Here is a 114,249-nt window from a genome sequence, read left to right on the forward strand (position 1 = left end):
GGTCAGTGCTATGGCAGCCGCCGCCTGGTGCATGCGTTGCAGGCGCAGGGCATGACCATGGGTCGGCACCAGGTGAGCAGCCTGATGCGTGAAGCGAACATCCGTCCGGTCTGGAAACCCAAGTTCGTCGCCACTACCGATAGCAAACACGACATGCCGGTGGCCGGAAATGGGTTGAATCGTCAATTTGAAGTGGCCGCGCCGAATCAGGCGTGGGTGTCTGACATGACCTATATCCGCACCCGCTCAGGATGGCTGTATTTGGCGGTCGTACTGGATTTATATGCGCGCAAAGTGGTGGGTTGGGCAACCGCCCCTACCATGCCCACCGCGCTGGTGGTCGCCGCATTGACCATGGCGCTGCAACAGCGGCGTCCAGATGCTGGCCTGTTGCTGCATTCAGATCGGGGGAGTCAGTATGCCAGCCGGGAATATCAGACTTTGCTGGCCCAAAACGGTATTCGATGCAGCATGAGCCGCAAGGGCAACTGCTGGGATACTCAATCTATGATTGTCAAGAACGCCTGCCAAATCTGACCCATGCTGGGATTGGCCAGTTGCCTTTGCATTGACCTGTCGATTTGATCAAAGCGTTCCCCGAGCGTTGCCGGGCCCAATGCGTGTGACCTAATAGGAGCTTTGTATTGCACCGTGAGTGTCCTGTCCGGCAAGTGGGATTGGTGATGCACCTACCTTGGATAAGGAGTGCGAAATGGACGATCAATTAATACAAAACGAAGTGATTCTGGGTGTTGATACGCATTTGGATATGCACGTTGCCGCAGTCATTAGCCATGCGGGCAAGCTTCTTGGAACACTTGCGACACCAACTAACACCGCTGGCTATCTGAAGCTACTGGCCTGGGCGCGCTCATGGGGTTGCGTACGGCGTGCAGGTGTTGAAGGTACCGGCACGTATGGGGCAGGCCTTGCTCGCGTTTTACGCGGGCAAGGCATTGAGGTGCTGGAAGTGAATCGCCCTGACCGTGCTAAACGCAGATTGCAAGGCAAGTCCGACCCGACTGATGCTGAGAATGCGGCACGCTCAGTTCTTTCTGGCACCGCGACGGCTGTTCCAAAGTCCCAGTCCGGCGCCGCAGAGGCTATGCGCACTATTTCCGTTGCCAGGCGAAGCGCAGTCAAGGCCAAGACGCAAACAATCAATCAGTTGAGAGCTCTATTGGTCAGTGCCCCACAAGACATCCGTGAACGACTCTGGAAAGCCAAACCTGAGCAATGCGTTGCAGGATGCGCTCATCTTCGACACCTGGGTTCAACGACGCTCTTACAGACGTTAGCCACAACGCTACGCTTGTTGGCAAAGCGCTGGTTAATGCTGGCGGCGGAGTTGAAAGAGATTGATACTGCATTAGAGCAGATGACAAGCCAGTCTGCGCCACACCTTCGGGAGCAGTTTGGCGTCGGGCCTCAAACCGCTGCCGCATTGATCGCTGTCGCCGGAGATAATCCGGAACGATTACACAGCGAGGCAGCACTTGCCACACTCTGTGGTGTAAGCCCTTTACAAGCCTCGTCAGGAAAAACGATACGGCATCGATTAAACCGAGGCGGTGACCGATCAGCCAACAATGCGTTGTGGACCATTGCCATGGTTCGAATGAGAAGCGAGCCACGAACCCGCGCTTATGTTGAACGCCGAACAGCAGAAGGCCTGTCCAACAAGGAAATCCATCGCTGCTTGAAACGATACATCGTCAGAGAGCTCTATCCATTCATCCTCGCGGATTTGGTGGCCGCAGCAAACGTTTCTTGACATAGGAGCGTCAATGCGGTGATGGAGCGTTTCTTCCTGAATTTGAAGATGGAGCGTGTGTGGCAACGCGACTATGCCAATTTCGATGAGGCCAAACACGACATTACCGATTACATCGTTGGCTTCTACAATTGCACCCGGCTGCATTCAACACTGGGCTATCTGTCTCCCGCCGCCTTCGAGCGCAAAATGGCAGTAAAACAACCTATCGCTGTGTCTGAAAATACTTGACCACTACAATGTTCTAGTGCTCACGACAAAACGGGTGCGCTACGACTCTGTAGTTTGGGGAAGGTCGAACTTAATTAGCATCACTCTTGATTCGGTGGCGTCTTGTGGTCTCATTACAAGATCATTTCCATTGCTACTCATCCTCGCGGCTATAGCCATCGTCGGCGCTTTCACTCAGCGTGGCGACGCTCTAGGGGGTTTGCTCTTTGTGGCGGTCGCTCTTATCGTTGCATATTTCTTCACTCGCAAAGCGGTCATTTCCGTTGCATCCAATGGAGGGCAAACCATTTTGGTGCCCACCAAAGGAATGCCCCGGGACACAATCATCGGGTTTATCGAGGCAGTGGAGCGAGAGAAGCTTAAGTGAGTATCGTGCGCGCCCAACCCGGCGGTCAACCGGACCTGCCGCAGAAGGCCGCGGCAGGTCCGGTTACCTCTACGTTGGACACACTCCATACTGGCGTGAAAGGGTTCTCTATGGATTCGTGGAAATTTGAAAGCAATTCCGGCAAACAGACTGCGCTCTCGCTGGCTTGCATTGCGGTTGGCACAATCCTGGTAATTGGTTTCCGTCACTTCGATGGCTCGAGCATGACAAACAGTCTGGCGGGATTTCTGTGCGGTCTACTCCTGCTGCTCATCGGCATCTCCGCATTTCTGGTGAGTGGAAAACAAACCATTGTCGTCGACCCCCAGATGCGTCGCATTGTTGTGGAAGATAAAAACAAGTTTGGGATAAAGAAAAAATTGATCCGCTTCAGTGAAATTACCGACACCAGCATCGGTTATATTGGAAAAAGGTCCATTTTTGTCAACTTCTATTACATAGTTCTCAAACTCAAAAGTGGAGAGAAATATCCGCTGTTTTCACCAGGACGTTTCCATGATGGTGGATCGGATAGGTCAGTTATGGAAAGCCGGAGACAGCGCCTTGAAAATTGTATTAAACAGGCTGCCGGCGAGTAAACGCATGTCTAACCCGGCATATACGGACTCCCTCAAAAAGCAAGAAACCTGATCGATAGATTTGGCTGGTTGGAATTGCGTGCAGTCGTATATCCGGCATCTCGTGTGGGTTCTGTGTGACCCGTGCCGACATGGAATCTGCTCACGGCAAGACTATCGTTACAAGCGGCAGCTTGGGTGCCGGCAGTGTTACCGGCGTCAATCCGTGATGATGCAATCTGAACCCCGATGGCGATCCGTCTCTGCGCTCACGGCTTCCTGATGCTTCCTGAGTCAGCCAAATAGTCCGGTTAATCCGCCCCACACACCCAGTCCGGCGGTAAGTGTAATGGTCAGCGCCACGACCACCGCGTAGGCGCCTCGAAGCTGGCTGCCCTGTGGCAATGCGCGTCGCGCCAGGGCGTAGAGAAAGCCAAGCACCACTGGCAGCAACAGGGCGTTCATGACCTCCACACCGACGCTGAGATCGACCAGATTAATACCGGAACTCACCAACAAACCGCTTGCCACCAGCACCGTTACGAACACCAGATAGAACCACGGTGCTTCGCGCGGATGATGTTCCAGCGAGTGTTTGTAGCCGGTGACTTCACCCAGCCCCCAGGCGGCGGTAAGCGACACCACAATAGCCGCCACCAGCGAGGCGCCAAGCATACCCAGGGCGAACATCAGGCGGCCATTTTCCACGCCCAGGTAGGGGGTAAGGGCATGGGAGATTTGCTGCACCGTGTCGAGCCGGGACGCCCCGCCGCTGCGCCCGAAGGTGGCCGCCACGGCGATGAGAATCGCCGCCATGATGGCCTGGGCGACGACCGCTCCGATAGCCGTGTCCCAGCGCGCAGCCGGCAGATGATGCGGTTTCAGACCCTTGTCCACCACGGCTGACTGCTGGTAGAAAACCATCCAGGGCATGATCACCGCACCGATGTTGGCCGCTACCAGATAGAGATAGCCGTGGTCGGCCAGCGGCATGCTGGCGAGTCCGTGGAGCACTTCTGCCGGATCCGGATGGGACACTATCGCAACGTAGACAAAGGCCAGTTCAAACAGGCCAATGGCTACCGCGACACGTTCCACCGAACGGTATGATCCGGAAATCACCATAGTGAGCAGGAATCCCAACGTCGCCAGCACACTCGCCCAGATTGGAATGCCGTAGAGTGAACCAACGCCGGCGATGCCGCTCATTTCGGTAATCAGCGCACCGAGGCAGGACACCAGTAAAGTGGATACCGACAGCCACGCCCAGCCACGCCCGAAGTGTTGCTTGATCAGCTCGCCATGACCGCGCCCGGTGAGAAGGCCCAAACGTAGAGTCAGCTCCTGAACCAGATACAGAATCGGGATCAGCAGCAGCTGCAAGGCCAGCAGCTTATATCCCCACTGCGCGCCGCTCTGCGCTGCGGTAATCACGCTACCGGCATCCGTGTCGGCCAGCATCACTACCAGACCCGGTCCGGCCACGGCAAAGAAAGCAGCCAGGCGGGCTCGGGACGGTGCAATAAGGGTATTTATCATGATGCGCCAGTTAATGAATGAGAATTATTTTTATTTTTCCATTCAAAAGACATATCGATCTGACAAATGGTTCCTTGATGACAAAAAAATTACGGGGCCCTGAAAAAACCGAATTTCAGCAAGCCATGACCGCAAGGCAAACAAATATGCGGTTATATTTCCCGCACCAGCCTGAATCCAAGATTGACGTCCAGCTCATCACGTAGCCGTGATCTGCGCGCAGCGCTGCGTGCAGCCGTGGCCGGATCGAACCAGGAACCACCCTTGACCACGATACGCTTATTGTTGCCGCGTCCAGGCAGGCTATGACCGTCGGATGGCGCCTGCTGGTAATCGGGCTGCCAGGGGCTGGCAGTCATTTCCCAGACGTTGCCGTGCATATCGTGTAAACCCCACAGGTTGGCGGGTTTGGTACCGACTTCCATCGCCCACATCATGGAACCGCATTGCGCGAAGAAGCTGCGCCGTTTTTTGGTTTTTTCCGGAAACGGAAACATCGGTTTGAACAGCACTTCCCGACAGCTGGCGTAATCGCCGTAATGGAATGGCGTATCCGTACCGGCACGTGCGGCATATTCCCATTCAGCTTCACTAGGCAGACGATAGAGCTGGCCAGTCTCACTATTAAGCCAGTCGATAAACAGCAATGCATCGGCCATGCGAATGTTCACTACCGGCTCGCGTCCTTGCGCCTGGATCAGTTCGCGCACCTGGCTCCAGCCTGAGGCGGCACGGAAACGCTGCCATTCCTCGGCGGTGATGGTGTAACGGCCGATCGCGAAAGCACGGCTTAGCTGCACATAATGAAGCGGTGCTTCGCTCGGCTCGTGACCCGGCTCGTGGCTGGGCGATCCCATCTCGAACCAGCCGGCTGGAATGACTGCCATTTCCGGCCCTGCCGAGCCATCGCTGCGCAGGGAGTCGCTGAAGTGTACATTCAGTCCCAGTTGCTGTGCGGTGGCCTGCTGGGCATGGCGCAAAGCAGCCTCATCCATGTCATGAACGAAACCGCTGGGGTGTGCTTGGGCTGGATTGATCTGCATGCGTGATCCTGTATTCGATAGATAATGAATATTCTATCGAATAGGACGCTTATGAGCGAAATCCGTTCCGGTGTGCCTGATTAATAGCCACTAAAAGTGGTTTGAACGGAATATCGCGTCCCCATTTCTGCACCAATGGCATGAAATCGAGGTCGGTCTGTGCAGGGCAACTGTAGCGCCCCGCAGTCATGTCATCGAACAGCTTGCGCAATTGCACGTCGAGCTGGTCGATAAACGGCAGATAGCGTTCCATTTCTTCGGGCTCGTCCTCGATGCAGGCGCGCAGTTCATCCACTTCGTAAACGGCCTGATGGACAAGGTCGATCAGCTCGTCCATGGTTTTGGGTTGGTGCATATTCATCCTGTCCTGATAAACAAAAACAGGGGCAAACGCCCCTGTATCAATCGGCTCGAACAAGCTTAACGCTTGGCTGCGATTTCTTCCAGCCTGGTGGCGCGGATAACTTGACCATCCAGCCCCGCATCCTTGGCAGAACCGCCATAAGCGACGGTCATCAACTGGCTGTAATACATCACCGGGATGTTGAATTTTTTACCGTATTTCTTGTTGATGGCACCCTGATAAATTTCCACGTTGGCCTGGCATAGCGGACACGGCGTAACGATCATTTCAGCGCCGTGGTCGTAGGCGGACTCGACGATGTCCTTGATCTGCGCCTGGGCCTTGTCCGGCTCGGAAAAAGCCAGCGCACCGCCGCAGCAGGTGACTTTCTGGTCGTAGCCGGTAAGGGCTTCGCCGCCCACCATTTCCACCAGCTTGTCAAGGTACATGGGGTTTTCGAAAGATTCGCCGACGATACCGAACGGACGGTTGGTCTGGCAACCGACATAACCGGCAAACTTGATGCCTTCCAGTGATTTAACGACCGGTTTTTTCAGTTCATCGTAACCAAAATCTTCGATCAGCACTTCGACCATGTGGCGGATGTCGGACTCGCCCTTGTATTCGAGACCGGCTTCCTTGAGTGCTTCGTTGGTATCGGCCATCAGTTGCGATGAGGCGTCGAGGCGCTCCTTGGTCTCGCGCGCACCCAGCCAACAGGCTGCACAAGTCGCGACGATTTCCTGGCCCGGCAGGTTTTGCTCGGCCAGCGCGAAATTGCGCGCATTCAAAACATGGCGCGGCAACTCGCCGCCTTCGGCATAACCAATGGACGCGCTGCAGCAATTCCAGTCCGGGATTTCGGTAAGCTTGATGTCGAGGGTTTTGCACATCGAGTCCACGGATTTGAGGTAGTTGGACGCCGAGGCACCTCGCTGCGATGAGCAGCCTGGGTAAAATGCGTATTCTTTCTTGGCCATTTTCAATACTCCTTAAGCCGTTTTGATTGCCTTGCGGCGCTCTTCGATTTCGTGCGCCTTTTTCAGCATGGCATGGATGCCCTTCTGATCTTTGCAACCGTGCGCCTTGAACAATTCGAACGGATTGAGCCGCTTGGCTTTTAACAAACCCAGAGCGACATCCTTCATTGCCAGGCCATTGATAATCCCTTGTTTGAAACCATCCTTGAAATACAAACCCAGCGAAAGTTTCAGCTCATTTACACGACCGGTCTGGATACAGTTGTTCCAGAACAGCTTGGCAAAATGGCGGGTGGGCTGGTTCTTCGGGGCGAGGCCGAGGCGGTGCGCGTAATTGGCGAGCCCGTGCATGATGTGGGTAATCGGTAGCTTGCGCGGACAACGCACGATGCAGTTGTAGCACGAGGTACACATCCACATGGATTGCGAGTTCAGTACTTCCTCGCGCTTGCCGGCACGGATCATCATGAAAATTTCCTGCGGTGGATGATCCCATCCCGCCTGGAAATTGGTGGGGCAGGAGCCGGAGCATACGCCGCATTGCATACACATCTTGACCCAGTTGCCCTCCTCCACCATGGCTTCGACTTCCTTGAGGAAGTTATTGTTGTACTGGGCTGCGGCCTGACTGCTTAAATTACTCATCGCGCTGTTCTCCTAGAAGCCTTTGAATGGGCTCATGCCGATTTCGAACATGCGTTTCTCGAAGTCGTTGATCAGCTTCGGTACGCGGTCAATGTCGGTAATCGCCACTTCGTAGGTCTGTACCCGGTCGGTTTCCAGGTTGAAACCCTTCAAGGTGTCGTCAATTTTGCTCATGCGATAGTTGGCCAGTTCGGAACCTTTCACGAAATGACACTGGTACTCGTCGCCGTGCTTGCAGCCCATCAGCATCACGCCGTCATAACCGGAGTTGAGTGCGTCGGTAATCCAGATGGTATTGACCGAACCCAGGCAACGCACTGGCACAACGCGCACGAACGAACTGGTTTCAGTGCGGTTCATCGCCGCCATATCCATCGCCGGGTAGGCGTCGTTCTCGCACGCCAGCACCAGGATGCGCGGTTTCTCGGAGAATTCGTCGGGGATGCTGACCGCCTTGATCTGGCTGCCCACCGTGTCCACCGAGTAGTTCTCGAAAGAGATCACCCGCACCGGGCAGGCACCCATGCAGGTGCCGCAGCGGCGGCAGCGCGATTCGTTGAACAACGGGTAGCGTTTTTCGTCTTCGTCAATCGCGCCGAACGGGCACTCTACCGTGCAACGCTTGCACTGGGTACACCCTTCCAGCCGCACCGAGGGGTAGGACAGGTCGCCCGAGCGCGGGTGCGCAGCGCTGCCGATGGCGGCGTTTTCCAGCGCCTGGATTGCTTTCAGCGTGGCGCCGGTGGCGTCCTCTTTGGCTTGAGCGATATCCATCGGACGCCGAACCGGGCCGGCCGTGTAGATACCGGTGCGACGCGTTTCGTAGGGAAAGCAGATAAAGTGGGAATCAGTGAAGCCGTATTTCAGCTGCGGCACGTCCTTTCCCTGGCGATAGTCCAGGTTGAGGATGGAGATGGTTTTTTTCTCCACCTCGGCGGCTGCTTCCTCGCCTTCCACCGCCTTGAAATCGATGTTCACGCCCGAGTTAGGCACTTGACCGGTGGCGAGTACCACCAGATCTGCATTTTCGATGCTGGCGTTCTGGTCGTCGAGGATCAGATCGTGAAAATTCACCTTGCAGGTATTGCCGGCAGGTTGCACCGAAGCCACTTTACCCTTGGTAAAAATCACGCCCTTTTCCTGCGCGCTGCGATAAAAGTCCTCACCGTTGCCAGGGGTGCGCAGATCAGTGTAGAGCACCGTGGTGTCTATGTCGGCGTTGGCATCCTTGAAGTACATCGCCTGTTTGATACTGGTATTGCAGCAATGGCCCGAACAATAGGCCAGATGCGTGCCGCTGGCGTCACGCTGACCGGCGCACTGCACGAACACGACTGATTTTACCGGTTGGCCATCGGATGGGCGCAGAATCGGCCCGCCGCGTTCAGCCGCTTCCCGTGCCAGCTGTTCCAGACCGCCCTGGTCTACGACATTCGGCGATGCGCCATAACCGAGTTCGGGCAGCTTGTTGGCGTCATAAAGCTCGAAACCCGTCGCCTGAACAATTGCACCGACGTCTTCAGTGGCTGTGCTGCCGGATTCAGTGGCAATTTCAGCCTGGAAACGTCCCGGCGCGCCACTGGTTTTGGCGAGTGTTGCATTCAGGTAAACCTTGATGTTGGGATCGGCTTCGATTGCCGACACCATCCCTGCCACGCCGTTATCCACTGGCGCTTTGTAGGGCTCGTGCGATGGCACACGCATATGCAATTTGGCTGCCCAGCCACCGAGCTGACCGGATTTTTCCACCAGCACCACCGGATAGCCGGTTTTGGCCGCCTCCAGCGCCGCGGTCATGCCGGTGATGCCGCCGCCAACGACCAGTAATGTCTTGCTGGTGCCGGTATTCGGGTTGCCCTCAGGCTGACGCATGGCCTTGATCTCGGCGCAGCCCATGCGCAAGTAATCTTCCGCCATTTCCTGCGTGGTTTCACGCGCTTCCTCAGTATCGGGACGAATCCAGATCACACCCTCGCGCAGGTTGGCGCGGGACATGGCGACGCTGGGGAAGTTGAACGCATCGGTCTTGGCGCGGCGCGAACACGCACCGATCATGATATGGCTTACGCCATCGTTATCGATGTCGTTCTGGATCATCGTCACCCCTTCGCTGCTGCACAGGAAGGGATGAGGTTTGACTTGCTGGATTTTGCCTTCTTTTTTAACCACATCGACCAGTGCATCCGTATCCAGACGTTCGCCCAGACCACAACCCTGGCAGATATACGCGGCGACTTTTTTCTCTACGGCCATGTTTTAAACCTCCGCCTTTGCCACTCTGTTAACCACTTGAATCGCCCGCAACGCCGCTGCTGTGGCCGATTGCACCGAGCGATTCACATCCAGCGCGTTGGACGCACACCCTGCGCCAAAGAACGCGCCGTTGGCTGGATCAGCCTCGATAAAACCGCTGGAATCGGCAAGAATTTCTGCTGGAATATTGGCGCCTTTCACCGACGGTTCCATACCTACCGCCAGTACGCACAGGTCGTGCGGGGTAGCATAACGGTGATAGCCTTCGGTGTTCACACCGTGCAGGATTACATCCCCGCTGGCGTCGTCCTGGGTGACCTTGGCCACTTTGGATTTGATGAAACTGACGTTGGGATTGGCCTGCACCTTGGCGTAGAAATCCTCGAAACGGTCAATGGCGCGGATATCGATATAGTAAATGGTGGACTTGCCCTCATTGCCATACCGCTCCTCCACATAGTTGGTCTGCTTGAGCGAGGCCATACAGCAAATACGCGAGCAGTGGCGCAGGTGATTTTCGTCACGCGAACCGGCACACTGGATGAAAGCGACATTCTTCGCTTCCTTGCCATCCGACGGGCGCAAAATCTTGCCGCTGGTGGGACCATGCGGATCAGCCAGGCGCTCGAACTCGACGCTGGTAATCACATTCTTGAAGCGGTCGTAGCCGTAAGGCTGAATCTTGTTGGCGTCGTAGGGTTGCCAGCCAGTTGCCCAGACCACTGCACCGGCTTTGATCTGCACGGTTTCTTCCTGCATATCGAGGTCAATGGCGTTATATTTGCATGCCGCCTTGGCCTTGTCGGCATCCGGCGTGCCGATAATGGATTTATCCAGCACAAAGCGCATCGGATAAGCCATTTTATTGGGCAGATAAGCCGCCTTCATTTTGTTCAGGCCATAATTGAACGGGTTGGGTATCTCGGCGCCTACTGCCTTGGCACAATCACCGCAGGCAGTACAGTTGGCGTTGACATAACGCGGCGTGATTCTGATGGTGGCGGTGTAGTCGCCTTTGGCGCCGGTGATGCCGGTTACCTCCGCCATGGTCAGCAGACGGATACGCGGATTGGACTTGAGCCGGCGCAGGTTGATTTCCAGGCCGCAAATCGGATGACACAGCTTGGGAAAATAGCGGTATAGCTGAGAAGTACGCCCACCTATGGCCGGATTTTTCTCCACCAACACCACATTCTTGCCGGTTTCTGCTGCTTCCAATGCAGCTGTCATACCGGATATGCCGCCACCGACGACCAGGATGGTCTCGTTTGTTGCTACAACTTCCGTCATCAGGTCTCCTCCATTCAAACGGATAAAGTGTCTGCCGATTACGGCCAACACTAGAATTTGCGAGAAGCCGCTTGAGCAGTCTTTTCACCAAAAATAAACTTGTTTAGGCACAATTCTGAGCTGCGGTGAATGTTACCCTGAACCACGCGGGCTATCCACAGCAGGCCGGGGTAAATTCAATTGAAAATTCTTATCCCGAAATAGAGGGGGTGAATTGCAGCGAATGCTTATGCTGATGTTGTGTAGTCAACAAGGTGCATCCAGCATATCTTAATTCGGGATTCCGGTGGCTAAAGTGAGATTGATACCGGTTAGAGTAGTTCCCTGGATGCATCACCGGCCAAACCGAGGAGATGTGTCACATCGTTCATGTCATCAATGGCGCATTTTCCATCTTCCAAAGTGAAAGTGGTCATTGAAGCGTTCTCGATGCGGATATTCCGAAATGCGGAAAGCGGTTGGCCCAGCGCTTCCAGCACCGCCATCCTGGCAACACCATCGTGGGTGATTGCCAGAATAGTTCCAGACTGGCCGGCCGTATACTCAAAAAATGACTGCACGCGCTGTTGCATGTCGCTGAGCGATTCTCCCCCGGGAAATGTCACTTGATCAGGGTTGCGCTTCCACTGGCGCAACAGCTCGGGCCATTTCTGCTTGACGGTTGCCTGTTGCAACCCTTCCCATTCACCGTATGCAAGCTCCATCAGACGGTGATCGGTGGTAACCGGGAGATTGAGCCGGGTAGCAATAATCTGCGCCGTTGCCTGAGCCCGCATTAATGGGCTCGCCACGATGCTGATCTCATCGCTTGCTGCAAATCGCTCGGCAAGGGCCTGTGCTTGCACCTCTCCACGCGCCGAGAGCGGCGGATTACTGTGCCCTTGATAGCGACCGTCCCGGTTCCAGGTTGTTTCGCCGTGTCTAGCCAGCATCAATCTCATTGAATACCGATCCTGAGCAAATTGAACGGATGCGAAATCACTCAGTAACGCCAGGCTACGCCAAACACCCATCGATTGCCGGCGTGGATGCCCTGACCCGCCAGATCGGCCTCATACTCGATGATCGGACGTATGTTCCTGGTCAGTGAAAAGCGCAACCCCAGTCCGCCTCTGAGCAGGTTATACACTTCCGACGCGTTCGGATTTTCGCTGGATGGAAGTGCAGTGTTTACGCCAAAGGTCCGCGCGCAGAACAGAGAACCAAAGATGTCCACGTTCTGAAACAGCCGGGTACCCACGTCTGCGGTAGCACGCCACTGCGTCACGCTGCTGTTGAAAAACATGCGCGGCCCGATGGAAAAACTGCCATAGGCGAGCCGCTGGCCGAATTGGTGCTTGATGCCGAATTGATAGTCCGGTTCTATCGCAGTGTGGCCCACACCCATCTGCGGATTGCTCGAGGTCGATCCTGCAGGCAGGATAATGTTCAAAGCAATGGCATCGGCAAAAACCTTACCTTGTCTCAATCCGCGCACCAGGCCAATCTCCTGATCCTGCAGACCAGATGCTGTGTAGGTCGTGCTCGTATTTTTTTTCGTCTTGGTCTTGCTCTCCTGTGCCGCCCGCAAGTCATATTGCAGCGCCCATCCGTCTCCCAGGCCATGTTCTCCGGTTACTTTAAGTTGCGTCTCGGAAATTTTTGAAGTGCTGGGAAACGTTTCACTGCCAAAGTGTGATGAAGAAAACGTACGATCAGAACGGTATAGGCGCAGTACCGGTTTGACTTTTCCCGTTCCCGCCGCAGGAATCCAGGGGTCTGCGCTGGCAGGAAAAACAATCAGGGCTGGCGCCAATGCAATCAACATCCTGACGCCTGTTTTTATATGCATACTTATTCTTGGCCTCTCTTTGTTGTGTGCAAAATCTGTGTTTGTCGTCCTGGTGTGACTCAACTGGAAAGTGCGACAGCACTGCGACCGCTATTCCATAGATCGAAATAACGCCCGCTCTGGGCTAGCAGTTGTTCGTGTGTACCCATTTGCACAACATGGCCCTGGTCAAGCACAAGGATGGCGTCGGCGCCGGTAACCGTTGCCAGTCGATGTGCGATGATGAGCGTGGTGCGGCCGACGGTGAGGCGTCGTAAAGCTTCCATCACGATGCGCTCGGTAAATGCATCCAGACCGCTGGTGGGTTCGTCCAGAATGACGATAGGCGCATTGCGTAGCATGGCCCGCGCGATCGAAACACACTGGCGCTGCCCTCCGGACAATGTCGCCCCGCGTTCTCCCACCAACGTGTCATAGCCGTCTGGCAAACCTTCGACCAGTTCGTGAATACCCGCCGCCTGCGCCGCGGCGATAGCCTCGTCGCGACCCGCGCCCGCCAGACCGTAGGCAATGTTTTCCCAGATCGCGCCGGAGAACACCAGCGCTTCCTGCAATACCAATGCGACCTGGCTGCGCACGAAATCCAGCGCCAGTTCACGCAGATCATGGCCGTCCAGCATAATCTGGCCGCTGAGCGGATCATGGAAACGCGGAATCAGACTCACCAATGTGCTCTTGCCGGCACCGGTCGCTCCGACGAGTGCCACCGTCTGACCCGGTTTGACGTGGAATGAAACATTCTGCAATACCATATCGCCAGGATGGTAGCCGAAACTCACCGAGCGAAACTGCAATTGCCCTTTGCAGGTAGATGGAATGAGCGCATCGGGTGCTTCGCGGATTTCCGATGCTTCCGAGAATACCTCGCCCAGACGCTCCGCTGCTGCCGAAGATTTGCCGACCACACCCGCTATCTTGGCAAACTGCCGGACCGGAGAAGCCATGCCGCGCAGGTAGGCAAGAAACACCAGCAATTCGCCCGCCGTAATGCTCCCCGCCAGCACCCGGGTAGCGCCATACCAGACCGCCGCCCCGGTCGCCAGAGCCATCACCAGACCCACCAATGGTGTGAACTGCACCTGCAAATCGCTCGCTTCCAGGGTGGCATCCAGGCTTTTCTCGGCCTGTTCGGCAAAGCGCTCATCCTCGTGCGCTTCCCGGCCGTAGGCTTGCACAACGTGGACATTGGCAATGATCTCCTGCACTTTACCCCACAGTTCACCTTCTTTCTGGCGCGCACGCCGGAAGGCAATCCGCAGGCGCGCGCTGTAACGCTGCATGATGAACAGCAGCAAGGGCACCACCGCCATCACCACCAGCGCAAAGCGCCAGTCAACGATCAGCATGACGACGATCATTCCGACCATGGTCAGCAGATGCGCAGACAGATTGGTTCCCGCCGACACCACGAAATCCTGCAGCGTCTGGATGTCGCCGCCCAGCCGGGCCATGATGTCGCCGCTTTTCTGGCGGCGATGAAAGGACAGGGAAAGCCGCTGCATGTGGGCAAACAGATCGCGCCGTATGTCGAAGATTGCGTGCTGTCCGGTACGCAACAGCAATCGGTTGCCCCAATAGCTGAGCGCTGCATCCATTAAACCCAGCGCAAGCATGGCTATCCCCAGGGTATTGAGCAGCGCAAGGCTATGGCTAGGGTCAGGCAAAAATCCGCTCAATCCATGCGGCAGCGGTTTCCGGAATATGACACTGTCAATAATGAACTTGAGGGGCCATGGCGCAAGCAAGAGCACGACAGCCTTCGCTGCCATGAATAAACCAGCGGCACTGAGCGCAGCTGTATACGGCCGCAAATAGCCACGCAGATCCCACAGCGAAAACCTACGGCGTCCCGCTGTACCGACTTCTGTCATCGCCCGCTACCGGCTGCGCGGGGTGCGCGCAAACGCATCATGATTTCAGTGGCACGCAAGGCCGTCTTGTCCCAACCGAAATCTTCACGCGCTGCCGCGGCTGCCGCATGACTCATGGCTCGCAGTCTGGGTACGTCATTCAGCAATTCAATCACCTGATTTACGAAGATGTCACGATCGCCGGGCGGATACAGCAGGCCCGTCACACCGTCCTGCAGCAGATCGGTCAGTTGACCAAGCCGCGGAGCGACAACCGGTCGCCCGGCGGCCAGGGATTCGACCACTTTCAGGGGTGAGAAATAGAAACCATCCTGCGCGGTATAGGGTGCCACCGTGATATCCATGGCGGCCAGGTAAGCAGGAATATCGGCATGCGGGATACGCCCGGTGAGGATGACCCGTCCATGCAGTTGATCGCGCGCTACCCGTGCCTGCAGATCGATCAGGGCGGGACCCTCTCCCACCAGCAGCAAGGCTGCATCGGGACGGCGCGTCAGGATGTCGGTAAAGGCATCGAGCAGAAAATCCAGGCCATGCCACGGCTTCAGGCTGCCGATAAACCCGATCACCGGTCTGCCGTCGAGTTCGTAACGCTCACGTACCGGCCCGCCGTCCACGCCGGGATGAAAGCGGCTGGTGTCCACCCCATTGGGCAACACGGTGACGCGCTCGCCCAACGCGCCGCGCGCCAGCGCGTGTTCCCTGACCGCTGCAGACACCGCGATGACATGGTCGGAACGGCACAGGGTTTCAGTCTCGGTTGCATCCGCCAGTGCTTTCAGACGCAGCCCCCGGAAGCGTTCCTGCTCTTCCGCCAGCGGCGCATTCACTTCGAGCATCAAGGGAATATTCAGAGCGGTCGCAACCTGTCCCCCTGCCCGGTGAAACAGCGCATAACGCTCATACAGCAGATCCGGCTGGACACCGGCCTGATCCAGCGCCCTCAGCACGCGCGCAGCCAGTTTGCGGTCGCAGGCGAGCTTGCCGAGTTCGCGCTGCAAAGTCTGATCTTTTTCCTCATTTCCCATACCGAGCTGCGCCGCTTCCAGCGCCATTTCGTCCGCGCTTTCATCCGGGGGCAACTCGATCATGCGTACCGGAGGACAAGGATTCCCGGTGCCCTGTTTGGCGCACAATAGCGTCACCTCATGCCCCAGTCCGGCCAGGGCGGAAACAAATTCGCGCACATGGACCGAGGCGCCCTTGTCACCCAGCACAGGAATGCCGCGATCGGCACAAAGATAGGCGATTTTCATCAGCGTGCACCTACCTGAAGCAAGGTTTGCACGGCCTTGGTGGTCTCCCAGCATTCGAAGCTGTCCTCCATTTTGCGGCGCGCTGCCACAGCCAGGCTTTGGCTTTTGGCCGGATCGTTTAACAGGCGTTCTATTGCATCGGCCAAGGCGGCCGGATCCTTGGGTCCTACCAGCAGTCCGGTGTGTCCATCCTCAACCAACTCGGGGATACCGGAAACACAGGTCGATACCACCGGCAAGCCGGCAGCCATGGCCTCTGCCAGGACATTGGGAATCCCGTCCCGGTCGCCGTCTTCCATGACTTGCGGGGAGAGCGCAAATACACTGGCTTGACCATAAAATGCAACCAGCCGGTCATGCGCCATCGCGCCGAGCAGGGTCACTGTGTCTTCCAGACCAAGCTTGCTGATTTGGCTCTCCAGTTCACCGCGCAGCGGCCCCTCACCCACAATGGCACAGCGAAACTTGACGCCGCGCGCTTTCATCAACTGGCAAGCCGAAATCAGATCATTCAGCCCTTTTTTCGGCACCAGACGGCCGACCGACAAGATCAGCGGAACCGACAGGGCGATGGGGATAATCTTCGCAGCACGGTTCCCGTCACTTGTTGCTGCCTTTGCGTTAGCCGTCGGAAAGGGGAACGCAGCCAAGTCTATACCATGATAGACCAGATGAATTTTGTGCCAATCCTGTTGTGGCAGAAAACTCTGCAGGTATTCAAGATTGTGGCGCGTGCAGGTCAGCACAAAGCTTGCCGAATCAATGCGCCGGCGCAGTACTTTTTTCGGCGTCAGGTAAAGATCCTTGGCATGCGTGGTAAAGCTGTACGGAATATTGCACATCACGCTCACCAGACGGGCGACGATGGCGGGCGCATTGGCAAAGTGCGCATGCAGATGCTCGATCTGCTGCTGGCGACAGGCAACAGCCATGTATCCGGAGCGCAGGAATTGCTTCCATACGCTAAACGGGCGGCGCGACAGCATGGACCACCAAAACGCCAGCCCGACCGCGTGCATATAACGCAACGGCGCCGTCAACAGCATCGCGGCATGCGCCTTGGCCACAGCCGGGATTTTCGCTGCCCAGGCCTCGGGAAAATAGGTGACAGGCGCTTGCAGTTCCTGCACCGCCGGATGCGACAGCGCCTCTTCCGGACGCATCAGCGAGAACACATGCAGTTGCGTACCCAGCCGCTCCAGCGCGCGCATCTCATTGAGAATAAAAGTTTCCGAAAGGCGTGGGTAGCGCTTCAGCATGTAGCCAATGGTCCGGGTTGCAGTCTGTGTCATAGCGTTGCTCCGATCGCGGACATACGGTTGATGCCAAGTAGATCGTCGAGGGTGCTGCCAACCCGGTGAACCCCGCCAAGATCCACAGCATTCCAGTCATTACGGGGTGGCTTGGCGCCAGCCAGCGCGCCCAGAACCAGATCTGCCAGGCGGGTTACCAGGTCTTCCTCCGGCTGTATGGCCCACGCCAGACCCAAATTGCTCAGCAGCGTCGCGCGCAGACGTTGCTCCATGCGCGGCGCACCACGCGGCACCAGAATGGCCGGTTTTTTGGCGACGAGAATCTCTGCGGTAGTGTTATATCCCGCCATGGACACCACCAGATCCGAGCTGCGGATCAATTCTGCCAGTTCCGTGGTAAACAGGATTATGCGCACATCCGGCCGTTGTGCGGCGGCCAGTTCAAGTGCACGCTGTTCCTCTACAGCCATGAGCGGGCCAGGTACGATGATGCTTTGCGCGACATTGTGCGGGATACGATCCAGCGCACGCAGATAGGCGCTTAGCAATGGGTAGCCATCGCCGCCGCCGCCGGCAGTGACCAGAACGACCGGCCGTCTGGATACCGGTGAGGCTCCCTGAAAACCACCCAATGTGGAGATCACTTTGCTGTCGTTACGGGCAATGTATCCGCAGTAACGTATCTTGGCCGCAATGGAGCCGGGAATATCGTATTCACGTACCAGATCGAACAAGTGCCGGCTGCCATACACCAGGATGTGATCGTAAGCGGTTTCAAGCAATTGATAGACGTTTTGCTCGCGCCACTGGCTACGCACTGTTTCCGCACTGTCGATAATGTCGCGTAAACCGAGCACAGTACGCGTTGCCGGCATTTCTTCGCGGATGAATGCCAGCGCTTCCAGCAACTCTCCTTTCATGCCGGCAGGCGCATGATCAATCAGGAATACGTCGGGACGATAGCGGATAACCGACTCCAGAATCACCGCTTCACGACGTTCTTTTACCGTTGCAAAACTGAACGAGCTATCCCGTGACGCATACTCTTCCGCACCCGTTTTGACGACGGGCGGCATCGCCTGTACTTGCAAACCGGCAGGCATGGGCCACGATTCCACCACAGGCGAACCCGTTAGCAGCAATGCAGAAAAAGGCTGGCTGCGTCGCAACAGATGGGTGGCAATAGCCAGATTCCGCCGTAAATGACCGAGACCGAATGTGTCATGGGAATACATCAGTACCCGCGGTCTCGTACTGGGTACAGGTATGTATCTGGGTGTTACGGGCAAATGATGTAGTTGCATGAGTAGAGACAGCTCCACTTTAAGGTTTGAAAATCACACGGACTGATCAATTGCATGCTTCCAGAACCAGCCCTACCAGGATTGCCATTGTTTTGGCATGACCCAAAAACAGATTTCAGGAATACCAGCGCAATAGACGTGCCAAACCCGGACGCAAGTCGATAAACATGCGTATCCGTATGTTTAATATTGAATAATCAGAAAGCCGGGGAGGACTTCAAGGAATAAAGCGGGGAAATAAAAGCCTGCAAATAATGTCTGACTGCAAAATTCGCAACCAAATATTGCGGGATTGGAAGGGATAAAACTATTTTGGACAGGCAATATCGGCAGCTGATCCGCCTACATGGCCTTTTGCACTAATCACCAGCACAACAGTTACCCGCTTGTCGGCGTCGCAATAGGGTACGTAGCCAATGGCGCCTGGGGTCTCGGCGACGAAACGGAGAACCGCCTCTTCCGAGGACAGCACATAGGGTGGCAATACCCCGTGAAAGTAACGGTCATTCCAGTACTGTTCCAACTCTTCCGGCGCATAGCCCAGAACAGCTTTTGAAAACGCACGTCGGGTCGGATTATCGGCCGGCAGATTGACCGGTTGAATTTTGGTACCGTCCTCCCAATAATTCCTTTTTCGTCGGTATATCGCCGCCAATTCGCTTTTACCCATGCTCAATTTGGACTGGGTGGCCTGCACGATCACAGCCAGAGGTTCCTCAGCGGCCCAGCCGATGGAAATGGCGCATCCCCCCCACATCAACAGGATGAATGTTGCGCGCAATAATGAGACGGGTCGCACGGATTAGAAAAGCACGCTAATCGAGGACAGGAATCCTTCATGGGCGTTGATCTGATTGTTTACCCCATGAACAAATTCCGCTTTCAATACGGATGTCGGTGTAATGCGGAACGCGAGCCCGGCAACCCATAGATTCACGCCGGGCAGCGTCCCTGCCTGGCGAAAATATTCATACCTGCCAACGCCATACAGCCTTTCGGAGAGTGGTACAACAGCCTGGATAAATATTCCCTTTTCATCTAATGAACTGCCGTGACTGGAATGCCGATAGATCGCCTCACCACTTAGCTCATAACGATCTCGCGACCAGAGGTAATCGACACCAAACAGGTTTTTTCTGTCCCCGACATCACTTTTTTGAGTGAAATTGGCATATGAGAATCCTAGCTGGCTGGAATCCCCCATAGCGTATGAAAGATGCAAACCGTACGCAGAGTCAAATGGATCCTGACTGGAATTGCCACGTATTTGCTGTCCGTTTGAGGCATACAGTGAATAATCCACCTCCTTGCCCAATCCGGTACTGGTCCCGTAAATCATTGCGCCGGTAGCATAAGTAGGGAAAGGGCGATTCGTGACCAAGGGACGTGAAGTGGTCCACACCAGAGGATCCGCATGGATGAGATTCCAGTGCCCGACCGGCGTCAGAAATTTCCCCAGGCGGAAATTCAGCAGCTCGGATTGCGCATAATCAAAATAGGCGCGTTCGAATGCCAAAGACCGCTGGCTGGTAGTAAATTTTCCCGGCCGCTTGAAGACCAGCGCATCTTCCAGACTCAGCTCGGAAAAAAACTTGAGTTTCCCGGTGCCTTCCCAACCCACAAACAGGCTGAGATCTTCCGTGTTTAATTCCCAGGACTTATGCTTTTTTATCGTGAAATCCTCAGTGGCATAACCACCCAGGGTGAAGCCGGTTCCAGGTATTTGCCAGCCGCGCTCCAGCTGCAGATGGGGCTCGGTGGGTACTGGTTGCTCAGCTCGCGTATTGATACAACCCAGCGTGAGCGCCACAGAAACAATTAAAGCTGCGCGAAACGCCCTGTGGCGCATAGCATCCATCTCCCTGCAAGGTAAGACAAAAAATCGGTTATTGTGACCACTTTGCTTATACTTTAGCCTAAGTAACGACCAAACCCATAGTCGGCTTTCTTTCTCGTGACAATACGAAAAACTCTCGTTGTGGCGTTCCTGCTGGCTAGCCTGGTGCCCGCTATCGCCCTGACCTTCCTGGCCTTTGTCAAAACGCAACAGGCCATGCAGGCTGAAATTGAGCAGACGCTCCTGGTACAGGCAGCCACTGTTTCCGCAGATATCGACAAGATGCTGTTCGAACGTTTTCAAAACGCGATCACATGGAGCCATCTTGAGGTCATGCAGGATATTTACGTAAAGGATATTGATAAACGCCTGTCCGCTTTTCTGACCGAACTGAAAACCGGCTACCAGAACGTTTACCGCAACTTGTATTGCACCGACATGAGCGGCATGATTGTTGCCAGTAACAAGGCGGCCGCCATCGGGACTATACCTGTCGCGCAACAGCCCTGGTTGCATGCCACATTGCCAGGCGGACGCGTTGTCCTGGATGTTCCGGACGGCAGCACAATGAACATCCGTTCCAGCATCCCGTCGAAATTCGGCAGCGGCAATCTGGGAGAACTTGTGCTGTCCTTCGACTGGACACAAATCTTCCAGATTCTGGACCAGGCGGCGAAAGATGGTCGTATGGTCGCCATAATGGACCACAACGGGAAAGTCATCGCAGCGTCCAGAGAATTGAGACAGCAAGGCTTTCTGATGAGCAAAAAATTTCTGCCATGGCTGTCCAACATTCCCAAAAGCGGTGTCGAAATCGTCGACGGATCTCCCCTGCATACATCCCGTGTCATTATTGGTTTTGACCGTTCGCACGGCTATGAAAATTTTTCCGGCCTGGATTGGACAACGATAGTCATACAGCCGCTTGATCAGGCACTTCAGCCCATTCACCGACTGGCCATCATATTTCTCGGCTTCCTGCTGGCTACCATCGTGATTGCCACCTGGATTTCCTTATGGGTGGCGAACAATATAGCCCGGCCCATCGTGGCGCTCACTGCCTTCACGCGCCGGTTTATTAACGAGAAATCTCTTCCGCCCTCCCCTCCTGTATCGAGTGGCGAAGTGGGAGAACTTACTACTACATTTGTCCAAATGGTTGAGGATCTCGATCAATCCAGACAACATCTGGTCAGGGCATCACGCTTCGCTGTCATGGGTGAAATGGCTGCGGTCATGGCGCACGAAATCAGGACACCGTTAGGGATATTGCGATCATCATCACAAATGTTGAAACGGGAACCTAATATCAGCGATGAAGCACGCGAACTGATCGGTTTCATCGAGAGCGAAACGGACAGGCTCAACCGTCTGGTTTCAACCATGCTGGACGGCACCCGCCCGCGCCTGCCCAGTTTTCAGCTGACTAACGTCCATACGCAGATTCACAATTGCATATTGATGCTGGCCGCACAAACCCAGACAAAAATGATCCAGGTTGAAGAGTCATTGCAGTCCTCTGATCCTTATTGCGAATGCGATGCCGAACAGATGACACAGGTATTCCTGAACCTGCTTATGAATGCCCTGCAAGTGCTGCCGGAGCATGGAAAAATAACCGTAACCAGCCGCAGCGAAACAGAAAAAATAATCATCGAAATTGCAGACAACGGCCCTGGCATTGCCAAAGAAGAACGTGACAAAATTTTTGACTCGTTTTTCCACAAACGCGAAGGCGGTATCGGATTGGGGCTGGCCGTGGTCCAGCAAATTGTGTCTGCGCATGGAGGAGATATCACGGTGAGCGAAAGTCGGTGGGGCGGTGCATTATTCAGAATATCGATCCCGAGAAAATTGAGCGAACAATCATGACCGGACAACAAATCCTTATCGTCGATGATGAAGCACGAATGCTGCGCGTCCTCGAAATCATGCTGCAAAAAATGGGGCACGATATCTCATGTGCCAGTAATGGAATGGAAGCACTGCAGAGCTTGCAGGAAACGCCGGTCGATCTTGTCGTCAGCGACCTTCGCATGCCCGGGATGGATGGTATCGAATTATTGAATCAGCTCCGCGCTCAGGGTAATAACGTTCCCTTCATCATCATGACAGCTCACGGCACGATACAGAGCGCCGTGGAATCAATGAAGCTGGGCGCATGTGATTACATCCTGCGCCCCTTCGATATGGAAGCGCTCGAGTTGTCGATCAACCGGATACTTGCGACCGGACGAATATTGCGTCAAAACGATTTTCTGCGCCGCGAGCTGGAAAAAGGATGGGAAGGATTTATCGGCGAAAGCCCTGCCATGCACAAGGTTTACGAGCAGATACGGCTGGTGGCGCCCAATAAAACAACTGCGCTGATCACCGGCGAAACAGGCACTGGCAAAGAGCTGGTCGCACGTGCGATACACCGGGCTTCACCCAGACGCGACAAGTTATTTGTACCGATCAATTGTGCGGCGATCCCAGCTGACATGCTGGAAAGCGAACTGTTCGGCTATGAAAAAGGGGCGTTTACCGGCGCGCATAAAGAGCGCATTGGCAAGTTTGAACTGGCTCATGGAGGCACGATTTTTCTGGACGAGCTGGCAGAAATGCCTGTCGCGTTGCAGGCTAAACTGCTTCGGGTGTTGCAGGAAAATGTGATTGAGCGCTTGGGTAGTAATCGCAGTATCCCGATTGATATCAGAATCATTGCTGCAACCAACAGAGACCCTCAAGCTGCCATTGCCGAAAACAGGTTGCGGGAAGACCTGTACTATCGTGTGAATGTATTTTCGCTTGAACTACCTCCGTTGCGCGACCGCAAGGAAGATATACCTGCTTTGATCCATTATTTTATTGCTGAATTTTCGAAAGGCAGCTCTTCGATGCCAAAAATCACCGAAGACGCCTTATCCAATCTACAGCAATACGCATGGCCGGGTAACGTACGGGAACTGAGAAACGTAATGGAACGCGCTATTGTCCTGAGCGGTGGAAAGCAGCTTGATATGACTCATTTTCCGCTGGGAGCGAATGCGACGAAAGAAAAAGCACCCTTGCAGGATAATCTGTCTTTTGACGGCATGTCATTAAACTGCGCCATCGAAACCCTTGAAGCCAAAATGATCGCCGCTGCATTGCACAACACTGATGACAACAAAACCAAGGCCGCGCGGCTTCTGGATATCAGCGAGCGCTCGCTTTGGTACAAGGTTAAGAAATATCATCTGGAATAAGCAAAGCCGTCCAGGTATTTTCCAGAATAAAAATTTCTTGACACATCCATACCGGTTGGTATGATTCGATCATGGACACCAAACAATCCGATCTGACACGCGACAAAATTTTGCACGCCGCGTTCGACGAAATGCACCGCAACGGTTTTCAGGCGGCGAGCATCGCCAATATTCTTGGCGACACGGGGTTGACCAAGGGCGCGCTGTATCACTATTTCCCTGCCAAGCATACGCTCGGCCTCGCGGTGATTGATGAGGTGATCCGGGAGGGACTGGAAGAAATGGTATTCCGCCCGCTGCGCGAAGCGGAGCAACCGGTAACTGAATTGCTGAATATCATGCAGCGCAAGGCCGAATATGCCAACGATGACACCATCCGCCTGGGCTGCCCCCTGAACAATCTGATGCAGGAAATGAGCCCGCTGGATGAGGCGTTCAAGGCACGCCTGACTCTGATACTCAAAGCCTGGCAAAAGGCCATACGCAACGCACTGGAAACCGGGCAGCGCCAGCGCCAGATCAGGGCCGATGTCGATTGCGAAGCCGCTGCGCTGTTTATTGTGTCGGCCTGGGAAGGCTGCTGGGGCGTGGCCAAAAACATGCAATCGGTAAAGACCTTCCGGTTGTGTATAACGCAATTGCAGGATTACGTTCTGAGCCTGGGTCCACGATCCAGGCCCAGGAATAAGCAGACTCAGTGAAATCGCCGCACGCAGCGCGATTTTATTTGGGCAACAACATACCGGATGGTTGGTATGTATTCGTGAGTTGTCAATTCAAGGAGAAGCAATATGCCTATCATTCAAACCGTAGCCAGCGATCAAGCAACCGGCAAAGTAGCTGAAATTTACCGTCAGATTGAAAAGGCTTTCGGACGCGTGCCGAATGCCTTGCAAATGAGCAGCAGCAGCCCCGGGATGCTCGAACAGCAATGGCAATCAATTGGCTACTACATGAATCATCCCACACTGGGGTTTCCGCTGCTGACCATGGTACGCATGCTGGTGTCGCAGGAAAATCACTGCGATTACTGTGTCGGGTTCAACGCCGCCATGCTGATCAACCAATGCGGCCTGACGCCGGAACAGGTTGCCCTTACCAAGCAGAATCCCGCGCAAGCACCTTTGGCAGACAAGGACAAGGCGATGTTGCTACTGGTGCTGAAAGCCGTATCCACCCCGGAAGCCGTCAATGCAGTCGATTTGCAGAAACTGCGCGATCTTGGCTGGAGCGATGGCGACATTCTGGATGCGGTATCGCATGGCGCGAGAAATAAGGCCGCCGATATCATTTTCAATGCATTCAAAATCGAAAACGATTTCTAGACTGGAGATTCGACATGAACTTCGATAAAGAACTGGATGCGCGCGGTTTGAATTGCCCGCTACCGATACTGCGTACCAAAAAATCGCTGGCTGAGTTGAGTACGGGACAAATATTGAAAATCTCGGCCACCGACCCGGGGGCGGTGAAGGATTTTCAGGCCTTCGCCAAGCAGACCGGCAACGAGTTACTGTCTTCAGCACAGAACGATGCCGAATTCGTGTTTTTCATGAAAAAGAAATAATCCTGAAAAAATAGTCAGTCCACGAAAAGCACGAAAGGCACGAAATAAATCATTCATCTTTTTGGTGATGATCACAGCTTGTTATCTCTTTGAATAATTTCGTGCCTTTCGTGCTTTTCGTGGATAAATCGCCTTTTTATGGATTATTCGTTTTTAACCAAGGAGAAAGCAATATGAATGTCACCACCGCAATTGAAACCCGCCGCTCCTTCAAGACGTATGATCCCGACCACCGCATGACCGAAGCGGAAATCGACAAGCTGTTGTCGCTGGCCATGCTCGCCCCCACCGCATTCAATATCCAGAACTGGCGCTTCGTGCTGGTGCGCGATCCCGAACTGCGCAGTGAAATCCGCAACGTGGCCTGGGATCAGGCGCAAGTGACCGACGCCTCCTTGCTGATCGTGCTGTGCGCCGACACCAAATCCTGGGAAAAGGATACCGCGCGCTATTGGCGCAATGCGGCGCAGCCGATACAGGAGTTCATGGTTCCCGCCATCGGTCAGTATTACGCCGGCCGGGAACAGGTGCAGCGCGACGAGGCCATGCGCTCATGCGGCATCGCGGCCATGACACTGATGCTGGCGGCCAAAGAAATGGGTTACGACTCGTGCCCGATGGACGGCTTCGACTTCGAGGCAGTGGGCAAACTCATCAATTTGCCGCAGGACCATGTGATCACCATGATGACGGCAATCGGCAAGGCCACCAAAGAAGCATGGCCGCGCGGCGGGCAATTGCCGATGAACGAAGTGGTGATCAACAACCATTTTTGATGCTTTTCAGCGCTTGCGGCAGGCGTGAGATTACCCGCCGCTCTCCGAAGTATGTGAGGCAACCCGCGTCAGGTTGGTCAATTCACTCGGTGCTGCCGGTACGTCGCAAACTTCAAACTGCATGGTTTCCAGGTCGCCCATGATGTAGGTGGGCGGCGCACCGACCCCGCCTACCGTGCCGGGATTGAGCATCAGGCTCTGGCTGCCACTGACGTTATCCACGTGCCTGATTTCGGCACGGTGGTCGTGCCCGCAGCAGACCAGGTCGTAATCGCCAGTACATGCCATGGCGCGCGCGTAATGCGGATAGTGGACGATGAAAATCTTGCGCCCGCCCAATTCAATTTCGGCGTCCTGGCCATGGTAGCGAATGACGCTGCCCTCCTCCGCCCCCAGGCGCGACAGGTTGAACATGTCGCCGGTATTGTTGCCGTGGATGACATGCACCGGCAACGCGAATTTTTGCAGCGCACGCAATGTAGTAGGTGCGACCACGTCGCCGCAGTGCAGCACGGCTTCGGCACCACGGCTTAACGCGTCTTCTACGGCGAGCGCCATCAGGCGACGGTTGTCATGGCTGTCGGAAATGATGCAGATTTTCATGCTGGCACGCCCCAAAAAAGAGCCGCCGGTAGGCGGCGCTGGCGGATTAAAATGCAGGCTTGTCGGCAGCGGCGTTGTAGCGTTCCACGCCGGCCATGATTTCGGCCTTGGCTGCGTCCGCATCAACCCAGCCTTCCACCTTGACCCACTTGCCGACTTCCAGGTCCTTGTAATGTTCAAAGAAATGGGCAATTTGGGCCAGGGACATTGCAGGCAGATCCTCGGGTTTTTGCACGTTTTTGTACATGCCGCACAATTTATCTACCGGCACGGCCAGCAGTTTGGCGTCCACGCCGGCTTCGTCGCTCATCTTGAGCATGCCGATGGTACGGCAGCGCACCACCACACCGGTAATCAGCGGCACCGGGGTCATGACCAGCACATCCACCGGGTCGCCGTCTTCGGACAGGGTGTGAGGAATATAGCCGTAGTTGCAGGGATAATGCATGGCGGTGGACATGAAACGATCCACGAACATCGCGCCGCTTTCCTTGTCTACTTCATACTTGATGGGATCGCCGTGCATGGGGATTTCGATGATGACGTTAAAATCGTTGGGAACGTCCTTGCCAACGGGAACCAGATTCAGACTCATGCGTTAAACCTTTACTTTCAGTGCGGTACAAAAGCCGCAATTATACCGTATGCTCCATTCGCTCTACGTTGATTTCAATTCCTATTTTGCCTCTGCGGAACAGCAGGCCGAGCCGGATCTGCGCGGCAAACCCGTCTGCGTGGCGCCGGTGGTGGCGGAAACCACCTGTTGCATCGCGGCAAGCTATGAAGCCAAGGCATTCGGCGTCCGGACCGGAACGCCCATCCATGAGGCGCGCAAATTGTGCAAGGGTATCCTTGTCGTGCAGGCGCGCCCCTCCATGTATGTGGACTATCACCATCAACTGGTCGCTGCGGTGGAATCCTGTACCCATGTGGAAGCCGTCTATTCCATCGACGAAATGCACTGCGAGCTGACCGGCAGCCAGCGCTTGCGCGCCAATGCCGAAACGCTGGCACACAAGATCAAGCGCACCATTTACAACACCGTGGGTACGGAATTGCGCTGTTCGATCGGCATTGCGCCCAACCTGTTTCTGGCGAAGACGGCATCCAACATGCGCAAGCCGGACGGCCTGACGGTGATCGAACTCAACGACCTGCCCGATTGCCTGTATCCACTGGAACTGCGCGATATCAATGGCGTCGGGCGACAGATGGAAAAGCGGCTGAAACAGGCCGGGATTCACACCCTGCGCGATTTGTGGGCTGCCGACAAGGCCCGGCTGGCGCGCGCATGGGGCAGTATCGAAGGCGAGCGCATGCATGCCAAATTGCGCGGCGAATGGCTGCTGCCCGCACCCAGTGCGCGCGCCAGCATCGGACATTCGCATGTGCTGGCGCCGGCAATGCGCAACGACCACACCGCGCATTCGGTACTGCACAAACTGCTGCAAAAAACCGCCATGCGCCTGCGCAGCCATGAATTGCTGGCAGGCGCGATGCAGATCAAGGTGAAATACCTGCGCTACCCGTCCTGGAACGAGAAAATAAGCTTCGATCCCAGCTCGGATACGCTCACTCTGACTGACATCCTGGATCTGCTGTGGAAGAAGAAACCGGTCATGCGCGACGATCCGCTGGCGGTCGGTGTCACGCTCACGCGTCTGGTGGAAGCGGCGCATCACACGCCGTCACTGTTCGATACCGGCATTGCGCGCAGCCAGCTCAACGCCACGGTGGACAAACTCAATGCGCGCTTTGGCAAAAATGCCGTGTATTTTGGCGCTGCGCACGATGCGCTGCAGGCCGCGCCGATGCGCATCGCGTTCGGCCATATTCCTGATCTGGATACGGAAAGCGACGAATAATCGCGCTACGGGTAGATGCCGTTGCCCTGTGCTGGATCAGGCAAATATGCTATCGGCCGGCTGTGCAGACCGGCTTGCGCAGCAAAACTGCGTGCCGCATCGGCGCCCACTGTTTGCGATTCCATCTGGTTGACTTGCGCTGCATCATATTGCGCCGCCTTGAGTTTTTCCTCATCCAGCCCACGGATCCCGGCAGTGGCAACAATCTGGCCGGTTCCCAGTCCAGCCGCCGATTGTGGCCGCGTCCCCATGGCTTGGGCAGCGGGCAGGCATGCGGCAGCGATTGCGCAAAATGCACCGATACTCATTAATAAATAACGTATACGCATAATATTGACCTCCGGCGGTATTTTGACTGCTGGTGACGAGTACAACTCGACTTGACCCCCCAGTCAAGTTAATCTCATGGAAAATTCCGTACGCCTGAACAGACCATGAATACCAAAATCGCCCTGCTAAGCTTGACCCTGCTTGCTTGCTGTCAGTCCGCCCTAGCCTTTGAAGTCGGTGAATTCAAAAGCGGCATGACCCGCAACCAACTAAAAACCACGCTCAAATCGTGGAATTTTGAAAACAGCGTTGAAGCCGGCGACACCCTGATGGCGTATGACTCATCAGACAGCCCGGCAGGCCGGCGCTATGTATTCATCTTTTGCAATGACAAGCTGGTGGAATTCGATCAGGAAATGGCCGCTTCTTTCAACAATTTTGTAACTGTTACCAGTAATTTTAATACCCAGTACGGTAGTCCGCTGAAAGTCGTGGCGCTACACAACGTGGTAGGCGCAGGCGAAAAAAATACCCTGGCGATTTACTGGCGCAAGATGAGCGACGTCATCGGCGTGCGTTACATCCTGCAGCCCAACAGCGAACAACTCACCACCGCCTATCAGGTCAGCAATAACTGCTGGCAGGCGCCAAGATAAAAAGTCGATAATGGGCGATCTCGCTCACGTCGCGCACGCATCGGCAAATCACTTACAAAACGCTATCAATACCGCAAGAATCGGGTGGAAACGCGGTCCATACTCAACGATACTGCACCTGAATAACTTCCTGGACACATCGTGAACCTCGCCAGCCTTATCCGACTGATCACCCTCGCCGCCATCTGGGGCGGCTCGTTCCTGTTCATACGCATCGGTGCGCCGGTGCTGGGGCCGGTGATTCTGATCGAGTACCGCGTCGGCCTCGCTGCGCTATTTCTGACTATCGTGGCCGGATTTCTGCACAAGCCGCTCAACGCCAGACAGCACTGGCGCCACTACCTGATGCTGGGCATATTCAACGGCGCCTTGCCTTTCCTGCTGTTCGGGTTTGCCGGGCAGACGCTTTCGGCTTCGGCCATGTCCATTCTGAATGCCACCTCGCCCATATGGGGCGCGGTAATCGGCGCAGTATGGTCGCGCCATGCGCTGAACGGACGCACCGCGCTAGGACTGGGGCTCGGTATCATTGGCGTTGGCCTGGTGGTCGGTGTTGATCATCTAACCGCGCAACGCGGTGCCGGAATTGCCATTGCAGCCGCGCTTCTGGCCGCATTCTCCTATGGCATAGCCACCACCTATGCGAAGACCGCAAAGTCCGTGGACAGCTTTTCCAACGCACATGGCAGCATGTGGGCGGCTACGCTGGTCATCGCGCCCGCCGTTCCTTTTGCAGCGGTTTCGGCATCGCCGAGCGTCGGCGTCCTGCTCGCAGTCGTCGCGCTGGGCATTGCCTGTACCGGTATTGCCTTCCTGCTCTATTTCCGGCTGATCCGCGACATCGGGGCGACCTCCGCACTCACGGTCACCTTCCTGATTCCGGTCTTCGGCATGCTGTGGGGCAGCCTGTTTCTGGGCGAAATCATTACCTGGGGCATGATTGCCGGTTCGTGCATCGTCATTGTGGGCACGGCCCTGGTCACCGGCTTTAATCCGGCAGCGCTGTTGCCGCGCAGGGCAGCCGGCAATGCGTAATACCGTTGCAGATCAGGCGCGGCAATATGAGACAGTCGCGCGTGCCATTGCCTTTATCCGCAGCCATGCGCGACGCCAACCCACGCTCAATGAAATTTCCGACAGTCTCGGGCTGAGCGAATTTCATCTGCAAAGAATGTTCTCGGAATGGGCGGGCGTCTCGCCCAAACGGTTTTTGCAATACGTCACAAAGCAGTATGCCAAGCAGGCATTACGCGAATCAGCCGATGTGCTGTCCGTCACACTGGACACCGGCTTGTCGAGCCCTGGACGCTTGCATGATTTGATGGTGACGTGCGAAGCCATGTCGCCGGGAGAGATAAAAACCGGGGGTGCGGGCCTGGAAATCGGGTTCGGCGCAGCGCCCACCCCATTTGGCAATGCGCTTATCGCCTGGACACCGCGCGGTATCTGCCATCTCGGGTTTGTGGAGGACGCTGCCATGGCAAACGCGGTGGCCGGCCTGCAACAGGATTGGCCGGCTGCGACCCTGATACAGGATCGGCAACGCGCGTTACAGCTTGCTGCCGAAATTTTCCACGCCGGTCCGTCAACGCAAGCCTTGCATTTGATGTTGCGGGGTAGCAACTTTCAGATCAAGGTGTGGGAGGCCTTGCTGTCAGTGGCTCCGGGCGAGATGGTGTCCTACACCCAGCTTGCGCAAAGGACGGGCGTTCCCAAGGCACGCCGCAGCGTCGCTACGGCCATTGCCAAAAACAGCATCGCCCTGCTTATTCCCTGTCATCGCGTCATCCGGGAAAGTGGGGAAATCGGCAGCTATCGCTGGGGATCGGACAGAAAAACCGCGCTACTCGCGTGGGAGGCGGCACAGGCTGCCAGATGATATCTCGCGCAGGTGCTGGCCTCGCCGCGAGCCCGATCGGACAAGATTAACCCACGCTTCAAGGCAACAACGACACCACACTCATCCAGGCAGCCCGCGCTTTGCGTCGCCACGCAAACCTCCACGATTTTCTTGATTGAGTCTTCAAATGCACCGCATTGGCGATTATGTACGTTCACGCACAGACAATGAGGATGGGGAATCTTATCTTGGTTACACCATTGCAGTGATTCCGGTGCCTGTGCTGTTAACAAGAAACCTGGCATCAATCGTGTTGCCAACGTGGAACAAAGGGAGGGTTGCCATGAGATATAAGGCTTTAGTTGCAATATGTTTTATAACCGTTTCCGTTACGGGGCAGGCGACTGAATCTTCGATGTTCGCAAGCTCGACACCCCTGGAACGCTCCATAGCGGATAACAACGGTATTGATAAACCTCGTCAGAAAATCAAGAGTTTGTCGACACGAGACCAAACCAATGCCAGATCGATCTTAAAAATTACTCTGGCCTATCAGAAACTGCATTATGAAACATCGTTTTCGCGAGGCTGTGAATGATTTAAAGCCAGCGTCTCTAACAGAAGGCTCTGGATTAAGGGAGCTAATTGGAAAATATCATTTAACGCCTGACGGCGTTAGCAAGCCCGGGAGTGATAACACTGAAAAATAACATTGCAGTTGAAGTTTTTTCAATTTATCAAGGAGTCCATCATGTCAAAAGCTGTGATATGCATTGCCAATACCCTGGTCCAGGCAGAAACGATTGTGACCTATCTTAAAGACGCCGGCGTATCGACCGCCGACATTTCGGTTCTGTTGCCTGACCGTACCGGAAGTCGCGATTTTGCTCACGAACACCATACCAAGGCGCCTGAGGGCGCAACGATCGGTGGAAGTGCAGGAGGACTGGCCGGAGGTGTTCTGGGCTTACTCGCAGGAATCGGCGCTTTAGCCATTCCGGGGGTCGGGCCTTTTATTGCCGCGGGCCCCATCATGGCTGCTTTGAGCGGTGCAGCCGTGGGTGCCGCTCTGGGCGGGATTGCCGGCGCTCTGGTGGGTATGGGCATGCCGGAATATGAGGCAAAGCAATACGAAACCAAGGTGAAAGATGGGAATATCCTGATCTCCGTGCACACGGATAGAAGCGAGGAGGCAAAGCTGGTCCGGAAAATAATGAAAGATGCCCATGCAGAGGATATTTCCACCACAGGCGAAGAACACGTCAGAAAATCCGACAGGGCCTATTCAGCCGGGAAAAGCTTGTAGTACTTGATCACCCCTATCTTATGAAATTGGCAAACTGGCATTAGGCAATAAATATTACCTGCCAGCCCATCGGAATGCGCCGACATCGCTTCCCATGAATATGGCAGGTAGTAACTCTCAAATTATCAAGGAGACCATTATGGGTAAATATTTTATTGCCTGGATATTGGGTGTTCCCGCAATCGTACTCGTCGTAATTTATTTTTTTATGCACTAATGCACTATTGAAAACATCAATATTGTTTGGTGATCAATTGAATTGCAGGTTAATTTTCTAGGAGAATTTCATGGAAACGTCAGTAAATAATTTGAGTTCGAATCCCGGCACTATGGGAAAGCCATTTACCAGCAACATTGATGAAGCTAGCGCCGGTGCCCATCACACGATTGACAAAGTGACTGATGCGACGCGTCCTGCCGTCGAACGTGTTGCTACGGGCGCTCATCAGGCTGTCGACAAACTGGCTGATGCAGCAGCAAATGCGGCAGAAACATTTGGCGTCAAAAGTGAGCAGCTCAAAGAAGCGCAAACACGCATCACTGAAAATTGTCGCAATTATGTACGCGATAATCCGCTAGCCACGGTAGGTATTGCGGTTGCGGCAGGATTTCTGCTGAGCAAATTCATTAATGCCCGCTGATCCCGCAACGTCTGGCATGACCAACCCTGCTGGAGATATTCCATCCGCGAGCGAAGCATCCCCAAAGCCGGCGAGTCTGATAGACGACGTCAAAATATTGGGACGTGAACTCCTCGGATTACTGCACGATCGTCTCGAACTCGCGGCGCTAGAAACCAAATTCGCCGCGCAAAATCTGGTCGGCATGATCGCGACCGGTGTGGTGGTGGCGGTGTTGTTGGTCAGCGCCTGGCTGTGCTTGCTGGGAGCGATGGTTCTGTGGTTGATCCATGTCGGTTTGATGGCAAGCGTCGCCATGCTGCTAGGGGTTCTCGTCAATCTGGCACTGGCAGCCTTATTGTATCGATCCATTCTTCGCCAAAGCCACCATCTCGGATGGCCAGCTACCTTGCGTAGCCTCAAGCAATTCGACACGACAGAAAAGGGTGATCATGGCAGGCAATGACGCTCCTCTACCCGCACAAATCGACTTGGCAGAGCGGCAGATTGCTGTGCGCCGGCTTGCCGTTAGCCGCAACATGAAGCGCTTTAACGAGGATGTTCGGCAGAAACTGGCAATACCTGCTGTCCTGCTGGCTAGCGCAGGAGTGGGTTTGTCGATTGGCGTGCTGTTGAAACACCGGCTCCAGACCCCGCCGCACTCGACAGCCATAAAAAGCGGGGAAACGCCATCCGGCAAAATTGCGCACACCTTCGGCAACCTGCTAAAGATAATCGCGATGGTACGCACTATCGCAGCAGCACTGCCCCCTGACATGACCTGCCGTACTCAGCCAAAATCAGGTTCAAAACCCCAGCCATAAACAGCGCATCAAACATTTCGCCTTATTTCGAATTGTGAGCATAAATATTCCCAGACATCAAAAGTAAAAGGTCAAACGTCATGAATACCCGTCTCTCCTGGATCGCATTACTGATTGCTACCCAAGCATTCGCAACCGGTTCGCAGCCATCTTCGCATGAAGCCTCTGGAAATTCGCAGCACGTCGAAAATGCCACCCGCACGGTCGCTTCATCGACAGAAGTGGCTGTCGAAAAAGGCGGTCCTTATGACCGTGTATATCACCCCGAAAACCTGCCTTCCATGCATGATGGAAAATTCTTCCCCGACAGCTGGCTGTCTCTGGGTGCCAATCCTGCCCATAACGCCGCGTTTGAACTTTCTTCGGGCGCTCCAGCCTGGCTTAAGCAGGGCGTCGAATGGAAATTTGCGGAAGCGCGATCCTGGCCGCTTGATCGTAAAGATGCATTCGATACCCAGGTCTATGGCGAACGTCGCGGTCCTTCGACACAGACGCAGTTCTATGGCAATGCAGTGGGTGTATCTATCGCGAACGGCATTATTTACGCCGAGAGCGATGATCAGTTCGCCTATGCGGTGAATGCGCGCACCGGCAAACTCATCTGGCGCACAAGCCCGGTGGGCAATACTTTGATGGGTACGCCCATCGTAGCGCAGGGCAAGGTCTTCCTTTCCGCGGGCAATGTCGGATTCAACTTTTCCAACGTAACCAAGTTCTCCAAAACCAAGACAGCTGCGCGTGGTGAGGGGATCAGTTTCAATGGAATTTATGCCCTTTCTGCAAAGACCGGGGAATTGCTCTGGCACTATGGTACCAACGGCGAGGCCATGCCCACGTCCACTTTTAGCGACGGAAAAATATATATCACCACCGGTGATGGCTATGCGCAGGCTATCGACGCCGGAACAGGGAAACCAGTCTGGAAGACCGAACTCCAGGGTATGGCCAATATGTCTAGCCCCGCCATTGTTGACGGCAAAATGTATGTCGCCATGTCATCGCCTGGCGGCGTGTTCTGTCTGGATGCCCGTAGCGGCAAAGTGCTTTGGAAATCCAACATTCAGGGCGCAGAGGATACGGGAATCGGCGATGTATCCCCTGCAGTGAGCAATGGCGTTGTGGTGATGGACGCGGTCGCGGATGCGAAACAGCAGAATGGCAAGACCACCATGGACACGCGCATTGTGACGTATGACGCGGATACTGGAAAAATCTTATGGCAGGCCAACATGGGGCGCGGGGCTAAACCGCCCGCATTCAAGGGGGGAGTGCCCATGATTCATGACGGCGTCGTCTATGTGGGCACACCGGTGAATAATGTGATCCAGGCATATGACCTGAAATCCGGCCAGCAGAAATGGACATGGCAGGTGCCGGACGCCAGCGCAGCAGGTTCGGGGCGGGGAGCACCTACCTATTACAGGGGCGCACTGTATGTGTCGACAGGTGAATACCTGTATGCGTTAAACCCTTCAAGTGGCGAGCTCATTCATAAATACCACGTGGGAGGTCGTTTCGGTATCGTCAATCCCGTCATTATCGGGGGTACGATCTACCTCAGCAATTCATGGGATTGGCTCATGGCTGTGCCGCTCTCGAAAGTCAATCCGACAGCCAAAAGTTGACAGGAAATGAAGCCGCTTTGAGGTATTCAGAAAACCGAAAATAAGTGGTGAATTTTATTTCATATGCTAAAATCTTGCAAAATATCGATTTTTGATATATGTCCTCTGCTTGTTCACTTTGAGTATTGGAAAATCTCATGCCCTGGAGAAATCTTCTGACCCACCCCGAAGCGGGAAATCATATCGCTCAGATTTGTCGGGATGAGGCCTTTTTGGTTAATGCAGTGACCCAGTTTGTCGGTGCAGGCATAAACGACGGGGCTGCATCGATTGTTATCGCGACACCGGCTCACAGGCGGGCGTTCATAGCCAGCCTGGAACATCAGGGTCACTCTGTCCAGAACGCCAAAGGCGAGGGTAAGATCAAGTTTTTTGACGCGGAATCTCTGCTTTCCAGCCTCATGTCAGACGGCATGCCTGTATGGAAGGCGTTCGAGAAACACATAGGAAGCCTGATGCGGGAAACGCAGTCGCAACACAAGAACGTGCGCGTCTACGGAGAAAAGGTGAATTTGCTATGGCAAAAAAACAAACTCGATGCTGCGATCCGGCTTGAAGAGTTCTGGAATGAGTTGTCCCAGCAATTGAATTTTTCGCGACTGTGCACCTACACAATGGACAACCTGGACCCGGGTGTCTATGAAGGCTCTTTGGAACGCATATGCAAATGTCACTCCCATCTTATCCCGACAGAGAATTACGCTTTACTCGAAAACGTGGTGCAAAAAGCCACGAACGATCTTCTCGGGCGCGACCTGACTGACGCAATCGGCAAACTCGCATTATCTCGGCCCAGTACTACGCAAATGCCGCCGGCTCAGGCCACACTTCTATTCCTGAGCGAGAAGCTACCGCTCTCCGCCAGGAAAATACTGTCCCGTGTCCAGAGGGAGTATGCGCTCGCCGCTGCAGGCTGACGAAGACATTCAACACGCGACAGCCTGATCAGGCTGCACGCAGGTCTATAAGCAATCGTTCGGACTCTTTCTTCAATATGCTGTAACACTCACACACGTGGGTCTCAAGTTCTTCTCTGTTTGTTACCTCGATATGTCCCCGACGATAGCTCAATATGCCCGCCTGTTGCAATTTTCTGGCGGCTTCGGTGATGCTTTCGCGGCGCACGCCGAGCATGTTGGCAATCAATTCCTGCGTCATCGTCAAGCTGCTTGAATGCATACGGTCAAAATTCAGGAGTAACCAACGGCATAGTTGCTGCTCCACCGAATGACGCCGATTGCACGCAGTCGTTTGAGCCATTTGAACAATCAGCGTCTGCGCGTAACGCAAAGACAATTGTTGCAAGTTGCCGGTTCGGCGCCCTCCGCTACGAGCCAACGCTTCGCGCAGAGCTTTTGCCCTGATACGATACCCATGACCTGCCGAGTGGACGGTTGCCTGGGTAAGCGCCGTCTCCCCGCCCATGAAGACCGAAACGCCGAGCATGCCTTCATTCCCTACCACAGCCACTTCTACCAAGGTTCCATCTTCCAGGCCGCAGAGCAATGACGCCGTAGCTGTGGTAGGGAAATAGGCATACTGCAGTTTCTCGTTCACCTCATATAAAACTTCTGCAGATGACATTGAAACCAATTCAAGTTCGGGCGTTATGCGCTCGAATTCATGTGGACTCAATGCGTGAAGAATATAATTCTGTTGCGGATCACAGAGTTCAGACATTTTTACCCCCTGATATTGATTTATATTTTTTTTTGCAGCGAAAAAATAAAATGCTCCTTCTCCTTGCCCTCGAAAATCTGAAAGTCATTGCCCCCTGCTGTCTTGGCCTGGTACATGGCATTATCGGCGTGTTTCAGCAAAGTATGGCCATCCTCACCGTGCTCCGGATAGATTGCTATACCGATACTCGCCTGCAGGGGGATATCCCTGCCGTCAATTGCTAACGGTTCACTTAGCAGCACAACAATTTTTTCAACCACATTCATGACATCCCGAGTTGAGGAAATCTCTGTCAGGATTAGCGAAAACTCGTCTCCTCCCAAACGCGCAACGGTATCTTCTTCACGCAAGCACTGCCGGATCCTGCATGCGGCGGTTTGCAAGACCACATCGCCCACAGCATGCCCCAGCGTGTCATTGATTGCCTTGAAGTGGTCGAGGTCCATTACTACAACAGAAAATCCCTCATGATTGCGTGACCCACGTGCTTCTGCCTGTCGCAATCTGTCGAGAAACAGATTGCGGTTGGGCAAGCCGGTCAGGCAATCATGGTTGGCGAGATGCTCAAGTCGATGCATGATCTGGATACGCTCACTGACATCACGTCCGCTGGCTATAAAATGACTCATTTTCCCGCGGGCATTGTAGTAAGGGCGAATGATCTTATCCTCATAAAAAATGCTGCCATTTTGCCGGCGATTCACGAAAATGCCTCGAAATGTCCTGCCCGCCCGTAATGCTTTCCACATGTCCACAAAGAATTGCGGCTCTTGCATCCCCGAATTCAAAACAGCATGAGTTCGTCCCACCATCGCGGCCTTCCGATAACCAGTCAGTTCCTCAAATGCCGGGTTCACATATTCAATCAGTTCGTCCACTGTGGTAACGGCTACTGCATCGCCATTGAATTCGGAGACTTCCAGAAATTTATGCAGTTTGTTGTCTTCGCTTGCCAAAACAAACAATTCAAGCAAAAAAAAGCGACGGTCCTCAATCTCCAGGGGCGCCAGGGAAGCCTTCAAAAGAACTTCCCGGCCCTCCCTTCTGTTCCATCCGACAAATTCAAATTCAAACCCATTGTCAGATTCCGGAGAAAAAATATAGTGGCTGCGGATCGATTCCGGCCAACTCAGGTCACCCTGCAATGCCGGGAATATATCAGCCACGGATTGTCCGATCAGCAAGGTCGGATTATTGTTATCGTTGCACAGGTAGTTCCCCACTTCGGGACTGCCATATTTGATGGTGCCGTTTGTGTCCAGCACCAGGAACGCACGTTTGCTTTCAGCTGGGAAACAGACAGACGAAAACATCTTTCTCAGGCTATCCGGAACCGGAATTTCCATCGGTGGATCCTTACCCAGAATAATATATAGCTAATTTAGTTCACTGCATTCAGAGCAACTGTATATCCACGAAGCTTTCACCGACATACTTGGAATAAGGTATTTTATATACCTTCTTGATGGTAGATAACCTCTGCATGAGGACCCTCTTCTATAGTATTGTATTTATAAAGCTATATAGCCTGCACGAATGGCGTATTGAGTAAGTTCTGCAACGTTATGTAAATCAAGCTTGTTCATGATATTGCGGCGATGGACATCCACAGTGCTCACTGCAATATAGAGCACATCAGCAATTTCGGAAGAGCGCTTGCCTTGCGCCAGCAGACGCAGGACATCACGTTCGCGCGAAGTGAGGATAGATGAATTATCCAATTCTTCTCTGACCTCGGCTTTCCCCATGGAAGTCATAAGCATCATGAGAACTTCCGGGCAAAAATAAGGCTCATTGCGCTGTACCGCACGTATCGCATTCAATAACTCGTTCCCTGGAGCTGCTTTGGAAACATATCCCGAGGCACCCGCATTGAGCATCTCATCAACGAAGTCCCATTCCGAATGACCGGACAAAGCGATCACCTTCACTCCGGGTTGTTGCGCAATCAACTGTCGGGTAGCCTCGATGCCGTCCATGCCTGGCATGCTAATATCCATGATCACAATGTTCGGGTCTACGCGCGCTGCGACATCAAGCGCGTCACGCGCATTTCCCGCTTCTCCCACCACCTCGATATCTTCTTCCATATTCAAAAGGTAGCGCAATGCCTCCCTCAGCAACTTGTGGTCATCCACCAATAACACGCGCATAGTCATGGGCGGAACTCCCGAGCAATGGATGCCGAAGCGCCCGCCAGCGGCGCTGATAAAACCATCCTTGTGCGACCCGGCATGTCTTCGACTTCAATACCGCCATAAAGGTAATTCAATCGCTCCTCTATGCTGCTCAATTCGAATCCGCCAGCTTGGGTCAAGATCGCCCGATAGTCGAATCCGCTTCCCGTATCGTCAAGTATCAGTTGTAGCCGATTATCCAGGCACCTGGCTGATAAAAGAATCTGGCTGCTCTGAGTGAGCGTGGCGACGCTAACGAGGATTGCGCGCACGGCGCGGAACAACAGAGTCGCCACCGGCAAATCCAGCGGCATGTCCATGCCGTCATTTTGCACCGTGATCTCCAGGTCGCTGGTACGGTGTAATTCTTCAGCCAACCATTCCAAGGCCGGCCCCAAGCCAATTTCGTGCAGGAAAGGCGGGCATAGCTGAAAAATCATTGAGTGTACGGAACCAGATGCCTGATTAAGCAGAGACTCCAGTTCTGCAGCGCGCTGCTTAAACATGTGGGGCGAGTTTTCTTTTTCGCAGGCCCTCAGCTTAAGCTTCGTGGACATCAGGACCTCACCCAAGTCATTATGAATATCTTGAGCCAGAGTATAGCGCTCGTGCTCTTCCGCCAGAGTCAATTTCATCGTAAGTGTTCGCAATTCTGCAATTCGCTCTTGCTTATGCCACTTCAATGATTCTGTTTTCTGCCAAGCATTAAAATTCATATTTTCTGTATGTCTATTTTTACTAATATCAATAAATAAAATTACCATACCGGAGGAATTGTCATTTTTTCCAGCGTGAGGAATAATCTGGCGTAAAAAACTGCGCCCGTTTTGCATTGTAAAATTCCGCTGAAGCGACAGCCTTGTTTTGGCAACAATTCTAGCGTCATTGATCAAATTATTGGTTCCAAAATTCGGGGAAACATCACAGAGCAACCTGCCCTGACTAGAGCCGGATAAACCAAACATACTTTGCGTGGCTCGAGTAAACCACAAAATACGCAGCTCACGATCCAGACACAGCACCCCTATTTCGCTTCCCCCGAATTCGTTATCGGGCAAGAAATAAGCATTCGTCATCTGGAAATCGTTTACTCGCTATGGACAAACCCGGTTGAATTCGAATCTACAGTTCGCCGTTACTAGCCCCAACCTCGATTTATTGGGAAATTTCTCACACTTCGAAGTTTGAATACCGATCCAACTGATTTATGGAAATAATATATTAGTTGCTTGAAATATTTCTGTTCGGTAACTCACATTATTTACATATAAAAATATTTAATTGAAAAGCCTTGACATTCTCAGGCAGTCTGAAGCTGAGGGTAAGATTGGATAAATGGCTGAAACATCTTCACGTACGGCTAACCGAATATGACGCGTTGCATATTCGTTCAATATTAAGAAGCCAGAAATATTTATTTGATACGGAAGCTTGCGCCCGCGAGCAGTCAGCAATACACGGACGCAAACAATTTGACAGATTATTTCTTGTGATCCATGGATTGCATGTGACTCATGTGCATTTTGTCGAATTCGTCTTTTTGTTCCGGCTTGAGCTCGCTATAAAAAGCTTTTACCGCATCTGCCATGGCGGCCATATTCTGCGCACGTTCTTTCATCATGTCCGCCATCATCGCCATGCGATCAGGCATGGTCTTGGGCATGTTCTGCATATCCCCTTTCATCTTGTCGTGCATTGATGCCATGTTTTTGGCTTGTGCGTCGACCTTATCGGAGAATGCTTGCCAGGCAGGCTCCTGATCTTTGGTCAACTTAAGTTTGGCTTTCAGCTCAGTCAGGTGTTTGTGGGCCATAGCGACCGGGTCCTTCATCATTTGACCCTGCATCATGCCCATGCCATCACAACCCATCTCATGTTTTTCCTTGTGCATCTTCCCTTCATGGCTGGCAGCCGTTGCGACGCCGATTGCGAACACGGTAGAGATCAGGCCAAGAGCGAGTTTTGTACGCAGTTTCATGGAATTTCCTTTCAGTGGTGAAAAAATATTGCCTGCAACCTGCTGGTCGCAACAAGCAATAGTAGTGATGCGTTTGCTATGAGTTGCAGATTTACAATTGCTGTTTATATCAATCGCCACCCGGTCCGGCCCCGATTTGTTGAAAGCGTCTATCGGATTCAGGCCAGGCCACGATTCCAGTCTTACTTACCGCCCAATCCGAACCCCCGAGAGGGAGCCCAGTACCCCGAAAACGCTCAACAACCAAAGGATCACCACAATGATCACCACCACATTCAGGATTTTCTTGATCGTGGCTTCCATCGGTATGTAGGTATTGATCAGCCAAAGCACCACTCCCACGACAACCAACACAATCACTAATTGAATCAATGGCATCATTATTCTCCTTGGTATCGCCTAAATGGATAGCACAGCGCGCACTTGCACGCCACTGCCGGACAGCATCCAGCGTGGCGTGTAATCAACCGCTCTTATTTGAGACGCATGTCATTCTTGACGGAGCGTACGCCTTCGACCTTGCGTGTTACCTCTACAGCACGATTGATGTCTGCCTGCGAGTTCACAAAACCACTCAATTGAACTACACCCTTGAACGTTTCAACATTGATTTCGGTTGATTTGAGCGTGGGTTCATTAAAAATGGCTGCCTTGACCTTGGTTGTAATCACGCTGTCGTCGATATAGCCGCCGGTGCTCTCCTTGGTCTGGGTAGACGCGCAACCCATGAAAGAAACCAGCACAACACTCAGGAAAAATGCGGAAAAGAATTTAATTATTTTCATGATCAGACGCTCCAAATAAATACAAAAAAACAAAATTTACTCACGGTCAGGTGACGCGTCCTGTGAGTGTTTATTCGCCTTTCGGCAAATCTGTTCCAGTGCGTTATATCCGCCCCAGCAACAGCAGGATGATCAGGATGATCAATATCAATCCCAATCCGCCGCTCGGACCGTACCCCCATCCCCTGCTGTGTGGCCAGCTTGGGAATGCACCAATCAGCATCAGGATCACCACAATCAGCAGTATTGTCCCCAACATTTTTCTCTCCTCGCAGTGTCAATTAAAATCCGTATCCAGCCCTGTTATTTTCATAACGGCGCATGAATTTTCTCTATAGGTCACTCAGCGTGTACGGCATTGACACCATCGTCAGACGGGATAATTTCCACATGACGATTCAGTTGAAGAACTGGTATCCAAGCCAATCAATGCGGTGCATACCGCATTACCACGCAACCTGACCGACAGGATGAAATTTAGACGTAAATGCAGACGCGGTCTGTGCGGTGTCACACATAACGGCATATGTCTAGTCAGCGTGGCGGCGACTGTTCCGGCTGCATCACACTGGTTGAAAGCGTGCGTGCTATCCTGCGCATCATGGAATTTATCGATCTGTGGAATCCCACCCACCCCGGCGTTGCCGCCGCACTGGTCACCGCATTACTGCTGGGCCTGGTCCACGGCATGGTGCCGGACGAGCACACCTGGCCCATTACCTTCAGCTACGCGGTCGGTAGCTACTCCACCCGCAAGGGTCTGCGTGCCGGGCTGCTGTTCTCGCTGACTTTCACTGTGCAGCGCGCGATCGCCAGCGAATTGGCGTGGCTGGGGCTGTCGCAATGGATGCAGAATGACTGGCTGAACCAGGCCCTGTTCGTGCCCATCGGCCTGTTGATGGCAGGCGGCGGCTGGCTGATGCTGCGCCAGCGTCGTGCCATGCACCTGCACCTGATCGGTGAGTGCCAGCAAGATCGTCTGGATGACACGCCCGAAACCATTCACTGGACCCGCATGACTGGCTGGATGCCGGCGCTACACGGCTTTGTCGCCGGCTGGGGCTTCGGTGCCTTTGCCCTCATTCTCTACACCACCCTGGCACCTGCAATGCCCAGCGCCGCCTGGGGCTGGTTACCCGGCGCACTGTTCGGGCTGGGCACCCTGATCGTGCAAGCCGTGGCGGGTGCCCTGTTCGGCCGTATGGCAGCCAGCCGCAAGCTTTCTCCCCAGGCAATACGTGCGGTGGCGCTGACAACGGCCGCACGCACCCTGCTGTGGGGCGGCGCCGCCTATATGACTGCGGGCGTGTTCGGCCTGCTGTTCCCCAGCCTGGCTAACTGGAGCATCGACACGGGCCTCCACGTGCACGGCCTGTCCCACATCGACCTGCCGCTGGTGCTGGCGGTGGTGTGCGTGGCGGGCGTGGGGCTGGGCACTTTTATTACCCAGACCCGGACCTTGCGCGCGTTGCAGGACACGGTAGCCAGTAGCAAATAGCGCTCGCCCCTCAGCAAGGCATATCAATGCGCTGCAGCTGTTTGGTAAAACAGTGCGAGCTGTTTGTGGACGGCCGGACAACAGTTTTTCAAAATATCCGGTGCGGTAAAGAAATACTCGCTCATCACCGCAAAAAACTCCGCCGGATTGGTGGCGGCATAAGGATTGATAAAACCGGATTCTCCTGCTGCCACTTGCTGACACAGCGCATCGTAGGCCTCACTGAATGCCTCGGCCCATCGTTTCCTGCTCATGCCGCGACGCAATGGCGGCATGCCGTTCGTGACACCGGTAAGACCGTCCAGCTTATGTGCGAACTCGTGCAATACGACGTTGTGGCCGGCCTGAAAACGATAGGTATCCCGCTCGACGTCATCCCAGGACAAAATCACCGGGCCACGCAACCATGACTCGCCGGTTAAAACGCTTGCTTCGTTACGGACCAGGCCAATGGCATCCATCTGTGCATGCTTAACGCGAAACGCGCCCGGATAGAGGATGACCTCGACCCAACCGTCGAAATGCTCCACGCCCAGATTCAGAATCAACAGACAGGCCTGGGCGGCTACCGCCACTCTCATTGACTGCGTCACCTCCAGGCCTTGAGCGCCGGTGATTGATTTCTGATCCAGGAACCATGTCGTCATCTCGCGCAGGTGCGCCATTTGCACCGCATCCAGCCCTCTCAACACCAACATGCGCCGGGTCACACTTTGCCAGACGTGCTGAGGTATCGGATGACGCTGAAGCATTCTGCGCATGCGCCAGCGCCGTAACGCAGTGCCTAGCGGACGCATCTCGTTTTCTCGATGACGGTTAGTCCGTTCCCCCTCAACAACATGGCAATCTCTCTTGATTGCCTGGTCGGGAGTGTGACCTGGAAATTGCAGACAAAATCATTCAATATGCTGCCGATGGAAGTGCGCGCTGTGACACTTGGGACAAGGAGGAATGCGGCCTGGTTTGTGAAAATGCAGTTTTTCACCGCACTGATCGCATACCAGCGTTCCTAAACCAATCAGTTCGCCGCTATGATACTCGGCGATTTCCGCCTCCAGCTTTAATTGATATAGCGCCGTCGTGGTCTGATCTGCAGCTTGGGAAAACCGCTCCCAGAATTCGTGCTTCATCAACGCCACATCAAAACCCAGCCAATCTTTCAATTCCTTGCCGGTCTTATCCAGATACCACGCAGCATCGACCATATCCCGTTTCACATATTCTTCCAGCTGGACGACTTCGTCATCACTGAACTTGTTCAAGGCCGCGATATCGCCTCGAATCGCACTCATCATGTCGTGGACGGCGGAGCCGCTTTGATGCGCTTTCTGTAACGCCTTTTCCAATAACGCTTCATAAGCCTCACCCATTGCCTCGATGGGGTCGTGTGGTGGAGGAAGATCTTTCATTTTAGCGCTCCTTTTAACTATATAAATTCAACCGGAATTTATGCAACAACCGCCTAATGACCCAGCCTGACGCGTTGGTTCAAATGTTTCGCTCTGCCATTGTCTGTATTCAGTTCAGCAATTCCTTTTCGATATCATCTACGGCCTTGCGCATTTCCGCCAGGATAAGTTTATCCGCAAGGTTTTGATCGATTTCAGGCACATCCCAATCGAATATTGCACGATATTTTTCGACCAGACTTTTCACGTCAGCAATGATTTCACTACGATGTCCTTCCAGTTCCAACTGTTCTATTTTTGCCATTTTTTATCTCCTTGATATCCAGGTGAAGAGCGCTATTGTTCTTGGCCGGCTCTGATGAGGCGAGACCGAAATTTGAAATCCGGGTTCGATTGAACATCCTCCATCCAGTTAAAGTTCATCCAGCAAAGCTTGGGGTTACCGCAATCAATCCATGCACCGCATGGTAGTTGTACCACGCGCTACCATTCGATCCGGGTACTATCATCAAACTGGTGCGTTCGAACACTCATCCTGAAAGTGCCTATAACGAGAAAATCCTTACAGATTTTCCAGGTTCATTGGAGCAATCATGACCACTCGCCATTATCTGCATACCGGCCAACGCACCTGCCATGCCGACGATGGACGCGAGCTTGCGTGCGAAGGCTCCGGTCAGGATGCATCGTTTGCCGTCGGCAAGCCCTGGCCGGAACCGCGCTTTGACTTGCGCAACGACGAGGTCATGGATGGCCTGACCGGTCTGATCTGGTGTCGTAATGCCAATCTCGCCGAGTTTCCACTCACCTGGCAGGAAGCACTGGATTTCGTCGCAAGCATGAACCGCGAACAGCGTTTCGGCCAGCACGATTGGCGCCTGCCCAATCGCCGCGAATTGCGCAGCTTGCTCAGCCTGCAAACAAGATTGCCTGCCCTGCCTGAGCGACACCCGTTCCTCAATGTGTTCAACGGCTGGTACTGGAGCGCGACGACGGCGGCCATCAGCCCGGCGCACGCCTGGTATGTGGCGCTCGATGGCGCGCGCATGTTTTACGGCGGCAAAGATCAATCCTTCATGCTCTGGCCGGTACGCGGCGCAGGCCTGGGTGTTGTCCCGCGCACCGGCCAAAGCCTGTGCTACGACGCCGCCGCCGGCAAAGTCATTGCATGCGCCGGGACGGGACAGGACGGCGAATGGCGTTTCGGTGCAGCGTGGCCTGAACCGCGCTTCGAAATACACACAGCCGGTGTCCTGGATCGTCTCACCGGTCTGCTCTGGCGCCGCAGCGCGAACCTCACATCGCAGCCGGTGGTCTGGCGCGAGGCATTGGCAGCGGTGGCCGAGCTCAATCATCAAGGCGCGGGAAATACCTGGCGGCTGCCCACGATCAACGAACTGGAGGCGCTGGTGGATTGCGCCGTCCACAGCCCGGCCTTGCCGCCCGGACATCCTTTCGCCGACGTGCAGGACATTTACTGGTCGTCAACCACCAGCCTGTTCGAGCCCGATTGGGCCTGGGCCCTGTACCTGGAAAAAGGCGCGACGGGAGTCGGACAAAAGCGCTTCGCGCAATTTTCGGTATGGGCCGTGGCCAGTTACGATTGACTGATGACCATCACCTTTTACGAATGACGGCAACAATTCCGGCAATGACTAAAATCACGACCAGTATCATCCATAATCCGCCCCACCCACCCATGTAACCATTCCCCCAGCTTCCCATCCAATCACTTCGCATCATGGTCTTCACCTCATGATTTTTTGAATGCCGTCTATCGTTACGGCGGGTTATGGCAATTATTCACCGCCCCGGCAAAATGCTCTGTGCGTTGACATACACAAAGCAGAAAAAGCGTCATCAGCCACAAACGTGGTTGACAAGGCGCAGCCTCCAAAAATCAGACGATGGCAAAGCGCTGGAAGACATAGCGTTTGGCCTGATCCAGCAGCAGAGCGAAGACCGCGCAGGCGATGAGCAGACCCACGACCAGCGCGGTTGGCAGCGCTGCCATCAGCCAGCCGAACACGGCCAGCCCGCTCACCAATATGACATCGCCCACGCTGGCCAGCGCCATCCAGCGCCCTGGCGCGAACGACCACAGCCGTCCATCGGTGCGTAGCACGTAGATGTTGGCCTGGTTGGTGAACACCAGCAGCAGGAACACCACGGTCTGCATCTGCACCGGGCTCAGGCCCTGGGTGCTGCGCGTCCACCAGTACATGGAGAACGAGAACAGCAGCGACAACACGGCGAACACACCAGCCGCGCCCACCAGCCGCCGCACTGCCCAGCGCTGCGGTTTGGGCGCAGGCTGCACGCGGTCGGTGGCGATGGTCATGGTGACGAAGTCGTTGGTGAACAGCAGCAGCACGATGAGCGTGGCCGAGATCACGAAGCTGCCGGTGAGCAGCAGCCCAAGGGTGAGGAACACCACGATCTCGAAGGTCTTGAGCGTCTTGTTCAGCGTGTAGGTGAGCATGCGCCGATGCACTTCGCGACCGGTGCGCACCACGGTCAGCACACCCGCCAGGCCGGGGTCGGTCAGCACCACGCCGGCGGCGGCCTTGGCCACATCGGTGGCGCTGGCCACGGCCACGCCCAGCTCGGCCTGGCGCAGCGCCGGCGCGTCGTTGACGCCGTCACCGGTCATGCCGGTGACGTGTCCGGCGCGCTGCAAGGCCTGCACGATGGCGTGCTTGTCCTCGGGCAGTACTCGGGCGTAAAGATCACAGTCTTCGGGGTTTTGCGCGGCAGGCCCCTTGGCCTCGCACACGCGCGAGCCCAGGCCTAGCTTGGCACCGATGGCGCGCGCGGTTTCCTGCGCGTCGCCGGTGGCCATGCACACACGCACACCGAGTTGCGTGAGTTGCGCAATCAGGTCGCCGGCATCCGGGCGCGGCGGGTCGGACAGGCCCACCACGCCGAGCAGTTGCAGTGCGTTTGCAGGGCCGGCGGCCACCGCCAGCACGCGCGCGCCGCTCGCAGCGAGCTGGCGCTCGGCGGCGTCCAGTGCCGCTTGCTGAGAGGCGTCCAGCTTGCACAACGGGCCGATGACGTTGGCCGCGCCCTTGACCGCGTGCCACTCGCCCCCGTCCACGGTGTACACACCTTCGCTGCGCCGGGTCGACGGATCGAAGGGGAGGAAGACCTGCCGCGCCGGTGTGTCCGCGAGCAAGCTTTGCTCACGCGCCGGGCCGAGGATGGCCAGATCCAGCGGGTCTTGCGTCGCGTCGTCGCTAGCCAGGGCCGCTGCGCGCAGTACGGCGTGTTCGTCGCTGCCGGCAGCAAGCGCGGTCGCACCGGCCAGGGTCAGGGTGTTTTGCGTGAGCGTTCCTGTCTTGTCCGACACCAGCGTGTCCATCGCCGCTGCCTCTTCCACTGCCGGCAGGCGGGTGACCAGCACGCCCTGGTGCGCGAGCTGCAGGCTGCTGATCGCGGTAGCCAAGGTGTAGGTGGCCGGCAGCGCCACCGGCACCGAGGCCACCAGCAGCATCAGCGCGAACACGGCGGTGTCCAGCAGCGGCAGGTGGTGCAGCAGGGCGTAGGCCACCACCAAAACGACCAGCACGGCGTCGAAGATCACCAGACGCTTGACAATGGCGAAGATGGTGCGCTGCATGTGGCTGGGTGCGTTGGACGTGCGTACCAGTTCCGCCGTGCGGCCGAAAAAGGTGCGCGCGCCGGTGGCGGTGACCTCGCCCGTGGCCTCGCCCTGGCGCACGATGGCGCCGGTATAGGCCGGCTTGCCGGGGCCGGCATCGACCGGCAGCGACTCTCCGGTGAGCGCGGCCTGGTCCAGCGCTACCGCGCCGTCGAACAGGACCAGGTCGGCCGGCACCAGATCGCCTGCGCGCACATGCACGATATCGCCCGGCACCACCTGCTCGGCCGGAATCTGGCTCCATTGGCCATCGCGCAGCACGCGCGCGTTCACGTGCAAGCGCTTGCGTAACAGCGCCAGCGCATCCTTGGCACGCCGCTCCTGCATAAAGGCCACCACAGCGTTGAACGTTAAAAGCACCGCGATCACCAGCGCCTCCAGCTGCCGCTCCAGCAGCACCTGCAGCACGATCACCAGCTCCAGCATCCACGGCACCGGCGACCAAAACTTGGCGGCAAGCTGTTTCCACGCCGGCACCTGCTTGTCCTCGATGGCATTGGCGCCAAACTGCGCCAGCCGCCGCTGCGCCTCGGTGCTGGACAGACCTTGCGTGGGGTCGGTGGACGGCAGATCGGGCAGCGCGGATTGCGGGGAGGCGGTAGTTTTCATCGTGACTGCCTTCGTGCGCCCTGTCGGTTGAACACCAGCTTGATGAAATTTTGCGTTTCGCCGCAGAGTTTCGCCGAAGATTCGCGTGTGGCTTCGGCCTGTGCGGTGGCAAGGCCGATGGGGACAAGTTCAGACTCGGTCAACATGGTCATAGGGCGCTCCGATTCGAAGACGCCTCCAGCATACATCGATTAATCCTTCGACCGCCTGTACCAGTCCCGCCAGATGAGCCGGTAGACCGGGATCAGGTAGGGGATCCGGTTGAGGCCGGGTATCACGGGAAGGAAGATCAGGATGAAGAAGGCGGCGGCCATGATGAGTCCCGTGATCAGATCAGCATTTGGCGAGTTCACGATCCCGGGTAGCTGGTAGAGGAAGGCATAGGGCCACAGCCACCATGCCCCCGGGTAGGGTCCCATCTCGTTCGTCATCCCCCACTGGGAGCCCAGTTCGTTGAGATGCTGCGCGACCCTGTTCTCGATGGGCCCCTCGAGGAACAGGAGCGACTTCGTGTTGTTGAGGTCGTAGGGCAGGAGCGCGCTGCTGTCGAGCGCCCGTTCGAGCAGCCCGGCACGCGCAAGCTTAAGCATCCCGTTCATCAAGCCTGCGACGGGACCGTAATCGCCCTGCGCGAGGATCACCTTTCCGTTGTCGTCGGTGGCTTTCTTGAGGGCGACAGCATAGTTCTTGATCCAGTTCTGCTGCTGATCGGGCGAGGCCTGCTTGTAAGCAGCCAGGGCCGTCGCCACCTCCGGATTGAGCACTGCAATGCGTTCCAGTGGCTTCATCGCCAGATCCTGCTGGGCGTTGACCGGACTCACGACGCCGACCCAGCGCGCCGGCGAGATGAATCCGAACACCGCCTGCGCATTCTGGTCGTCCTTCGTGTAGGGCGGGCCATAGGTTTGAAGGCCGCTTTGCCCCGAAAAGTAGGAGAGTGAGCGATCGAGAAAGAGCAGCGGCTGCTTGGTCGCAACCTCCTTTGCCGTGACCGTCGGGTAGTCGGGTGTTCCGAAAAAAGCGGCGAGAAGCACGATCACGAGCGTCACGACGCTCAGGACGATGAGCCCCTCGCGGATCATGTCGTAGCGCTCCATCGGCACGCCGCTCAGATACGCCTCTGATCGCTTGCTCATCGCACCTCCTCCTTGCGACTGCGCTCGATGGGGCGCACCGGGCTTTCGCTGCGCACGATACCGATGTGAATCGCCGCGAAGAGGACGATAAGAAAGGGAAGCAAGGCAACGTGCAGTGTCAGCAGTTGTCCGGGATCCATCGCGTTTATCCAGGCAAGGCCGAGGGCGTTCATCGGATCCTTGCCCTGAACGGCGTTCCATTGGGCGTCCCAGTTCTGCTGTAGCAGCGTCCCCGTGATCCCGGAAAAGATCGTCACTGCGAAGGTCACCAGGCCGATCACCCAGGTGCGCCACCGCCCGTCACGCCAGGCGGCCTTGAAGAACTTCGCGAGCAGATGCAGCACCAGACCGAAGTAAAACACCTCCACTCCCCAGAAATGGACGGAGTTGAAAAAGTGACCCGTCGGCGATACGTGCCACCAGCCGGGGCCGAAGATGGCGATGATGATTCCGCTCCCGATGACGACCATCAGCGCTGACAGGGTCATCGTGCCGAAAAAGTACGCCATCGAATTCACGTAGACCGGCATCTGCGTCGGCAACACGTCCTCAAGCGTCAGGTGCGATTTCAGCCACCCTTGAAGCTTCTCGTCGATGTTCATTTGCCCGCGCCCCGCTCCTCCGGCGTGGCGCCGTGAGTCATGAAGTTCGGTATGCGCGCCCAGCAGCCCGCGAAGAAAGCGACGATGACAGCAACCCAGAAGATCAGGTCCGGTATCGCCAGGTCAAAAATGCCGAACACGATATGCGGCACGACCGGCAGCGTTTCAATGACCAGGTTCTGCATGGCGTTGCTCCTTCAAACCATCCAATCAGTTAAAAAACATAAAAATCATGATGGGCCAAACGTGGCATTGATGGTGCGTCCGCCCGAGAGCTGGCATTCGCCCTGGCCGCCACCCAGTACAGTCAAGCTTGTCAACAGAATGAATCCCGTCGCTGCCGATTTGTTCATGACACACTCCTAATCGCTACTGGTTGTCAAAAGACATTCACGAACCATGTTTCAGCGACGCGGCCTGTTACTTCACACCGATCTTGTGTCCGAGTTTGTCCAGCGCATGCCCCAGCACATCGAAACCTCGGCCAACTTCATCGCTCGTCCACGTTGCGCCCGTGGCGAGTTTGTCGCCCAGTGCCTCGGTATCAGCCACCGCCCCGGAGGCGCCTGCCTTCGCTTTCGCGCCGGCCCAGCCCGCAGCGCTTTTCAGGTCGCGAGCGGCCGCCTTGAGATCAGAGCCAGCCTTGTTGTAGTCCTTGCGCGCCCACGATTCAGCCGCTTCGGCACGATGCGCCAAGGCGAGTGCGTGGTTGGCTCTGGCGAAATCCATGTCCATCGATTTCTCGTCCTTGACCGCGCCTTTCTCGACGGAATCGGCAAGCTTGTCGAGTTCGGCCACGGAGCTGTTGAGTTCCTGCCTGGCATTGCCGGTGACGCGCCCCGCTTCCAGGCGCATGTAACCGGTCGCCTTGCGGATCTCGCTGGCCGACACCTTGTAGTCCTTCTTTGCGAAGGCCTCAACGGCTCTACCGAAATGTTGTTGCGGTTCTTCGGATCCCGCGGCGGGTGCTGCTTGCGTCGCAGGCGCGGCGGGTGCTTTCGTGGTCTGTGCGAACGCCACACCGGAGAGTTGTGCGCTGGCGATCAGGACGGCTGCCGTCAGGGGCTTGAGAGTGCGTTTCATTAGGTGCTCCTTTCAAAATGAATTTAGATTGCTTATGTGGAAGGTGTTTGCTGCGTTTGCGTCAGATGATGAGCCCGGTACGCGCCAGTTCAAGCGACGGAGTGATGATCGAACAAAGCCAGACCGGAGGTCGCGAACAGTTCATCCACCTACATGATCTCCTGCGCATCGCCATGAACGATCAACAGAAACTTTTCATTCATTTGATCTATCGGGTATGAACGCCGCGATGCTGTCTTTGACCATACATCTTGCCTCGAACTTTAGGCCACGGCCTGGCAGATGTAAGCGCCCGAAAGTCATGACTTGGACGTGTCCCCGGTCACGATCTGCAAGTGACCAAGGTCACTTGCGCCGCGTTGGGCCTATCTGTGGGCCGAGGGCATCCACTCGGGGCTGGTTGGAAGCACGAGGCGGTCAACGTCCGAGACTACCTGTCATGGGTGCCGTCGCAAGAATGTCGGCCAGACAAATCTAACAAGGCTCGGATAATATCTTTCAACCAAACGCCATCGCGGCCAGGAATCAATGAGGTGGTGAGGTATCGAATGGCGTCTAAGCAGTCTCCGAGTGCGCCAGCGGCTCAGGGCATGCCCAGTTTCAATGGAGCCTTTCCGTCCAGCAACGAGCAATGGCGGATGCGGCTCTCATGAGTGGTCGACTTCCATGTTCGCGTCGAGCGCGTTGAAAAAGTGCCAGTACAGCACCAGATACAGCGTCTGCAGGGCAGCGGCGAGCAGGAATGGGGTGATGAAATAGCCGGCGTGGATGAACGCGCCACCAAGCACCGGTCCGACAGCGCGCGGTATCTGCAGCGACAGGTTTTGCACGCTAGCGCCGAGTCCGCGGCGCATGGCGCGTGTGAGGCTGGCGGCGACTGTTTGGCGCGTGCCCGTGGTGCCTTGGTTGAACGCGGCACGCAACGCATACAGCGCTGCCGCCAGGATGAACACCGGGGCGAACGGCGTTGCGATCAGCAGCACCACGCCAATCAGGCGCATCCATAGCATCGAGCGCACCGCGCCGAAGCGCAGGGCGAGCCGACCGCTCAACATCGAGCCCACCGCCGCGAGGACGAAGCTGGCCGCCAGCGCCTGGCCGATCGTCGCCGGGCTCTGGGCGAAGCGCTGCGCGAACCAGTACGCCATCAGCGGGCCGACGATGCCGATCGCCAGTCCGTTGACGGCGTTGGTCAGCGCCAGCCGCCACAGTTGTCGGTTTTCCACACGGTTGAGGTTCGCACCGGTGCGCGGGCCATTGTCCGCCGGTTGGGCTGCGGGACGCGCTGCGGCGGGCTCGTGCGCGCTGGCGAGCAGTGCGATCGAAACCAGCGAACCCGCCAGCGGCAGCAGGAACAGCAACCGGTAGGTGCCGACAACGGCAAAGCTGCGTCCTATGACCGCCGGCAAGGCCACCAGCGCCGCACCGGCGGCCATGCCGAGAAACCCCAGCGTGGCGTTGAGTGTGAAGGTGCGCTGTCGCGCCGCGCCGTCCACCTCGCGCGCCAGCCAAGCCTGTTCGGCCGGGGCGAACGGCCCCGCAGCGCCGTTGGCACCACGACCGAACCCGGCGACAGTGGCGGCGACGATCAGCACCGCCTCAACGTGAGACAGGACGGCCGCCAGTGCGGCGATCGCAGCGGCGACTTCGTAGCCCAGCAGCAAGACGCGGCTCCCGCAACGGTCGCTGAGCGGGCCGATGATCAACGTCAGCAGCGCACCGAACAGCAGGCCCGCCATCAGGATGGTACCGATCGTTGTACCGCTGTAGTTCAGTGCATGCAGGTAGAGCGAGAAGCTGGCCACAGTGGCGCCCTGACCGACGCTGCGCACCGTACGTGAGGCCATCAGCAGGCGCACGTTGCGCGGCAGTCGTCGCGCCTCACTCATTTCGCGGTGTCCTGCGGGACACATGCGCTTTCGCCGGTACCGGCGAAAGCGCTTCGGCAGCGCTGACCAGGCTGCCAGGATGCTGGGTAGCCAGATGCCCGGTTAAGGCCATGCCCTCGTGAAAGGCCACCGCGGCCAGCGCGCCGATCAGCGCCGCCCAGAGCAGCAGCCAGCGGTCGTCGCCGTGATGGCCGACGGCATGCGGCGCGGGTGGCGCATGTTTCATCAGGACGCGCTCACAGGCTCCATTTGGCCGCGATGTCCATCCAATTCTATCGTTTGACCAAGCGCCATCAATGCAAAAACGGCTTGACCAAAGCCGAAGGCCGCCGATTTCAACTGCGAAGGGCGCCAAGGAACTTCGCCGGCGACGGCGACGGCTTCCAAGTAATCCGCTCCGGTTTCGCCTTTGCCGTGCCCGAGAAAATATTGCAGCACCAGCGCACCGAGTATGCCGATCATGACCGCCAGCCCCAACAACCGCAGCAATTGCACATTGTGACCACAGGGCGCCGGCGGATCGTACCAGGCATCCGCCGTTGCGCGTGTCGTTGCCATCTTATTGCTTGTCCTGGAAAGGAATCTTCGCGTCTTTCTCAAAGCGTTTTTTGCGCTTTTTACCAAACGCCCAGAACAGCATGCCTATGAACAGCACCGCCAGTACAACTGTGTAGATAAAGTACGCGTTTCCGCTCATGAGCTTTCTCTTTTGGATTCATCCGGCCTTCATGTGGGTCATGGCAGCCGGACGCTGATTCAAGTTTGAAGTGCAACGGCCAATAGAACGGCTCTGCCCCGCCGACACGACCTTGGCGAAGCCATCCGGGGCCGGAGGCGGGGCATGGGCGCGCTCCTCGCAAGCGGACGACTTTGTCGCTAGCGAGCCAGCACGCCCCTGCAAAACCTACCCTTGCCCAGCCGAATTTTGCGAACATCCGCTGTGCGGATTGCCTGCTTGAACCTTTTCGCTACGGCCCTTCAAATCCGACAGGTTCCTAGCTGTTGAGACACCTAAAGCGCTTTTTTAATTAGAGAAGCATATCGACTTTGGAGTGCCTAAAAATGCGGCGCAAGTCTCGTCGACCCCCAGATACCCATTACTGCGGCTTCCCACCCATATCCAGCGGCTTACCCTGCGAAAGAGACGTGACATAACTGACAAGCTGAGTCAGTTGCTCGCTGCCGTAAGCGGGCGGCTTCCCCTGGAGTCCGCCTGCGATGCAACCCCTGATCTGGTCTTCCAGTGCGATCACCTTGTTTACCTTTGGACTGAAACGCGGAAAGATCGCCGCAGCATTGGAAAGGCTCGGGATTGCCGCGCCGTTGGGCAATTTTCCCGCCCCAACACCACCATTATCATGGCAGGTTTGACAGGTCTTGCCATTGCCACTGAAAGTTTCATGGATATAGAGCGCTTTACCGTCCTGGATAGCCTTTTCCAGATGGGGCTCAGTGGCGGCGGCGTGCTGAATGCCTAACGCGCAAAGACCCGAACCTAAAAAAATCGTTGCCGCGAGGGAGCGGGCCTTACGTCCATTTCTAATGGTAAATTTCATTGGGTATCCTTTCATTTGAGCTATCGGTTTGAACATCGCGGCGGTGTCTTTGTCCGTGCGTCCGCTTCGAACTTTATGCCTCGGCCTGGCAGAAGTCAGCGCCCGAAAGTCACGACCTGCAAGTGACCAAGGTCACTTTCGCTTGTAGACTGCGAAGCGTTTCCAACCCATTCCAACACTGCCCGCAGTGAGGCCGTTGAGTTGCCGCAGCACCGGGAAGAAACGCGCGACGATGACGACTTCGGTGTGACTTTGGTTATCCGACATGGCCGGACACTATCAGAGCTGGAAACCGATCCACAGCACCAGCCCCTCGCCGAGGTCGCGCCACAGACCGGGCGACCGCGCCACATATGGACGGGCCGTACTAAGTTCGAGATCGAGCCACGCGCTGTAACGGGCAATATCGCCGGCGTCATGAAACGCCACCATCAGCTCGTAGTTGATGAACAGACTGCGGTTGTCGAGGTTGGCGGAGCCTACCAATGCCAATACCTCATCGACGATGGCGGCTTTGGCATGCAGCATATGCGGCGCCAGCCAGACGCGTACCCCCGCGCCGGCCAGAGCGCGCAACGAACGATGCCGCGCGATATCGGCGAGCCGATGGTTGGAGCGCTCTGGCAACAGCAACTCCACTTCCACGCCGCGCCGTGCCGCCAGCGTGAGTGCCATCAGCAAGGCGTCGTCGAGTACGACATAGGGCGAGACCAGCCGTATGCGCGTGCGTGCACGATAAGCCGCGCTGACAAGCAGCGCCTGCACGGTGTCGTCGGCCTGGTCAGGGCCCGAGGCGATGACTTGCCCGGCAGGCTCACCCGATGCTGCAACTGGGACAGCCTTGGCGTCCGCCTCCGCCGCGCCAGTGGTTGGCAGTTCGGCCCCCATCGCGAACACCCAGTCGCGCTGGAACAGATCGGCCGCTTGCCGGGCCAGCGGGCCTTGCAGATCGAAGCTCAGATCGTGCCACGCCGAGTGGCTCGGCTGACCTTCGAAATACTCGGCGGACAGATTACGTCCGCCGCACCACAGTCGCTCGGCCGCGTGACCGGCGTCGGCTACTACGAGCTTACGGTGGTTGCGCAGATTGGTGCGGCCTTTCAGGGGAGAGTGCAATGGGGGCACGAAGAGCTCGACCTGCACACCCGCGTGCCTCAATGCGGATAGGTCGGGCCGCCCGCCCAGCATGCGGCCCACCCCGTCGAGCAGCAGCCGCACCCGCAGCCCGGCGCGTGCCTGGGCCACCAGATGGGCGCTCACCGCCGCACCGGCCGCATCGCGTCCGAGGATGAAGGTACACAGATCGAGAGTGTGCCGTGCGCCATCGATCATCTCCAGGAGCGCTCGCAGCGACTCCGAACCATCGGCGTGGACGCATAAGGCCCGGTACGTTGCGGGACGCGGCTGTCCCAGTGCGGCGGCTACCTGGGCCGGCCACGCAGCTTCATCGTCAATCGGCCGGGCCGCGCGAGCGACTAGTGATGAACGACCGGCGCGGATGAGCTTGCGCGTGCCGAACAGCAGATACAGCGGCAGCGCGGCGTAGGGCAACAGGAGCATGAACAGCACCCACCCGATCGCGACGGATGGATGGCGACGTTGTTGCCGCACATGGGAAACCACCACGTACACGAGCAGTCCAGCGATGCTGAACAGGCCGTGCAGTGTGAGCCATTGCGAGAGAGCCATGGGTCACGCGCGATCCGGGATAGAACGGCTCAATCGCCGCCGCGCCGCTGGCGCACCGCCATTACGGCCAACTCGGTGCGCGTGTTGGCATGAAGCTTTTCCATGATGCGGCTGACGTAGTTCTTGATCGTGCCCTCGGCCAGGAACACCGCGTTGGCGATCTGCTTGTTGCTCTTGCCCTCGGCGATGAGTTGCAGGATCTTCTCTTCCTTGTCGTTGAGCAGCTCGGTTATGACACCCTGCGCCTTGGTTTGCGGGATGGTTTGAGCCGGCCGCGGCGCCGCTGCCGGGCTCAAAGTTGCACCGGGCGGCTGAGCTTCGGACAGCGGCGCAAGCCGACGAAATTGATCCATGACCTTGCGCGCGATCTGCGGGGTCAGCCTGGATTCACCGCGATGCACCGCGCGCACCGTCTCCAGCAATTCCTCCTCGGTCGCGTCCTTCAACAGATAGGCTTGGGCGCCGGCGCGGATGGCTTCGAAGACCGTTTCTTCAGCGTCCAGCGTGGTCAGCACCAGTACATGCGTGCGCGGCAGCGACAGCGCGATCTCGCGCGTGGCGGCCACGCCGCCCTTGCGCGGCATGTGCAAATCCATCAGCACCACGTCAGGGCGCAACTGCTGCGCCATCTCGACGGCTTCCTCGCCGTCAGACGCCTGGCCAACCACCTCCATGTCCGGCTCGACCGAGAGCATCAACGTCATCCCCCGGCGAACCAGGGCCTGATCGTCGACGACGAGCACGCGAATGCGAGGTGATTCGTCAGGAGATGCCGCGGTCATTTGCCGCCGCCCTGGTCGCCGTCGGGGTTGCGATGGGGTTGCGCTTCTCCCAATTGCTCGCGGATGCGTCCGACCACCGGAGAGGGCAGACGCACGGTGAGGTAGTTCAACATCGCCGCGACGGCCAGCGCCGCCTGCGCTGAAGAGATACCCGCCCGTTGCGCCACCAGTTGAATCAATTCGTCCACATTGAAGATCCTTGCCGTTGGGGGCTTGCGCAAAAATGAGCAGGCTTCTTTTTCATGTAGGTGAGTCTACTGAATTCCTTGCCGGCTCGCGAGTGCGACAGGTCATGAGTTTGCAGTTACTTTTGTCACTTGCAATAATGCCGTGATGCTTACCACGATATCAAGCCGCCGAATGCCGCGCCTGCTACGCTATCTGGACCCTCGACGCAGCCTGGCTAGCGCACTCGGCTGGCTGATCATCGCACTGTCCCTGGTCTTCGCGCTGGTCGCGGCGTGGTGGCTCGGGGGAATGGCCCGGACGAGCCTGATGCAACAACACAGCCGACAGTTGGTATTGAGCGCCGACCAATTAGGCGCCGGACTCGACCAGGCCCTTGCTTCGCGGCTGCAGTCGGTACGCGCCACGGCCGCCATGCTGGGAACCGGCCTGGGTACCGATACACCGCGTGCGCAGCGCGCGGTGCTCGACGAGTTGCAATCGGCTTACCCGGAATTTACATGGATCGGTCTTGCCGATGCAAAAGGTCGGGTCGTGGCTGCCAGCGATGGCCTGCTCGAGGGGAGCAGCGTCGCCGAACGTGCCGGGTTCGCACAGGGGTTGAAAGAGTCCTGGATCGGCGACGTAGCAGTAGACAAGAAGCGACCTCCGCTGCCCGGCGGCGAAGCGCAGCGCACTGTCGATATGACGACCCCTGTGCGAGATCCGCGCGGCCGCGCCGTGGGCGTGCTGGGCGCACAATTGAGTTTACGCTGGGCACGAAACTACGCACAGGGCTTGCGTGAGACGCTGCATCTGCACGATGCCGCCCAGGCATTGGTGCTGGACAGGAAAGGCGTGGTTCTGATCGGCCCCGACGCGCTTCAAGGCAAGCGCTGGCACAGCACCCCGGTCAATGCTACCAACTTGATCGATGCGGCGCAGGTGGTTACAGGCGACGGGACTCACTCCCCCGTGCCCGCGTTTGAGCGTCTCGCGAGCGGTCAGGTCGTTCTGGTGACCCGCACCGAACCACGGGTGGGCAGCGCGCTGCACACCCTGGGCTGGCGCGTGCAACTCATTGAGCCGGCGGATCGGGCGGGGCAACGCGCCGATACCCTGTGGCTACGGATATTGTGGGGCTCTTTGGGGCTGGGCGGTACCGCCGCGCTGTTCGGCGTGCTGATCACGCGCCGCCTGACCCGACGCTTGACGGATTTGACACGGGCCGTCCAGAACGTGGGCAGAGGCAAGGCGCAGCATGTCGAGGTGCCCTCCGGCATCGACGAGGTCGCGCGGGTCGGGGCCGCTTTTGCGGAGGTGCTGGGCGCCTTGCAGCTTGAACGCGGCGAGTTGCGCACGCTCAGCTCAGAACTCGAACAACGCGTCGCCACCCGCACCCGCGAGGTCGAGCGGCTAGCCAAGGAAACACGCTACGCCGCGATGGTGCGCGAACGCCTGAAGATTGCGCGCGACCTGCACGATACGCTCGCGCATTCGATGATGGCCATGCTCACCGAGATTCGCCTGCTCAAGAAACTGCATGTCCACGATCCCGCGGCATTGCCTGACGAATTGGTCCACGCGGAGCAAGCGGCCCATCAGGGGCTGAAAGAGGCGCGCGCCGCCATCACCCAATTGCGTTTCAACGCCGTACGCGATGTCGGACTGGGCGCGGCACTGGCCGATGCCATCAAGCTCTTTTCCGAACGCACCGGCCTGGTCGTCGATTACAGCAGTGAACCCCGCGCCGCAAGCCTCGCGGACGAGCGTGCCGAAACACTGTTCCGCATCGTTGAAGAGGCGCTGCGCAATGTGGAGTGTCACGCCATGGCCAGCCTGGTGAGGGTGAGTCTGCGTGATGCTGCTGACCGGCGTCTGGAACTGAGCATCGAGGACGATGGCGTGGGGTTCGATTCAAGCGCGTCGCATCCCGGGCACTACGGCCTGGTGGGTCTACGCGAGCAGGCACAGTTGATCGGGGCAGAGCTGAGCGTCCAAAGCGCGCCGCACGCAGGCACGACCTTGCGGCTCGCATTGGATATGGGGCCTGATATATGGTCATGACCAAAGCCCCATGGAAGACTGGGCTTGCCCAGGAGCCTGTCTCATGCCCTTGCTCTCAAGAAACATCATGCCCTTGCTCTCAAGAAACATCATGCACCCCATTGATTCCGTATGGTGCGCCTCGGCCAGATACAGGAAGTCAGGAGACACCTGCTTTTGAAGCATCCATTCCTGCTGCGCCGAACTATGCCGACGGTTGCGAAATGCTGTCATATACCCCAGATTTGTTGCTGCATCAGTCTTACTTCGCAAGCTGTTTGCGGATAGCCTGCAATTCCTGCCGGCGCTTTGCGTCGGTTTTGGGGTAGTGCATTTTGAGCGCCTTGAAAGTATCGAGAATAATCCGGGAAATAATCAGCCGGGCGTTCTCCTTGTCGTCGGCGGGAACGACATACCAGGGCGCATTGCGCGTGCTGGTGGCGCTCAGGCATTCCTCATAGGCTTTCATGTAATCGTTCCAGAATTTCCTCTCGGTAATGTCGGCAAGGCTGAATTTCCAGTTCTTTTCCGGTTCATCGATGCGATCAAGGAAGCGCTTGCGCTGTTCCTCCTTGGACAGGTGAAGAAAGAACTTGATGATGCGCGTGCCGTTACGGGTGAGATGGTTCTCCAGGTCAACAATGGAACGATACCTCTCCTCCCAGACCGTCTTCTCGTCGAGCAACTCACCCGGCAGGCCTTCACCGCGAAGAATCTCGGGATGCACGCGAACAATCAGCACCTCTTCGTAATAAGACCGGTTAAAGATGCCGATCCGGCCACGTTCCGGCAGACACTGGGTAGTGCGCCAGAGAAAATCGTGTTCCAATTCCGCAGCGCTCGGATGTTTGAAACTGAATACCTGGCAGCCTTGCGGGTTGATGCCGGACATCACATGTTTGATGGCGCCGTCTTTCCCGGCGGCGTCCATCGCCTGAAAAATCAGCAGCACGGCATAACTATTGGCTGCGTATTGCAGTTGTTGCAACGCGCTCAATTGCTCAATGTGCTCTGCCAGGAGTGTTTGATACTGCGCCTTCGACTGGTAAACGGGCTTCACCAGCGTCGGCCACTTCTTGAGCTTGACCTTGTCGCCCTCCTGCACCCGGAAATCCTCTGAATTGATTTTCATCCTGATCCTTTCATCATCATTTCGTCCCGGTCAGCGCTTCGAAGCCGGACACAACGTCGAATAATTCCTCGTCGATGCCGCTCTGACGCAGGCGGTGAAACGTCCTGTTCAGGTCCTCCAGCAATTCGTCGATGTTTTTTTCAGCGCGTTGCATCGCAGCCAGACGACTGGCGTTTTCGCTTGCCAGGGATTCAGCGCAGGCCCTGAACAGCGAGACGAAAAGATATTCGCGAACCAACGCCAGCAGCGTCTGCTGCCCGCCCCCCATGACCTCGGGCAAATTTCCGGTCGGCCAGCGCAGCGTCGCCAGATCGCGCCGCCACACGGCGTCCAGCGGCAGCAGCCGTTGGCTCACGGGGGTATAAATCGCCCCGGACTGGGGGCGGTTATGAAACAGGTAAACCTGCGATATTTCGCCCTTTTCACGCCGCGTTTCCATCTCGATCAGAATCTGTCCCACCAGTGGTGTAATCGCGCCAATGGAATTCGGCAGGATGAAACTTGCCCCCGGCAGCAAGTCAGTGTCCGCGAGACGCGACTGAATGCGCTCGCCGACCGTCCAGACCATCTTTTTACCCGGCAGCTTTCCCAGCGCATTCACGACAAACTCCGCCATCACCTCATTGAATTGGCCCACCAGTCCCTGGTCGGAACCAAACACCACCGCGCCAATCGACCCGCTTTCTTTCTGCGTCGCTGGCATCACGGCACCCCAGGGTTCACCCTGGCGGAAACACGCAACCAGGCCCAGTTGCACCGTCCGATAATACTCATCCAGGGAGCGCACCGCGTTCTCGTATTGCCCAATGCTGGCTGCGGCCATGGCCTTCATCGTGCGTACCACGGCTTCGAGCTCGCCAGCGCTGGCGATCTTGTGGCGCAGGCTTGCGGCGGTTTCGCTCACTTTGTTTCCTTGCGTTCCGGCTGAGGTTGAAAGCGTGCGAGTGCGTTGCGGGCGATCTGGATAATCGTTGCACCATCTTCGTTGCTTAATTTTTCGGCAGTATCGAATCGCGCGCACACCTCGGCAGGGATGTCCGCCGCCGCCTCGCGCACGGCGTGCTCGGCATCGCTCATCCGGTCAAGCGGCACGTTGTCGAAGAGTTCCGCGGTCAACGCCAGCAGCACGGCGATTTGTGCGGCCACGGACACCGGGGCGAATGCCGGCTGCTTGAGGCAGGCACGAATGCGCCGTCCATGCTCGATGATTTTGCGCGTATTTTCATCCAGCCGGGCGCCAAACCGGGCAAAAGTTTCCAACTCCTCGAACTGTGCATAGGCAAGCTTGAGATCGCCCGCCACCGCACGGTAAGCCGCGCGTTGCGCCTTGCCGCCGACGCGCGAGACGGATTTGCCGACATCGACCGCGGGCAGCACGCCCAATTCGAACAGCGACGGCGAAAGGTAAATCTGTCCGTCCGTGATGGAAATCAGGTTGGTCGGAATATAGGCGGAAATGTCCTGCGCTTCGGTTTCGATAACCGGCAGCGCAGTCAGCGATCCGCCACCGAGTTCCGGGCGCAGGTGCGTTGCACGTTCCAGCAGCCGCGAGTGGATGTAAAAGATGTCGCCGGGAAAAGCTTCCCGTCCGGGCGGGCGGCGCAGCAACAGTGACAGCTCGCGATAGGCGCGCGCATGATGCGTGAGGTCGTCGTAAACCACCAGCACGTCGCGGCCTTGTGCCATGAAATGCTCAGCGATGCTGGTCGCGGCATAGGGTGCGATGTAGGTAAGGCCGGGTGGATCGTTGCCTTCGGTGACGACCACGATGGTATATTCCAACGCGCCTTTTTCACGCAGGGTATCGACCACTTTGGCCACGTCGGACGCGCGCTGGCCGATGGCGCAATATACGCACAGCACATTCTGTCCGCGTTGATTGAGTATCGTGTTGAGCGCGATCGCGGTCTTGCCGGTCTGGCGGTCGCCGATGATCAATTCGCGCTGGCCGCGCCCGATGGGAATGAGCGCATCGATGACCTTGATGCCGGTTTGCAACGGCACGGTGACCGGCGCGCGGTCCATGATGTGCGGTGCCGTGCGTTCGATGGGCAGGCGCACGCTGGAAACCACCGGCCCCATGCCGTCCAGCGGGCGGCCCATTGGATTGATAATGCGTCCAATCAATTGGTCTCCCACCGGCACGTCCATCACGTGCCCCCTGCGTTCGACTTCATCACCGGCATGCAACTGCCAGTAGTCGCCCAGCAGAACAACGCCGATTTCGTCTTCATCGACGTTGAATGCGATGCCATACAAATCGCCGGGGAATTTCAGCACCTCCTCGAACCCCACGCCGGGGAGACCGGAAACTTTCGCGATGCCCGTCGCGATGCTGGTGATCGTGCCCACTTCCCGCGACGCCAGCTGCGGCGCAAAGGCCTCCCGCGCATGGCGCATTCCCGCAAAGGCGCTGTCGAATACCCGCTGCAGGCTGTCAGGCGCCATTTTCATTGGCGTTTTGCCCGGTTTTTACTTCAGGTTTGGGTTGCGCTTTCAGCAATGCATCAACGCCCTTTCCCAGCGACGCGAGATAATCCGTGATACTCCACGCCAGCTTGTGTCCATTGCTGCCGATCTCGATGCCGCTGACCAGATCCGGCACGGTCTCGAACTGCACCTGCATCTTCCCGCCCAGGGTTTCCCTGAGCGCAGTTTCAATGGCGGCGCGCTGTGGTGGCGGCAGGGCAAAGGCAGTACGAACCAGCAGCGGGCTGGACGATGCGGCGAAGGCCGACTTCAGCCCGGCCATCGCCGCATCGTCCATCTCGCGCAACCGGCGCAGGAACACGTCGGCCATGCGCGCTTCCAAAGTTTCCCCGGCGAGATCGGCCAGCGTCTTGCGTGCAATGGCAAACACTTCCTCCCGTGCGCGACGGGTGAGCGCTTCGCTCAAACCCTGCTGTTCACTGATCAGTGCTTCCTGCCGCTTGGCGCGCAAGCTGTCGGATTCCTGCCGCGCTGCGTCGAGCAGCCGCAGACGTTCGGCTTTCGCCTCGTCCGTCGCCTGGCTCAACAGCATGGCGCGCTGCTGGTCGAATGCCTCGTTCTTGTGCTGAAACGCGTCGCGCTCCTGTTCGGCTTCGGTTTTTTTCGCGTCGGCATCTGCCATGGCCGAAGCAATCCGCTTCTCGCGCGCGTCGATGGCGTCGAGAATGGGCCGGTACAGGAAGCGCTTCAACAACCACACCAGGATGAGGAAGTTGATGACTTGCGCCAGAACGGTAAACCAGTCGATCAGCATGAGGTATCCATGAGTTACTTTCCTGCAACCTGGGCGATGGCATGGCTCCAGAACGGGTTGGCGAAAATGAGGATCATCGACACCACGAAACAGTAGATCGCGATCGACTCGATCATGGCCAGGCCCACAAACAGGGTGCGGGTGATCGTCGCTGCGGCATCGGGCTGCTGCGCCAGCGAACTCAATGCCGTGGCGACCGCGCGCCCTTCGCCGAGCGCAGGTCCGATACTCCCCAGCGCGATGGTCAGTCCGGCAGTGACAATTGAAGCGATTGCGATCAGCGTCATGCTATCCATGGCGTGTCCTTTCTTGGTTGACGTAGCGGTTTCATGATTCGGTTCCTGGCTCCGGCTTGCGGGCACGCGTGGCGGCCGCGATGTAAACCGTGGCCAGGATGCTGAAGATATAGGCTTGCACCATGCCGGTCAGCAGCCCGAGCGCACTCATGGCAATCGGGAAAACGAAGGGTGTGATGGTCAGCAGAATGGCGAGGATCATCGTCCCGCTCATCATGTTGCCGAACAGGCGGACGGCCAGGGCCAGCGTGCGCGAGAGTTCGCTGATGATGTTGAACGGCAGCATGATAACCGTCGGTTTCAGGTAATCGCCCAAATATCCGCCCAGCCCCTGATCCTCGATGCCGAACAGCGGCACGGCCACGAACACACAGATCGCCAGCGCCGCGGTAGTAGAGAGCGAACCGGTCGGCGGCTCGTAGCCGGGAATGATGGTGAACAGGCTCGCCATCGCGACAAACAGGAACAGGGTGCCGAGAAAGCCGAGATATTTCTGCGGCCGCCGCAGGCCGACCTCTGCGATTTGCTGGTTGATGCCGGTGACGATGATTTCCAGCAGATTCTGCCAGCGGGAACGCTGCGGCCCCGTGGAAAGCTTGCGCGTGACGAGTTTTGAACCGAGCGCCAGCACGACCATCAGCCCCCATGTATACGCGATCGTGGCGTTGAGTTTGAAAACCCCATGCTGCCAGTAAATGATCTCGTCCGGGCTAAGGTGCATGACCGGCTTTCCGTGCCAGTTGACCTGGCAGTTGCGTTGGTCGGGCGAGCCGCGTCACGACCAGGCGCGCGATGATGAACCCGAGCAGGCTCGCCAGCAATCGCTTCCAGTCGCCCCCCGATACAAAATAAAACCCGGACAGAACAATGCCGGTGCGCAGCAGCATGCTGCCGAGAAACCACAGTGCCGGTTGTCTGGATGAAACGGCTTTGCGAACCGTCCACCAGAGACCACCGAAAAAAAATCCTCCGAGCAAAGCGCCTGCAACCAGGGCGAACGCCAGACCCAAGCCTTCATTCATTGTTATTCTCCTCCTGCTCGCGTATTTCCCTGCCTTCCTTGGCCACCCAGTGCCACGCATTAAAGCAACCGAGACCCAGGCCGATGGCCAGCAGCATGAGTGTCCAGGAATGCCCTCCCGGATAATGCCTGTCCAGCCAGACGCCGAGTGCCGCGCCGAGCAGCGTGGGCACCGCCACCGACCAGCCAACCAGGCCCATCATGCCCAGACCGGACCAGACAGTCTGCGTGACATGACGTTGCGCCTTGAGCTTGCGCGCCGCTTTCTCGCCCACCTGATGGCTGAATTCGGTCTCGCCCGCCGCGGATTTCGCTTTCGGCTTTTCACTCATGATGAAACGCCGCGAAGCGATGAATGAATCCGCTTTCCAGTTTCGCCAGCACCGAACGCACGCTCTTCTCCTGTTCGTCCAGATTCAGAAATTCCTGCTCAACCGCTGCGCGCAGTTTACCGAGGTCCGTTCCCCCGATTGCGTTACGCACGGAGACCAGCACGTCGGCGCCGGTTTTGACCAGCACGCCTTCATCGACGGCCATGCACACCTCGCCTCCCGCCTCGGTCTCGTAAACCAGTATCCCCGGCGCGAGCGCCGCCACGCAGTCGAGCCGGTGAGGCAAAAGTCCGAACGAGCCTGCGCGCGTCTCCGCGACGACGCGCACTACGCCGGTCCGCTCGGCGAAGATTTTGAACGGCAGGAGGATTTTAAGATTCATGCGTGATGGCTGCATGTTCCACCTCGGCTTGCGGGTCAGGTTCGCGTTTGGCATTTGCCTCGTCTATCGCACCGATCATGTACAGCGCACTCTCCGGGACGTCCTTGAACTCGTCACGCAAGATGCGCTCACAGCCGTCCAGCGCGTCCTTGAGGCTGACGAGCCTGCCTTTCAGGCCGGTAAATTGCTCGGTAGTGAAAAACGGCTGGGTGAGAAAACGCTCCAGTCGCCGGGCCCGGCCAACCACATTGCGGTCCTCCGGCGACAGTTGTTCCATGCCCAGCATTGCGATGATGTCTTTCAGGTCCGCGTATTGCGCGAGCGTGCGGCGGATTTCCTGTGCGAGGGCATAATGTCGCTCGCCGATGACGCCGGGCGTGGCCATCTTGGAACTGGACTGCAACGGATCAATGGCCGGATACAGCCCCTCGCTCGCGCGTTTGCGCGACAGCACGATGGACGCAGAAAGATGCGAAAAGGTGTGCACCGCCGCCGGATCAGTGAAATCGTCCGCCGGCACATACACTGCCTGGATCGAGGTGATCGCGCCGGTATCGGTATTGGCGATGCGCTCTTCCAGTTGCGACAGCTCGGTGCCCATGGTCGGCTGATAACCCAGGCGCGACGGCATCTGTCCCATCAGGCCGGACACCTCCATGCCGGCCTGGATGAAACGAAAGATGTTATCGATGAGCAGCAGCACATCGCGATGCTCGTCGTCGCGAAAATACTCGGCCATGGTCAGCGCGGCATGGCCGACGCGGAAACGGGCGCCAGGCGGTTCGTTCATCTGGCCGAACACCATCACCATGTTCGGCAGCACGCCCGCCGCATTCATGTCGCGGTAGAGTTCCTCGCCTTCGCGGCAACGTTCGCCGATGCCGCAAAAAATACTCACACCTTCGTGTTGCCCGACCATGTTGTGAATCATCTCGGTGAGCAGCACCGTCTTGCCCACGCCTGCCCCGCCAAACAGGCCCGCCTTGCCGCCGCGCTCCAGCGGCATCAGCACATCGATGACCTTGATGCCGGTCTCGAACAGCTCGGACTTGGTGGAGCGCCGCGCCAGCGGGGGTGGCGCCCGATGGACGGAGCGCCATTGGATATCCGTCGGCGCCGGCTGGCGGTCGATGGCGTTGCCGAAGACGTCGAACATGCGCGAGAGAATTTCCTTGCCGACCGGCGCCTGCAACGGCCCGCCAGTGTCTTCCACCCGCATGCCGCGCGCGAGGCCTTGCGTGGGGGTCAGCGCAATCCCGCGCACGCGATGCGCATCGAGTTGGGACAGCACCTCGATGGCAATCACGCCTTCCATCGCGTGCAGCAAGGAGTAGATGGGCGGCAATCGCTCATCGAAGCGCATGTCCACGACGCTGCCGCGCACCGAAACAACCGTGCCGAGATTCGGAATGCCGGATTTACTGTTCATGGTTCCCGCCGCATATTCCCTATTATTATCAATCTAGCACGCGCAGCTAATTTCGCCGGTGCTTTCCTTCCGCCTGGCGCCAGCGTCCTAAAGTGCTCCAAAAAAACTGGCGTTGCCAGATGCGGGTTCATACCGAGCGAACGACTTGCCGAGAAGCGTTCAATATACCGCGTCAGCAGATCATTACTGTGACATTGCAGCAAATTGAGTGTGAAGAAATAGGGGACGCCCGGATGCCCGGCGACGATAGTCAGGCATACCGGAAGTATTGCTTCGTAAACATTCGGCGCAATAACGGTTGCGGCCTACGCGGGGAGACGAATCGGCATCGCCGCTCTGGTCGACGCTGGATTCAAATGTGGTCACGGCCTGATTTGATCGCAAGCGACCAAACTCTATTTAATTCATCACGCAACGCGAAGAGCTTGTTCTACCGACTTCTCAAGATGTTGCAGGCCGAAGGAAACATCCGTGAGTGTGCCATTAACATAGAATGTCGGCGTTACGCGTATTCCCAGATGCCTTCCTCCTTCGGCGTGTTCCTGCACTCGCTGCAAGTAGACGTGATCGTTCATTTCATAGTCGTAACGCTCCAGATCCAAACCAATTTGCAGGGCATACTGCCGGAGATGCTTTTCCTTTAAATGTTCCTGGTGTTCGAACAGCACCTCGTAGAATGGCCAGAAGTATCCTTGAGCACCGGCTGCTTCGGCCGCTTCGGCCGCGAGTTCAGCATGGAGATGGGCCTCGACCTGCGGATAATGTCGAAACGCGAATCGCACACGCTCACCAAAATGATTGAGTATGATTTTTATCGCCGCGTGCGCCTGACCGCACAACAGGCATTCAAAATCACCGTATTCGATGATGCTCACCGTTGCGGACGCAGGGCCAATGATGTGGTCGGTTGCCTCGTCCGGCGTCAGCACCGGGTCAGGATTTACGGTCGCCGGCTTCAGCTTGTGGCTATCGACCCGGTTTGGTGTTTTCATGTTTCGTCTCCGTCGTCCAATAGCCGATACGCCCATAATGTTCATGGATGCCTATTTCCTGGTCGCGATCCAGTTGCGCCGCCGAGTCGTACGGCGGAGCATCTTTCACTGCTTGCCGTGTCAGGTTGACGGAGACCGTGGCGTCGGACCAGCTCACGTCCTGAATCCATTGCGGCGCGATGAGCACCTGGTGACCGAGCCACCAGTTGCTGGTGTTCACGATAATGTATCGAATGGCCCAGGTCTCCTCGTCGACGAGCATGCCCTGTACGTGGCCGATGTCCCCATCGGTCGCCTCAATGTGATAGTCCATTACCTCTTTACAGCTGCGCAGATGGGGATCGTCATGCTGGTGCTGTGCCGTGTCAGCGCGCGCGTAAGCTTCGTCCGTTCCCGGACCTTCGCCAAGCGGTTTGGATTCGAAACCGGCGTAGTCCGGCATCATCATGTTCGGGTAAATTCCACCGCCCCAGATGCCGGCGCCACCCCAGTAAAACGGATAGCCGTAATACCCGAAGTAGTCGATTTCGTGCTGCCGCGAGACTGGCTTCTCGGTGTCAATGTCGGGACTGTTTTTCACCTGCTCTTTGGTAATTGAAACGGGCAACACCTTTTCGGTCCAGTCCGGGTGGCCGATCGCGATTGGCGAGATCAGCACTTTTCGACTCGAAAGCCAGCTACCCGTGTCGACAACAAGATAACGGATGACCCACGCCTGGTCATCGAAATAGAAGTCTTTCACATGACCAATGGTGCCGTCGGTCGCGCGGATGGCGTAATCCTCTAGATCATTCATGCTGCGTAACATTTTTTTCTCCTTGGTGAAGGTCGAACAACGCTTGTCCAACGAATGGAAATCAGGCTGGAACTCGGTAACGAAATCAGCTTAAGTGCAGATCCCGATTGGTTCTGTTCGGCAACGCACCCAGCCGGGCGGCCGCATTCCACAATACGATCACCGCTACGTCGGGCTGGTGGGGTCGAAGGCCAGTATGCTGAGCGATGCGATGCCAAGCGAGAAATGCCGTGCCGAATCAAGTACAGGCGCAGAGGGGCGGTTTGGCCGCCCGACCCAGACTGAGGCCGGGTGTCGTTACGTTCATCCATCGCCAGCCGCCGCTTATCGTCGGCAACCGGGGGCTGCGCGATGTCCCCAGGTGCTTGAATATTCATTTTGCGTTGTGCCACTTCCAGTCGCGAATTTCCGGCATATCCTGGCCGTGCTTGTCGATGTACTGCTTGTGCTCGATCAGCTTGTCCTGGAGTTGCTGCTTCAGATAGACACCCTTGTCGCCGGTTTGCGGCAGGCGGTCGATGGTATCCATCACCAGGTGGAAGCGATCCAGATCGTTCAGCACCGTCATGTCGAACGGCGTGGTGATGGTGCCTTCTTCCTTGTAGCCGCGCACGTGGATGTTGGGGTGGTTGGTGCGACGGTAGGTCAGCCGGTGGATCAACCACGGGTAGGCGTGGTAGGCAAAGATGACCGGCTTGTCCCGGGTAAATAGTTCGTCGAAATCCGTGTCGCTCAAGCCGTGCGGGTGCTCGCTGGGCGGCTGCAGCTTCATCAGGTCGACGACGTTGACTACGCGGATTTTCAACTCGGGCAGATGCTCGCGCAGGATGGAAACAGCGGCCAGCGTTTCCAGCGTGGGCACGTCGCCACAGCAGACCATCACCACGTCGGGTGCGACGGCCTGGTCGTTGCTGGCCCACTGCCAGATGCCGATGCCCTGGGTGCAGTGCTTGACGGCGGCGTCCATGGTCAGCCACTGCGGCGCCGGGTGTTTGCCCGCGACCACAACGTTGACGTATTGGCGGCTGCGCAGACAGTGGTCCATCACCGACAGCAGGCAGTTTGCATCCGGCGGAAAGTAAACCCGCACTACCTCGGCCTTCTTGTTCACCACATGGTCGATGAAACCGGGATCCTGGTGGGTAAAGCCGTTGTGATCCTGGCGCCACACGTGGGACGCCAGCAGGTAGTTGAGCGAGGCGATCTTGCGCCGCCACGGCAACTGCGCGGTGACCTTCAGCCACTTGGCGTGCTGGTTGAACATCGAATCGACGATATGGATGAACGCCTCGTAACAGTTGAACAGCCCGTGCCGCCCGGTGAGCAGATAGCCCTCAAGCCAGCCCTCGCACTGGTGCTCGCTGAGCATCTCCATCACCCGACCGGCCGGCGCGAGAAATTCGTCGTTCGGCATGGTCGCAGCATCCCATTGACGTTGGGTCACTTCGAACAAGGCCTCGAGGCCGTTGGATATCGTCTCGTCCGGGCCAAACACGCGGAAATTGCGCTGCGCATCGTTCAGCTTCGCCACATCGCGCAGAAAAGGTCCGAGCACATGCGTGTCGCCGATGCCGGGTGCGCCCGGCATCGGCACATCGGCTGCGTAGTCGCGGAAATCGGGCATGCGCAGATCGCGCAGCAGTATCCCACCGTTGGCGTGAGGATTCGCGCCCATGCGCCGTTCGCCTTTCGGCGCCAGTTCGGCGAGTTCCGGTTTCAGGCGACCGTGCTCATCGAAGAGTTGCTCGGGCCGATAGCTCTTGAGCCAATCTTCCAGCAGTTTTAGGTGTTCGGGATGGGTGTTCGGGTGGAGCGGCACCTGGTGCGCACGGAAAGTGCCTTCCACCTGCAGCCCATCGACCACCTTCGGTCCGGTCCAGCCCTTGGGTGAGTTGAGGACGATCATCGGCCAGCGCGGACGCGTGAGGTCACCGTGCTCACGCGCGTTGTGCTGGATCGCTTTGATCTGCTGCACCGCCGTGTCGAGCGCTGCCGCCATCGCCGCGTGCATCAGCGCGGGCTCATCCCCTTCGACAAACAGCGGTGTCCAGCCATAGCCGCGCAGCAACTGCTCAAGCTCCTCGTGGGTAATGCGGGCGAGAACCGTCGGGTTGGAAATCTTGTAGCCGTTGAGATGCAAGATCGGCAGCACCGCACCGTCGGTGGCCGGGTCGAGAAACTTGTTGGAATGCCAGGCCGTGGCCAACGGTCCGGTTTCCGCCTCACCGTCGCCGACAACGCAGGCCACAACCAGATCGGGATTGTCGAACACAGCTCCGAACGAATGGCTGAGCGAATAGCCCAGCTCGCCGCCCTCGTGGATCGAACCCGGGCATTCAGGCGAGGCGTGGCTGGGAATGCCGCCGGGAAACGAGAATTGCAGAAAGAGCTTCTGCAGCCCCGCTTCGTCCTGGCTGATATTGGGATAGATTTCGCTATAGGTGCCTTCAAGATAGGTGTTGCCCACGACCGCCGGGCCGCCGTGTCCGGGGCCGGAAACATAAATCATGTTGAGGTCGTATTGCTTGATGACCCGGTTCAAGTGCACATAAATGAAGTTCTGCCCGGGCGTCGTACCCCAGTGTCCCAGCAGCATATGTTTCACATCTGCGAGCGTCAGTGGGCGCTTCAGCAAAGGGTTATCGTACAAATAAATCTGGCCGACCGACAGGTAATTGGCAGCGCGCCAGTAGGCATCCATTTTGTTCAGAACTTCAGGCGACAACGGGGTGTCCGCAGGCTTGGGCGGATTGGTTTTCATGACGCGATTCCTTCCTTTTCAATGGGTATATCCAAAACGTGACAAACTGATTTTGCGATCATCACTTCCTCGTCCGTATGCATGACGCGAACAGTGACCCGGCTGGTCGCCGCTGAAATCACGTCCGCATTCGTCGCGTTGCGCTTTTCCTCGATCTCGATGCCAAGAAATTCCAGCCCGTCGCAGATGCGCGCGCGGACTGCAGGCGCGTTCTCGCCGATCCCGCCCGCGAACACCAGCGTATCCAGCCCGCCCAGCGCCGCGGCGTAGGCCCCGATCCATTTTTTTACCTGGTAGCAAAACAGTTCGACCGCTTCCGCAGCGCGCACGTCGGTCGCCTCGTGTTCCATCAAATCGCGCATGTCGGAACTGGTCTCGGACACGCCGAGAAGTCCGGATTCATGATTGATGAGATGGTTGAACTGTTGGGGCGTCAGATTTTCACTCTGCATCAGGTACCAGGCCACGCCGGGATCCAGGTCGCCAGTCCGGGTGCCCATAGTCAAACCCCCGGTCGGGGTAAATCCCATGCTGGTATCGATGCTGCACCCGTCGCGCACCGCAGCCAGGCTCGCGCCGTTACCCAGGTGCGCCAGGATCACGCGGCCCTGGGCCGTTTGCTTGCCGGCAAGCTGCGCGAGTTCCCGCATCAGGTAAGCATAGGACAGCCCATGGAACCCGTAGCGCCGGATCCCCATGGCATCGAAACGACGCGGGATAGGCAACAGTTGCGCCACGCGCGGCAAGCTATGGTGGAACGCCGTGTCGAAGCACGCCACTTGCGGCAGTTGCGGATAACGCCGCTGGAACGCCTCGATCAGTTCAATCTCGCGCGGAAGATGGTCCGGGTCGTACGGACTGATGCGGTGCAGTTCATCCAGCAATGCCTGGGAGACCCGCTCCGGCTCGGTATGTTGCATGCCGTGCACCACGCGGTGGCCCACCCCCCGGATGTAGGTAAAACCGACCTGCTGTTCGAGCCAGTCGATCAGGAAATTCGCTGCCGAACCGTGATTGGCTGCTTCGATATTGCGACTGCCTGGCTCGGCTTGGGACGAATCGTTGAAAGTCAGATTCGTCCCGGACAAGCCGATGCGGTCCACTTTTCCAACCAGCTTTCGCTCCAGCGCTTCGCCAATCTGATACAACGCGAACTTGATGCTCGACGAGCCGCCATTGATCGTCAGGATACTTGTGCTTGCGGGCAACATGGATGCATTCCTCAGCGTTGTGCGATTCGAACCGGACGTGTTGGCAACGACTGCTTCAGTCGCGCTGGAATAACAGCCTATTCACCGTGCATCCTCCACAACCACTTCAGCGTTTTACGAATAAGGCGCGGGCCCTGTGTTGGCAGGGGTGATCAGGCGCCAAACGCGAAGACAGCTATTTCTGAATCACCGGATTCGCGGCTATGTCAGGCCAATTCTGGACCTTCAGCCACGTCTGCTGTACCGCGGGCGGCAGTTTGTCCATGTGCTTCAGAAACAGCGCAAGCGTCCATATATCCTGGTCGCTCAGGGAGTATCCGAACGAAGGCATCCCGGTCAGGCGTATGCCGTGCTTGATCTTCCAGAACGAATACCCTTCCGGGTCGTCTTCCACCCCATCGGTCGCCAATTGCGGAGGCGGCGGATACTCGCCTTTCGCTATCGGGGAAAGTGCGGCAACGCCCTTCGCGGAACCATGGCAAACGGCGCAATTCTGTGCGAACAGATGAACGCCATTCATGAGATTCTGATCGGTCAGCGCCACCGGATTCGGTCCTTTTGGAGCCTCGCGACGCAGTGTCGCGTTTAACGATGTATGGGCCATCCAGGTTTCCAGCCAAATGGGTTTCCCATCAGCGTTGGCCGGGATAAATCCGCTACTCACCAGCAGGTAGGCACCGATCAGTGCAACGGCAAGCGTTAAGGCAACGCCTGAAACAATACCTTTCAACATAAGACCTCCTCAAATTAGCGGCAAGACACCACCGATATCCAGACACAACGTCGCGATCGAAATCGCTCTTTTCAGTCGGCCTCCGTCAACCACGCCGACCCACCTTGACCATGCGCTCATCGATCCGGAAGCATGGCACCGGATCATCATGGAGCAGGCGTTCAGGCATTTTCATACTCACATTCAATCACTGCTGCCACAGGATATGCGCATCTTCCAGCGGCACCGCCACGTTATCGCGATGCGCTATCAGGCGTACCGTATAGTCCGCCGCCGGGCGCACAGCGGGTACGCCTGCGCGGTAGGCGTAGCCGTTGGTTGCCCCCACCAGTTGCCGCACGCACTTCATCTCCACGCGCTCCGCCGCGCCATCGTTAACGCCATTGGCATAAAGTTCGACCCGCACGGCCTGCGGGTCGAGCTCATCGAGATATATTTGCACCTCGAATACATGCTGCTCAGCGTCGGTTTCAAGCTTCACTTCTCCGAAACGAAGTGTGTTCCATTTCTGTTCCAGCGCATGCCGCCAATTCACCAACTCCACACCGATTGCGCCCTGATCGGCAGCCCGCTGCCGGTAGGCAGACGCAGCCGGGAGGTAGTGCTGCTCGGTGTATTCACGCACCGAGCGGTTGGTGGAAAAGCGCGGCGTCAATTGCGCCATGCTTTCCCGCATGCGGGCCACCCAGGCGTTGGGAATACCTTGTTCATCACGCGTATAAAACTCGGGAATCACTTCATGTTCGAGCAGGTCATACAGGGCTTCGGCTTCGCTGGCGTCCCAGGCGGGATCGCTATCATGTTCCTGCCCATCCCCCAACGCCCAGCCTACTTCCGGCGTATAGGCTTCCGCCCACCAGCCGTCCAGTTCAGACAGGTTGATGCCGCCATTGACCAGCACCTTCATGCCGCTGGTGCCACACGCTTCCCAGGGGCGTTGCGGCGTGTTGAGCCAGACGTCCACGCCCTGCACCAACTGCTCAGTCAAATCCATATCGTAGTCGCTGAGGAAGACTGCGTGCGGGCGCACTTCGGGCCGCCGGATGAAATGCATCCATTGCTGAATCAGTGCCTGTCCTGCCCGGTCTGCGGGATGGGCCTTGCCAGCGATGATGAGCTGTACCGGGCGACGCGGATTAGTCAGCAGGCGCAGCAACCGCTCAGGGTCGTGCAGCAGCAGATTCGGCCGCTTGTAACTGGCAAAACGGCGTGCAAAACCCAGCGTCAAGGTATTGCAATCAAACAGATTCTTCGCACCCTCGACCTCCTTGTGTAATGCACCGGCTGCAGCCAATTCCCGGGACAATCGTGTGCGCGCGTATTCGACCAGAGACTTGCTGGCGTCGGTACGAAATTTCCAGAGTCTGGCATCGGAGACACAGCGGATGTCCCGCTCCAGGTTTTCTGTTGCACCCAGCCAGCGCCCCTTTCCACACAACTCGGTCCAGAGATCATCGGCCTCCACCGAATCCCAGGTCGGCATATGGACGCCGTTGGTCACGTGTCCAACCGGCACTTCATCGGTCGGCCAGTGCGGAAACAGCGGCTCGAACAGATGCCGGCTCACTTTTCCATGCAAGCGGCTCACGCCATTCACCGCCCCACTGCCGCGAATCGCCAGATAAGCCATGTTGAAAGGCTCCGACGCGTCGTTCGGGTTCTGACGGCCCAAGGCCAGCAAATCGTGGCGGGTGATACCGAGCTGCGTGTGTGCATAACCCGCAAGGTATTGCTCGATCAGCGCCGGCGCGAAACGATCAAAGCCGGCAGCCACCGCCGTGTGTGTGGTGAACAGGTTGCCTGCCCGGGTGACGGCCAGCGCAGCCTCGAAGGTACGCCCGCTTTCCACCATAAAGCTGCGCGCGCGCTCCAGCACCGCGAAGGCCGCATGCCCTTCATTCAAGTGGCAGACCTCCGGCTTGATGCCGAGCGCCGCGAGCAGCCGCCATCCGCCGATGCCGAGCAGCATTTCCTGTTTCAGGCGCAGCTCCGAGTCGCCGCCGTAGAGTTCGCTGGTAATGCCGCGATGAGCGGGGTAATTCGCGGCGTCATTGCTGTCCAGCAGGTACAGCTTCACGCGGCCGACCTGAACTTGCCAGGCGCGCAGCCAGACCGAGTAACCGGGCAAGGCGATCTCCAGCCGTAACCACTCCCCGTCCGGTTTACGCAACGGCGTGATCGGCAACTGCCCGGGGTCGTTATACGGAAACATGGCCTGTTGCGCGCCCTCCTTGTCGATCATCTGGCGAAAATAGCCTTGCTGGTAAAGCAGTCCCACGCCGATCACCGGGACGCCCAAATCGCTGGCGGCCTTGAGCTGATCGCCGGCCACGTTGCCCAGCCCGCCCGAGTAAATGGGCAAGGCCTCGCTCAACATGAATTCCATACAGAAATAGGCGACACAGTTGAGTGCAGATTGCGGGTAGGTCTGCTGAAACCACGCAGGCGCTTCCGCCGCTTCGCGCCTGGCTTGCACCAGATCGTCAATGTTTTTGCGGAAAGCCGGATCGGCCAAATCACGCTGGAGTTTCTCGCGTGATACCGTCTGCAATACCACCCACGGATTCCGGGTCAGATCCCAGAGCGCCGGATCAAGCTGGCGCCACACGTCATCAGCGCCATGACTCCATGCCGAACGCATGTCCAGGGCCAGTTCGCTCAGGGAGTCGAATCCCTTGATGTCCCTGGATAAAAGACGCGCTTTCGGATGGCCGGCCCACGCTTGTTCGCTCATAAGCTTCCCTAAATTTGTTATGGCGGCAATCCCGCCGACTGCGCGGGCGCTGTCAGCGCCGCATCGACGATGGTTTGCGCTTCTGCCAGGATACGGCGCAGATGATCCTGGCCACGAAAGCTTTCAGCATAGACCTTGTAGACATCTTCGGTGCCGGACGGGCGCGCCGCAAACCAGCCGCTTTCCGTCATGACTTTCAGGCCGCCGATAGACGCAGCATTGCCCGGCGCGTTGGTGAGGATCGTTTCGATTTTTTCACCCGCCAATTCTGTCGACACAATCTGCTGTGGCGAGAGCTGCGCCAGCCGTTGTTTTTGCTGCGGGCTTGCGGGTGCTTCAACCCGATCGTAAGCCGGCTCGCCGAACTCGCGCGTCAGTTCAAGGTAAATTTCGCCGGGGTCGCGGCCCATGCGCGCGGTGATCTCCGCCGCCAGCAAAGCCGGCACCATGCCGTCCTTGTCTGTGGTCCAGACGCTGCCATCCAGGCGTAGAAACGAGGCGCCGGCGCTTTCTTCGCCGCCAAAGCCGAGCGAACCGTCGAGCAGGCCATCCACGAACCACTTGAAACCGACCGGCACCTCATAGAGTTTCCGGCCGAGCTTGGCCGTGACGCGATCGATCATCTGGCTGCTGACGACGGTCTTGCCCACCGCCGCATCCTTGCGCCACTTCGGCCGATGCTGAAACAGGTAGTAAATGGCGGCGGAAAGATAATGGTTGGGCGGCAGCAAGCCCGCGTTGCGCGTGACGACCCCGTGGCGGTCATGATCGGTATCGCAAGCGAGGGCGATGTCGAAGCGATCCTTGAGGCCAATCAGACTTTGCATGGCGTAGGGCGAGGACGGGTCCATGCGTATCCGGCCGTCCCAGTCGACGCTCATGAAGCGGAAGGTCGGATCAACGGCTGTGTTCACCACCGTCAGGTTCAACCCATAGCGCTCGGCGATCGGGCCCCAATAATGCACCCCGGCGCCACCCAGCGGGTCCACGCCCAGACTGATGTCCGCGCCGCGAATCGCATCCATGTCGAGCACGTTGCCGAGATCGCTTACGTAAGCGTTGAGATAGTCGTTCCGGTGCGTCGTGGCGGCGTGCAGCGCCTGCTCGAAAGGCATTCTTTTCACGCCCTGCAAGCCGTTTTCCAGAAATGCGTTGGCGTGGGCTTCGATCCATCCCGTGACATTTTTATCCGCCGGTCCACCGTGGGACGGGTTGTACTTGAAGCCGCCATTATCGGGGGGATTGTGTGAAGGCGTGATGACAATGCCGTCCGACAGCCCGCTTTTGCGGCCGCGATTGTAAGCGAGGATGGCGTGCGAGATCACCGGCGTCGGCGTGTATTCATCCTTTTCCGCGAGCATGACTTCCACACCGTTGGCCGCCAGCACTTCGAGCGCGCTGGCATACGCCGGTTCGGACAACGCATGCGTGTCGATCCCCAGAAACAGCGGTCCGTTGATACCCTGCTGTTTGCGGTACTGGCAGATGGCCTGGCTGATGGCAAGCACATGCCACTCGTTGAAGCTGTTTTCGAACGCGCAACCACGGTGCCCCGAGGTGCCGAATGCGACCCGTTGGGCCTGCACAGACGGGTCTGGCGCCTCGGTGTAGTAGGCCGTGATGAGTCTGGGCACGTTGATCAGCAACGCCGACGGGACGGGCTTACCCGCCAATGGACTTGTTTTCATTTACGCATCGATAGCACTGTTCATTCGGTACCGGCAGAAGCAGGAAATTTAACTCTCTGTTATCACGCCCAGGCTCACGGCAAACCAGCTTTGTGGATCGGTCCAGGTGTGTTCGACTTCGAAGCCGCCGCTACGCATCATGTTTTCCAAACGCCCGACTGTATATTTATAGCTATTTTCCGTATGTATGCGTTCGCCCCGGGAAAATGACCATGTCTGGTCAAGGGCATCGATTCTGACCTGTTGCGTGTGAGTGCTTTCCAGGTGCATTTCGACGCGTGCCGCGGACTCGTTCCATAAAGCGACATGCTGAAACGCGTCGGTATCAAAGTTGCCGCCCAGCTCACGATTAATGCGGGACAGAAGATTCTTGTTGAACGCTGCGGTGATACCCGCCTGATCATCGTAAGCAGCGACAAGGACATCGCGATCTTTTACCAGATCCACTCCAAGCAATAAATGGTCGCCGGGGGACAAATGCCGGGCAACGCTTTTAAGCAACGCAATGGCCTCGCTCTGCTCAAGATTGCCGATACTCGAACCAATATACAGAACGAGACGGGGCGAGGCGTGAGTACCGAGAAACGACAAATCTTCGAAATCGCCGACATGCGGGTAGACATTTACCGTCTCGAAGTCCGCATTCAATTCGTTTTTTGCCAGTTGCAAAGCGGCATGCGATACATCCAAAGGAAAATAGTCCACGCTGTGCTGGAGGCGCACCAACGAATTCAGCAGAATGCGCGTCTTGGTCGCAGTGCCGGCGCCGAGTTCACTCACGGAAACGTCACTTCCGATCCGGGAACAGATTTCATCCGCGTTGGCCGTCAATATCGCCGCTTCGGTGCGGGTCGGATAATACTCCGGCAGGCAGGTAATCTGTTCGAATAGTGCAGAGCCCTGCTCGTCATAAAACAGCTTGGGCGGCAGCGCCCTGTGAGGGCGGGAGAGCCCTTCCAGCACCTCGGCTGCGATCCCGGACAGGCAGCTTTGCTCAAATGTTGTCATCGGCCAACCTGATTCCGGAAAACTGCCAGCGCGCCTGGGCCGGAAAGAAATTACGATACGTTGCACGGAGATGCGACGCAGGCGTCACGCAGGAGCCGCCACGCAATACCATCTGGTTGCACATGAATTTACCGTTGTATTCGCCTACCGGGCCGGCTGGTGGGCGATACCCCGGATAGGCAACATACGGACTCGCGGTCCATTCCCAAACATCCCCGAAAATTTGCTGCAGATTCGTATCGGCGTGCGCCGGACATGGGTGGAAAGCTTCGTTCTCCAGCAGATTCCCGCGAATTTTCACCGTGCTGGCCGCGACTTCCCATTCAAACTCCGTCGGTAACCGCGCCCCTGCCCAGCGTGCATAGGCATCGGCTTCGTAGAAACTGACATGGCATACCGGTTCGTTCGGATTTAATGGCAGCCTGCCCCGGCTGGTGAACACATACCAGGCATCATCTTCATGCTCCCAATAGAGTGGCGCTGTCCAGCCGTTTGCATTGATGTGATCCCAGGCATCGGACAACCAGAATTCCGGACGCATGTAACCGCCATCGTCCATGAACTCCAGGTATTCGGCGTTGGTAACCAGCCGCGAAGCCAATCGAAACGATTTGATATAAGTGCGGTGACGCGGCAATTCATTATCGAATGCAAAGCTGTAGCCATCATGGCCTACCTCATGGACGTCTTCCTCGAAAGCGATCCACGACAATGGCACTATCAGGGAATCAAAGGCCTTGATCTGGGCCGGCTGATAGTTTGGCCGCAGCGGATTGGTCCAGAATGCATGCTTGATATCAGTAACGATCAGCTCCTGATGCTGTTGCTCGTGATTCAATCCCAGCTCAAGCATTTGCAAAATATCAGCCGGGGCTTCACCCTCGAACATCTTCTGCATGCAGTTATCCACATGGTTGCGATAGCGCAGAATCTCGTACAGTTCAGGGCGCGAAAAAACGCTGCGAATGGCGCGATCGGGATGGCGTCCCAACTGCTTGTAATAAGAGTTGAACAGAAATTTGTAGCTCGCATCGAACGGCACATAGTCGCGTACATGTGGCGCCAGAATGAAGGTCTCGAAGAACCATGTGGTGTGCGCCAGGTGCCATTTGGTGGGACTGGCTTCCGGCATGGACTGCACCATCTGATCCTCCGGACTCAATGGCTCCGCGAGTTTCAGGGTTTGAGTGCGTACCTCGACATAGCGCCTCAGCAGATCGTATTGCGCCTGCAATGGCAGGGGTTCGCGCGCCGCGGCAGTGGTTCTGGTCATTGTTAACTGACTCCTTCTGATATGGTTGGAATTACTGCGAATTGGTGACACTTCAAAGCATATATTTCATGTCGGATGCGTGGCTCGGATAGGCGAACAGAACCTGTTTCAGTTGTTCGGCATTGATATCGAAGCGCATCGCCAGCGTGAACAGATTGATGGTTTCCTCAGCCGCCGGGCCGAGCAGGTGCGCGCCCAATATTCGTTCGCTCCCTTCTTCAATCAGCACTTTGAACGCTGAGGTTTTATCAGCAACGCGGCGTGAGGAATACCAGCCGCCGGTGTCCATCATGTTTTTGCGGAAATGCAAGCCCTGCTGGGTTGCCGCCTGTTCGGACAAACCGACGGAAGCAAGCGGCGGGATGGTAAATACGACACTGGGGATCAAGTGATATTCAGCCTGAAGATGATTGCCGTCGAGCAAATTGGCGGCGATAAGCTTGCCGTCGTATCCAGCCACAGGTGTAAGTGGCAGCCCATCGGTTGCGGCGGCGTCACCTCCCGCATAGACAGCGGGGTTGGTGATGCTTTGCAGGTATTCATTGACTGCCACGCCGCGCTTTTCTGTTGATACTCCCGCCGCATCCAGTTCAAGTTCATCCAGGTCCGGTATACGGCCCGCCGCGTGCACGGCCAGGTCGCATTCGAACGACACGCTTACGCCGTGGTGTTTTGCAAGCACCGTTAAGCGGCCATTTGCTGCTTTTTCAATCGCTTCAACCGAGGTTGCCGTGTGAATAGACACACCCAGGGTGGTTGTTGCGCCGGCCAGCGTGGATACGAGGTCCGGGTCGAAGCCTTCGAGAACGCGATCGCCACGATGCAGCACGGTGACCCGGGAACCGGCACGCACTGCAACATGCGCGAACTCCATGGCAATGAATCCGCCGCCTACGAAAACGATGTCGTTCGGCAATTGCTCAAGTTCCATAAAGCGGGTGCTATCGATGAGGTAGTCTTCGCCGGGAATTTTCAGGCTGGCAGGCGTTGCTCCGGTGGCAATGAGGAAGTACCGGGCTTCAAGTTTCTCACCCTCGATTTCTATTGCTTTGTGGTCAATGAATTTGGCCCTTCCATGGAAGCACTTGATTCCCGCCTGTTCAAATGACTGCTCTGCTTGTTTGGGAGCCGGGTCGGTGAAGGTGTGTTTGAATCGCATCAGCTCAGGCCAATCGATCTCCAGATCGCCTTTGACAGTGCGTTTCTCGTTCATCCTGCGCGACCAGTCGAGCAAGTCGGCGGCACCCACCAGCACTTTCTTGGGGTCGCAGCCGCGCAATGCGCAGGTTCCACCAAACGGTAGCGAATCGACCACGGCCACCGCCCAGCCCGCTGAGCGGCACGTCCTGGCGGCTACAGATCCGGCAGCACCGCTTCCAATCACAATCAAATCAAACGCTTGCATATCGACATTACCAATAATGATGCGGTTTCGGCACTGCATCAGCCATACGCAAGAATATCCACGGTAAAACGCAGTCAGAAACGCAAGACCTCCCATCACGTTTCGGTCTGTTTATGAGCTTTCAATCACCGTGGAAATTGTCCCTTGCACATAAAAAATTGTATGTACGCTGGCGTACTTAAAGCGGAAAATCTGGCCGTCAGTCGAAACGTAGGGCCCCCGTGCGTGCAGACCAATCTCACTTCTTCGCGGCGTGGCGCGCCAGTTGTTCCCTGGCTGCGGCAACAACGTGTTCGGGCTCGAACCCGAAGTGCTGCGCAACAACTTTCATCGGTGCAGATAATCCGAAGCTGTCCAAGCCAAGAATGCTTCCATCAAAGCCGGTATAGCGTTCCCAACCAAATCTGGATGCCGCTTCGACGGCGACGCGCGCGATAATCTCCGGCGGCAGCACGCTGTCGCGGTATTCCCGGCCCTGGCTCTCGAACAGTTCCCACGACGGCATGCTGACCACGCGCGCCTTGATTCCCTCCAGCTTCAGTTGCTCATAGGCTGCAATGCACAGCGCGACTTCGCTGCCGGTCGCTAGCAGCAGCACATCGGGGCGCTGGTGCGGGGCGTCGGCAAGCACATAGGCGCCGCGCGCCACGCCATTTGCCGATGCGTACTGGCTACGGTCCAGCGTCGCCAGCGCCTGCCGCGTCAACACCAGGCACACCGGGCGATCCTTGAGTTGCATGATCACCCGCCACGCTTCCACTACTTCGTTGGCATCCGCCGGGCGCAATACCATCATGCCGGGCATTGCACGCAAGGAAGCAAGTTGTTCGACCGGCTGGTGGGTAGGGCCGTCCTCGCCCATGCTGATCGAATCGTGCGTCCAGATGGTGATGACCGGAATCTCCATCATCGCGGCCAGCCTCAGCGCACCGCGGCAGTAGTCGGTGAAAACCAGGAAACTCGCGGCATAGGGGCGCAGATTCGACAGGCTCAGCCCATTGGTGATGGCGCACATCGCATGCTCGCGCACGCCGTAGTGGAAATTGCGTCCGCCGTAGTTGCCCCCCTCGCCCGCCTCACCAGGCGCCTGAAAATCGCCGGCAAACTCGAAGTTCAAATGCGTCTTGGTCGACGGCGCCAAATCTGCCGAACCGCCCAACAGCCACGGCATCTTTGCGGCGATGGCGTTGAGCACCTTACCCGACGAATCGCGCGTCGCCATGCCCTTCGCATCGGCCGGAAATACCGGCAGCGCGCTGTCCCAGCCTGCGGGCAAGTCACGGCGCTGCATACAATCGATCTGTTCTGCGAGATCCGGGTACTGCTTGCGATAGGCGGCGAACAGTTTCTCCCAGGCTGTGTGTAGCTTGGCACCGCGGCGGCCCATCTGCTCGCGGAAATGTTCCGGAACGCCGTCCGGCACATAAAACTGCGCATCAGGATCCCAGCCGTAGAATTGCTTCGCCAGCCGTACCTCTTCCGCGCCGAGCGGCTCGCCGTGTGCTTCATTGCTGTCCTGCTTGTGCGGTGCGCCATAGCCGATGTGACTCTGCACGATGATCAGGGTGGGACGGTCACGGGTATTGAGAAAAGTGTTGTAGGCGCGCGTCAACTGTTCCAGGTCGTTGGCATCGGCGACGCGCGTGACATTCCAGCCGTAGCCGAGAAAGCGCACCGCCACATCCTCGGTGAAAGCGATACCGGTCGTGCCTTCGATGCTGATGTGGTTGTCGTCGTAAATCCAGCACAGGTTGGCAAGCTGAAGGTGGCCGGCCAGGGACGCGGCCTCGCTGCTGACGCCTTCCATCATGTCGCCATCGCCGCTCAGGGCATACACCTTGTGCTCGAACAGATCGTAACCGGGACGGTTATACGTGGCCGCCAGCCAGCGTTCCGCGCTGGCCATGCCGACGCTTGTCGCCACGCCTTGCCCAAGCGGCCCGGTGGTGGTTTCCACGCCGGAGGTCCAGCCATACTCGGGATGGCCGGTACAGCGGCTGCCGGCCTGACGAAAACGCTTGATATCGTCGAGCGTCACCGCCAGACCGCCGGCCTGTTCATAGCTTGGGCTCATCGCCTTGACCCCGCACAGATAAAGCAGGCTATACAGCAGCATCGAGGCGTGACCGGACGACAGCACGAAGCGATCGCGGTTCGGCCAGTCGGGATCCTCCGGGTCGTAGCGCAGAAAACGCTGCCACAGACAGTAGGCCGTCGGCGCTGCGTCCATGGGCGTACCGGGATGCCCGGACTGCGCCTGCTGCACGGCGTCGATGGAAAGCGTGCGCAGGGTATTGATGCACAGCTGGTCGAGTTGCGTTGCAAGATCATGCGATTGTTGTGTGGCTTTCATATTGCCTCCTGTCGCGCACCATCCATTTTTTGGATGTCTGGCAAAGTGGAAAAATCGTGATTGATGAGCTCGCCGATACGCTCAATCGTGATGTCAGCGGGTGGATAGGCGGCGCTATTCCCGGGGTCGAGCGCGTAGTGTCCCTGGCGCGGGAAGACGCTGGTCAGGCGATCCCCCCAGAGCTTTTTCATCGCCGCCAGAATGCGCAGCTTGTCGTCCACCATGACGTAATGGCGGGCCGGGTAACGCTGCTCGACGACATCGAGCATTTGCTCCTTGTGCAGGTAAATCAGCACCCGGCCCTCGACCGCATCCCACAATCCTGATCGCAGTATCTTGCGCGGCTGGAACACCACGTCGCCATCCGTCAGAATCACCGTCGTTCCCCAATGGCGCAGATGGGCGATGACGTCGAGCGCGTCGGGATACAGGCGCGCTGCAAACGGATAGTCCACCAGAAATGAAGACATACTCAGCAAACGCGGATCGTTCATGGCGCCAACCCGGTAGCGTTGCAAGGCGCCCAGATAGTCCGCATAGCCAAGTTCAACGCGCAGCGCTTCGAAAATTTCCCAATACCGGTCCCGGTTCTCGTCGCCGAACTCATGCGCAAGGTGACCATTCAGGTCGGCTATGATGCGATCGTTATCGAGCAGGGTATTGTCCACATCCAGCAGGAACACCACTTCGTTCGCCGCTGTCATTTTGCCGCCTTTCCCGGTACCGGGTTGTGCCAGCTGCCGTCTGCCGCAATCAGCGCATCAGCCTGTTTCGGCCCCCAGCTGCCGGGCTTGTAGGGCTGCGCCCGGTGGTGCGTTTCAAGCACCGGATCGACCACCGCCCAGGCGGCTTCCACCGCGTCTTCACGGGTGAACAGCGCGCCGTCGCCGGCCATGGCATCGCCCAGCAGTCGCTCGTAGGGTGTCTCCTCTCCCAGCTGTTCATCCAGCAGGTAAAGCTCGCGCTGGTCGCCGACGAACTCATTGCCTGCGCGCTTGACGCGCGCGGCGAGGGCGACGGCAGCGTTGGGAGAGAGCCGGAAGCGCAGATAATTGGCGCGCCCGGCCAGCGGCGCCGAATCGTCGAACAGCCTCTGCGGTGGGGGCTTCAGCTCCACCAGCACCTCGACCGCTGTGGCCGCCAGGCATTTTCCGGAACGCAGGTACCACGGCACACCTGCCCAGCGCCACGAGTCGATGTACAGCCGCACGGCGCAGAACGTCTCGACGTCCGATCCCTTCGCTACGCCAGGCTCCTTGCGGTAGCCGGCGTACTGGCCGCGCACCACGTCGTCCGGCTGCAGCGGGCGCATGGCCTGGAACACCTTGGCTTTCTCGCTGTGCACGGCGCCATAGCCCTGATAAGCGGGCGGCTCCATGGCCAGCAGCGCGACAATCTGGAACAGATGGTTCTGGATGACGTCGCGCAGGCAACCGGCGCTTTCGTAAAATGCGCCACGGCCCTTCACGCCGAAATCCTCGGCCAGCGTGATCTGCACGCTCGCTACGTGGTTGCGGTTCCAGATCGGTTCGAGGAAGGAATTGGCGAAACGGAAATAGAGGATATTCATGATCGCCTCTTTCCCGAGATAGTGGTCGATACGGAAGATCGCATCTTCTGCGAACACCGACAGCGCGATGCGGTTGAGCTCACGTGCCGACGCCAGGTCACGTCCGAACGGTTTTTCGACAATGACGCGCGCCTGATCAGCCAGGCCGGAAGCCCCGAGTCCTTTAATCACCGTGGCGAAAAGCGCGGGCGGGATGGCGAGGTAATGCGCCGGGCACCGGGCATCGCCCAACGCCTGCTTGAGCGCTTTGAACGTGCCCAGATCGTTGTAGTCACCGCCCACATAGCGCAGCAGGGAAAGGAGATGGTCGAAGGCGGCGCGGTCATCGATCTTGCCGGCCTTCTTGATGCTGTCTGTTGCCTGTTTGCGCAGTTGCGCAAGGCTCCATTTCGAGCCGGCAACGCCGACTACCAGCACGTTGAGCACGCCGCGCTTCGCCATCGCATAGAGCGCCGGAAAAATCATCTTGTGGGCGAGGTCGCCGGTCACGCCGAAGATCACCAGCGCATCAGCCGGAGTGGTGCGGGTATGGGCATGGGCCATCTCAGTGCCCCGCTTTCTTCTCATCGTGCCCGCCAAACTGCTTGCGCATTGCGGATAGCACCCGGTTGGCATAGTCGGCGTCGCCGCGCGAAGCAAAGCGTTCGAATAGCGCCGCGCTGATGACCGGTGTCGGCACGCCTTCGTCGATGGCTGCCAGTGCCGTCCAGCGCCCTTCGCCTGAATCCGACACACGCCCCGAGAATCCGGCGAGCTCGGCATCTTCAACCAGTGCTGCCGCGGTCAGATCGAGCAGCCATGACGCCACCACGCTGCCGCGCCGCCACACTTCCGTAATCTCGGGCAGGTCCAGCTCATACTGGTAATACTCCGGATTGCGCATCGGCGTGGTCTCGGCATCGCTGTCGCGCGAGCGCTTGCCGGCGTTGGCATTGCGCAGGATATTCAGGCCCTCGGCATAGGCTGCCATCAGACCATATTCGATCCCGTTATGAACCATCTTGACGAAGTGTCCGGCGCCGTGCGGCCCGCAGTGCAGGTAGCCCTGTTCGGCGCTGGCGCCGGGCTTGTCCCGGCCGGGGGTAGGTGGGGCCGTGCCCACGCCGGGGGCAAGCGCGGCAAACACCGGATCAAGGTGCTGTACGATGTCTTTCTCGCCGCCGATCATCAGGCAGTAGCCGCGTTCCAGCCCGGCAACGCCGCCGCTGGTGCCCACATCCACATAATGCAGACCATGCTGCTGCAATTCGGCCGCGCGCCGGATATCGTCGCGGTAATACGAGTTGCCACCGTCAATGACGATGTCGTCCGCTTCAAGCAACGGCACCAGTTGCGCCAGCACCTCATCCACGACCGTCGCAGGCACCATCAGCCAGACCGCGCGCGGCCGGGTCAGGCGGGCGACAAAATCCTCCAGCGAAACCGTGCCGACAGCGCCCTGGCTGCGCAGTGCCTCGACGGCTTCGGCGTGACGGTTGTACACCACGCATTGCTGCCCTCCCTGCATCAGCCGCCGCACCATATTGCTGCCCATCCGTCCCAGGCCCATCATGCCGATCTGCATCTTGTATCTCCTTCAACTTTGAGAGGGGATGCCAGTCTCGCCTGCTGCGCTTCGCCGATATGATGCGCAACAGCCATTGCACCTTTGTGGCAGGCTGACTGCCTCGCATCACTTCTTCACCGGAAAATCATGCCAAGCCCTTACTATCCGCTGCAAAAATTGTTCCTGGCGCATAAAAAATAATAGCCATTAATAAACAATGCCATGCGGTAATACCGTTCTTGCGGAAAGGTTGAAAACACCCGCTGCCGGTGGTATTGCCCAAGGCTGATTAGAGTGCGGTGTGCTTGCAAAGACTGCGGAGCATCCGGTGGTGTTGGCCGTGTTCACGCCACAGTACGGAGCATTGCCCCCACCCCTGCGGTCAGCCCCATGGCCAGTGCCCCCCAGAACGTGACGCGCAGGACGCCCGCCATCACACGTGCACCGCCCACGTACGCTGCCAACCCACCCAGCAGCGCCAGCAACACCAGTGAAGCGCCCGAGACAAGCGGAATCAGACTCGCCGGGGGAGCGAACGCAATGACCAGCAACGGCACGGCCGCACCACCAGAAAAAGAGCTAGCCGACGCCAGCGCAGCCGGTATTGGACGCGCTCTGAGCGTGTCGGTAATGCCCAGCTCGTCGCGGGCATGCGCACCGAGTGCGTCATGCGCCATGAGTTGCTGCGCGACCTGCTGCGCGAGCGCAGGGTCGAGGCCGCGGCCGATGTAGATCGCCGCCAGTTCCTTGTGCTCGCCCTTGTCGTCTGTTTCAAGCTCCTTGCGCTCCAGCTTGAGTTCGGCCTGTTCGATGTCTACCTGTGAATGGACCGATACATATTCACCGGCTGCCATCGACATGGAACCCGCAACCAGACCCGCGACGCCGGCGACCAGGATGCTGCCATGCGTCGCATGGGCGGAAGCGACCCCGAGCACCAGGCTCGCTGTGGAAACGATACCGTCGTTCGCACCCAATACCGCGGCGCGCAACCAGCCGATGCGTTGTGTGCGATGTTGCTCCGTCTGGCGTACAGGCATGCTTGAAGCCTCCTTCGGTGACTACAAATATGGGCAAGGTGCGACCATCCGCCGGAGGCTCACGCGCCAACCGCCACATGGGTCTTCCACTGCTTCCCATCGATACCCTGGAATACCGCCTGGTAAGTCCCCGGCGCGAGTTTCAACGTCCCCTGATGCGGCAGCGAGATCGTGGCGCGCGCGCCAAGGACGCCGACGAAACCATACTGCGTCGGTTTGAAAACCGAATATTTGTATTCGTTGGCAAAACCGGTTTTAGGCAATTCGCTCAGCGCCTTTCCGTCCCAGGTTTCCAGCGCTTGCCCGTGTTCGTCAACGACGGAGACCTGGATCACGTATGCGCCCTGAGTGTCAGGACCAGCGTCCACGTATGCGGGCAGCGTCAGGACACCGGACGAGGAAAGTACCGGCTTGGTTAGTGCAAGGTGATGATGTTTCGGGTTAGTCCGTGCCACCAGCGGGCTGAACACGGCACCGCGCAGATATCCATAAAAACCCACGGCAAAGACAATGGCGAGAATGCCGAACAGCTGTGCGAAACGCGTGACCGAAACGACTGGCAGCGGGCCGCTGAATAACCAGGGAAACCAGGAGCGGCGTGCGAGCCTGGGCCATTTTTTCGCCACCCAGTGATCCAGCGACCACCAGCTACCGCCTCCGGCAATCATGATGCCCAGGCCCATGGCAAAGCTGTTGGAAGCCATGGTCCATTCGTCGACACAGGTGGAACCCAGCCATCCGAACATCAGCATCAATGAAACCGCCAGACCGACGCTGATCAAGCCGAAAAATCGCGTCATGAAACCGAAAATCAGCCCCAGGCCGACCAACAACTCGACCAGCGTGAAGATAATGATCGATACATGCAGCAGGGTGGGATGGTGCAACAGGGCGCTGAGCGCATCGCCGCTACCAAAAATGGCACCGGGTATCGCTTCGTTCATTTTGTGCGCCATGTAGCCGCTTGAACCGGGATCCAGCTTGCCCGTACTATAGATCAGCCGCCTGGTGGCGCCGGCCCAGTAAACCCAGCCTTGAACCAGTCGCACGCCAAGCATGGCGAGCCCCAGCAGAGTCCAGATGTCAGCATTTGGAGAGGAAGGAGCCGACACAGGCACGGCTTCCTTGGTTGCAACGGATGAAACAGACATTTCGAATCTCCTGGATGAACAGCTTGCGTGGACTATTCAAATAGTCTGTCCTTCCTTCCCGGGATGTGCAGTGCGCTATCGCACATAGAACCCGGGAAACGACACTGTTAATCCTATAAATCGCAATTCAAGCCACAGAGATCTCAGAGGACACGGAGAAGAAGCGGCCTTCGGCGTGATTTGCTTTTCTCCCGATGGGTGAGCCGAAAACAGCAATTAAAGCGTTGCCTTTTCTCTGTGTTCTCTGTGCCCTCTGTGGCTAACTGATTTTTTCAGGTTCACTGCTCTGCTTGCTGCCACAAATCCGGTTGGCAAACCAGGACGCGCCAACGCACACCCTGCGCCGCTTCATGGGGCATTTGAGGTAACCTATGCCTTCCGTCCGGATCAGAATTTTCTTAACTCACCATGAACGAAGATAGCCACGGGGCTGCTCCACACTCGCTTGACCCGTCAGATTGGCAAACACTCCGCGCCCAGGGGCATCGCATGCTCGACGACATGCTGGACTACCTGGAGCACATCCGGGAGCGTCCGGTATGGCAACCGATTCCGCAGCCAGTGCGCGATCTGTTCCACGAAACGCTCCCCGCGCAACCGGCCGATCTCGCCACGGTGCATGCACACTTCATGCACGATGTGCTGCCGTATGCCGTGGGCAACGCGCATCCCGGCTTTATGGGCTGGGTGCATGGCGGCGGCACGCCGGTGGGCATGCTGGCGGAAATGCTGGCGGCGGGGCTGAACGCCAATCTGGGCGGACGCGACCAGATGCCCATCGAGGTGGAACGCCAGATATTGCAGTGGATGCGCGAGCTGTTCGGCTTTCCCGAAAGCGCCAGCGGCCTGTTTGTGACCGGCACCTCCATGGCCAACCTGATCGGCGTGCTGGTGGCGCGTACCGCAGCGCTGGGCACTGAGGTGCGTCAGAGCGGCGTCGCTGCCAGCGGCAAGCGCCTCACCGCTTATACTTCCGCCGGGGCTCACGGCTGTATCGCGCAGGCAATGGACCTTGCCGGTCTCGGCATGGACGCCTTGCGCATCATCCCGGTGAACGACCAGTACCAGATAGACAGCGCAGCACTCGAACGGGCCATCGCAGCGGATCGCAGCGCCGGTTTCACGCCGTTTTTCATTGCCGCGACGGCGGGTACGGTCGATGTTGGCGCCATCGATGATCTCGCCGTGCTGGCAGACATCGCTCAGCGGGAGGCGCTGTGGTTTCATGTCGACGGGGCGTACGGGGCGCTGGCCATGCTCGCCCCGGATATTGCACCGCGCCTGCGCGGCATCGAGCGTGCCGACTCGATCGCCTTCGATTTTCATAAATGGGGGCAGGTGCCCTACGATGCCGGATTCATCCTGGTGCGGGACGGTACCCTGCACTACGACACCTTCGCCTCACCTGCGGCCTACCTGCGCCGCGAAGCCTGCGGCATGGCGGGCGGATCGCCCTGGCCGTGCGATTTCGGGCCGGATCTTTCGCGCGGTTTCAGGGCTCTGAAAACCTGGTTCACCATCAAGGTCTACGGTGCGGAGCAGATTGGCCAGGTGATTTCCGGCACCTGCGCGCTGGCCCAGTACATGAAGCAGCGTATCGAGGCCATGCCGATGCTGGAGCTGATGGCGCCGGTGGGACTGAACATCGTCTGTTTCCGTTACCGCAGCGACCATGCCGACACGGTTAATACGCGGCTCGCTGCTGCATTACAGGAATCCGGCATTGCCGCGCCGTCTACCACCACCCTCAACGGCCATGTCGCGATTCGCGCAGCGATTGTCAATCACCGCACCGATACCCGCGCCATCGACGCGCTGCTACAAGCAACCCTTGTACTCGGCAAGGAACTTACCCAGACGCCATGACTCAGGATCAGAATGAATAACGAATCTCCGCAACCATCCCCTAATCATGGCGAAAGCTGCGAACCGCTCATTGGTCTGGCCACTTTAATGCAAATGGCTTTTTCCGGCGCTGATCTGGGTCCGCTGGGCACGCGTTTGCTGAAGCGCGCAGAAACGCATCCGCACGATGCGAATACCTTGCTGGACCTGTCGACGATCCTGCAACTCAAAGGCAATCGCGCCGCCGCGCTCGCCGTACAGTCTCAGGCGCTGGAGATGCAACAGCTGTATCACATGCCGGCAGCGAAGGATGCGACAGCTATCCGTCTGCTTGCCATCATGGGGCCGGGCGATTTGATGGCCAATACGCCGCTGGAATTTCTGCTGGAAGGCTCCGATATCGCGCTCGATATGCTGTATGTGGCGCCGCACCTGCCCTTGCCTGCAGCGCTGCCGGAACACGACGTGGCGTTCGTCGCCGTCGGTGAATCCGATCAGAATCGCCCCTTGCTGCAATATGTTGCCGAGCTGATCCAGGACTGGCCGCGTCCGCTGCTGAATACGCCTGATCGCATCGCCGGCGTATCGCGTGACGGCGCCTGCGCGCTGCTGGCCTCGGCGCCAGGGGTCGTCATTCCAGCTACGGTACGCATCGACCGGCAAACCCTGGAACAGGTCGGACGCGGGCAACTGGCGCTGGCCGGCATCCTTGAAGACGGCGATTTCCCGATTATTGTGCGTCCGGTTGATTCGCATGCCGGGCAAGGGCTGGACAAGCTCGATGCGCCGGCCGCGATCGGCGATTATCTGCAGTCACAACCGATGAACACGTTTTATGTGTCCCGCTTTGTCGACTACCGCGGGCCGGATGGTTTATTCAGAAAATCACGCATTATCCTCATCCACGGCCGTCCGTACGTTTGCCATATGGCGATATCCGAGCACTGGATGATCCATTACCTGAATGCCGGCATGACTGACAGTGCAGAAAAACGCGCCGAGGAAGCGCGCTTCATGACCCGCTTCGACGACGACTTCGCAAGCCGGCATGCCACTGCTTTCCGCGCCATCCACGAACACATGGGACTGGACTATCTCGGCATCGACTGCGGGGAAACACCAACGGGCGAATTGCTGATTTTTGAAGTGGACAGCAATATGATTGTTCATGCGATGGATCCAGTCGATCTGTTTCCCTATAAACAGCCACAGATGCATAAAGTGTTCGATGCCTTTCGCGCGATGTTGATCGATGCAAGCTCTCAGCCCTGATTTTGACAGTGAATAATCGCCATGACCGGCTCCCGTTTCCCTCTACCCAACAGCTTCTGGTAGAAGGCGGCGATGCCCGTATCATCCTGGCGCCCGGCCATGCTTTAAACAAATACGGTTGCGCGCCGCAGCCCGATCCGGATCTGATGGGTTTTGGATCCGCCACGGCATCGACCATCTCCGAGATGGGATTTGGCGCAGCGAACGAACTGCGTAGCCGTCTCCTCCGCACTGCCGATAAGCAGCCGCCGGCCACCCTCTATGCCCGCGAACTGAATCGGCTGCGCCGGGAACTGATCCAGTTGTGTGGCGCAGGCGATCTGCCCGGCCTCGACATTGTTTTCGCCGCATCAGGCACGGACTTGCACTTGATTGCGGCTCAGCTCATCAGCAGCGGCGCCTCTGCATCCACGCTTGCGCTGATGCTGAACCCGGAAGAAACCGGTAGCGGGGTACCGGCAGCGCTGGCTGGCCGCCACTTCAGCGTTCATACTGCACTGGGAGATTCAGTCAGCGCAGGGACGACCATCACCGGCACCGGTGCCATTGAAGTGGTGGCTGTGCCGATTCGTCAAACCGACGGCATTCCGCGTCCGGCAACAGCAGTCGATGCAGAGATCGAAGCACTGGTGACCAGTGCGATCGAGCAGGGACGACGCGTGCTGCTGATCCTCACCGATGTTTCCAAAACCGGTCTGATCGCGCCGAGTGTTGCCTGCATTTCCGCACTGCAGCGCCGCTGGCCGGATAAGCTCGATATCCTGGTCGACGCATGCCAGTTCCGCCTCGCACCTGCAACCCTGCGCGCCTATCTGGCGCATGGCTTCATGGTAGCCTTGACCGGCTCAAAATTTCTGAGCGGACCGACTTTCTCCGGCGCGCTGCTTATCCCGTCTGCAGCCGCACAACGTTTGCGTAGTCGTCCGTTGCCACGTGCCTTGCAGGCTTATTCCGCCGCAGCGGACTGGCCGGATGATTGGGATAGCGCCGGTATCCTCGATCACAGCGCAAGCAATTTTGGATTGTTACTGCGTTGGGAAGCCGCCCTGGCTGAATTAAGGATGTTTCGCACCATACCGGAAGCAGCGGTCAAACGCTTCCTGCTGTCCTTTGCAGAGGCTGTTCAGCATCGGCTGAGCCGAGATCCGAACTTTGAGCTCATCCCTGTTCCGCTAATCGATCGCCGCCCCCTGATTGAGGCGGCAAGCTGGGATCATATCCCGACGATTTTTCCGTTCCTGCTTCATCGCCCTGCTAGCGCGGCTCGCAGCGGGCCGTTAAACCGGGAAGAAACCGCCCTGGTCTATCGGCGCCTGCAAGACAAGCTCAGCGACCATCCCGATCTGAATAGCAACGACGCCACGGCGGCATTACGCTATCAACTGGGGCAACCCGTAGCATTCGGCCAGCGTAATGGCGTGCCGGTAAGCGCGTTGCGCCTGTGCGCCAGCGCGCGCCTGGTGGTCGAAGCGACAAGCGGGTGGCCGGGACAACAGCGCCGTGGTCATTCAACGGGCGTTGGCGGCACTGGACAAAGCGGCCCTGCTGGTGCGCTGCCTGCCGGCCTAGATAAACATCGATTTATCGGGTTAAACCCTGAAATGGCGAAGATTTTAGCCACTAATCGCCTGATTGGTTAAAGTTGAACGCGCCTAATATGCTCAGAATCAGCAACCATCCCGCACCAACGCCGGCGACCCCATGAAAGACTCCTCCGCACCGCCACAGAATGCCCCCGATATTGCCCGGGAAGCCTTCCGTCGCCTGGCGTTGCAACGTACAGCGCCGACTCCGGATGCTTATCGCACTGCCTACAATGAAATCGCCGGCGCCTCGGCAAACCCTGATGCGGAAGCCGTTCTCACCGATTTTGCCAGGAATCTGGTGCGCGCACACGGCGAGGCAGCTGAATTCGGCACCCGCTTTAATCGCGCCCTGGAGACCCGTAATTGGCAGGATTATGGGGAAGGTCTCTCACAACTCATAGAAAAACGCATCAAGAAGTCTCCTCCGATCGCCAGCGCGCCGGTGTATTTACCCGCTGACGACAATCAACAAGTCCGGCTCCTACGTGAGTTACTCACGCGCACCCTGACTTTGGGAGTCGCTTCCCTTCTCGCCGGCACGCCGGAACTGGCTGCCGAATCCGAATCTCTGGCCAGTGCAATAAAAGAAGCGCAAACCGAAGAGGCACTCAACGATGCCGCAAGCCGTCTGAAACAATTGTGTTTCCGTATCGAACTGCGCAGCGGCGACGTCGCCGAACAACAGGAATTGCTGCTGCGTCTGTTCCGGCTCCTGCTCGATAACGTGCGCGATCTGCTGGAAGAAGACAGCTGGATGCGCGGCCAGGTCGATGTGGTGAACAAGCTCATCGCCGGTCCGATCAATCACCATGCGCTGGAGGACGCCACGCGCAGCCTCAAGGAAGTCATTTATAAACAGGGCACGCTGAAGAGCAGTCTGGCTGAAGCCAAGATTACAGTCAGAAACATGGTCACCATTTTCATTGATCGCTTGAATGCGGTCGCCGCCAGCACCGGCGATTACCATGAAAAGATGGATACCTATTCACAAAAAATCGCCCAGGCCGGCAGCATCAACGAACTCAATTCAGTATTGGACGATGTCATGCGCGATACGCGCACGGTACAGACAGACGCACTGAATTCGCGCGATGAAATGCTGGCGGCGCGCCAGAAGGCACTGGATGCCGAGGCAAAAATCCACGAACTGGAATCCCAACTCGCGCAAATGAGCGAACTCGCGCGCGAAGACCAGTTGACCGGCAGCCTCAACCGGCGCGGACTGGATGACGTGTTCGAACGCGAGCAGGCGCGCGCCAAACGTCGCAATTCCCCGCTTTGCGTCGCACTCTTGGATATGGATGATTTCAAGCAGCTCAATGATGCCCATGGTCATGTCGCGGGCGACGAGGCGTTAATACATGTAGTGAGAATCGTCAAAGAGACACTGCGCACCATGGATGTCATCGGCCGCTTTGGCGGCGAGGAGTTTCTGGTCGTACTGCCAGACACTTCCATCGAGGATGCCATGCTGGTCGTGGCGCGCCTGAAAAAAGAACTCACCAAGCGCATCTTTATCCACAACAACCAGCGCCTGCTGATCACTTTCAGCGCCGGTGTCGCATTAAGCGCCCCCGATGAAGATCCAAAAGCGGTGTTAAAGCGTGCCGACGCAGCACTGTATCAAGCCAAGAAAGCCGGCAAGAATCGGGCTGTTGCCGCAGATTAGCCGGGTGGCATCACTTATCCAGCTTTCAGATTAAAGATTTTTTTGATTCCTGCCGAAACGTGGAAAGGCGGTTCAAGTTCGGGCAATGCCGGCGAAATAAATATTTTGTTTTACCCTAAATATTTCGCAGACGCGTCCCGATAAGTTAAATAACGGCGGTTTGAATGCCTGGCCTTACCAAGGTCAAACCAAAGTTGACGGCACTTGAGCCGGATCCATCAAACCACAGGAATTAAGGAGATCTAAAATGGCTTCATATATCAACACCAACATCGCTTCACTGAATGCTCAGCGCAACCTGACCACTTCACAATCTTCGCTGGCTACTTCCTTGCAGCGCCTGTCTTCGGGCTTGCGCATCAACAGCGCCAAGGACGACGCTGCCGGTCTCGCCATCAGCCAACGGATGACCTCGCAGATTAACGGCTCCAACCAGGCGGCCCGCAACGCCAACGACGGCATTTCCCTGGCCCAGACCGCTGAAGGCGACTTGTCCCAGATCACTAATAACCTGCAGCGCATGCGTGATCTGTCCGTGCAATCAGCCAACGCGACCAACTCCACTTCAGATCGTGCTGCGCTGAATAGCGAATTTCAGCAACTGTCTGCTGAAAATGATCGTATTGCGCAAACCTCTTCTTTCAACGGCGTGAAATTGCTGAATGGCTCCTTTACCGCCCAGAATTTCCAGGTGGGTGCGAACAACTCCACCAACGACCAGATTACCATCGCATCGATTTCGAGTGCCCGTACCTCTGCGCTGGGTGCTCAAACTGCAACTTCAGGTGTCACCACGACTGCACTGGCAGCCGGCGATTTGACCCTGAATGGCACATCGATAGGTGCATCTACTGCCACTACAGTCGCCGGCCAGACCGCCGCCAGCGCTTTCTCGATTGCAGCTGCGATTAATGCCGCTTCGTCCGGCGTGAATGCCACGGCAAATGCCACCTCTGTTACTGGTATTGCTGCTACTGCATTTACCGCAGTTACTGATAATATTACGGCAGGCGATCTTAAGATTAATGGTGTAAGTGTCGGCGCTATTACTGCGGGTGGCAGTGCGGCAGCGCAAGGTACAGCCGTAGCTGCAGCCATTAATTTGGTCTCAAGCACTTCAGGAGTAACCGCAACGGCGGATGCTGCTGGTTTAGTTACCCTGAACGCAGCTGATGGTCGTGAAATAACAGTCGCGCAAACAGGAACAGCGACTACTGCGCGTACTGGATTAACGGCGGCAACAACACAGAGCACCATAACGCTTAGTTCTTCTGCAAGTATCGTTGTCGGCGGTGCTCATCCAGCATACGCGGGTTTAACAGCGGGTACGCTGGCAACTACCACATTGGCAGTAAGCAGCGTCGATTTGACTACTGCGGCCAGCTCCCTCACTGCCTTGACCGCAATTGATGGCGCCATTGCTACCGTGAACAGTTCACGCGCTTCCTTAGGTGCTTATCAGAATCGTTTTGCTTCCGCAGTAAGCAGCTTGCAGACTTCTTCAGAAAATCTGTCCGCTGCACGCAGCCGTATTCAGGACACCGACTTTGCTGCAGAAACCGCCAACCTGACCCGCGGCCAGATCCTGCAACAAGCTGGTACGGCAATGCTGGCACAAGCCAACGCGCTGCCGAACGGCGTGCTGGCACTGTTGCGTTAATCAGTAAAAGGCAACCCTACCGGGTTGCTGTAAACCCGGATGGAAGGCGGGAGACCGCTTTCCATCTTCCCACTTAAAATGGAAATAGACATGGACATCAGTCAAATATCGAGTACTACGCAGGTGACCATCACACCACCGGCAAGCCGGCAAGCGGCATCAGCTCAGACTGGCGCAACATCAGCTATTCCCGCTGTACCAAACAACGCCGCCTCTGTCGCAATACAGTCGCCAACCAAAGCAGACGCTGTCGATGCAGTCGAATTGAAACGCTCAGTCGACGCGATTAACAAATTTCTTAAACCAGTCGCCAGCAATATTGAATTCAGTATTGATCAGGATAGCGGTAGAACCCTGGTCAAGGTTGTGGATACAGAGACCAATACCGTCATACGGCAAACGCCTTCCAGGGAAGTGCTCGCCATTGCCAAGGAACTCGACAAGTTGCAAGGCCTCCTGATCCGGGAAAAGGCCTGAGCTTCAGGCTCACACAAGGAAACACATTATGGGAATCTCTACACCAGGCATAGGTTCAGGACTCGACGTTAACGGTATCGTTACCAAATTGATGTCCATCGAACAACAGCCGCTCACTGCGATTAACAACGAAGTGGCGAGCTATCAGGCCCAGCTTTCCGGATATGCCCAGATCAAGAGCGCGCTATCGCAGTTTCAGAGCGCGGTGCAGGGATTATCCAGTCCTACCCAGTTTCAGGCTGTAACCGCCACCCTGGCGGATGCCACCATTGCCACGGCCAGCGCCAGTTCCGGTGCCACACCCGGTACCTATGCGCTGGAAGTATCCAGTCTCGCCCAAGCGCAAAAACTGGTTGCTGCAGGCCAGGCCAGCACCAGCGCAACCATTGGCAGCGGTTCGGTCACCACATTGAGCTTTGATTTCGGCACGATTGCCGGCGGCACGCTCAGCAATGGCACCTACACCGGCGCCAGCTTCACCAGCAATGGCGCGGGCACCAAGACCGTCACCATTGATGCCAGCAATAATTCGCTGTCCGGAATCCGTGATGCCATCAACAGCGCCAATATCGGCGTATCGGCCACCATCGTGAACGATGGCAGCACCGCGCCCAATCGTCTGGTGCTGACCGACAATACCACCGGGATCAGCAACAGCATGAAAATTTCGGTATCCGGCGATGCGACACTTTCCAGCCTGCTCAGCCAGGATCCGGCCAATAACACCGGACAGGCGCTGGCTGAAACCGTCACCGCCCAGAATGCCAATTTCAAGCTGGATGGCGTTGCTGTCACTAAAACCACCAATACCGTCACGGATGCGATCCAGGACGTTACTCTCAACCTGACCAAGACCAATGTGGGCACGCCCACCAACATTACGGTGGCGCAAGACACCGCCTCGGTCACCAAAGCAGTGAACGCTTTTGTCACGGCTTACAACAGCATCACGCAGACCCTGGCATCTGCAACCGCTTACAACCCCACCACCAAACAGGGTGCGCTATTCAATGGTGATGCCTCGGTATCTCTGATGCAAAATCAGATCCGCAATGTATTGTCCACTCCGGTTGCGGGCGGGGGCAGCGCGTACACGCTATTGTCACAGATCGGCGTGACCTTCCAAAAAGACGGCACGCTTGCTGTTGACAGTACCAAGCTGCAAAGTGCGCTCACCAGCAATTTCAGTGATATCGCCGGGTTGTTCGCGGCCGTAGGTAAAACCTCGGACAGCCTGGTTGGCTATTCAAGCGCTAGTGCGCTGACAGCACCGGGCGCATACAGCGTAAATGTCACACAACTCGCCACGCAAGGTAACGCCACGGCTTCAGCTGCCGCCGGACTCACTATCACGGCCGGCACAAATGACACCTTGCAGGTATTGGTCGACGGCGTCACCGCCAACGTGACGATAGCTCCGGGCAGCTATGCCAGTGCCGCGGCATTGGCAACGCAAATACAGTCGCAAATCAATGGCACAAACGCGTTCTCGTCCTTAGGCTCAACGGTGACTGTGACGCAATCGGCCGGTGTGTTGAAGATCACCTCCAATCGCTATGGCTCGGCGTCCGTCGCCAATATTACTGGCGGAAACGGTCAAGCCAACCTCAACTTTGGCGGCACTGCCGTGGTCAGCAATGGCGTGGATACCGCAGGCACTATCAACGGCGTGGCAGCCATCGGTTCCGGGCAATATCTCACCGGCGCCACCGGCGACGCTTCGCAAGGCCTGCAAATCAAGATCAACGGGGGCGCAACTGGCGCGCGCGGCACGGTCAATTACTCGCGCGGTTATGCCTATCAGTTTAATTCGCTCGCGACCTCAATGCTTGCCTCGAATGGCTCCATTTCGTCGAGCACTGATGGCATCAATGCATCGATCAAACGCCTGAATGTCGACCAACAGGCGTGGGCTGCGCGATTAACAGTTATTGAAGCGCGCTATCGCGCGCAATTCACAGCACTGGACACCATGATCAGCAGCATGAATACCACCAGTACCTTTTTAACGCAGCAACTCGCAAATTTACCTAAGATCGCATAAGGGAGAACTGACATGTTTGGAACAGCACGCAACGGTGCAAACACTTATGCAAAAGTCGGCATTGAAACCGGCGTGGTAGCGGCCAACCCGCACAAGCTCATTGTCATGCTGTTTGACGGCGCTAAAACCGCCGTGGCCAGCGCCATGCAACTAATGAAGAATGGCGAAATCGAAGCAAAGGGAAAGGCCATTTCCCAGGCAATCTCGATTATCGACAGCGGCTTGCGCGCAAGCCTGGACAAATCTGCCGGCGGTGAAATCGCGACCAGCCTGGATGCGCTGTATGAGTACATGAGCAACCGCCTGCTGCTGGCTAACCTCAATAACGACCCTGCGATCCTTGATGAAGTGGATGGCCTGCTCGGGCAGTTACGCGAAGCCTGGGAGGCCATCGGAACCACAACCGCTACTGAAGCCGCGCCAGTCGCAACGGTCCAGGACAATTTCATGCCGCGTGTTAATTCTTTTGTGAGAGCGTAACTCTTAATGATGAATAGTGAAGAAATCATTTCTGTGTATGAATCGGTGGCGAACATCACGGAACAAATGCTGACTGCCGCGCGCAGCAGCGATTGGGAACGCCTGGCAGCGCTGGAATCGAACTGCGCCAGCCATGTGCGCACGCTTGAAAAAAGCGAACCGCGTTCTGCACTGAGCGGGGAAATGCGTGAACGCAAATTTAATATCATTCAAAAAATTCTCGCGGATGATCGCGAGATACGCAACATCACCGAGCCGTGGATGGCGCAATTGTCGTCGCTGATGAACAACACCAGCACCGAACGCAAGCTTTCCATGACTTACGGCAGGAATCAGGCGGGCTGAGCATGATCCCCGTGCGGCCGGAAATGGCAGGCGCGCGAGCGATCGTACCGATCGAAGCGCTGATGCCGGTGTTGCCGCTCGCGGATACGCGCGAGGAAGCATCCCACCGCTTCGCACAAAGTACATTAGGCCAGATCTTTCAGGGCAAGGTTCTATCGCGCCTGGACGACGGCAGCTTTCTGGTACGCATTGCCGATACCATGGCACGCATGGTCTTGCCAGCCGGCACTCACACGGGCGATTTACTGCATCTCACTCTGATGAGCCGGGAGCCGCAGCTCACCTTCCTGCTGGGGCCGCAGCCAGGCGCTGCACCGACTTCACTCAGCGCCACCGGCCGGCTCATCGACAATCTGCTGCAGACCGCGCAGCAGAATGGCGCGCCCAACACGGTACTCGGCAAAACGGCATTGATCCCGACTCCAGCCATGAACACTGAACAGATCGCTGTTGCGTTACACGACACAATCAGTACCAGCGGTCTGTTCTACGAGGCGCATGTCCGCGAGTGGGCCAACGGTAATCGTGCCTTATCCGACCTGATGCGCGAACCGCAAGCGCAGGCTGCACCTACCCAGCCGGCAGACCCTGCTGCTGCCCAGCCAAGGTCCGACACAAACAATACCGTAGTGTCGCAACTGATTCATCAGCAATTGAATACGCTGGAACAGCAGCGTGTGCTATGGCGCGGTGAAGCGTGGCCCGGCCAAACCATGGAATGGGAAGTAGGCGAAGACACGCCAGAAGGCAGCAACCGGGAGATGCAGCCGTCCTGGCGTAGCGAGGTGCGTTTCGAGCTGCCGACTCTGGGCACTGTATCGGCGACTATCCGACTCACCGGAGAACACGTGCAGGTTCAGATCCACGCCGACTCGGAAGCCGCGGCGGCCTCGCTCCGTGCACATGGCACACTACTTTCCAATGCCATGAATGCTGCCGGTATTCCACTCGATTCCCTGATTGTGAAACAGGATGAGCGCGCCTAATACACCATTGCAGAGTGCTGTCGCCCTCGCCTATCAGACCGGTTCTGCGGCGCCCAGGGTCGTCGCCAAAGGCAATGGACTGATCGCCCAGGAAATCATCGCACGCGCTAAAGAGCACGGTGTTTTTGTGCATGAATCCAAAGAACTGGTCGCCTTGCTGATGCAGGTTGAACTCGACCAGCACATTCCGCCAGCCTTGTATCGGGCCGTTGCCGAGTTACTTGCCTGGTTATACCGGATTGAGACGGAACGCAAAAATAGCGATACATCGTACTAATTGGCATACTGCAAGCTATCCGCTTACGCTTATTTATTATTTTTCAGGCCGATCACCATAATGCCTATCGACAACCCAGACTTCGGCACTGAGAATCAGAGCCCTTATCTTGTCCATTCCCATCGTGAAATCGTGTCCTTGTTACGCGCCATAGGCGGCCAGCATCAACTCATCACCATGCTGGTCAATGGTGGCGCGGATGCGGTCGTTACCTCGATACTGGAAGTGGACGATGCGAGCAATACGGTGGTTATTGACTGTGCGCCGAGTGCATTATTGAATCAGCGGATTATCCAATCGGACGACCTCGCCTTCGAGGCCTCGCTCGACAAGGTACGCATCCTGTTTTCCGTTGCGAAGGCAGACACTGCGATCCATGAGAATCGCCCTGCCCTGCGCATTCCCATTCCGGCTAATCTCATTCGGCTGCAGCGGCGCGAGTACTATCGCGTCAATACCCCAGTCATCAATCCTATCCTGTGCAGGATTCCGCTTCCCGCTGATGCCGGTGGGGGCATCTACACGACACCGCTGGTGGATATCAGTTGTGGCGGGATTGCGATACTGGATGACAAGAAAGTACTGGATACCACGATCGGGCGCGAATATGAAAACTGCCATATCGACCTGCCTGGCCTCGGTATCGTTACGGTCACGCTGCAAATCAGGAATTCACAGGAATTGACGCTATTCAACGGCAAAACCAATCGCCGCCTGGGGTGCCAGTTCGTCGATTTGTCCAAGGCCATGCTGGCGGCAGTACAACGCTACATCATGCACCTGGAGCGGGAACGCAACGCGAAAATTACCGGATTGGGGTGAGATTTAAAGCAAGGTAAAATGCAAAATTCAAGTCGCTTCCTTGGGCTTGATTTTTGCCTTTTTCCTTGCTGTGCAGATCAAATCTGCATGTTCATTATCTCATGGTATGCAGAGATCAGTTTATTGCGCACCTGGATCGTTGCCTGAAACGAAATATTGGCTTTCTGCATGGAAATCATCACGTCCGACAGGTTCACCTTGTCGTCGCCGGCGGCGAAACGCTGGCCCAGTTGTTCTGATTGCTGCTGCACATTGTTGACCTGATCGAGCGACGATTTCAGGGCATCGGCAAAATCCACCTTGCCCACACCCTTGCCGACTGCGAGGGTAGTGTCCACTCCCTCAGGACGCGTGGCGGCGGCTTTCAGCTGTACCATCATCGCCTCTATCCTGCTGGTATCGATCATCCCGGTTTTCATCGCGCACTCCATCAAGTCTTGGCTTCTGCCCATTCTCAGGCAGAGGTTTATGGTTCTCTACACCGCCACGTTATCACTTGACCGCCGCGGCCTCAGCGGAATAAGCGCTGGAAATAGTCCTCTATTCAATCAATTGAAATGTTGCGCCATGCTGATAATCGATGCTGAGGCAAGCACCCCGAATTGGTGAGGAAGCAACATGAATCAAAACATCCAGAGCACCCAGATTTTCCATCACGCCAACGATTGCGGAGATGCATCATGTCAGTAGCAGGCGAAGTCGCACTCGCGCCAAAACTCATGGGACTGACGCAGGGTCCAGGCGGACGCAAGTTTTTGCAGATGCTTGCCATTGCTGCGGTCGTCGCCATCATGGCCGGTGTGTGGATGTGGGGCCAGCAGCCGGATTACCGCGTGCTGTTCTCCAATTTCAGCGACCGCGATGGCGGCGCCATCGTGGCTTCCCTGCAGCAGATGAATGTGCCCTACAAATTTGCCGAAGGCGGCGGAGCTATTCTGGTACCGGCCAATCAGGTCTACGAGGCGCGTCTAAAACTGGCTTCGCAAGGCTTGCCGAAAGGCGGTAATGTCGGTTTCGAGTTGATGGAAAACCAGAAGCTCGGCGTGTCTCAATTTCTGGAACAGGTCAACTTCCAGCGCGCGCTGGAAGGAGAACTCGCGCGTTCGATCGAATCTATCTCGGCGGTACTGTCAGCACGCGTGCTGCTCGCTCTGCCGAAATCATCGGTATTCGTGCGCGAACAACAGAAACCCACCGCATCGGTGTTGCTCAATCTGCAACCCGGCCGGGTGCTGGATCAACAGCAAGTCAGCGCGATTGTGCACCTGGTTGCCAGCAGCGTGCCGGAACTGCCGACAAAGAATGTGACCATTGTTGACCAGAACGGCAATCTGCTCTCCGATACCAGTGCGAGCGTCGGCGCAAACGGCCTCGACCCCAGCCAGCTCAAATATATCCATGACCTCCAGCGCAGCATCGTCAAACGCGTTGAATCAATCATTACACCGATTGTGGGTGCCAGCAATGTGCACGCCGAAGCCACTGCCGATGTGGATTTTTCCCATAGCGAGCAGGCTGCTGAAACCTACAAACCCAACCAGACTCCCGACGCGGCGTCGATACGCAGCCAGCAGACCAGTGAAACGCTGAATGGTGGCAGCGCCAATGCAACGGGCGTTCCGGGCGCGCTGTCCAATCAACCCCCTGCTCCGGCAACCGCGCCACTTACTGCGCCTGCTGCCAACACTACAGCACCAGGCGCTGCCCCCACTACACCAGCCACCAACACACAAAAAGAGTCTACGGTTAATTACGAACTCGATAAAACCGTGCGTTACGTACAACAGCCTATGGGAGGCCTGAAGCGCCTTTCGGTTGCGGTCGTCGTCAACTACCGGGACACTGTCGACAAATCGGGCAAAGTCATCAGCCGGCCACTCTCGGCTGCTGAAAAAACCCAGATTACCGATCTGGTTAAAGAGGCGATGGGCTACAACCAGCAACGCGGCGATACGCTGAATGTGGTCAACAGTCCATTTGCCGGTGCTGAAAAGGAAGTCATTCCCGATGTGCCTTTGTGGAAGCAGCCTGAAAATATTCAGCTCGCCAAGGATACCGGTAAATACCTGATCGCCATCGCAGTACTGCTTTACCTGTTTTTCGGTGTGCTCAAGCCGATGCTGCGCAAGTTATCCGCAGATGCGGATGCTCGTGCAGCGCTGCGGGCTCCGGGGGATGATGTGGTGCACCTATCTCATATGTCTGCCAGCGGCGAACTCACCGAGATGACTTCGCATGGTGCTCTCGCTTACCAGCAGAACCTGGAAATAGCCAAGAGCCTGGCTAAACAGGATCCGAAAATCGTAGCAAACGTGGTCAAGGCCTGGGTGAACGGCAATGAGTAATGATGTCGGCATAGAAAATGGGGCGATCCTGATGCTGGCACTGGGTCAGGACGAGGCGGCGGAAGTGATGAAATACCTCGGCCCGCGCGAAGTGCAGAAACTGGGACAGGCCATGTCCATGATGAAAACCATCGGCCACGAACGGGTCGCCTCAGTCCTCGGTGATTTCTGCCAGGAAGCGGAGCGCAGTTCATCGCTGGGCATCGACTCGGACGACTACATCCGCAGCGTACTAACCAAAGCCCTGGGCGATGATAAAGCCGCCTCACTGCTCAACCGCATCCTCGGCGCCAGGGATGCCAGCGGCATCGAGAGCCTGAAATGGATGGACGCTCAATCAGTCGCGGAACTCATCCACAACGAGCATCCGCAGATCATTGCCACGATCCTGGTTCATCTGGAACGGGATCAGTCCTCTGAAATACTCAGGAATTTCACCGAACGCTTGCGCAACGACGTGATGCTGCGTATTGCGACGCTGGATGGCGTACAACCGGCAGCGTTGCGCGAGCTCAACGACGTGCTCACCAAACTGCTCTCCGGCAACGAAAACCTCAAGAAGAAACCGATGGGAGGCATCCGCGTCGCTGCGGAAATCCTCAACTTCATGAACGGTGAAACCGAAATCTCCGTCATGGAAAGCCTGAAAAACTACGACGATGACATGGCGCAAAAGATCATGGACGAGATGTTTGTGTTCGACAACATCATGGATATCGACGATCGCGGCATCCAGTTGCTGTTGCGCGAAGTCCAGTCGGACGCGCTGATTGTCGCGCTCAAAGGCGCGATCCCGGAACTGCGCGAAAAAATATTCAAGAACATGTCGCAACGTGCCGCCGAAATGATGCGTGAAGACCTTGAAGCCAAGGGCCCGGTGCGTTTGTCGGAAGTCGAGGCTCAGCAAAAAGAAATCCTGCTGATCGTGCGGCGCCTCGCCGACGAAGGCCAGCTGATGCTTGGCGCAAAAGGCGAGGACGCGTATGTCTAATGTGGTCCCCAAGGAGCAGCAATCGGCTTATCAGCGCTGGGAAATGGCGTCTTTCGACGAAGATCGGAGGACACCGGGAGCAGCCAATTCACCCGCCATTTCCCTGCCCACCGTCGATGAGATCGTCAAAATTCGCGAACACGCCCGGCTCGAAGCTTATGCAGCAGGTCTGGAAGAAGGGCGCGCTGCCGGCTTAGCAGCTGGTCGCAGCGAGGCCTCCGAAGAACAAGCGCGCCTGCACAGCATCGCCGCAAGTTTTGCTGCCGAAGTGGCGCAGGCAGACGAGTTGATCGCCAATGAGGTATTGGATCTGGCGCTGGATCTCGCCAAGGCCATGCTCAAGACGGCACTGGACGTGCGCCCGGAACTCATCAACACCATTGTCAGCGAAGCCATTCATTATCTCCCAACCTTGCACCCGCCAGCTCGGCTCTACCTCAATCCAAACGACCTGCTGCTGGTCAGAAATCATATGGGGGGCGAACTCGACAAGACCGGCTGGTATTTGGCCGAAGATTCCCAACTGGAACCGGGCGGTTGCCGCGTGGAAACTGCCAACAACCAGATCGACGCCTCGCTGTCGACGCGTTGGCAACGCATTGCAGCTGCCTTGGGCAAGGAATCAGACTGGCTTGCCTCATGATGCAAGCCAAGCCGCACAGCCAGCGCTGGAAAGCCTATCTGCGCGACTGCAGCGAGTTGCTGGCGATCGCTGAACCGATGCAGGTATCGGGACGCGTCACCCGTGTTGCCGGGCTGGTGATGGAGGCCGTAGGCCTGAAGCTGGCGGTAGGGAGTGCCTGTACCGTGCCATTGCCCAATGGCTCCAAACTGGAAGCCGAAGTCGTTGGATTCGAAGGTGAGCGGCTGTTTCTGATGCCGCAAAGCGATGTCGAAGGCCTGGTTCCAGGGACGCGCGTATTCCCCGTTGAAGTTGTGCAAAGCCTGCCTCGCCCCGGCCAGGTCAACCACCCCAGACGGCGCCCCAGCGACCGCACGCGCCACTTGCCGGTGGGTGATGAATTGTTGGGCCGCGTTCTGGACGGCGCCGGCCGCCCGCTCGACAGCCTTGGCCCCCTCCATGCCCAACACACTGCGCCATTGAATGTACGCGCCGCCAATCCGCTGTCCCGCGCACCCATTACCGACATACTCGATGTCGGCGTACGCGCCATCAACAGCATGCTGACCGTCGGGCGCGGCCAGCGCATGGGCTTGTTTGCCGGATCCGGCGTGGGCAAGAGCGTGCTGCTGGGAATGATGGCTCGCTATACCAGCGCAGACGTGATTGTGGTGGGTTTGATTGGCGAACGCGGCCGCGAGGTCAAGGAATTCATCGAACAGATTCTGGGTGCGGTAGGCCTGGCGCGCGCCGTCGTCGTCGCCGCACCTGCCGACACGCCACCGCTGATGCGCCTGCAGGGCGCAGCCTACGCCACCGCCATTGCCGAACATTTTCGCGATCAGGGCAAACACGTGCTGCTGATCATGGATTCACTCACCCGCTACGCCATGGCGCAACGCGAGATCGCGCTGGCCATCGGCGAACCGCCCGCCACCAAGGGCTACCCGCCGTCCGTATTCGCCAAGTTGCCGGCACTGGTGGAGCGCGCCGGTAACGGCAAGGACGGCGGTGGTTCGATTACCGCCTTCTATACCGTGCTCACCGAAGGCGACGACCAGCAGGACCCGATTGCCGATGCCGCACGCGCGATACTCGATGGCCATATCGTGCTCAGCCGCACTCTGGCTGAAGGCGGGCACTACCCCGCCATCGATATCGAGCAATCCATCAGCCGGGCCATGCACACCATCACCTCTCCGGAGCACCAGCAGCTCACCCGCCGTTTGAAACAGCTCTACTCCCGTTATGAACGCAACCGCGATCTGATCAGCGTGGGGGCCTACACCGCCGGCACCGATCCGGTGCTGGACGAGGCAATTGCGCTGCATCCACGGATCGAGTCATTTCTCCAGCAAAACATTCCCGAACGCGCCGGCATTACCGAGAGCTTGGGGAAACTTACGGCTCTATTCGAGTGATTGACCGGACGCAGACAAAAATATAATCCCTACCATGGCTACCCATTCCACAATCAATACGCTCATTGAGTTGGCCACGAAAGACAGTGATGAGGCTGCGAAACGTCTGGGTATGGCTATTCGCGCCTGCGAGGAAGCCGAACAGAAGCTCGCGCTACTGCTGCAATACCGCGACGACTACGCGGCCCGCTGCCAGTCCGATCTGTCGGCAGGTTTAACAGCAGCCGGATACCATAATTTCCGCGTGTTTCTGGAAAAACTGGACAGTGCCATCGCAGGACAACGTGAAGTCATACGCGAAGCACAAAAACTTGCCGATAAGGCACGTAGCGTCTGGCAGGAATGCGAACGCAAACGCATGTCGTTCGGTGCGCTGGACAACCGTGCCAAGAAGCAGGCTCAACAGTACGAAACACGGCGTGATCAGAAGCTCACAGACGAACATGCCACCCGGAAAACGCTCTACAAACGGTAGGACAAGATGACCATGACTCCGACAAGCTCCGTGCAAGCCCAGACCAGTTCTGCACCCGCAGCCAAACAAGCCGGTAACGCCCCTGCAGAAGTCCCTTTTAACCAGGTGCTCTCGGGCGAAATGGCGAACCGGCGGGACTCTGCCAGCGCGGACAATTCGGGTAATCAAACAACCGACAACAAGGGCGTCCCGGACCAACAGGCCACGACCACAACCGTAACTCCTGGCACCAAAGAAACCAAACCGGCAGAAACAGCGGATGCTCAACTCAAGGACGGCAAAGATAACAAAGACAGTAATGCTGCACCGGCAGTATCCGTTGACCTGATGGCGCTGGTGGGCAATCTCAGCCAGGCGCCGGCAAAATCAGTCAACACAGGTGTATCCCAGCCCGAACCGGATGCCCCCGCTGCTATCGGCATTGGCAAAGGCACCGGATCTGCACAGAGCATCCTGCAGAAATCCAGGATTGCTGCGCAGCTGGACGGATCGACAGAAAATACACCCGCACTCAAGCCAGAGATTGCTTTGACTGCTCCGGCCAAACAGGCAGGCGAAATAAAACCGACGCTTGATCCGGCGACCTTAAAACTCGAGCCCGCCAAACTGCAGGATATTCCGCCGAATACGACTCCCGCTGGGTTGGCGCCATTACAACAGGCTTCGGTCAATATCGCACAGGCGATCACCGGACTGCCAGGTGAGAAGCTGACGCCTAAAGTAGGCACACCCGCATGGGATCAAGCACTCGGACAAAAAATCGTCTGGATGGCGGCTGGCTCCCAGCAAAGCGCATCGCTCACCCTCAATCCGCCAGATCTGGGACCGTTGCAAGTGGTATTGCATGTCACCAATGACCAAGCCAATGCAACGTTTATTTCGGCACACCCTGATGTTCGTCACGCCCTCGAAGCTGCTTTGCCGAAACTGCGCGAAATGATGGGGGATGCCGGGATTCAGTTAGGCCAAAGCACAGTGAGCGCCGGCATGCCCAATCAACATGATGCTCGCGGCGGATCGTCCCGGCATACGTCACCGGGTTTCCGCGATGCAGACGGCGCAATCGACAGCGCGATCCAGTCCGGGCACGCTCAAATACGGGTGACCGGTCTGGGCACGGTCGATACTTTCGCATAAGCGCATCAACGCACAAGACAAAAGACACGGATATGCGCCCACTTCCCCCCTCTTTTCTTCGCATCTAAATTTGTATTTTTTCTCAATAATGAACACACCCGATATATTCATGCAGGACTAGAGGAACGAGAATGGCAAAAGCACCACCCAAACCCGAGCCGAAAGCTGAAGTAAATGCCGAAGCCCCTGCGGTCAAATCGAAGAAACCACTGTTTCTGATACTGGGCATTGCCGTGCTCGTATTGGGCGGTGGTGGTGCTGGCGCCTGGTATTTCACCCAGCCGAAAAGCGCCCAACACGCCAAAGCCGAGCCACCCAAGCCGCCTGTATTCGTCAACATGGAGGCATTCACCGTCAACCTGCAGTCGGAAGACAGCGATAAGTTCCTGCAGACTGCCTTTACCCTGCAGGTAAAGGATGATGCTCAGGTTGAAATTATCAAATCGCATTTACCGCAAGTACGCAGCCGCCTGCTATTACTGCTTTCCAGCCAGAAAGCCGCTGACATCCTGACCCCGGAAGGCAAGAACAAGCTTGCCCAGGAAATCATCGCGCAGGTGAACAAACCCTTTGAACCCAAAGGCACGCCCCAGACGGTTACCGGCGTGTTTTTCACTTCATTCGTGATTCAGTAAAATCATGTCGGATAGCTTTCTTTCCCAGGAAGAAGTTGATGCCTTGCTCAAGGGCGTCACCGGCGAACAGGATGAGGTCCAGGTAGCGGACGATCCCTCGGCAGTACGCCCTTACAACCTGGCGACCCAGGAACGCATCGTTCGCGGCAGGATGCCGACGCTGGAAATCATCAACGAACGTTTTGCGCGGCTGTTCCGGATCGGTCTGTTCAGCTTCCTGCGGCGCAGCGCCGAAGTGTCGGTGGGCCCGGTACGTGTTTCCAAGTACAGCGAATTCATTCGCAATCTGATGGTGCCCACCAACCTTAATCTGGTGCAGATGAAACCATTGCGCGGCACCGCCCTGATGGTGTTTGATCCGGGCCTGGTGTTTCTCCTGGTAGACAATCTGTTTGGCGGTGATGGGCGCTTTCACACACGTGTCGAAGGGCGCGATTTCACGCAGACCGAACAGCGCATCATTCAGCGCATCCTGAATATCGTGTTTGAAACTTATGCCAAATCCTGGGAATTTGTTTACCCGGTTGAATTCGAGTTCATCCGTTCGGAAATGAACACCCAGTTTGCCAACATCGCCACTCCCAATGAAGTGGTGGTGGCGACCACCTTCACCGTAGAGCTTGGTCCGGCCAGCGGCGAAATGCATTTTTGCACACCTTACTCGATGATCGAGCCCATCCGCGACATCCTCACCAGCAGCTTGCAAGGCGAGACGATGGAAGTAGACAAGCGCTGGACGCGCCTGATGACGCAACAGATCCAGATCGCGGAAGTCGAGATCGTCACCGATCTGGGTACATCGAGGGTGACATTGGGCGACATTCTGAACATGCGGGCAGGAGACGTGATTCCGTTCAACATGCCAGACACTGTCATCGCAAAAGTCGACGATGTTCCGGTAATGGATTGCAGTTACGGAATACTCAACGGCCAGTATGCATTGCGCGTCGAGAAGCTTCTGACCCAGGGCACAAACGAATCCAATCAAGGAGAACAGCATGGCTGACAATGCAGATACCCAGACGATAGTCGAAGACGATTGGGGTGCGGCCATGGCTGAGCAGGCCGTGGCCGAAACGGAAGCCGCCGCATTGCAAGCACAGCCTGCAAGCCCGACCATTTTCAAGGAATTCTCCGGCCAGGGCATCAAGGGCGAAACCCACAACGATATCGACTTCATTCTCGATATTCCGGTCCAGCTCACTGTGGAACTGGGGCGCACCAAGATTGCAATTAAAAACCTGCTGCAACTGGCGCAAGGTTCGGTGGTTGAGCTGGATGGACTCGCGGGCGAGCCCATGGATGTGCTGGTCAACGGCTGCCTGATCGCGCAAGGCGAAGTCGTCGTGGTAAACGACAAATTCGGTATCCGCCTGACCGATATCATCACCCCGTCCGAGCGAATTCGTAAACTCAACAAATGAAACGTATCGCGTTCATTCCAGCCGCCAGCTTGTGGCTATCCTCCAACGCCAACGCAGCTGTAGAAACCGGCGCAGCCCCGGCGGGCAGTCTATTTCAGGTATTGCTGGGACTGGTTCTGGTACTTGGCCTGATGGCCGCCCTGGCCTGGGCACTCAAGCGCTTCGGCGCGACGCGCGCGGCCGGTAGTGCAGTAATCAGAGTCGTGGGCGGCGTCAGCGTAGGCGGACGCGAGCGGGTGCTCGTCGTGGAAGCCGGGGATCAGTGGATCGTCATTGGCGTAGCTCCCGGACGTGTCAATGCCCTCGCCACCATGGCGCGCCAGGAAAACTCTGCACCCATGGCCGGCCCAGCCGCGAAAAATTTCGCCGGCTGGCTCAAGCAAACCATGGAAAAACGCAATGCCCAGTAACTCCCGGCACACCCACAACACCATGCGACAGCTTGCCCATACCGCTTTACGTATTCTGAAATACCTGTTGCCAGTGCTTTTGCTGGGCGTACCCATGCTGGCGGTTGCGGCAGATCCCGCCGGCTTACAGGCATTCACCAGCACACCCATCGCCGGTGGCGGACAGGCCTACACGCTGAGCCTGCAAACCCTGCTGCTGCTGACAGCGTTGTCTTTCCTGCCGGCCGCTTTGCTGATGATGACCAGCTTCACACGCATCATTATCGTGCTGTCCTTGCTGCGCCAGGCGCTAGGCACCCAGTCTGCCCCCCCCAATCAGGTGATGGTGGGGCTCGCGCTGTTTCTTACGCTGTTCGTGATGGGTCCGGTATTTGACAAGATTTATACCGATGCATACCAGCCCTTGTCAGAGAACAAAATCACCATGACCCAGGCGCTGGACAAAGGCGTGGCGCCATTGAAAACTTTCATGCTGAAGCAGACGCGCCAGGCCGATCTGGCCTTGTTCGTCAAACTCTCCAATGGGCCGGCTTTGCAAGGTCCGGAAGACGTGCCGCTGCGCGTGCTGATCCCCTCATTCATCACCAGCGAATTGAAAACCGCCTTCCAGATTGGCTTCGCCATTTTCATTCCATTCCTGATCATCGACATGGTCGTGGCGAGCGTACTCATGTCCATGGGCATGATGATGGTGTCGCCGGCGATTGTCGCGTTACCGTTCAAACTGATGCTGTTTGTTCTGGTGGACGGCTGGCAACTGTTGCTGGGCTCGCTCGCCCAAAGTTTTTACTAAGGAAAAAAAGATGACCCCGGAAAGTGTCATGGCCCTAGGCCACCATGCCATGGAAGTCACCCTCATGGTTGCTGCACCCATGCTGCTGGTGGCACTCAGTATCGGTCTGGT

General features: G+C 57.2%; 120 protein-coding genes and 2 pseudogenes (1 of these 122 only partly in view). 49 read left to right on the plus strand and 73 right to left on the minus strand.

Features of this window, described 5'->3' with window-relative positions; all coding sequences use genetic code 11:
• The 4 genes and pseudogenes from EI185_RS06595 to EI185_RS06610 all read left to right on the plus strand — a co-directional run.
• Positions 1-510, plus strand: a pseudogene (locus EI185_RS06595) (IS3 family transposase); the annotation flags it as partial.
• A gap of 202 nt (positions 511-712) precedes the next feature.
• Positions 713-1,774: an IS110 family RNA-guided transposase gene (locus EI185_RS06600; protein WP_124704343.1), complete on the plus strand. Its 1,062-nt coding sequence runs from the start codon at positions 713-715 to the stop codon at positions 1,772-1,774.
• Positions 1,775-1,786: 12 nt separating this feature from the next.
• Positions 1,787-2,005, plus strand: a pseudogene (locus tag EI185_RS06605) (IS3 family transposase); the annotation flags it as partial.
• 363 nt (positions 2,006-2,368) lie between these two features.
• Entirely contained in the window at positions 2,369-2,971 is a 603-nt protein-coding gene (locus tag EI185_RS06610; RefSeq protein ID WP_124704344.1) for a hypothetical protein, read from the plus strand.
• 273 nt (positions 2,972-3,244) lie between these two features.
• Here EI185_RS06610 and EI185_RS06615 read toward each other — a convergent pair whose 3' ends face one another.
• The 15 genes from EI185_RS06615 to EI185_RS06685 all read right to left on the minus strand — a co-directional run bounded on the left by EI185_RS06615 (position 3,245) and on the right by EI185_RS06685 (position 20,911).
• On the minus strand, positions 3,245-4,489 hold the full coding sequence (locus EI185_RS06615) for an NRAMP family divalent metal transporter (protein ID WP_223247713.1): 1,245 nt from the start codon (positions 4,487-4,489) through the stop codon (positions 3,245-3,247).
• Between the two features lie 152 nt (positions 4,490-4,641).
• Positions 4,642-5,532, minus strand: a complete 891-nt coding sequence (locus EI185_RS06620) for a formylglycine-generating enzyme family protein (protein ID WP_124704345.1) — start codon at positions 5,530-5,532, stop codon at positions 4,642-4,644.
• Positions 5,533-5,581: 49 nt separating this feature from the next.
• The gene (locus tag EI185_RS06625) at positions 5,582-5,887 is read right to left on the minus strand and encodes a hypothetical protein (protein WP_124704346.1); all 306 of its coding nucleotides are present in this window, start codon (positions 5,885-5,887) and stop codon (positions 5,582-5,584) included.
• Between the two features lie 65 nt (positions 5,888-5,952).
• Positions 5,953-6,855, minus strand: coding sequence for a CoB--CoM heterodisulfide reductase iron-sulfur subunit B family protein (locus EI185_RS06630; RefSeq protein WP_124704347.1), 903 nt, complete (start codon positions 6,853-6,855; stop codon positions 5,953-5,955).
• Between the two features lie 12 nt (positions 6,856-6,867).
• Positions 6,868-7,500, minus strand: a complete 633-nt coding sequence (locus tag EI185_RS06635; protein ID WP_124704348.1) for a 4Fe-4S dicluster domain-containing protein — start codon at positions 7,498-7,500, stop codon at positions 6,868-6,870.
• Between the two features lie 12 nt (positions 7,501-7,512).
• Positions 7,513-9,753, minus strand: a complete 2,241-nt coding sequence (locus EI185_RS06640) for an FAD-dependent oxidoreductase (protein ID WP_124704349.1) — start codon at positions 9,751-9,753, stop codon at positions 7,513-7,515.
• 3 nt (positions 9,754-9,756) lie between these two features.
• Positions 9,757-11,043, minus strand: a complete 1,287-nt coding sequence (locus EI185_RS06645; protein WP_124704350.1) for a CoB--CoM heterodisulfide reductase iron-sulfur subunit A family protein — start codon at positions 11,041-11,043, stop codon at positions 9,757-9,759.
• 311 nt (positions 11,044-11,354) lie between these two features.
• Positions 11,355-11,984, minus strand: coding sequence for a histidine phosphatase family protein (locus EI185_RS06650; RefSeq protein ID WP_189836316.1), 630 nt, complete (start codon positions 11,982-11,984; stop codon positions 11,355-11,357).
• Positions 11,985-12,025: 41 nt separating this feature from the next.
• Complete coding sequence (locus EI185_RS06655; RefSeq protein WP_124704352.1) at positions 12,026-12,850, minus strand: hypothetical protein; 825 nt, start codon at positions 12,848-12,850, stop codon at positions 12,026-12,028.
• An 83-nt stretch (positions 12,851-12,933) separates the two neighbouring features.
• The gene (locus tag EI185_RS06660; protein ID WP_124704353.1) at positions 12,934-14,745 is read right to left on the minus strand and encodes an ABC transporter ATP-binding protein; all 1,812 of its coding nucleotides are present in this window, start codon (positions 14,743-14,745) and stop codon (positions 12,934-12,936) included.
• On the minus strand, positions 14,742-16,001 hold the full coding sequence (locus EI185_RS06665; RefSeq protein WP_124704354.1) for a glycosyltransferase family 4 protein: 1,260 nt from the start codon (positions 15,999-16,001) through the stop codon (positions 14,742-14,744). Before EI185_RS06665 ends, EI185_RS06660 begins: the two co-directional genes overlap by 4 nt.
• Positions 16,001-17,293 carry a glycosyltransferase gene (locus EI185_RS06670; RefSeq protein ID WP_124704355.1) on the minus strand — a complete coding sequence of 431 codons (1,293 nt, stop codon included), beginning with the start codon at positions 17,291-17,293 and terminating at the stop codon, positions 16,001-16,003. The genes EI185_RS06665 and EI185_RS06670 overlap by 1 nt, the downstream gene beginning before the upstream one ends.
• On the minus strand, positions 17,290-18,489 hold the full coding sequence (locus EI185_RS06675) for a glycosyltransferase family protein (protein ID WP_223247714.1): 1,200 nt from the start codon (positions 18,487-18,489) through the stop codon (positions 17,290-17,292). Before EI185_RS06675 ends, EI185_RS06670 begins: the two co-directional genes overlap by 4 nt.
• 376 nt (positions 18,490-18,865) lie before the next feature.
• On the minus strand, positions 18,866-19,261 hold the full coding sequence (locus EI185_RS06680) for a type 2 periplasmic-binding domain-containing protein (RefSeq protein ID WP_189836317.1): 396 nt from the start codon (positions 19,259-19,261) through the stop codon (positions 18,866-18,868).
• A 99-nt stretch (positions 19,262-19,360) separates the two neighbouring features.
• Positions 19,361-20,911 (minus strand): outer membrane beta-barrel protein, encoded by a 1,551-nt coding sequence (locus tag EI185_RS06685; protein ID WP_223247715.1) that lies wholly within the window; start codon positions 20,909-20,911, stop codon positions 19,361-19,363.
• A 51-nt stretch (positions 20,912-20,962) separates the two neighbouring features.
• On the opposite strand from EI185_RS06685, the gene EI185_RS06690 reads away from it, so the two are divergent.
• The 6 genes from EI185_RS06690 (at position 20,963) to EI185_RS06715 (ending at position 25,968) form a co-directional block, all read left to right on the plus strand.
• Positions 20,963-22,267: a two-component system sensor histidine kinase NtrB gene (locus EI185_RS06690; RefSeq protein ID WP_223247716.1), complete on the plus strand. Its 1,305-nt coding sequence runs from the start codon at positions 20,963-20,965 to the stop codon at positions 22,265-22,267.
• Positions 22,264-23,625: a sigma-54-dependent transcriptional regulator gene (locus EI185_RS06695; RefSeq protein WP_189836318.1), complete on the plus strand. Its 1,362-nt coding sequence runs from the start codon at positions 22,264-22,266 to the stop codon at positions 23,623-23,625. The genes EI185_RS06690 and EI185_RS06695 overlap by 4 nt, the downstream gene beginning before the upstream one ends.
• Before the next feature lie 71 nt (positions 23,626-23,696).
• Entirely contained in the window at positions 23,697-24,326 is a 630-nt protein-coding gene (locus EI185_RS06700; RefSeq protein ID WP_124704359.1) for a TetR/AcrR family transcriptional regulator, read from the plus strand.
• Positions 24,327-24,416: 90 nt separating this feature from the next.
• A complete protein-coding gene (locus EI185_RS06705) occupies positions 24,417-24,950 on the plus strand; it encodes a carboxymuconolactone decarboxylase family protein (protein ID WP_124704360.1) in 534 nt (177 codons plus the stop codon).
• Between the two features lie 14 nt (positions 24,951-24,964).
• On the plus strand, positions 24,965-25,192 hold the full coding sequence (locus tag EI185_RS06710; protein ID WP_124704361.1) for a sulfurtransferase TusA family protein: 228 nt from the start codon (positions 24,965-24,967) through the stop codon (positions 25,190-25,192).
• 173 nt (positions 25,193-25,365) lie between these two features.
• Complete coding sequence (locus EI185_RS06715; protein WP_124704362.1) at positions 25,366-25,968, plus strand: nitroreductase family protein; 603 nt, start codon at positions 25,366-25,368, stop codon at positions 25,966-25,968.
• Between the two features lie 30 nt (positions 25,969-25,998).
• On the opposite strand, the gene EI185_RS06720 is transcribed toward EI185_RS06715, so the two are convergent.
• Positions 25,999-26,571, minus strand: coding sequence for a metallophosphoesterase family protein (locus EI185_RS06720; RefSeq protein WP_124704363.1), 573 nt, complete (start codon positions 26,569-26,571; stop codon positions 25,999-26,001).
• 46 nt (positions 26,572-26,617) lie between these two features.
• Positions 26,618-27,166, minus strand: coding sequence for an inorganic diphosphatase (gene ppa, locus EI185_RS06725; protein WP_124704364.1), 549 nt, complete (start codon positions 27,164-27,166; stop codon positions 26,618-26,620).
• A 49-nt stretch (positions 27,167-27,215) separates the two neighbouring features.
• Here ppa and EI185_RS06730 point away from each other — a divergent pair, with 49 nt between their 5' ends.
• Positions 27,216-28,436 (plus strand): Y-family DNA polymerase, encoded by a 1,221-nt coding sequence (locus EI185_RS06730; RefSeq protein ID WP_124704365.1) that lies wholly within the window; start codon positions 27,216-27,218, stop codon positions 28,434-28,436.
• 5 nt (positions 28,437-28,441) lie between these two features.
• Here the strand turns inward: EI185_RS06730 and EI185_RS06735 are convergent, their stop codons facing one another.
• Complete coding sequence (locus EI185_RS06735) at positions 28,442-28,765, minus strand: hypothetical protein (RefSeq protein WP_124704366.1); 324 nt, start codon at positions 28,763-28,765, stop codon at positions 28,442-28,444.
• A 105-nt stretch (positions 28,766-28,870) separates the two neighbouring features.
• Here EI185_RS06735 and EI185_RS06740 point away from each other — a divergent pair, with 105 nt between their 5' ends.
• From EI185_RS06740 to EI185_RS06785, 10 genes are all read left to right on the plus strand, one after another.
• Positions 28,871-29,362: a hypothetical protein gene (locus EI185_RS06740; RefSeq protein WP_124704367.1), complete on the plus strand. Its 492-nt coding sequence runs from the start codon at positions 28,871-28,873 to the stop codon at positions 29,360-29,362.
• A 141-nt stretch (positions 29,363-29,503) separates the two neighbouring features.
• Complete coding sequence (locus EI185_RS06745) at positions 29,504-30,397, plus strand: DMT family transporter (protein WP_124704368.1); 894 nt, start codon at positions 29,504-29,506, stop codon at positions 30,395-30,397.
• Positions 30,390-31,241, plus strand: a complete 852-nt coding sequence (locus EI185_RS06750) for a methylated-DNA--[protein]-cysteine S-methyltransferase (RefSeq protein ID WP_124704369.1) — start codon at positions 30,390-30,392, stop codon at positions 31,239-31,241. The genes EI185_RS06745 and EI185_RS06750 overlap by 8 nt, the downstream gene beginning before the upstream one ends.
• 148 nt (positions 31,242-31,389) lie before the next feature.
• Complete coding sequence (locus tag EI185_RS06755) at positions 31,390-31,800, plus strand: hypothetical protein (protein ID WP_124704370.1); 411 nt, start codon at positions 31,390-31,392, stop codon at positions 31,798-31,800.
• A gap of 114 nt (positions 31,801-31,914) precedes the next feature.
• Positions 31,915-32,508 (plus strand): hypothetical protein, encoded by a 594-nt coding sequence (locus EI185_RS06760; RefSeq protein ID WP_223247717.1) that lies wholly within the window; start codon positions 31,915-31,917, stop codon positions 32,506-32,508.
• A 287-nt stretch (positions 32,509-32,795) separates the two neighbouring features.
• Positions 32,796-33,149: a DUF883 C-terminal domain-containing protein gene (locus EI185_RS06765; protein WP_223247718.1), complete on the plus strand. Its 354-nt coding sequence runs from the start codon at positions 32,796-32,798 to the stop codon at positions 33,147-33,149.
• Entirely contained in the window at positions 33,139-33,594 is a 456-nt protein-coding gene (locus tag EI185_RS06770) for a phage holin family protein (protein WP_223247719.1), read from the plus strand. The genes EI185_RS06765 and EI185_RS06770 overlap by 11 nt, the downstream gene beginning before the upstream one ends.
• Positions 33,581-33,952, plus strand: coding sequence for a hypothetical protein (locus tag EI185_RS06775; RefSeq protein WP_124704372.1), 372 nt, complete (start codon positions 33,581-33,583; stop codon positions 33,950-33,952). Before EI185_RS06770 ends, EI185_RS06775 begins: the two co-directional genes overlap by 14 nt.
• 80 nt (positions 33,953-34,032) lie before the next feature.
• A complete protein-coding gene (locus EI185_RS06780; protein ID WP_124704373.1) occupies positions 34,033-35,577 on the plus strand; it encodes an outer membrane protein assembly factor BamB family protein in 1,545 nt (514 codons plus the stop codon).
• Positions 35,578-35,714: 137 nt separating this feature from the next.
• A complete protein-coding gene (locus tag EI185_RS06785; protein WP_124704374.1) occupies positions 35,715-36,494 on the plus strand; it encodes an MEDS domain-containing protein in 780 nt (259 codons plus the stop codon).
• A gap of 28 nt (positions 36,495-36,522) precedes the next feature.
• On the opposite strand, the gene EI185_RS06790 is transcribed toward EI185_RS06785, so the two are convergent.
• The 8 genes from EI185_RS06790 to EI185_RS06825 all read right to left on the minus strand — a co-directional run bounded on the left by EI185_RS06790 (position 36,523) and on the right by EI185_RS06825 (position 42,456).
• Complete coding sequence (locus EI185_RS06790; RefSeq protein WP_124704375.1) at positions 36,523-37,257, minus strand: Crp/Fnr family transcriptional regulator; 735 nt, start codon at positions 37,255-37,257, stop codon at positions 36,523-36,525.
• A 20-nt stretch (positions 37,258-37,277) separates the two neighbouring features.
• Entirely contained in the window at positions 37,278-38,603 is a 1,326-nt protein-coding gene (locus EI185_RS06795) for a diguanylate cyclase domain-containing protein (RefSeq protein WP_124704376.1), read from the minus strand.
• 165 nt (positions 38,604-38,768) lie between these two features.
• Positions 38,769-39,416, minus strand: a complete 648-nt coding sequence (locus tag EI185_RS06800; RefSeq protein WP_124704377.1) for a response regulator — start codon at positions 39,414-39,416, stop codon at positions 38,769-38,771.
• A complete protein-coding gene (locus tag EI185_RS06805; protein WP_124704378.1) occupies positions 39,413-40,510 on the minus strand; it encodes a PAS domain-containing protein in 1,098 nt (365 codons plus the stop codon). Before EI185_RS06805 ends, EI185_RS06800 begins: the two co-directional genes overlap by 4 nt.
• Positions 40,511-40,914: 404 nt before the next feature.
• Positions 40,915-41,532 carry a Spy/CpxP family protein refolding chaperone gene (locus EI185_RS06810; protein WP_124704379.1) on the minus strand — a complete coding sequence of 206 codons (618 nt, stop codon included), beginning with the start codon at positions 41,530-41,532 and terminating at the stop codon, positions 40,915-40,917.
• Positions 41,533-41,598: 66 nt separating this feature from the next.
• On the minus strand, positions 41,599-41,793 hold the full coding sequence (locus EI185_RS06815; RefSeq protein WP_223247720.1) for a Thivi_2564 family membrane protein: 195 nt from the start codon (positions 41,791-41,793) through the stop codon (positions 41,599-41,601).
• Positions 41,794-41,885: 92 nt separating this feature from the next.
• Positions 41,886-42,197 (minus strand): BON domain-containing protein, encoded by a 312-nt coding sequence (locus EI185_RS06820; RefSeq protein WP_124704380.1) that lies wholly within the window; start codon positions 42,195-42,197, stop codon positions 41,886-41,888.
• Positions 42,198-42,300: 103 nt separating this feature from the next.
• The gene (locus tag EI185_RS06825; RefSeq protein WP_124704381.1) at positions 42,301-42,456 is read right to left on the minus strand and encodes a DUF3309 domain-containing protein; all 156 of its coding nucleotides are present in this window, start codon (positions 42,454-42,456) and stop codon (positions 42,301-42,303) included.
• A gap of 267 nt (positions 42,457-42,723) precedes the next feature.
• Between EI185_RS06825 and EI185_RS06830 the strand changes: the two genes are divergently transcribed.
• Entirely contained in the window at positions 42,724-43,695 is a 972-nt protein-coding gene (locus EI185_RS06830; RefSeq protein ID WP_223247721.1) for an urease accessory protein UreH domain-containing protein, read from the plus strand.
• A gap of 23 nt (positions 43,696-43,718) precedes the next feature.
• Here EI185_RS06830 and EI185_RS06835 read toward each other — a convergent pair whose 3' ends face one another.
• The 3 genes from EI185_RS06835 to EI185_RS06845 all read right to left on the minus strand — a co-directional run bounded on the left by EI185_RS06835 (position 43,719) and on the right by EI185_RS06845 (position 45,408).
• Positions 43,719-44,456, minus strand: coding sequence for a M90 family metallopeptidase (locus EI185_RS06835; protein WP_124704382.1), 738 nt, complete (start codon positions 44,454-44,456; stop codon positions 43,719-43,721).
• 135 nt (positions 44,457-44,591) lie between these two features.
• Positions 44,592-45,104, minus strand: a complete 513-nt coding sequence (locus EI185_RS06840; protein WP_124704383.1) for a zinc ribbon-containing protein — start codon at positions 45,102-45,104, stop codon at positions 44,592-44,594.
• 109 nt (positions 45,105-45,213) lie between these two features.
• Positions 45,214-45,408, minus strand: a complete 195-nt coding sequence (locus EI185_RS06845; RefSeq protein WP_124704384.1) for a hypothetical protein — start codon at positions 45,406-45,408, stop codon at positions 45,214-45,216.
• A 289-nt stretch (positions 45,409-45,697) separates the two neighbouring features.
• On the opposite strand from EI185_RS06845, the gene EI185_RS06850 reads away from it, so the two are divergent.
• A complete protein-coding gene (locus tag EI185_RS06850; RefSeq protein WP_124704385.1) occupies positions 45,698-46,711 on the plus strand; it encodes an Lcl C-terminal domain-containing protein in 1,014 nt (337 codons plus the stop codon).
• Between the two features lie 293 nt (positions 46,712-47,004).
• On the opposite strand, the gene EI185_RS06855 is transcribed toward EI185_RS06850, so the two are convergent.
• The 7 genes from EI185_RS06855 to EI185_RS06875 form a co-directional block, all read right to left on the minus strand.
• Positions 47,005-49,377: a plasma-membrane proton-efflux P-type ATPase gene (locus EI185_RS06855; RefSeq protein ID WP_124704386.1), complete on the minus strand. Its 2,373-nt coding sequence runs from the start codon at positions 49,375-49,377 to the stop codon at positions 47,005-47,007.
• Complete coding sequence (locus tag EI185_RS17995) at positions 49,374-49,529, minus strand: hypothetical protein (RefSeq protein ID WP_189836319.1); 156 nt, start codon at positions 49,527-49,529, stop codon at positions 49,374-49,376. The genes EI185_RS06855 and EI185_RS17995 overlap by 4 nt, the downstream gene beginning before the upstream one ends.
• Before the next feature lie 39 nt (positions 49,530-49,568).
• Positions 49,569-50,513 (minus strand): hypothetical protein, encoded by a 945-nt coding sequence (locus tag EI185_RS06860; protein ID WP_124704387.1) that lies wholly within the window; start codon positions 50,511-50,513, stop codon positions 49,569-49,571.
• Positions 50,510-51,115 (minus strand): cytochrome b N-terminal domain-containing protein, encoded by a 606-nt coding sequence (locus tag EI185_RS06865; RefSeq protein ID WP_124704388.1) that lies wholly within the window; start codon positions 51,113-51,115, stop codon positions 50,510-50,512. The genes EI185_RS06860 and EI185_RS06865 overlap by 4 nt, the downstream gene beginning before the upstream one ends.
• Positions 51,112-51,300 (minus strand): hypothetical protein, encoded by a 189-nt coding sequence (locus EI185_RS06870; protein WP_124704389.1) that lies wholly within the window; start codon positions 51,298-51,300, stop codon positions 51,112-51,114. The genes EI185_RS06865 and EI185_RS06870 overlap by 4 nt, the downstream gene beginning before the upstream one ends.
• Positions 51,301-51,345: 45 nt before the next feature.
• Positions 51,346-51,468, minus strand: a complete 123-nt coding sequence (locus tag EI185_RS18340; RefSeq protein ID WP_262982382.1) for a hypothetical protein — start codon at positions 51,466-51,468, stop codon at positions 51,346-51,348.
• Between the two features lie 67 nt (positions 51,469-51,535).
• Complete coding sequence (locus EI185_RS06875) at positions 51,536-52,198, minus strand: hypothetical protein (RefSeq protein WP_124704390.1); 663 nt, start codon at positions 52,196-52,198, stop codon at positions 51,536-51,538.
• Between the two features lie 47 nt (positions 52,199-52,245).
• Here EI185_RS06875 and EI185_RS18000 point away from each other — a divergent pair, with 47 nt between their 5' ends.
• A complete protein-coding gene (locus EI185_RS18000) occupies positions 52,246-52,419 on the plus strand; it encodes a hypothetical protein (RefSeq protein ID WP_189836320.1) in 174 nt (57 codons plus the stop codon).
• A gap of 426 nt (positions 52,420-52,845) precedes the next feature.
• On the opposite strand, the gene EI185_RS06880 is transcribed toward EI185_RS18000, so the two are convergent.
• The 9 genes from EI185_RS06880 to EI185_RS06915 all read right to left on the minus strand — a co-directional run bounded on the left by EI185_RS06880 (position 52,846) and on the right by EI185_RS06915 (position 58,302).
• A complete protein-coding gene (locus EI185_RS06880; protein WP_189836321.1) occupies positions 52,846-54,087 on the minus strand; it encodes an MFS transporter in 1,242 nt (413 codons plus the stop codon).
• Entirely contained in the window at positions 54,080-54,313 is a 234-nt protein-coding gene (locus EI185_RS06885; protein ID WP_124704392.1) for a hypothetical protein, read from the minus strand. Before EI185_RS06885 ends, EI185_RS06880 begins: the two co-directional genes overlap by 8 nt.
• Positions 54,313-54,645: a hypothetical protein gene (locus tag EI185_RS06890; protein ID WP_124704393.1), complete on the minus strand. Its 333-nt coding sequence runs from the start codon at positions 54,643-54,645 to the stop codon at positions 54,313-54,315. The genes EI185_RS06885 and EI185_RS06890 overlap by 1 nt, the downstream gene beginning before the upstream one ends.
• A gap of 1 nt (position 54,646) precedes the next feature.
• The gene (locus EI185_RS06895; protein WP_124704394.1) at positions 54,647-54,784 is read right to left on the minus strand and encodes a cbb3-type cytochrome oxidase subunit 3; all 138 of its coding nucleotides are present in this window, start codon (positions 54,782-54,784) and stop codon (positions 54,647-54,649) included.
• A gap of 400 nt (positions 54,785-55,184) precedes the next feature.
• Positions 55,185-55,643: a c-type cytochrome gene (locus tag EI185_RS06900; RefSeq protein WP_124704395.1), complete on the minus strand. Its 459-nt coding sequence runs from the start codon at positions 55,641-55,643 to the stop codon at positions 55,185-55,187.
• 132 nt (positions 55,644-55,775) lie between these two features.
• Complete coding sequence (locus EI185_RS18345; protein ID WP_262982383.1) at positions 55,776-55,910, minus strand: hypothetical protein; 135 nt, start codon at positions 55,908-55,910, stop codon at positions 55,776-55,778.
• Positions 55,911-55,922: 12 nt separating this feature from the next.
• On the minus strand, positions 55,923-57,332 hold the full coding sequence (locus EI185_RS06905) for a phospholipase D-like domain-containing protein (RefSeq protein ID WP_124704396.1): 1,410 nt from the start codon (positions 57,330-57,332) through the stop codon (positions 55,923-55,925).
• A 29-nt stretch (positions 57,333-57,361) separates the two neighbouring features.
• Positions 57,362-58,114, minus strand: a complete 753-nt coding sequence (locus tag EI185_RS06910) for a response regulator transcription factor (protein WP_124704397.1) — start codon at positions 58,112-58,114, stop codon at positions 57,362-57,364.
• Complete coding sequence (locus EI185_RS06915; RefSeq protein WP_124704398.1) at positions 58,111-58,302, minus strand: hypothetical protein; 192 nt, start codon at positions 58,300-58,302, stop codon at positions 58,111-58,113. The genes EI185_RS06910 and EI185_RS06915 overlap by 4 nt, the downstream gene beginning before the upstream one ends.
• Before the next feature lie 145 nt (positions 58,303-58,447).
• Between EI185_RS06915 and EI185_RS06920 the strand changes: the two genes are divergently transcribed.
• A complete protein-coding gene (locus tag EI185_RS06920; RefSeq protein ID WP_223247726.1) occupies positions 58,448-60,346 on the plus strand; it encodes a histidine kinase in 1,899 nt (632 codons plus the stop codon).
• Here the strand turns inward: EI185_RS06920 and EI185_RS06925 are convergent.
• The 27 genes from EI185_RS06925 to EI185_RS07055 all read right to left on the minus strand — a co-directional run bounded on the left by EI185_RS06925 (position 60,341) and on the right by EI185_RS07055 (position 90,422).
• On the minus strand, positions 60,341-60,559 hold the full coding sequence (locus tag EI185_RS06925) for a hypothetical protein (protein ID WP_124704400.1): 219 nt from the start codon (positions 60,557-60,559) through the stop codon (positions 60,341-60,343). The two genes, EI185_RS06920 and EI185_RS06925, sit on opposite strands and share 6 nt — an antisense overlap.
• A gap of 28 nt (positions 60,560-60,587) precedes the next feature.
• Positions 60,588-61,457 (minus strand): ADP-polyphosphate phosphotransferase, encoded by an 870-nt coding sequence (locus EI185_RS06930; protein WP_124704401.1) that lies wholly within the window; start codon positions 61,455-61,457, stop codon positions 60,588-60,590.
• 16 nt (positions 61,458-61,473) lie between these two features.
• Positions 61,474-62,361, minus strand: a complete 888-nt coding sequence (locus EI185_RS06935) for a F0F1 ATP synthase subunit gamma (RefSeq protein WP_124704402.1) — start codon at positions 62,359-62,361, stop codon at positions 61,474-61,476.
• Complete coding sequence (locus EI185_RS06940; protein ID WP_124704403.1) at positions 62,358-63,911, minus strand: alternate F1F0 ATPase, F1 subunit alpha; 1,554 nt, start codon at positions 63,909-63,911, stop codon at positions 62,358-62,360. Before EI185_RS06940 ends, EI185_RS06935 begins: the two co-directional genes overlap by 4 nt.
• Positions 63,895-64,701 carry a F0F1 ATP synthase subunit B family protein gene (locus EI185_RS06945; protein WP_124704404.1) on the minus strand — a complete coding sequence of 269 codons (807 nt, stop codon included), beginning with the start codon at positions 64,699-64,701 and terminating at the stop codon, positions 63,895-63,897. The genes EI185_RS06940 and EI185_RS06945 overlap by 17 nt, the downstream gene beginning before the upstream one ends.
• Before the next feature lie 14 nt (positions 64,702-64,715).
• Entirely contained in the window at positions 64,716-64,997 is a 282-nt protein-coding gene (locus tag EI185_RS06950) for a F0F1 ATP synthase subunit C (RefSeq protein ID WP_124704405.1), read from the minus strand.
• Positions 64,998-65,028: 31 nt separating this feature from the next.
• Entirely contained in the window at positions 65,029-65,718 is a 690-nt protein-coding gene (locus EI185_RS06955; RefSeq protein ID WP_124704406.1) for a F0F1 ATP synthase subunit A, read from the minus strand.
• Entirely contained in the window at positions 65,708-66,019 is a 312-nt protein-coding gene (locus tag EI185_RS06960; protein ID WP_124704407.1) for an N-ATPase subunit AtpR, read from the minus strand. Before EI185_RS06960 ends, EI185_RS06955 begins: the two co-directional genes overlap by 11 nt.
• On the minus strand, positions 66,012-66,350 hold the full coding sequence (locus EI185_RS06965) for an AtpZ/AtpI family protein (protein ID WP_124704408.1): 339 nt from the start codon (positions 66,348-66,350) through the stop codon (positions 66,012-66,014). The genes EI185_RS06960 and EI185_RS06965 overlap by 8 nt, the downstream gene beginning before the upstream one ends.
• Positions 66,343-66,732 carry a F0F1 ATP synthase subunit epsilon gene (locus EI185_RS06970; protein WP_124704409.1) on the minus strand — a complete coding sequence of 130 codons (390 nt, stop codon included), beginning with the start codon at positions 66,730-66,732 and terminating at the stop codon, positions 66,343-66,345. The genes EI185_RS06965 and EI185_RS06970 overlap by 8 nt, the downstream gene beginning before the upstream one ends.
• On the minus strand, positions 66,722-68,161 hold the full coding sequence (gene atpD, locus EI185_RS06975; protein ID WP_124704410.1) for a F0F1 ATP synthase subunit beta: 1,440 nt from the start codon (positions 68,159-68,161) through the stop codon (positions 66,722-66,724). Before atpD ends, EI185_RS06970 begins: the two co-directional genes overlap by 11 nt.
• Before the next feature lie 407 nt (positions 68,162-68,568).
• Complete coding sequence (locus EI185_RS06980) at positions 68,569-69,153, minus strand: DsbA family protein (protein WP_124704411.1); 585 nt, start codon at positions 69,151-69,153, stop codon at positions 68,569-68,571.
• Positions 69,128-69,961: a PRC-barrel domain-containing protein gene (locus tag EI185_RS06985; protein ID WP_124704412.1), complete on the minus strand. Its 834-nt coding sequence runs from the start codon at positions 69,959-69,961 to the stop codon at positions 69,128-69,130. Before EI185_RS06985 ends, EI185_RS06980 begins: the two co-directional genes overlap by 26 nt.
• Before the next feature lie 361 nt (positions 69,962-70,322).
• The gene (locus tag EI185_RS06990) at positions 70,323-72,710 is read right to left on the minus strand and encodes a phosphoketolase family protein (protein ID WP_124704413.1); all 2,388 of its coding nucleotides are present in this window, start codon (positions 72,708-72,710) and stop codon (positions 70,323-70,325) included.
• Positions 72,707-73,921, minus strand: coding sequence for an acetate/propionate family kinase (locus EI185_RS06995; RefSeq protein ID WP_124704414.1), 1,215 nt, complete (start codon positions 73,919-73,921; stop codon positions 72,707-72,709). The genes EI185_RS06990 and EI185_RS06995 overlap by 4 nt, the downstream gene beginning before the upstream one ends.
• Positions 73,922-74,096: 175 nt before the next feature.
• Positions 74,097-74,654, minus strand: coding sequence for a c-type cytochrome (locus EI185_RS07000; protein WP_124704415.1), 558 nt, complete (start codon positions 74,652-74,654; stop codon positions 74,097-74,099).
• Positions 74,655-74,841: 187 nt separating this feature from the next.
• A complete protein-coding gene (gene glgP / locus EI185_RS07005) occupies positions 74,842-77,388 on the minus strand; it encodes an alpha-glucan family phosphorylase (RefSeq protein ID WP_124704416.1) in 2,547 nt (848 codons plus the stop codon).
• A 17-nt stretch (positions 77,389-77,405) separates the two neighbouring features.
• Positions 77,406-79,076: a phosphoglucomutase (alpha-D-glucose-1,6-bisphosphate-dependent) gene (pgm, locus tag EI185_RS07010; protein WP_124704417.1), complete on the minus strand. Its 1,671-nt coding sequence runs from the start codon at positions 79,074-79,076 to the stop codon at positions 77,406-77,408.
• Between the two features lie 48 nt (positions 79,077-79,124).
• A complete protein-coding gene (gene egtD, locus EI185_RS07015; protein ID WP_124704418.1) occupies positions 79,125-80,084 on the minus strand; it encodes an L-histidine N(alpha)-methyltransferase in 960 nt (319 codons plus the stop codon).
• Positions 80,071-81,357, minus strand: coding sequence for an ergothioneine biosynthesis protein EgtB (gene egtB / locus EI185_RS07020; protein ID WP_124704419.1), 1,287 nt, complete (start codon positions 81,355-81,357; stop codon positions 80,071-80,073). Before egtB ends, egtD begins: the two co-directional genes overlap by 14 nt.
• Before the next feature lie 52 nt (positions 81,358-81,409).
• On the minus strand, positions 81,410-82,762 hold the full coding sequence (locus EI185_RS07025) for a dihydrolipoyl dehydrogenase family protein (protein ID WP_124704420.1): 1,353 nt from the start codon (positions 82,760-82,762) through the stop codon (positions 81,410-81,412).
• 238 nt (positions 82,763-83,000) lie between these two features.
• The gene (tkt, locus tag EI185_RS07030; RefSeq protein WP_124704421.1) at positions 83,001-85,115 is read right to left on the minus strand and encodes a transketolase; all 2,115 of its coding nucleotides are present in this window, start codon (positions 85,113-85,115) and stop codon (positions 83,001-83,003) included.
• Entirely contained in the window at positions 85,112-85,819 is a 708-nt protein-coding gene (locus tag EI185_RS07035; protein ID WP_124704422.1) for an HAD family hydrolase, read from the minus strand. Before EI185_RS07035 ends, tkt begins: the two co-directional genes overlap by 4 nt.
• Positions 85,816-87,228 carry a glucose-6-phosphate dehydrogenase gene (zwf, locus tag EI185_RS07040; RefSeq protein WP_124704423.1) on the minus strand — a complete coding sequence of 471 codons (1,413 nt, stop codon included), beginning with the start codon at positions 87,226-87,228 and terminating at the stop codon, positions 85,816-85,818. The genes EI185_RS07035 and zwf overlap by 4 nt, the downstream gene beginning before the upstream one ends.
• Before the next feature lies 1 nt (position 87,229).
• Positions 87,230-88,249: a phosphogluconate dehydrogenase (NAD(+)-dependent, decarboxylating) gene (gene gnd, locus EI185_RS07045; RefSeq protein ID WP_124704424.1), complete on the minus strand. Its 1,020-nt coding sequence runs from the start codon at positions 88,247-88,249 to the stop codon at positions 87,230-87,232.
• 326 nt (positions 88,250-88,575) lie between these two features.
• The gene (locus tag EI185_RS07050; RefSeq protein WP_124704425.1) at positions 88,576-89,271 is read right to left on the minus strand and encodes a VIT1/CCC1 transporter family protein; all 696 of its coding nucleotides are present in this window, start codon (positions 89,269-89,271) and stop codon (positions 88,576-88,578) included.
• A 59-nt stretch (positions 89,272-89,330) separates the two neighbouring features.
• Complete coding sequence (locus EI185_RS07055; RefSeq protein ID WP_124704426.1) at positions 89,331-90,422, minus strand: TQO small subunit DoxD; 1,092 nt, start codon at positions 90,420-90,422, stop codon at positions 89,331-89,333.
• Positions 90,423-90,830: 408 nt separating this feature from the next.
• On the opposite strand from EI185_RS07055, the gene EI185_RS07060 reads away from it, so the two are divergent.
• The 12 genes from EI185_RS07060 (at position 90,831) to EI185_RS07115 (ending at position 103,885) form a co-directional block, all read left to right on the plus strand.
• Complete coding sequence (locus tag EI185_RS07060) at positions 90,831-92,288, plus strand: pyridoxal phosphate-dependent decarboxylase family protein (protein ID WP_124704427.1); 1,458 nt, start codon at positions 90,831-90,833, stop codon at positions 92,286-92,288.
• Positions 92,289-92,300: 12 nt separating this feature from the next.
• Positions 92,301-93,539 carry an ATP-grasp domain-containing protein gene (locus EI185_RS07065; RefSeq protein ID WP_124704428.1) on the plus strand — a complete coding sequence of 413 codons (1,239 nt, stop codon included), beginning with the start codon at positions 92,301-92,303 and terminating at the stop codon, positions 93,537-93,539.
• An 8-nt stretch (positions 93,540-93,547) separates the two neighbouring features.
• Positions 93,548-95,179, plus strand: coding sequence for a hypothetical protein (locus tag EI185_RS07070; protein WP_124704429.1), 1,632 nt, complete (start codon positions 93,548-93,550; stop codon positions 95,177-95,179).
• A 61-nt stretch (positions 95,180-95,240) separates the two neighbouring features.
• Positions 95,241-96,794 (plus strand): GGDEF domain-containing protein, encoded by a 1,554-nt coding sequence (locus tag EI185_RS07075; protein ID WP_124704430.1) that lies wholly within the window; start codon positions 95,241-95,243, stop codon positions 96,792-96,794.
• Positions 96,795-97,041: 247 nt separating this feature from the next.
• Positions 97,042-98,454, plus strand: a complete 1,413-nt coding sequence (locus EI185_RS07080) for a flagellin N-terminal helical domain-containing protein (RefSeq protein ID WP_124704431.1) — start codon at positions 97,042-97,044, stop codon at positions 98,452-98,454.
• Positions 98,455-98,544: 90 nt separating this feature from the next.
• Positions 98,545-98,931: a flagellar protein FlaG gene (locus tag EI185_RS07085; RefSeq protein WP_124704432.1), complete on the plus strand. Its 387-nt coding sequence runs from the start codon at positions 98,545-98,547 to the stop codon at positions 98,929-98,931.
• Positions 98,932-98,959: 28 nt separating this feature from the next.
• A complete protein-coding gene (gene fliD / locus EI185_RS07090; protein ID WP_124704433.1) occupies positions 98,960-100,975 on the plus strand; it encodes a flagellar filament capping protein FliD in 2,016 nt (671 codons plus the stop codon).
• 12 nt (positions 100,976-100,987) lie between these two features.
• On the plus strand, positions 100,988-101,455 hold the full coding sequence (fliS, locus tag EI185_RS07095; protein WP_124704434.1) for a flagellar export chaperone FliS: 468 nt from the start codon (positions 100,988-100,990) through the stop codon (positions 101,453-101,455).
• A 6-nt stretch (positions 101,456-101,461) separates the two neighbouring features.
• Positions 101,462-101,800 carry a flagellar protein FliT gene (locus EI185_RS07100; RefSeq protein ID WP_223247724.1) on the plus strand — a complete coding sequence of 113 codons (339 nt, stop codon included), beginning with the start codon at positions 101,462-101,464 and terminating at the stop codon, positions 101,798-101,800.
• Positions 101,801-101,802: 2 nt separating this feature from the next.
• Positions 101,803-102,786 carry a flagellar hook-length control protein FliK gene (fliK, locus tag EI185_RS07105; RefSeq protein ID WP_124704435.1) on the plus strand — a complete coding sequence of 328 codons (984 nt, stop codon included), beginning with the start codon at positions 101,803-101,805 and terminating at the stop codon, positions 102,784-102,786.
• The gene (locus EI185_RS07110; protein ID WP_124704436.1) at positions 102,773-103,063 is read left to right on the plus strand and encodes an EscU/YscU/HrcU family type III secretion system export apparatus switch protein; all 291 of its coding nucleotides are present in this window, start codon (positions 102,773-102,775) and stop codon (positions 103,061-103,063) included. Before fliK ends, EI185_RS07110 begins: the two co-directional genes overlap by 14 nt.
• Positions 103,064-103,123: 60 nt before the next feature.
• Positions 103,124-103,885: a flagellar brake protein gene (locus EI185_RS07115; RefSeq protein ID WP_124704437.1), complete on the plus strand. Its 762-nt coding sequence runs from the start codon at positions 103,124-103,126 to the stop codon at positions 103,883-103,885.
• Positions 103,886-103,962: 77 nt separating this feature from the next.
• Here EI185_RS07115 and fliE read toward each other — a convergent pair whose 3' ends face one another.
• Positions 103,963-104,304 carry a flagellar hook-basal body complex protein FliE gene (fliE, locus tag EI185_RS07120; RefSeq protein ID WP_124704438.1) on the minus strand — a complete coding sequence of 114 codons (342 nt, stop codon included), beginning with the start codon at positions 104,302-104,304 and terminating at the stop codon, positions 103,963-103,965.
• 261 nt (positions 104,305-104,565) lie between these two features.
• Between fliE and fliF the strand changes: the two genes are divergently transcribed.
• The 12 genes from fliF to fliQ form a co-directional block, all read left to right on the plus strand.
• The gene (gene fliF / locus EI185_RS07125) at positions 104,566-106,230 is read left to right on the plus strand and encodes a flagellar basal-body MS-ring/collar protein FliF (RefSeq protein ID WP_124704439.1); all 1,665 of its coding nucleotides are present in this window, start codon (positions 104,566-104,568) and stop codon (positions 106,228-106,230) included.
• Positions 106,223-107,221: a flagellar motor switch protein FliG gene (gene fliG, locus EI185_RS07130; protein ID WP_124704440.1), complete on the plus strand. Its 999-nt coding sequence runs from the start codon at positions 106,223-106,225 to the stop codon at positions 107,219-107,221. Before fliF ends, fliG begins: the two co-directional genes overlap by 8 nt.
• The gene (locus EI185_RS07135; protein ID WP_124704441.1) at positions 107,214-107,864 is read left to right on the plus strand and encodes a flagellar assembly protein FliH; all 651 of its coding nucleotides are present in this window, start codon (positions 107,214-107,216) and stop codon (positions 107,862-107,864) included. Before fliG ends, EI185_RS07135 begins: the two co-directional genes overlap by 8 nt.
• On the plus strand, positions 107,861-109,264 hold the full coding sequence (gene fliI, locus EI185_RS07140; protein ID WP_124704442.1) for a flagellar protein export ATPase FliI: 1,404 nt from the start codon (positions 107,861-107,863) through the stop codon (positions 109,262-109,264). Before EI185_RS07135 ends, fliI begins: the two co-directional genes overlap by 4 nt.
• Before the next feature lie 34 nt (positions 109,265-109,298).
• Positions 109,299-109,739, plus strand: a complete 441-nt coding sequence (fliJ, locus tag EI185_RS07145; protein ID WP_124704443.1) for a flagellar export protein FliJ — start codon at positions 109,299-109,301, stop codon at positions 109,737-109,739.
• A gap of 12 nt (positions 109,740-109,751) precedes the next feature.
• On the plus strand, positions 109,752-110,876 hold the full coding sequence (locus EI185_RS07150; RefSeq protein ID WP_189836322.1) for a flagellar hook-length control protein FliK: 1,125 nt from the start codon (positions 109,752-109,754) through the stop codon (positions 110,874-110,876).
• A gap of 131 nt (positions 110,877-111,007) precedes the next feature.
• Positions 111,008-111,511 carry a flagellar basal body-associated protein FliL gene (gene fliL / locus EI185_RS07155; protein WP_124704445.1) on the plus strand — a complete coding sequence of 168 codons (504 nt, stop codon included), beginning with the start codon at positions 111,008-111,010 and terminating at the stop codon, positions 111,509-111,511.
• Positions 111,512-111,515: 4 nt separating this feature from the next.
• The gene (gene fliM / locus EI185_RS07160; RefSeq protein ID WP_124704446.1) at positions 111,516-112,517 is read left to right on the plus strand and encodes a flagellar motor switch protein FliM; all 1,002 of its coding nucleotides are present in this window, start codon (positions 111,516-111,518) and stop codon (positions 112,515-112,517) included.
• Entirely contained in the window at positions 112,510-112,935 is a 426-nt protein-coding gene (fliN, locus tag EI185_RS07165) for a flagellar motor switch protein FliN (RefSeq protein ID WP_124704447.1), read from the plus strand. Before fliM ends, fliN begins: the two co-directional genes overlap by 8 nt.
• The gene (fliO, locus tag EI185_RS07170) at positions 112,932-113,345 is read left to right on the plus strand and encodes a flagellar biosynthetic protein FliO (RefSeq protein ID WP_124704448.1); all 414 of its coding nucleotides are present in this window, start codon (positions 112,932-112,934) and stop codon (positions 113,343-113,345) included. Before fliN ends, fliO begins: the two co-directional genes overlap by 4 nt.
• Before the next feature lie 94 nt (positions 113,346-113,439).
• Positions 113,440-114,138 (plus strand): flagellar type III secretion system pore protein FliP, encoded by a 699-nt coding sequence (gene fliP, locus EI185_RS07175; RefSeq protein WP_370685759.1) that lies wholly within the window; start codon positions 113,440-113,442, stop codon positions 114,136-114,138.
• 10 nt (positions 114,139-114,148) lie between these two features.
• Positions 114,149-114,249: the 5' end (the start) of a flagellar biosynthesis protein FliQ gene (gene fliQ, locus EI185_RS07180; protein ID WP_124704449.1), read on the plus strand. The gene runs 169 nt beyond the window's last position; 101 of the gene's 270 nt are visible here — the first part of the coding sequence; its start codon is at positions 114,149-114,151; the stop codon falls past the right edge of the window.

The sequence above is a fragment of the Sulfuriferula multivorans genome, from assembly GCF_003851125.1.
GTDB classification, from domain to species: domain Bacteria; phylum Pseudomonadota; class Gammaproteobacteria; order Burkholderiales; family Sulfuriferulaceae; genus Sulfuriferula; species Sulfuriferula multivorans.

Coding starts and splice junctions, on each gene's coding strand:
- EI185_RS06730 (WP_124704365.1), top strand. CDS start 27,216: ATGCTCCATTCGCTCTACGTTGATTTCAATTCCTATTTTGCCTCTGCG.
- EI185_RS07000 (WP_124704415.1), bottom strand. CDS start 74,654: ATGTTGAAAGGTATTGTTTCAGGCGTTGCCTTAACGCTTGCCGTTGCA.
- EI185_RS06720 (WP_124704363.1), bottom strand. CDS start 26,571: ATGAAAATCTGCATCATTTCCGACAGCCATGACAACCGTCGCCTGATG.
- EI185_RS06870 (WP_124704389.1), bottom strand. CDS start 51,300: ATGCAGAACCTGGTCATTGAAACGCTGCCGGTCGTGCCGCATATCGTG.
- pgm (WP_124704417.1), bottom strand. CDS start 79,076: ATGAAAACAAGTCCATTGGCGGGTAAGCCCGTCCCGTCGGCGTTGCTG.
- EI185_RS06990 (WP_124704413.1), bottom strand. CDS start 72,710: ATGAAAACCAATCCGCCCAAGCCTGCGGACACCCCGTTGTCGCCTGAA.
- EI185_RS07035 (WP_124704422.1), bottom strand. CDS start 85,819: ATGACAGCGGCGAACGAAGTGGTGTTCCTGCTGGATGTGGACAATACC.
- fliP (WP_370685759.1), top strand. CDS start 113,440: ATGCTGGCGGTTGCGGCAGATCCCGCCGGCTTACAGGCATTCACCAGC.
- EI185_RS06995 (WP_124704414.1), bottom strand. CDS start 73,921: ATGTTGCCCGCAAGCACAAGTATCCTGACGATCAATGGCGGCTCGTCG.
- EI185_RS07085 (WP_124704432.1), top strand. CDS start 98,545: ATGGACATCAGTCAAATATCGAGTACTACGCAGGTGACCATCACACCA.
- fliF (WP_124704439.1), top strand. CDS start 104,566: ATGTCAGTAGCAGGCGAAGTCGCACTCGCGCCAAAACTCATGGGACTG.
- EI185_RS06970 (WP_124704409.1), bottom strand. CDS start 66,732: ATGAATCTTAAAATCCTCCTGCCGTTCAAAATCTTCGCCGAGCGGACC.
- EI185_RS06860 (WP_124704387.1), bottom strand. CDS start 50,513: ATGAGCAAGCGATCAGAGGCGTATCTGAGCGGCGTGCCGATGGAGCGC.
- fliE (WP_124704438.1), bottom strand. CDS start 104,304: ATGAAAACCGGGATGATCGATACCAGCAGGATAGAGGCGATGATGGTA.
- EI185_RS06830 (WP_223247721.1), top strand. CDS start 42,724: ATGTCTAGTCAGCGTGGCGGCGACTGTTCCGGCTGCATCACACTGGTT.
- EI185_RS06985 (WP_124704412.1), bottom strand. CDS start 69,961: ATGTTACGCAGCATGAATGATCTAGAGGATTACGCCATCCGCGCGACC.
- EI185_RS06740 (WP_124704367.1), top strand. CDS start 28,871: ATGAATACCAAAATCGCCCTGCTAAGCTTGACCCTGCTTGCTTGCTGT.
- EI185_RS06640 (WP_124704349.1), bottom strand. CDS start 9,753: ATGGCCGTAGAGAAAAAAGTCGCCGCGTATATCTGCCAGGGTTGTGGT.
- EI185_RS06980 (WP_124704411.1), bottom strand. CDS start 69,153: ATGAAAACACCAAACCGGGTCGATAGCCACAAGCTGAAGCCGGCGACC.
- EI185_RS06660 (WP_124704353.1), bottom strand. CDS start 14,745: ATGACAGAAGTCGGTACAGCGGGACGCCGTAGGTTTTCGCTGTGGGAT.
- fliS (WP_124704434.1), top strand. CDS start 100,988: ATGTTTGGAACAGCACGCAACGGTGCAAACACTTATGCAAAAGTCGGC.
- EI185_RS06965 (WP_124704408.1), bottom strand. CDS start 66,350: ATGAGTGAAAAGCCGAAAGCGAAATCCGCGGCGGGCGAGACCGAATTC.
- EI185_RS06705 (WP_124704360.1), top strand. CDS start 24,417: ATGCCTATCATTCAAACCGTAGCCAGCGATCAAGCAACCGGCAAAGTA.
- EI185_RS07135 (WP_124704441.1), top strand. CDS start 107,214: ATGTCTAATGTGGTCCCCAAGGAGCAGCAATCGGCTTATCAGCGCTGG.
- EI185_RS06690 (WP_223247716.1), top strand. CDS start 20,963: ATGAACATCCGTTCCAGCATCCCGTCGAAATTCGGCAGCGGCAATCTG.
- EI185_RS06790 (WP_124704375.1), bottom strand. CDS start 37,257: ATGTCTGAACTCTGTGATCCGCAACAGAATTATATTCTTCACGCATTG.
- EI185_RS06890 (WP_124704393.1), bottom strand. CDS start 54,645: ATGGCAACGACACGCGCAACGGCGGATGCCTGGTACGATCCGCCGGCG.
- ppa (WP_124704364.1), bottom strand. CDS start 27,166: ATGAGTCTGAATCTGGTTCCCGTTGGCAAGGACGTTCCCAACGATTTT.
- EI185_RS06780 (WP_124704373.1), top strand. CDS start 34,033: ATGAATACCCGTCTCTCCTGGATCGCATTACTGATTGCTACCCAAGCA.
- EI185_RS07110 (WP_124704436.1), top strand. CDS start 102,773: ATGAGCGCGCCTAATACACCATTGCAGAGTGCTGTCGCCCTCGCCTAT.
- EI185_RS06675 (WP_223247714.1), bottom strand. CDS start 18,489: ATGTATTCCCATGACACATTCGGTCTCGGTCATTTACGGCGGAATCTG.
- EI185_RS06845 (WP_124704384.1), bottom strand. CDS start 45,408: ATGGCAAAAATAGAACAGTTGGAACTGGAAGGACATCGTAGTGAAATC.
- fliN (WP_124704447.1), top strand. CDS start 112,510: ATGGCTGACAATGCAGATACCCAGACGATAGTCGAAGACGATTGGGGT.
- EI185_RS06855 (WP_124704386.1), bottom strand. CDS start 49,377: ATGAAAACTACCGCCTCCCCGCAATCCGCGCTGCCCGATCTGCCGTCC.
- EI185_RS07115 (WP_124704437.1), top strand. CDS start 103,124: ATGCCTATCGACAACCCAGACTTCGGCACTGAGAATCAGAGCCCTTAT.
- gnd (WP_124704424.1), bottom strand. CDS start 88,249: ATGCAGATCGGCATGATGGGCCTGGGACGGATGGGCAGCAATATGGTG.
- EI185_RS06905 (WP_124704396.1), bottom strand. CDS start 57,332: ATGGCTCTCTCGCAATGGCTCACACTGCACGGCCTGTTCAGCATCGCT.
- EI185_RS07060 (WP_124704427.1), top strand. CDS start 90,831: ATGAACGAAGATAGCCACGGGGCTGCTCCACACTCGCTTGACCCGTCA.
- EI185_RS06950 (WP_124704405.1), bottom strand. CDS start 64,997: ATGGATAGCATGACGCTGATCGCAATCGCTTCAATTGTCACTGCCGGA.
- EI185_RS06695 (WP_189836318.1), top strand. CDS start 22,264: ATGACCGGACAACAAATCCTTATCGTCGATGATGAAGCACGAATGCTG.
- EI185_RS06795 (WP_124704376.1), bottom strand. CDS start 38,603: ATGGAAATTCCGGTTCCGGATAGCCTGAGAAAGATGTTTTCGTCTGTC.
- fliG (WP_124704440.1), top strand. CDS start 106,223: ATGAGTAATGATGTCGGCATAGAAAATGGGGCGATCCTGATGCTGGCA.
- egtD (WP_124704418.1), bottom strand. CDS start 80,084: ATGACAACATTTGAGCAAAGCTGCCTGTCCGGGATCGCAGCCGAGGTG.
- EI185_RS06775 (WP_124704372.1), top strand. CDS start 33,581: ATGGCAGGCAATGACGCTCCTCTACCCGCACAAATCGACTTGGCAGAG.
- EI185_RS06800 (WP_124704377.1), bottom strand. CDS start 39,416: ATGACTATGCGCGTGTTATTGGTGGATGACCACAAGTTGCTGAGGGAG.
- EI185_RS07025 (WP_124704420.1), bottom strand. CDS start 82,762: ATGCAAGCGTTTGATTTGATTGTGATTGGAAGCGGTGCTGCCGGATCT.
- EI185_RS06665 (WP_124704354.1), bottom strand. CDS start 16,001: ATGAAAATCGCCTATCTTTGTGCCGATCGCGGCATTCCTGTGCTGGGT.
- EI185_RS07080 (WP_124704431.1), top strand. CDS start 97,042: ATGGCTTCATATATCAACACCAACATCGCTTCACTGAATGCTCAGCGC.
- EI185_RS06945 (WP_124704404.1), bottom strand. CDS start 64,701: ATGCTGATCGACTGGTTTACCGTTCTGGCGCAAGTCATCAACTTCCTC.
- EI185_RS06630 (WP_124704347.1), bottom strand. CDS start 6,855: ATGGCCAAGAAAGAATACGCATTTTACCCAGGCTGCTCATCGCAGCGA.
- EI185_RS06820 (WP_124704380.1), bottom strand. CDS start 42,197: ATGAAAATAATTAAATTCTTTTCCGCATTTTTCCTGAGTGTTGTGCTG.
- EI185_RS06815 (WP_223247720.1), bottom strand. CDS start 41,793: ATGATGCCATTGATTCAATTAGTGATTGTGTTGGTTGTCGTGGGAGTG.
- EI185_RS06710 (WP_124704361.1), top strand. CDS start 24,965: ATGAACTTCGATAAAGAACTGGATGCGCGCGGTTTGAATTGCCCGCTA.
- EI185_RS06930 (WP_124704401.1), bottom strand. CDS start 61,457: ATGAAAATCAATTCAGAGGATTTCCGGGTGCAGGAGGGCGACAAGGTC.
- fliL (WP_124704445.1), top strand. CDS start 111,008: ATGGCAAAAGCACCACCCAAACCCGAGCCGAAAGCTGAAGTAAATGCC.
- EI185_RS07100 (WP_223247724.1), top strand. CDS start 101,462: ATGATGAATAGTGAAGAAATCATTTCTGTGTATGAATCGGTGGCGAAC.
- EI185_RS17995 (WP_189836319.1), bottom strand. CDS start 49,529: ATGACCATGTTGACCGAGTCTGAACTTGTCCCCATCGGCCTTGCCACC.
- EI185_RS07075 (WP_124704430.1), top strand. CDS start 95,241: ATGAAAGACTCCTCCGCACCGCCACAGAATGCCCCCGATATTGCCCGG.
- EI185_RS06715 (WP_124704362.1), top strand. CDS start 25,366: ATGAATGTCACCACCGCAATTGAAACCCGCCGCTCCTTCAAGACGTAT.
- EI185_RS07050 (WP_124704425.1), bottom strand. CDS start 89,271: ATGCCTGTACGCCAGACGGAGCAACATCGCACACAACGCATCGGCTGG.
- EI185_RS06770 (WP_223247719.1), top strand. CDS start 33,139: ATGCCCGCTGATCCCGCAACGTCTGGCATGACCAACCCTGCTGGAGAT.
- EI185_RS06700 (WP_124704359.1), top strand. CDS start 23,697: ATGGACACCAAACAATCCGATCTGACACGCGACAAAATTTTGCACGCC.
- glgP (WP_124704416.1), bottom strand. CDS start 77,388: ATGAGCGAACAAGCGTGGGCCGGCCATCCGAAAGCGCGTCTTTTATCC.
- EI185_RS06955 (WP_124704406.1), bottom strand. CDS start 65,718: ATGCACCTTAGCCCGGACGAGATCATTTACTGGCAGCATGGGGTTTTC.
- EI185_RS06785 (WP_124704374.1), top strand. CDS start 35,715: ATGCCCTGGAGAAATCTTCTGACCCACCCCGAAGCGGGAAATCATATC.
- EI185_RS06685 (WP_223247715.1), bottom strand. CDS start 20,911: ATGCAACCAGGGCTGTTGCGCGACAGGTATAGTCCCGATGGCGGCCGC.
- atpD (WP_124704410.1), bottom strand. CDS start 68,161: ATGAACAGTAAATCCGGCATTCCGAATCTCGGCACGGTTGTTTCGGTG.
- EI185_RS06900 (WP_124704395.1), bottom strand. CDS start 55,643: ATGAAATTTACCATTAGAAATGGACGTAAGGCCCGCTCCCTCGCGGCA.
- EI185_RS06655 (WP_124704352.1), bottom strand. CDS start 12,850: ATGTTGATTGCATTGGCGCCAGCCCTGATTGTTTTTCCTGCCAGCGCA.
- EI185_RS06835 (WP_124704382.1), bottom strand. CDS start 44,456: ATGCGCAGAATGCTTCAGCGTCATCCGATACCTCAGCACGTCTGGCAA.
- EI185_RS06765 (WP_223247718.1), top strand. CDS start 32,796: ATGGAAACGTCAGTAAATAATTTGAGTTCGAATCCCGGCACTATGGGA.
- EI185_RS06865 (WP_124704388.1), bottom strand. CDS start 51,115: ATGAACATCGACGAGAAGCTTCAAGGGTGGCTGAAATCGCACCTGACG.
- EI185_RS06615 (WP_223247713.1), bottom strand. CDS start 4,489: ATGATAAATACCCTTATTGCACCGTCCCGAGCCCGCCTGGCTGCTTTC.
- EI185_RS06825 (WP_124704381.1), bottom strand. CDS start 42,456: ATGTTGGGGACAATACTGCTGATTGTGGTGATCCTGATGCTGATTGGT.
- EI185_RS06650 (WP_189836316.1), bottom strand. CDS start 11,984: ATGAGATTGATGCTGGCTAGACACGGCGAAACAACCTGGAACCGGGAC.
- EI185_RS06625 (WP_124704346.1), bottom strand. CDS start 5,887: ATGCACCAACCCAAAACCATGGACGAGCTGATCGACCTTGTCCATCAG.
- EI185_RS18345 (WP_262982383.1), bottom strand. CDS start 55,910: ATGTCGGATAACCAAAGTCACACCGAAGTCGTCATCGTCGCGCGTTTC.
- EI185_RS07055 (WP_124704426.1), bottom strand. CDS start 90,422: ATGTCTGTTTCATCCGTTGCAACCAAGGAAGCCGTGCCTGTGTCGGCT.
- EI185_RS06750 (WP_124704369.1), top strand. CDS start 30,390: ATGCGTAATACCGTTGCAGATCAGGCGCGGCAATATGAGACAGTCGCG.
- EI185_RS06910 (WP_124704397.1), bottom strand. CDS start 58,114: ATGACCGCGGCATCTCCTGACGAATCACCTCGCATTCGCGTGCTCGTC.
- EI185_RS06805 (WP_124704378.1), bottom strand. CDS start 40,510: ATGACGAATGCTTATTTCTTGCCCGATAACGAATTCGGGGGAAGCGAA.
- EI185_RS06880 (WP_189836321.1), bottom strand. CDS start 54,087: ATGAGTGAGGCGCGACGACTGCCGCGCAACGTGCGCCTGCTGATGGCC.
- fliD (WP_124704433.1), top strand. CDS start 98,960: ATGGGAATCTCTACACCAGGCATAGGTTCAGGACTCGACGTTAACGGT.
- EI185_RS06885 (WP_124704392.1), bottom strand. CDS start 54,313: ATGAAACATGCGCCACCCGCGCCGCATGCCGTCGGCCATCACGGCGAC.
- fliM (WP_124704446.1), top strand. CDS start 111,516: ATGTCGGATAGCTTTCTTTCCCAGGAAGAAGTTGATGCCTTGCTCAAG.
- fliJ (WP_124704443.1), top strand. CDS start 109,299: ATGGCTACCCATTCCACAATCAATACGCTCATTGAGTTGGCCACGAAA.
- EI185_RS06960 (WP_124704407.1), bottom strand. CDS start 66,019: ATGAATGAAGGCTTGGGTCTGGCGTTCGCCCTGGTTGCAGGCGCTTTG.
- EI185_RS07150 (WP_189836322.1), top strand. CDS start 109,752: ATGACTCCGACAAGCTCCGTGCAAGCCCAGACCAGTTCTGCACCCGCA.
- fliO (WP_124704448.1), top strand. CDS start 112,932: ATGAAACGTATCGCGTTCATTCCAGCCGCCAGCTTGTGGCTATCCTCC.
- EI185_RS06600 (WP_124704343.1), top strand. CDS start 713: ATGGACGATCAATTAATACAAAACGAAGTGATTCTGGGTGTTGATACG.
- EI185_RS06635 (WP_124704348.1), bottom strand. CDS start 7,500: ATGAGTAATTTAAGCAGTCAGGCCGCAGCCCAGTACAACAATAACTTC.
- tkt (WP_124704421.1), bottom strand. CDS start 85,115: ATGAAAGCCACACAACAATCGCATGATCTTGCAACGCAACTCGACCAG.
- EI185_RS06920 (WP_223247726.1), top strand. CDS start 58,448: ATGCTTACCACGATATCAAGCCGCCGAATGCCGCGCCTGCTACGCTAT.
- EI185_RS06875 (WP_124704390.1), bottom strand. CDS start 52,198: ATGAAACGCACTCTCAAGCCCCTGACGGCAGCCGTCCTGATCGCCAGC.
- EI185_RS07065 (WP_124704428.1), top strand. CDS start 92,301: ATGAATAACGAATCTCCGCAACCATCCCCTAATCATGGCGAAAGCTGC.
- EI185_RS06645 (WP_124704350.1), bottom strand. CDS start 11,043: ATGACGGAAGTTGTAGCAACAAACGAGACCATCCTGGTCGTCGGTGGC.
- EI185_RS18340 (WP_262982382.1), bottom strand. CDS start 51,468: ATGAACAAATCGGCAGCGACGGGATTCATTCTGTTGACAAGCTTGACT.
- egtB (WP_124704419.1), bottom strand. CDS start 81,357: ATGACCAGAACCACTGCCGCGGCGCGCGAACCCCTGCCATTGCAGGCG.
- fliI (WP_124704442.1), top strand. CDS start 107,861: ATGATGCAAGCCAAGCCGCACAGCCAGCGCTGGAAAGCCTATCTGCGC.
- EI185_RS06735 (WP_124704366.1), bottom strand. CDS start 28,765: ATGCGTATACGTTATTTATTAATGAGTATCGGTGCATTTTGCGCAATC.
- EI185_RS06755 (WP_124704370.1), top strand. CDS start 31,390: ATGCACCGCATTGGCGATTATGTACGTTCACGCACAGACAATGAGGAT.
- zwf (WP_124704423.1), bottom strand. CDS start 87,228: ATGGCCCATGCCCATACCCGCACCACTCCGGCTGATGCGCTGGTGATC.
- EI185_RS06620 (WP_124704345.1), bottom strand. CDS start 5,532: ATGCAGATCAATCCAGCCCAAGCACACCCCAGCGGTTTCGTTCATGAC.
- EI185_RS06850 (WP_124704385.1), top strand. CDS start 45,698: ATGACCACTCGCCATTATCTGCATACCGGCCAACGCACCTGCCATGCC.
- EI185_RS06895 (WP_124704394.1), bottom strand. CDS start 54,784: ATGAGCGGAAACGCGTACTTTATCTACACAGTTGTACTGGCGGTGCTG.
- EI185_RS06670 (WP_124704355.1), bottom strand. CDS start 17,293: ATGACACAGACTGCAACCCGGACCATTGGCTACATGCTGAAGCGCTAC.
- EI185_RS06925 (WP_124704400.1), bottom strand. CDS start 60,559: ATGACAGCATTTCGCAACCGTCGGCATAGTTCGGCGCAGCAGGAATGG.
- fliK (WP_124704435.1), top strand. CDS start 101,803: ATGATCCCCGTGCGGCCGGAAATGGCAGGCGCGCGAGCGATCGTACCG.
- EI185_RS06940 (WP_124704403.1), bottom strand. CDS start 63,911: ATGAAAATGGCGCCTGACAGCCTGCAGCGGGTATTCGACAGCGCCTTT.
- EI185_RS06840 (WP_124704383.1), bottom strand. CDS start 45,104: ATGAAAGATCTTCCTCCACCACACGACCCCATCGAGGCAATGGGTGAG.